113 protein-coding genes, 1 tRNA gene and 2 riboswitches (1 of these 116 only partly in view) are annotated in these 113,438 nt (G+C 64.0%); of the genes, 31 read left to right on the top strand and 83 right to left on the bottom strand.

Annotated features, from left to right (window positions below):
• The 7 genes from trpA to hisI form a co-directional block, all read right to left on the bottom strand.
• A protein-coding gene (trpA, locus tag JOD47_RS15915; protein WP_204535779.1) for a tryptophan synthase subunit alpha crosses the window boundary here: on the bottom strand, window positions 1–24 show its 5' portion. It extends 777 nt beyond the left edge of the window; the window shows 24 of its 801 coding nt (coding positions 1–24); its start codon is at window positions 22–24; the stop codon falls past the left edge of the window.
• Window positions 21–1,340: a tryptophan synthase subunit beta gene (gene trpB / locus JOD47_RS15910; RefSeq protein WP_204535777.1), complete on the bottom strand. Its 1,320-nt coding sequence runs from the start codon at window positions 1,338–1,340 to the stop codon at window positions 21–23. Before trpB ends, trpA begins: the two co-directional genes overlap by 4 nt.
• Before the next feature lie 68 nt (window positions 1,341–1,408).
• Window positions 1,409–2,209: an indole-3-glycerol phosphate synthase TrpC gene (gene trpC / locus JOD47_RS15905; RefSeq protein ID WP_204535775.1), complete on the bottom strand. Its 801-nt coding sequence runs from the start codon at window positions 2,207–2,209 to the stop codon at window positions 1,409–1,411.
• Complete coding sequence (locus JOD47_RS15900) at window positions 2,210–2,518, bottom strand: HGxxPAAW family protein (RefSeq protein WP_204535773.1); 309 nt, start codon at window positions 2,516–2,518, stop codon at window positions 2,210–2,212.
• A gap of 75 nt (window positions 2,519–2,593) precedes the next feature.
• Complete coding sequence (locus JOD47_RS15895; protein ID WP_204535771.1) at window positions 2,594–3,229, bottom strand: Trp biosynthesis-associated membrane protein; 636 nt, start codon at window positions 3,227–3,229, stop codon at window positions 2,594–2,596.
• Window positions 3,226–4,788, bottom strand: a complete 1,563-nt coding sequence (locus JOD47_RS15890) for an anthranilate synthase component I (RefSeq protein WP_204535769.1) — start codon at window positions 4,786–4,788, stop codon at window positions 3,226–3,228. Before JOD47_RS15890 ends, JOD47_RS15895 begins: the two co-directional genes overlap by 4 nt.
• 76 nt (window positions 4,789–4,864) lie before the next feature.
• On the bottom strand, window positions 4,865–5,266 hold the full coding sequence (gene hisI, locus JOD47_RS15885; protein ID WP_204535767.1) for a phosphoribosyl-AMP cyclohydrolase: 402 nt from the start codon (window positions 5,264–5,266) through the stop codon (window positions 4,865–4,867).
• 81 nt (window positions 5,267–5,347) lie between these two features.
• Between hisI and JOD47_RS15880 the strand changes: the two genes are divergently transcribed.
• The gene (locus tag JOD47_RS15880; RefSeq protein WP_204536814.1) at window positions 5,348–5,992 is read left to right on the top strand and encodes a TIGR03085 family metal-binding protein; all 645 of its coding nucleotides are present in this window, start codon (window positions 5,348–5,350) and stop codon (window positions 5,990–5,992) included.
• Window positions 5,993–6,004: 12 nt separating this feature from the next.
• Here the strand turns inward: JOD47_RS15880 and hisF are convergent, their stop codons facing one another.
• From hisF to aspS, 9 genes are all read right to left on the bottom strand, one after another.
• Window positions 6,005–6,775, bottom strand: coding sequence for an imidazole glycerol phosphate synthase subunit HisF (gene hisF / locus JOD47_RS15875; protein WP_204535765.1), 771 nt, complete (start codon window positions 6,773–6,775; stop codon window positions 6,005–6,007).
• A gap of 13 nt (window positions 6,776–6,788) precedes the next feature.
• Window positions 6,789–7,631, bottom strand: a complete 843-nt coding sequence (gene hisG / locus JOD47_RS15870) for an ATP phosphoribosyltransferase (RefSeq protein WP_204535763.1) — start codon at window positions 7,629–7,631, stop codon at window positions 6,789–6,791.
• Window positions 7,632–7,725: 94 nt separating this feature from the next.
• Window positions 7,726–7,989, bottom strand: a complete 264-nt coding sequence (locus JOD47_RS15865; protein WP_204535761.1) for a phosphoribosyl-ATP diphosphatase — start codon at window positions 7,987–7,989, stop codon at window positions 7,726–7,728.
• Between the two features lie 83 nt (window positions 7,990–8,072).
• A complete protein-coding gene (gene ribH, locus JOD47_RS15860) occupies window positions 8,073–8,558 on the bottom strand; it encodes a 6,7-dimethyl-8-ribityllumazine synthase (protein WP_204535759.1) in 486 nt (161 codons plus the stop codon).
• Between the two features lie 40 nt (window positions 8,559–8,598).
• A complete protein-coding gene (gene ribA, locus JOD47_RS15855) occupies window positions 8,599–9,246 on the bottom strand; it encodes a GTP cyclohydrolase II (RefSeq protein WP_204535757.1) in 648 nt (215 codons plus the stop codon).
• Complete coding sequence (ribB, locus tag JOD47_RS15850; protein WP_204535755.1) at window positions 9,243–9,926, bottom strand: 3,4-dihydroxy-2-butanone-4-phosphate synthase; 684 nt, start codon at window positions 9,924–9,926, stop codon at window positions 9,243–9,245. The genes ribA and ribB overlap by 4 nt, the downstream gene beginning before the upstream one ends.
• Window positions 9,923–10,564: a riboflavin synthase gene (locus JOD47_RS15845; protein WP_204535753.1), complete on the bottom strand. Its 642-nt coding sequence runs from the start codon at window positions 10,562–10,564 to the stop codon at window positions 9,923–9,925. The genes ribB and JOD47_RS15845 overlap by 4 nt, the downstream gene beginning before the upstream one ends.
• Window positions 10,565–11,623 carry a bifunctional diaminohydroxyphosphoribosylaminopyrimidine deaminase/5-amino-6-(5-phosphoribosylamino)uracil reductase RibD gene (gene ribD, locus JOD47_RS15840; RefSeq protein ID WP_204535751.1) on the bottom strand — a complete coding sequence of 353 codons (1,059 nt, stop codon included), beginning with the start codon at window positions 11,621–11,623 and terminating at the stop codon, window positions 10,565–10,567.
• A gap of 104 nt (window positions 11,624–11,727) precedes the next feature.
• A riboswitch (FMN riboswitch) is annotated at window positions 11,728–11,864 on the bottom strand.
• A gap of 24 nt (window positions 11,865–11,888) precedes the next feature.
• Entirely contained in the window at window positions 11,889–13,664 is a 1,776-nt protein-coding gene (aspS, locus tag JOD47_RS15835; RefSeq protein ID WP_204535749.1) for an aspartate--tRNA ligase, read from the bottom strand.
• Window positions 13,665–13,784: 120 nt separating this feature from the next.
• Here aspS and JOD47_RS15830 point away from each other — a divergent pair, with 120 nt between their 5' ends.
• Entirely contained in the window at window positions 13,785–15,017 is a 1,233-nt protein-coding gene (locus tag JOD47_RS15830) for an APC family permease (protein ID WP_204535747.1), read from the top strand.
• A 16-nt stretch (window positions 15,018–15,033) separates the two neighbouring features.
• Here the strand turns inward: JOD47_RS15830 and hisS are convergent, their stop codons facing one another.
• Window positions 15,034–16,368, bottom strand: a complete 1,335-nt coding sequence (gene hisS, locus JOD47_RS15825) for a histidine--tRNA ligase (RefSeq protein ID WP_204535745.1) — start codon at window positions 16,366–16,368, stop codon at window positions 15,034–15,036.
• Between the two features lie 207 nt (window positions 16,369–16,575).
• Here hisS and JOD47_RS15820 point away from each other — a divergent pair, with 207 nt between their 5' ends.
• From JOD47_RS15820 to JOD47_RS15810, 3 genes are all read left to right on the top strand, one after another.
• Entirely contained in the window at window positions 16,576–17,361 is a 786-nt protein-coding gene (locus tag JOD47_RS15820; RefSeq protein ID WP_307836348.1) for a peptidylprolyl isomerase, read from the top strand.
• 52 nt (window positions 17,362–17,413) lie between these two features.
• On the top strand, window positions 17,414–19,003 hold the full coding sequence (locus tag JOD47_RS15815; RefSeq protein WP_204535743.1) for a DUF349 domain-containing protein: 1,590 nt from the start codon (window positions 17,414–17,416) through the stop codon (window positions 19,001–19,003).
• Window positions 19,004–19,099: 96 nt separating this feature from the next.
• Entirely contained in the window at window positions 19,100–19,735 is a 636-nt protein-coding gene (locus JOD47_RS15810; RefSeq protein ID WP_204535741.1) for a hypothetical protein, read from the top strand.
• Here the strand turns inward: JOD47_RS15810 and JOD47_RS15805 are convergent.
• From JOD47_RS15805 to pdxT, 9 genes are all read right to left on the bottom strand, one after another.
• Entirely contained in the window at window positions 19,732–22,164 is a 2,433-nt protein-coding gene (locus tag JOD47_RS15805) for a RelA/SpoT family protein (RefSeq protein ID WP_239548135.1), read from the bottom strand. The genes JOD47_RS15810 and JOD47_RS15805 overlap by 4 nt on opposite strands.
• A 209-nt stretch (window positions 22,165–22,373) precedes the next feature.
• Complete coding sequence (secF, locus tag JOD47_RS15800; protein ID WP_204535739.1) at window positions 22,374–23,405, bottom strand: protein translocase subunit SecF; 1,032 nt, start codon at window positions 23,403–23,405, stop codon at window positions 22,374–22,376.
• Window positions 23,402–25,162 (bottom strand): protein translocase subunit SecD, encoded by a 1,761-nt coding sequence (gene secD, locus JOD47_RS15795; RefSeq protein WP_204535737.1) that lies wholly within the window; start codon window positions 25,160–25,162, stop codon window positions 23,402–23,404. Before secD ends, secF begins: the two co-directional genes overlap by 4 nt.
• Before the next feature lie 68 nt (window positions 25,163–25,230).
• A complete protein-coding gene (locus JOD47_RS15790) occupies window positions 25,231–25,698 on the bottom strand; it encodes a preprotein translocase subunit YajC (RefSeq protein WP_204535735.1) in 468 nt (155 codons plus the stop codon).
• Window positions 25,699–25,804: 106 nt separating this feature from the next.
• Complete coding sequence (gene ruvB, locus JOD47_RS15785; protein WP_204535734.1) at window positions 25,805–26,923, bottom strand: Holliday junction branch migration DNA helicase RuvB; 1,119 nt, start codon at window positions 26,921–26,923, stop codon at window positions 25,805–25,807.
• Entirely contained in the window at window positions 26,923–27,552 is a 630-nt protein-coding gene (gene ruvA / locus JOD47_RS15780; protein WP_204535732.1) for a Holliday junction branch migration protein RuvA, read from the bottom strand. The genes ruvB and ruvA overlap by 1 nt, the downstream gene beginning before the upstream one ends.
• A 135-nt stretch (window positions 27,553–27,687) precedes the next feature.
• On the bottom strand, window positions 27,688–28,260 hold the full coding sequence (gene ruvC, locus JOD47_RS15775; RefSeq protein ID WP_204535730.1) for a crossover junction endodeoxyribonuclease RuvC: 573 nt from the start codon (window positions 28,258–28,260) through the stop codon (window positions 27,688–27,690).
• 30 nt (window positions 28,261–28,290) lie between these two features.
• Entirely contained in the window at window positions 28,291–29,049 is a 759-nt protein-coding gene (locus JOD47_RS15770; protein ID WP_204535728.1) for a YebC/PmpR family DNA-binding transcriptional regulator, read from the bottom strand.
• Window positions 29,033–29,758 (bottom strand): pyridoxal 5'-phosphate synthase glutaminase subunit PdxT, encoded by a 726-nt coding sequence (gene pdxT / locus JOD47_RS15765; protein ID WP_204535726.1) that lies wholly within the window; start codon window positions 29,756–29,758, stop codon window positions 29,033–29,035. The genes JOD47_RS15770 and pdxT overlap by 17 nt, the downstream gene beginning before the upstream one ends.
• 77 nt (window positions 29,759–29,835) lie before the next feature.
• On the opposite strand from pdxT, the gene JOD47_RS15760 reads away from it, so the two are divergent.
• Together JOD47_RS15760 and JOD47_RS15755 are read left to right on the top strand one after the other, a co-directional pair.
• Window positions 29,836–31,116: a Mur ligase family protein gene (locus tag JOD47_RS15760; RefSeq protein ID WP_204535724.1), complete on the top strand. Its 1,281-nt coding sequence runs from the start codon at window positions 29,836–29,838 to the stop codon at window positions 31,114–31,116.
• Entirely contained in the window at window positions 31,113–31,853 is a 741-nt protein-coding gene (locus tag JOD47_RS15755; protein WP_204535722.1) for a type 1 glutamine amidotransferase, read from the top strand. The genes JOD47_RS15760 and JOD47_RS15755 overlap by 4 nt, the downstream gene beginning before the upstream one ends.
• Before the next feature lie 11 nt (window positions 31,854–31,864).
• On the opposite strand, the gene JOD47_RS15750 is transcribed toward JOD47_RS15755, so the two are convergent.
• Window positions 31,865–33,124, bottom strand: coding sequence for a CapA family protein (locus JOD47_RS15750; protein WP_307836346.1), 1,260 nt, complete (start codon window positions 33,122–33,124; stop codon window positions 31,865–31,867).
• Window positions 33,125–33,263: 139 nt separating this feature from the next.
• Between JOD47_RS15750 and JOD47_RS15745 the strand changes: the two genes are divergently transcribed.
• Both JOD47_RS15745 and JOD47_RS15740 read left to right on the top strand, forming a co-directional pair.
• Complete coding sequence (locus tag JOD47_RS15745) at window positions 33,264–35,282, top strand: M3 family metallopeptidase (protein WP_204535720.1); 2,019 nt, start codon at window positions 33,264–33,266, stop codon at window positions 35,280–35,282.
• Window positions 35,279–35,992, top strand: coding sequence for a GNAT family N-acetyltransferase (locus JOD47_RS15740; protein WP_204535719.1), 714 nt, complete (start codon window positions 35,279–35,281; stop codon window positions 35,990–35,992). The genes JOD47_RS15745 and JOD47_RS15740 overlap by 4 nt, the downstream gene beginning before the upstream one ends.
• Window positions 35,993–36,016: 24 nt before the next feature.
• Here JOD47_RS15740 and JOD47_RS15735 read toward each other — a convergent pair whose 3' ends face one another.
• The 7 genes from JOD47_RS15735 to thrS all read right to left on the bottom strand — a co-directional run bounded on the left by JOD47_RS15735 (window position 36,017) and on the right by thrS (window position 43,107).
• Entirely contained in the window at window positions 36,017–36,358 is a 342-nt protein-coding gene (locus tag JOD47_RS15735) for a TfoX/Sxy family protein (protein WP_204535717.1), read from the bottom strand.
• Between the two features lie 24 nt (window positions 36,359–36,382).
• Window positions 36,383–37,504 (bottom strand): CapA family protein, encoded by a 1,122-nt coding sequence (locus JOD47_RS15730; protein WP_307836345.1) that lies wholly within the window; start codon window positions 37,502–37,504, stop codon window positions 36,383–36,385.
• A 275-nt stretch (window positions 37,505–37,779) separates the two neighbouring features.
• Window positions 37,780–38,694, bottom strand: a complete 915-nt coding sequence (pdxS, locus tag JOD47_RS15725) for a pyridoxal 5'-phosphate synthase lyase subunit PdxS (RefSeq protein WP_204535715.1) — start codon at window positions 38,692–38,694, stop codon at window positions 37,780–37,782.
• A gap of 192 nt (window positions 38,695–38,886) precedes the next feature.
• Window positions 38,887–39,729 carry a hypothetical protein gene (locus JOD47_RS15720; RefSeq protein WP_204535713.1) on the bottom strand — a complete coding sequence of 281 codons (843 nt, stop codon included), beginning with the start codon at window positions 39,727–39,729 and terminating at the stop codon, window positions 38,887–38,889.
• A gap of 137 nt (window positions 39,730–39,866) precedes the next feature.
• Complete coding sequence (gene pgsA, locus JOD47_RS15715) at window positions 39,867–40,475, bottom strand: phosphatidylinositol phosphate synthase (RefSeq protein ID WP_204535711.1); 609 nt, start codon at window positions 40,473–40,475, stop codon at window positions 39,867–39,869.
• Complete coding sequence (locus JOD47_RS15710; RefSeq protein ID WP_204535709.1) at window positions 40,465–41,085, bottom strand: HIT family protein; 621 nt, start codon at window positions 41,083–41,085, stop codon at window positions 40,465–40,467. The genes pgsA and JOD47_RS15710 overlap by 11 nt, the downstream gene beginning before the upstream one ends.
• 6 nt (window positions 41,086–41,091) lie before the next feature.
• Window positions 41,092–43,107: a threonine--tRNA ligase gene (gene thrS / locus JOD47_RS15705; protein ID WP_204535707.1), complete on the bottom strand. Its 2,016-nt coding sequence runs from the start codon at window positions 43,105–43,107 to the stop codon at window positions 41,092–41,094.
• A gap of 410 nt (window positions 43,108–43,517) precedes the next feature.
• Here thrS and JOD47_RS15700 point away from each other — a divergent pair, with 410 nt between their 5' ends.
• Window positions 43,518–44,594 carry an IS110 family RNA-guided transposase gene (locus JOD47_RS15700; RefSeq protein ID WP_204536804.1) on the top strand — a complete coding sequence of 359 codons (1,077 nt, stop codon included), beginning with the start codon at window positions 43,518–43,520 and terminating at the stop codon, window positions 44,592–44,594.
• Window positions 44,595–44,872: 278 nt separating this feature from the next.
• Window positions 44,873–45,766, top strand: a complete 894-nt coding sequence (locus JOD47_RS17830) for a universal stress protein (RefSeq protein WP_204535705.1) — start codon at window positions 44,873–44,875, stop codon at window positions 45,764–45,766.
• Window positions 45,767–45,769: 3 nt separating this feature from the next.
• Here the strand turns inward: JOD47_RS17830 and JOD47_RS15690 are convergent, their stop codons facing one another.
• Genes JOD47_RS15690 through JOD47_RS15680 form a run of 3 tightly spaced genes read right to left on the bottom strand, consistent with a single transcriptional unit; the run spans window position 45,770 to window position 48,022 of the window.
• Window positions 45,770–46,159 (bottom strand): CBS domain-containing protein, encoded by a 390-nt coding sequence (locus tag JOD47_RS15690; protein WP_204535702.1) that lies wholly within the window; start codon window positions 46,157–46,159, stop codon window positions 45,770–45,772.
• 34 nt (window positions 46,160–46,193) lie between these two features.
• Window positions 46,194–46,544: a P-II family nitrogen regulator gene (locus tag JOD47_RS15685; RefSeq protein ID WP_204535700.1), complete on the bottom strand. Its 351-nt coding sequence runs from the start codon at window positions 46,542–46,544 to the stop codon at window positions 46,194–46,196.
• Window positions 46,541–48,022, bottom strand: a complete 1,482-nt coding sequence (locus tag JOD47_RS15680; protein WP_204535698.1) for a DUF1538 domain-containing protein — start codon at window positions 48,020–48,022, stop codon at window positions 46,541–46,543. Before JOD47_RS15680 ends, JOD47_RS15685 begins: the two co-directional genes overlap by 4 nt.
• A gap of 221 nt (window positions 48,023–48,243) precedes the next feature.
• On the opposite strand from JOD47_RS15680, the gene JOD47_RS15675 reads away from it, so the two are divergent.
• Entirely contained in the window at window positions 48,244–48,495 is a 252-nt protein-coding gene (locus tag JOD47_RS15675) for a hypothetical protein (RefSeq protein WP_204535696.1), read from the top strand.
• A gap of 135 nt (window positions 48,496–48,630) precedes the next feature.
• On the opposite strand, the gene JOD47_RS15670 is transcribed toward JOD47_RS15675, so the two are convergent.
• The 3 genes from JOD47_RS15670 to JOD47_RS15660 all read right to left on the bottom strand — a co-directional run bounded on the left by JOD47_RS15670 (window position 48,631) and on the right by JOD47_RS15660 (window position 51,719).
• Window positions 48,631–49,326: a potassium channel family protein gene (locus JOD47_RS15670; protein WP_239548758.1), complete on the bottom strand. Its 696-nt coding sequence runs from the start codon at window positions 49,324–49,326 to the stop codon at window positions 48,631–48,633.
• Window positions 49,327–49,683: 357 nt separating this feature from the next.
• Window positions 49,684–51,171: a potassium/proton antiporter gene (locus JOD47_RS15665; RefSeq protein ID WP_204535692.1), complete on the bottom strand. Its 1,488-nt coding sequence runs from the start codon at window positions 51,169–51,171 to the stop codon at window positions 49,684–49,686.
• Between the two features lie 224 nt (window positions 51,172–51,395).
• Window positions 51,396–51,719 (bottom strand): chorismate mutase, encoded by a 324-nt coding sequence (locus JOD47_RS15660; protein WP_204535690.1) that lies wholly within the window; start codon window positions 51,717–51,719, stop codon window positions 51,396–51,398.
• A gap of 145 nt (window positions 51,720–51,864) precedes the next feature.
• Here JOD47_RS15660 and JOD47_RS15655 point away from each other — a divergent pair, with 145 nt between their 5' ends.
• The 3 genes from JOD47_RS15655 to JOD47_RS15645 all read left to right on the top strand — a co-directional run bounded on the left by JOD47_RS15655 (window position 51,865) and on the right by JOD47_RS15645 (window position 53,956).
• Window positions 51,865–52,122, top strand: coding sequence for a mycoredoxin (locus JOD47_RS15655; protein ID WP_307836343.1), 258 nt, complete (start codon window positions 51,865–51,867; stop codon window positions 52,120–52,122).
• A gap of 119 nt (window positions 52,123–52,241) precedes the next feature.
• Window positions 52,242–53,327: an S-(hydroxymethyl)mycothiol dehydrogenase gene (locus JOD47_RS15650; RefSeq protein WP_204535688.1), complete on the top strand. Its 1,086-nt coding sequence runs from the start codon at window positions 52,242–52,244 to the stop codon at window positions 53,325–53,327.
• Window positions 53,327–53,956: an MBL fold metallo-hydrolase gene (locus JOD47_RS15645; RefSeq protein WP_204535686.1), complete on the top strand. Its 630-nt coding sequence runs from the start codon at window positions 53,327–53,329 to the stop codon at window positions 53,954–53,956. The genes JOD47_RS15650 and JOD47_RS15645 overlap by 1 nt, the downstream gene beginning before the upstream one ends.
• Here JOD47_RS15645 and JOD47_RS15640 read toward each other — a convergent pair whose 3' ends face one another.
• From JOD47_RS15640 to JOD47_RS15600, 9 genes are all read right to left on the bottom strand, one after another.
• Entirely contained in the window at window positions 53,957–54,121 is a 165-nt protein-coding gene (locus JOD47_RS15640; protein ID WP_204535684.1) for a hypothetical protein, read from the bottom strand.
• Between the two features lie 31 nt (window positions 54,122–54,152).
• The gene (locus JOD47_RS15635) at window positions 54,153–54,596 is read right to left on the bottom strand and encodes a PIG-L deacetylase family protein (protein ID WP_204535682.1); all 444 of its coding nucleotides are present in this window, start codon (window positions 54,594–54,596) and stop codon (window positions 54,153–54,155) included.
• A 73-nt stretch (window positions 54,597–54,669) separates the two neighbouring features.
• Window positions 54,670–55,878 carry an alcohol dehydrogenase catalytic domain-containing protein gene (locus JOD47_RS15630; protein ID WP_204535680.1) on the bottom strand — a complete coding sequence of 403 codons (1,209 nt, stop codon included), beginning with the start codon at window positions 55,876–55,878 and terminating at the stop codon, window positions 54,670–54,672.
• 60 nt (window positions 55,879–55,938) lie between these two features.
• Window positions 55,939–56,709, bottom strand: coding sequence for a lipoate--protein ligase family protein (locus JOD47_RS15625; RefSeq protein WP_239548133.1), 771 nt, complete (start codon window positions 56,707–56,709; stop codon window positions 55,939–55,941).
• A 14-nt stretch (window positions 56,710–56,723) separates the two neighbouring features.
• Window positions 56,724–57,752 carry an aldo/keto reductase gene (locus tag JOD47_RS15620; protein ID WP_204535678.1) on the bottom strand — a complete coding sequence of 343 codons (1,029 nt, stop codon included), beginning with the start codon at window positions 57,750–57,752 and terminating at the stop codon, window positions 56,724–56,726.
• Between the two features lie 38 nt (window positions 57,753–57,790).
• Window positions 57,791–58,075, bottom strand: a complete 285-nt coding sequence (locus tag JOD47_RS15615) for a DUF427 domain-containing protein (RefSeq protein WP_204535676.1) — start codon at window positions 58,073–58,075, stop codon at window positions 57,791–57,793.
• 164 nt (window positions 58,076–58,239) lie between these two features.
• Window positions 58,240–59,016: a thioesterase family protein gene (locus JOD47_RS15610; RefSeq protein ID WP_204535674.1), complete on the bottom strand. Its 777-nt coding sequence runs from the start codon at window positions 59,014–59,016 to the stop codon at window positions 58,240–58,242.
• 36 nt (window positions 59,017–59,052) lie between these two features.
• Window positions 59,053–60,954, bottom strand: coding sequence for a glycoside hydrolase family 15 protein (locus JOD47_RS15605; RefSeq protein ID WP_204535671.1), 1,902 nt, complete (start codon window positions 60,952–60,954; stop codon window positions 59,053–59,055).
• Window positions 60,955–60,962: 8 nt separating this feature from the next.
• Complete coding sequence (locus JOD47_RS15600) at window positions 60,963–62,372, bottom strand: FAD-dependent oxidoreductase (protein ID WP_204535669.1); 1,410 nt, start codon at window positions 62,370–62,372, stop codon at window positions 60,963–60,965.
• A gap of 148 nt (window positions 62,373–62,520) precedes the next feature.
• Between JOD47_RS15600 and JOD47_RS15595 the strand changes: the two genes are divergently transcribed.
• Window positions 62,521–63,816, top strand: coding sequence for an MFS transporter (locus tag JOD47_RS15595; RefSeq protein WP_204535667.1), 1,296 nt, complete (start codon window positions 62,521–62,523; stop codon window positions 63,814–63,816).
• Window positions 63,761–64,120: an ArsR/SmtB family transcription factor gene (locus JOD47_RS15590; protein ID WP_372432831.1), complete on the top strand. Its 360-nt coding sequence runs from the start codon at window positions 63,761–63,763 to the stop codon at window positions 64,118–64,120. The genes JOD47_RS15595 and JOD47_RS15590 overlap by 56 nt, the downstream gene beginning before the upstream one ends.
• A gap of 61 nt (window positions 64,121–64,181) precedes the next feature.
• On the opposite strand, the gene JOD47_RS15585 is transcribed toward JOD47_RS15590, so the two are convergent.
• A complete protein-coding gene (locus JOD47_RS15585) occupies window positions 64,182–65,636 on the bottom strand; it encodes a protein adenylyltransferase SelO (RefSeq protein WP_204535665.1) in 1,455 nt (484 codons plus the stop codon).
• Between the two features lie 154 nt (window positions 65,637–65,790).
• Here JOD47_RS15585 and JOD47_RS15580 point away from each other — a divergent pair, with 154 nt between their 5' ends.
• Window positions 65,791–65,991 carry a hypothetical protein gene (locus JOD47_RS15580; RefSeq protein WP_056547367.1) on the top strand — a complete coding sequence of 67 codons (201 nt, stop codon included), beginning with the start codon at window positions 65,791–65,793 and terminating at the stop codon, window positions 65,989–65,991.
• A 33-nt stretch (window positions 65,992–66,024) separates the two neighbouring features.
• Here the strand turns inward: JOD47_RS15580 and JOD47_RS15575 are convergent, their stop codons facing one another.
• Window positions 66,025–66,606, bottom strand: coding sequence for a DapH/DapD/GlmU-related protein (locus JOD47_RS15575; protein WP_204535663.1), 582 nt, complete (start codon window positions 66,604–66,606; stop codon window positions 66,025–66,027).
• A gap of 83 nt (window positions 66,607–66,689) precedes the next feature.
• Here JOD47_RS15575 and JOD47_RS15570 point away from each other — a divergent pair, with 83 nt between their 5' ends.
• From JOD47_RS15570 to JOD47_RS15545, 6 genes are all read left to right on the top strand, one after another.
• Window positions 66,690–66,923, top strand: a complete 234-nt coding sequence (locus JOD47_RS15570; protein ID WP_204535661.1) for a hypothetical protein — start codon at window positions 66,690–66,692, stop codon at window positions 66,921–66,923.
• Window positions 66,924–67,003: 80 nt separating this feature from the next.
• Complete coding sequence (locus JOD47_RS15565; protein WP_204535659.1) at window positions 67,004–67,717, top strand: MSMEG_4193 family putative phosphomutase; 714 nt, start codon at window positions 67,004–67,006, stop codon at window positions 67,715–67,717.
• Between the two features lie 15 nt (window positions 67,718–67,732).
• Entirely contained in the window at window positions 67,733–68,278 is a 546-nt protein-coding gene (locus JOD47_RS15560) for a DUF3090 domain-containing protein (RefSeq protein ID WP_204535657.1), read from the top strand.
• Window positions 68,278–69,045 carry an SCO1664 family protein gene (locus tag JOD47_RS15555; RefSeq protein WP_204535655.1) on the top strand — a complete coding sequence of 256 codons (768 nt, stop codon included), beginning with the start codon at window positions 68,278–68,280 and terminating at the stop codon, window positions 69,043–69,045. Before JOD47_RS15560 ends, JOD47_RS15555 begins: the two co-directional genes overlap by 1 nt.
• A gap of 63 nt (window positions 69,046–69,108) precedes the next feature.
• Window positions 69,109–69,840, top strand: coding sequence for a DinB family protein (locus tag JOD47_RS15550; protein ID WP_204535653.1), 732 nt, complete (start codon window positions 69,109–69,111; stop codon window positions 69,838–69,840).
• A 56-nt stretch (window positions 69,841–69,896) separates the two neighbouring features.
• On the top strand, window positions 69,897–70,292 hold the full coding sequence (locus JOD47_RS15545) for a hypothetical protein (protein ID WP_204535651.1): 396 nt from the start codon (window positions 69,897–69,899) through the stop codon (window positions 70,290–70,292).
• A 44-nt stretch (window positions 70,293–70,336) separates the two neighbouring features.
• Here JOD47_RS15545 and JOD47_RS15540 read toward each other — a convergent pair whose 3' ends face one another.
• From JOD47_RS15540 to nrdH, 5 genes are all read right to left on the bottom strand, one after another.
• Window positions 70,337–70,756, bottom strand: coding sequence for a GNAT family N-acetyltransferase (locus JOD47_RS15540; RefSeq protein ID WP_239548132.1), 420 nt, complete (start codon window positions 70,754–70,756; stop codon window positions 70,337–70,339).
• Window positions 70,757–71,083: 327 nt separating this feature from the next.
• Window positions 71,084–72,058, bottom strand: coding sequence for a class 1b ribonucleoside-diphosphate reductase subunit beta (nrdF, locus tag JOD47_RS15535; protein WP_204535647.1), 975 nt, complete (start codon window positions 72,056–72,058; stop codon window positions 71,084–71,086).
• Between the two features lie 136 nt (window positions 72,059–72,194).
• Window positions 72,195–74,345, bottom strand: a complete 2,151-nt coding sequence (gene nrdE / locus JOD47_RS15530) for a class 1b ribonucleoside-diphosphate reductase subunit alpha (protein WP_204535645.1) — start codon at window positions 74,343–74,345, stop codon at window positions 72,195–72,197.
• Window positions 74,342–74,800 (bottom strand): class Ib ribonucleoside-diphosphate reductase assembly flavoprotein NrdI, encoded by a 459-nt coding sequence (gene nrdI / locus JOD47_RS15525; protein ID WP_204535643.1) that lies wholly within the window; start codon window positions 74,798–74,800, stop codon window positions 74,342–74,344. The genes nrdE and nrdI overlap by 4 nt, the downstream gene beginning before the upstream one ends.
• Before the next feature lie 46 nt (window positions 74,801–74,846).
• Complete coding sequence (nrdH, locus tag JOD47_RS15520; RefSeq protein ID WP_204535641.1) at window positions 74,847–75,092, bottom strand: glutaredoxin-like protein NrdH; 246 nt, start codon at window positions 75,090–75,092, stop codon at window positions 74,847–74,849.
• A gap of 356 nt (window positions 75,093–75,448) precedes the next feature.
• Between nrdH and JOD47_RS15515 the strand changes: the two genes are divergently transcribed.
• Window positions 75,449–76,384, top strand: a complete 936-nt coding sequence (locus tag JOD47_RS15515) for a LysR family transcriptional regulator (protein WP_204535639.1) — start codon at window positions 75,449–75,451, stop codon at window positions 76,382–76,384.
• A gap of 91 nt (window positions 76,385–76,475) precedes the next feature.
• Here the strand turns inward: JOD47_RS15515 and metE are convergent, their stop codons facing one another.
• Together metE and JOD47_RS15505 are read right to left on the bottom strand one after the other, a co-directional pair.
• The gene (gene metE, locus JOD47_RS15510) at window positions 76,476–78,803 is read right to left on the bottom strand and encodes a 5-methyltetrahydropteroyltriglutamate--homocysteine S-methyltransferase (protein ID WP_204535637.1); all 2,328 of its coding nucleotides are present in this window, start codon (window positions 78,801–78,803) and stop codon (window positions 76,476–76,478) included.
• 23 nt (window positions 78,804–78,826) lie between these two features.
• On the bottom strand, window positions 78,827–79,771 hold the full coding sequence (locus tag JOD47_RS15505) for a methylenetetrahydrofolate reductase (RefSeq protein ID WP_204535634.1): 945 nt from the start codon (window positions 79,769–79,771) through the stop codon (window positions 78,827–78,829).
• Window positions 79,772–80,104: 333 nt separating this feature from the next.
• On the opposite strand from JOD47_RS15505, the gene JOD47_RS15500 reads away from it, so the two are divergent.
• Entirely contained in the window at window positions 80,105–81,217 is a 1,113-nt protein-coding gene (locus JOD47_RS15500) for an FUSC family protein (RefSeq protein WP_204535632.1), read from the top strand.
• On the opposite strand, the gene JOD47_RS15495 is transcribed toward JOD47_RS15500, so the two are convergent.
• Window positions 81,214–82,344: an App1 family protein phosphatidate phosphatase gene (locus JOD47_RS15495; protein WP_204535630.1), complete on the bottom strand. Its 1,131-nt coding sequence runs from the start codon at window positions 82,342–82,344 to the stop codon at window positions 81,214–81,216. The two genes, JOD47_RS15500 and JOD47_RS15495, sit on opposite strands and share 4 nt — an antisense overlap.
• A gap of 252 nt (window positions 82,345–82,596) precedes the next feature.
• Between JOD47_RS15495 and JOD47_RS15490 the strand changes: the two genes are divergently transcribed.
• Window positions 82,597–82,737 carry a hypothetical protein gene (locus tag JOD47_RS15490; RefSeq protein WP_204535628.1) on the top strand — a complete coding sequence of 47 codons (141 nt, stop codon included), beginning with the start codon at window positions 82,597–82,599 and terminating at the stop codon, window positions 82,735–82,737.
• A complete protein-coding gene (locus tag JOD47_RS15485; RefSeq protein ID WP_204535626.1) occupies window positions 82,722–83,651 on the top strand; it encodes a 5'-3' exonuclease in 930 nt (309 codons plus the stop codon). The genes JOD47_RS15490 and JOD47_RS15485 overlap by 16 nt, the downstream gene beginning before the upstream one ends.
• On the opposite strand, the gene JOD47_RS15480 is transcribed toward JOD47_RS15485, so the two are convergent.
• From JOD47_RS15480 to JOD47_RS15405, 16 genes are all read right to left on the bottom strand, one after another.
• Window positions 83,648–84,856, bottom strand: coding sequence for a MalY/PatB family protein (locus JOD47_RS15480; RefSeq protein ID WP_204535624.1), 1,209 nt, complete (start codon window positions 84,854–84,856; stop codon window positions 83,648–83,650). The two genes, JOD47_RS15485 and JOD47_RS15480, sit on opposite strands and share 4 nt — an antisense overlap.
• A gap of 126 nt (window positions 84,857–84,982) precedes the next feature.
• Entirely contained in the window at window positions 84,983–85,912 is a 930-nt protein-coding gene (locus tag JOD47_RS15475; RefSeq protein WP_204535622.1) for a S41 family peptidase, read from the bottom strand.
• A gap of 61 nt (window positions 85,913–85,973) precedes the next feature.
• A complete protein-coding gene (locus JOD47_RS15470) occupies window positions 85,974–86,327 on the bottom strand; it encodes a hypothetical protein (RefSeq protein ID WP_204535620.1) in 354 nt (117 codons plus the stop codon).
• Window positions 86,328–86,472: 145 nt separating this feature from the next.
• Window positions 86,473–86,548, bottom strand: a tRNA-Ala gene (locus JOD47_RS15465).
• A gap of 91 nt (window positions 86,549–86,639) precedes the next feature.
• A complete protein-coding gene (locus JOD47_RS15460; RefSeq protein ID WP_204535618.1) occupies window positions 86,640–87,341 on the bottom strand; it encodes a histidine phosphatase family protein in 702 nt (233 codons plus the stop codon).
• Entirely contained in the window at window positions 87,338–87,745 is a 408-nt protein-coding gene (gene rsfS, locus JOD47_RS15455) for a ribosome silencing factor (protein WP_204535616.1), read from the bottom strand. Before rsfS ends, JOD47_RS15460 begins: the two co-directional genes overlap by 4 nt.
• Before the next feature lie 25 nt (window positions 87,746–87,770).
• Window positions 87,771–88,859, bottom strand: a complete 1,089-nt coding sequence (locus JOD47_RS15450; RefSeq protein ID WP_204535614.1) for a hypothetical protein — start codon at window positions 88,857–88,859, stop codon at window positions 87,771–87,773.
• A 21-nt stretch (window positions 88,860–88,880) separates the two neighbouring features.
• Window positions 88,881–89,540: a nicotinate-nucleotide adenylyltransferase gene (nadD, locus tag JOD47_RS15445; protein WP_307836412.1), complete on the bottom strand. Its 660-nt coding sequence runs from the start codon at window positions 89,538–89,540 to the stop codon at window positions 88,881–88,883.
• A 41-nt stretch (window positions 89,541–89,581) separates the two neighbouring features.
• Window positions 89,582–89,818 carry a hypothetical protein gene (locus JOD47_RS15440; RefSeq protein ID WP_056547303.1) on the bottom strand — a complete coding sequence of 79 codons (237 nt, stop codon included), beginning with the start codon at window positions 89,816–89,818 and terminating at the stop codon, window positions 89,582–89,584.
• A 92-nt stretch (window positions 89,819–89,910) separates the two neighbouring features.
• Window positions 89,911–91,248, bottom strand: a complete 1,338-nt coding sequence (locus tag JOD47_RS15435; protein WP_204535612.1) for a glutamate-5-semialdehyde dehydrogenase — start codon at window positions 91,246–91,248, stop codon at window positions 89,911–89,913.
• Window positions 91,249–91,291: 43 nt separating this feature from the next.
• A complete protein-coding gene (gene proB / locus JOD47_RS15430) occupies window positions 91,292–92,440 on the bottom strand; it encodes a glutamate 5-kinase (RefSeq protein WP_204535610.1) in 1,149 nt (382 codons plus the stop codon).
• Window positions 92,441–92,486: 46 nt separating this feature from the next.
• The gene (obgE, locus tag JOD47_RS15425; RefSeq protein ID WP_204535608.1) at window positions 92,487–94,082 is read right to left on the bottom strand and encodes a GTPase ObgE; all 1,596 of its coding nucleotides are present in this window, start codon (window positions 94,080–94,082) and stop codon (window positions 92,487–92,489) included.
• A gap of 130 nt (window positions 94,083–94,212) precedes the next feature.
• The gene (gene rpmA / locus JOD47_RS15420) at window positions 94,213–94,473 is read right to left on the bottom strand and encodes a 50S ribosomal protein L27 (protein ID WP_026545518.1); all 261 of its coding nucleotides are present in this window, start codon (window positions 94,471–94,473) and stop codon (window positions 94,213–94,215) included.
• 56 nt (window positions 94,474–94,529) lie between these two features.
• Window positions 94,530–94,838: a 50S ribosomal protein L21 gene (gene rplU / locus JOD47_RS15415; RefSeq protein WP_204536797.1), complete on the bottom strand. Its 309-nt coding sequence runs from the start codon at window positions 94,836–94,838 to the stop codon at window positions 94,530–94,532.
• Between the two features lie 153 nt (window positions 94,839–94,991).
• Window positions 94,992–96,563 carry a bifunctional hydroxymethylpyrimidine kinase/phosphomethylpyrimidine kinase gene (thiD, locus tag JOD47_RS15410; RefSeq protein ID WP_239548130.1) on the bottom strand — a complete coding sequence of 524 codons (1,572 nt, stop codon included), beginning with the start codon at window positions 96,561–96,563 and terminating at the stop codon, window positions 94,992–94,994.
• Window positions 96,555–96,669, bottom strand: a riboswitch (TPP riboswitch). It overlaps the preceding gene by 9 nt.
• A 110-nt stretch (window positions 96,670–96,779) precedes the next feature.
• A complete protein-coding gene (locus tag JOD47_RS15405; protein ID WP_204535605.1) occupies window positions 96,780–100,007 on the bottom strand; it encodes an Rne/Rng family ribonuclease in 3,228 nt (1,075 codons plus the stop codon).
• A 412-nt stretch (window positions 100,008–100,419) separates the two neighbouring features.
• Here JOD47_RS15405 and JOD47_RS15400 point away from each other — a divergent pair, with 412 nt between their 5' ends.
• The gene (locus JOD47_RS15400) at window positions 100,420–101,058 is read left to right on the top strand and encodes a vitamin K epoxide reductase family protein (RefSeq protein WP_204535603.1); all 639 of its coding nucleotides are present in this window, start codon (window positions 100,420–100,422) and stop codon (window positions 101,056–101,058) included.
• 15 nt (window positions 101,059–101,073) lie between these two features.
• On the opposite strand, the gene dxs is transcribed toward JOD47_RS15400, so the two are convergent.
• From dxs to JOD47_RS15380, 4 genes are all read right to left on the bottom strand, one after another.
• Window positions 101,074–103,047 carry a 1-deoxy-D-xylulose-5-phosphate synthase gene (gene dxs, locus JOD47_RS15395; protein ID WP_204535600.1) on the bottom strand — a complete coding sequence of 658 codons (1,974 nt, stop codon included), beginning with the start codon at window positions 103,045–103,047 and terminating at the stop codon, window positions 101,074–101,076.
• Between the two features lie 170 nt (window positions 103,048–103,217).
• On the bottom strand, window positions 103,218–106,013 hold the full coding sequence (acnA, locus tag JOD47_RS15390; RefSeq protein ID WP_204535598.1) for an aconitate hydratase AcnA: 2,796 nt from the start codon (window positions 106,011–106,013) through the stop codon (window positions 103,218–103,220).
• A 171-nt stretch (window positions 106,014–106,184) separates the two neighbouring features.
• Entirely contained in the window at window positions 106,185–107,486 is a 1,302-nt protein-coding gene (locus JOD47_RS15385; RefSeq protein ID WP_307836338.1) for a class I SAM-dependent RNA methyltransferase, read from the bottom strand.
• Window positions 107,483–109,459, bottom strand: a complete 1,977-nt coding sequence (locus tag JOD47_RS15380; RefSeq protein WP_307836336.1) for an APC family permease — start codon at window positions 109,457–109,459, stop codon at window positions 107,483–107,485. Before JOD47_RS15380 ends, JOD47_RS15385 begins: the two co-directional genes overlap by 4 nt.
• Window positions 109,460–109,553: 94 nt before the next feature.
• Between JOD47_RS15380 and JOD47_RS15375 the strand changes: the two genes are divergently transcribed.
• Both JOD47_RS15375 and JOD47_RS15370 read left to right on the top strand, forming a co-directional pair.
• The gene (locus JOD47_RS15375; RefSeq protein WP_204535592.1) at window positions 109,554–110,228 is read left to right on the top strand and encodes a potassium channel family protein; all 675 of its coding nucleotides are present in this window, start codon (window positions 109,554–109,556) and stop codon (window positions 110,226–110,228) included.
• A complete protein-coding gene (locus JOD47_RS15370) occupies window positions 110,225–110,887 on the top strand; it encodes a potassium channel family protein (RefSeq protein ID WP_204535590.1) in 663 nt (220 codons plus the stop codon). Before JOD47_RS15375 ends, JOD47_RS15370 begins: the two co-directional genes overlap by 4 nt.
• 23 nt (window positions 110,888–110,910) lie before the next feature.
• Here the strand turns inward: JOD47_RS15370 and JOD47_RS15365 are convergent, their stop codons facing one another.
• Genes JOD47_RS15365 through dut form a run of 4 tightly spaced genes read right to left on the bottom strand, consistent with a single transcriptional unit; the run spans window position 110,911 to window position 113,318 of the window.
• Complete coding sequence (locus JOD47_RS15365) at window positions 110,911–111,660, bottom strand: DUF3159 domain-containing protein (protein WP_204535588.1); 750 nt, start codon at window positions 111,658–111,660, stop codon at window positions 110,911–110,913.
• Window positions 111,657–112,010, bottom strand: coding sequence for a hypothetical protein (locus JOD47_RS15360; RefSeq protein ID WP_239548129.1), 354 nt, complete (start codon window positions 112,008–112,010; stop codon window positions 111,657–111,659). Before JOD47_RS15360 ends, JOD47_RS15365 begins: the two co-directional genes overlap by 4 nt.
• Window positions 112,003–112,782, bottom strand: a complete 780-nt coding sequence (locus JOD47_RS15355) for a DUF3710 domain-containing protein (RefSeq protein ID WP_204535584.1) — start codon at window positions 112,780–112,782, stop codon at window positions 112,003–112,005. The genes JOD47_RS15360 and JOD47_RS15355 overlap by 8 nt, the downstream gene beginning before the upstream one ends.
• A gap of 56 nt (window positions 112,783–112,838) precedes the next feature.
• Window positions 112,839–113,318: a dUTP diphosphatase gene (gene dut, locus JOD47_RS15350; protein ID WP_239548128.1), complete on the bottom strand. Its 480-nt coding sequence runs from the start codon at window positions 113,316–113,318 to the stop codon at window positions 112,839–112,841.
• Window positions 113,319–113,438 lie beyond the last annotated feature (120 nt).

Raw genomic sequence — 113,438 nt, 5'->3', positions numbered from 1 at the left:
CTTGCTCATGGTTCCGGCGCTCATAGTTGTTCCCCTTCCGCGCCGATCTCGGCTTCCGCGCTGTCCTCGGGCAACAGGTCAAACCACTCCGCGGCTGTGGCGACGTCCTTGTCACCGCGGCCCGAGAGATTCACGATGATGATCTTCTCCCGCGGATCTCCGCCCTCCGCCGCAAGGCGTTGGCCCACTTTCAGAGTCCCGGCCAGCGCATGCGCAGACTCGATGGCGGGGATGATGCCCTCCGTCCGGCACAGCAGGCGGAACGCTTCCATGGCTTCAGCGTCGGTGATCGGCTCATAGCTGGCCCTGCCGATGTCGGCAAGGAACGCGTGCTCCGGGCCGACTCCCGGGTAGTCCAAACCGGCGGAGATTGAGTGCGACTCGACGGTTTGCCCGTCATCATCCTGCATCAGGTACGAGCGCGCACCATGAAGCACACCCGGCCGTCCGAGCGTGATGGTGGCAGCATGGCGTCCCGTGTCTACGCCGTCCCCGCCTGCCTCAAATCCGTAGAGGGCAACTCCGCGATCATCGAGGAAGCCGTGGAAGATTCCGATGGCGTTTGAACCTCCGCCGATGCAGGCACAGACAGCGTCAGGAAGCCTGCCCGCCACCTCAAGGATCTGCTCGCGCGCTTCCTCGCCGATGACCTCATGGAAATAACGCACCATTGCCGGGAAGGGATGGGCTCCGGCAGCCGTCCCAAGCAGGTAGTGCGTGGTCTGCACGTTGGCCACCCAGTCCCGCAGCGCGTCGTTGATGGCGTCCTTCAGCGTCTGCGATCCGTTGGTGACGGGAATGACCTCCGCTCCCAGAAGCTGCATGCGTGCAACGTTGAGGGCCTGCCTCCGGCAATCCTCCGCACCCATGTAGACCACGCATTCGAGACCGAGCAGGGCGGCAGCGGTGGCGCTGGCCACTCCGTGCTGACCCGCGCCCGTTTCAGCGATCACGCGGGTCTTTCCCATCCGCTTGGCGAGGAGGGCCTGGCCCAGCACGTTGTTGATCTTGTGCGATCCCGTGTGGTTCAGGTCCTCGCGCTTGAGGAACACCCGTACGCCGCCCGCGTGCTCCGCAAAACGATGCGCTTCCGTCAGCAGGGACGGCCGGCCGGAGTAGGACCGGTTGAGCTCGGCGATCTGGGCCAGGAAATCGGGATCAGCTTTGGCCTTGTCGAAGGTCTCTTCCAGCTCATCCAGGGCGGCGATCAGCGACTCGGGCATCCAGCGCCCGCCGTACGCGCCGAAGTACGGGCCCTGCGCGTTGCGCAGCGATCCCCCGGCGAGAAATGCCTCTGCGGCACCGTCAGTTGCAGCCTGCGGCTGTGGATTGTCGCTCATGAACCTGGTGTCCTGTCGTGATGGGTGCGGCCGTCCGTGCTGTCGGGAACTGCCTCAGTAATGCAATCTCAATGGCGCAATGCGGCGCCGGCGCGAGTGAACTCACCGACCGTGACCTCCGGGTTGGAGTGGCGAACCAGCGCCTCTCCAACGAGGACAGCGCGCGCCCCCTGCGCCACAAAACTTTCGACGTCGGAGATGTCCCGGACGCCTGACTCGGCAACTACAACGGAACCGGAAGGGATGAGCCCGGCGAGTACCGGGAAGACGGAGCGGTCAATATCAAGCGTTTTGAGGTTGCGCACGTTGACGCCGATAATGCGTGCACCGACCGCGACCGCGCGCTCTACTTCCTCAGCGGTATGCGTTTCGACGAGTGCGTGCATGCCAAGCCGCTCGGTGAGTTCGAGGAAGGAGGTAAGCGTGGCGTCGTCGAGCGCCGCAACGATCAGCAGAATCAGATCCGCGCCATGGGCGCGGGCTTCCCAGATCTGGTACTCGTCAACCGTGAAATCCTTGCGGAGGACCGGCAGATCCACGGCCGCACGGACGGCGTCGAGATCCGCAAGCGATCCGCCGAACCGGCGTTCCTCGGTGAGGACACTGATCACCGAGGCGCCGCCTCGCTCATAGGCCGCAGCCAGCTCAGCTGGATCCTGGATCAGTGACAGTTCACCTTTGGAGGGGCTCTTCCGCTTCACCTCGGCGATGACGCGGACGCCCCTGGCCTGTGTGCTCAGCGCGGCATAGGCGTTCCGCGGCGCGGGTGCACGTTCGGCGAGGACGCGTACTTCTTCGAGCGGCAGGCGATTCCTGCGTACGTCGAGATCCTCCCGGACTCCAGTGATGATGTCGTCGAGAACGCTCACTTAGTGCCCGGTGTTCTTGAGCCTGTGGCCACCCACGCCGAAGCCGGCCTTCTTGAGGATGATTCCGAGCGCGAGCCCGATCACCATGATGAGGGCGCCGATCCAGAACAGGATGGTCCCCGCGTCCATGTTGCCCTCGGTGCTGGCGAAAACGTAGGCGAACGCGGACAGCGCCGCTCCGGCGAGCATCACGAAGACGCAGGTCCATGCTGCCGGGCTGTTGCCGTGTCCGATGGTCTCATCGTGAACGGAAGAATGCTCAGCCATCGGGGTTTCGTTGGAACGGGTCTCGGGCGCGGTCTTAGCCATGGCGTATCTCCTTGTGCTGTGGTCTGTAGTCCATTCTGCCATTGATTCAGCAGGGCGTTGATTCGTCAGGGGCACTCAGCCTGTCGGATCCTCACCCCGGCTGAGGCTGTCCCAATTGTCGATCTCGTCAGCGTTTGTATCCGCCTTCGCCGGTGCGTTCCGGGAGGGCGAAGGCTCCTGCCGGTTCTCGTAGCGGCGGGCGGTGCGCCAGCCGCTGCCCGCAATGAGCAGCCATACCGCGCAGAGCAGCAGCATCAGCCCCGCCACCGCGGCCAGCCACGGCATGGCGGTTGCCGTCACGGAGGCGCCGTCCTGGCTGGTGACGCCGAGCGCTTCTCCGATCGCGGGTTCGGCGGCGGTCATCGGATCAGTGGCGACGGCAAGGCTGCTGAGGGCGATGCCGACGCCCGCAACGGTCAGAATGACGGCGATGATCCACCGGGCGATGCGGCCGGCAATCGATGCAGCCAGCGCCGCGGCCAGACCCACCAGCGCAAATGCGGTCACCGCGGTGGCGGCGTCTGAGCCTGGCACCTCAATGGAAGGAGTCTGTACGGCGGATTGCGGCAGGGTCACCGAAAGCCAGGCCTGGGTGGTACTGCCGAAAGCGGCCAATGCCGAGGTCACCGTCGCGAGGACGAGAACTCCCCTGCGGCGCAGGGCGGGTGTGCGGGAAGGGGCAGGAGCGCCCGACCGGGACGACGGGCTCACGGCGTACCCGCCCCCGGACCGGTCACCGGATGAAGGCTCGCGGCGATCAGCGCGGCGCGCAACGGAGCTGCGGCCTTGTTGACCGTCTCCTGCGCCTCGGCTTCGAGCTCGGAATCGGCCACAATTCCACCGCCGGCCTGGACGTAGGCCCGGTTGTCGCGCAGCAGTGCTGAGCGGATCGCGATGGCCATGTCCATGTCTCCGGCGAAGTCGAAGTAGCCCACTACTCCCCCGTAGATACCCCGCTTGTGCGGTTCAAGTTCATCAAGCAGCCGGAGCGCTCGGGGTTTGGGCGCTCCGGACAGGGTTCCCGCCGGGAAGGTCGCGGCGAGGACATCGTAGGCGGACCGCGCCGGATCCAGTTGCCCGACGACGGTGGACACCAGGTGCATGATGTGGCTGAACCGCTCGACCTCCATGAACTGTGTGACGTCCACTGTTCCCGGCCGGCACACCTTGGAGATGTCGTTGCGTGCCAGGTCCACCAGCATGAGGTGCTCCGCGCGCTCCTTTTCGTCGGCGAGGAGTTCCTCCGCCAGGGCGCGGTCCTGTTCGGCTGTCCTGCCGCGTGGCCGGGATCCGGCGATGGGATGGGTGATGACTTCGGAGCCGTTGACGGTGACAAGCGCTTCCGGCGAAGAGCCGACGATTGAATAGGGCCGCCCAGTCGGGTCCTCAAGGCTGAAAAGGTACATGTACGGACTGGGGTTGGTGGTGCGCAGCACCCGGTAGACGTCCAGCGCCGATGCCTCGCAGTCCAGTTCGAACCGGCGCGAGATGACAACCTGGAACACCTCGCCATCAACGATGGCTTGCTTGCCCCGCTCGATCGCCGCCAGATACCGGTCGCGATCCCAGCGTTCACGCACGCGGGACATCAGCGCTGCGCTGTCGGTTGCGCCGTCGGCCAGGATTGACACCGGCTGATCCGACGCGGCGGCAAGCCGCTGGAGCATGCTGCGGAGGCGGGCAACGGCGTCGTGCCAGGCTTCGTCGACGCGATCGGAAGAATTGTCATAGTTGATCGCGTTGGCCACCAGGGTGACCTTGCCGCCCGCATTGTCATGAATAGCCATGTCGGTGACGAGGTTCATGGCCAGTTCCGGCAGATCGAGGTCGTCTTCCGGAGGGGAGGTGAGCCGTTCCCAGTGGCGGACGGATTCCCAGCCGATGAAACCGACCATGCCGGAGGTGAACGGCGGAAGTCCGTCGAAGCGGGCGGTCTGGAGTTCCTCGACGGTCCGGCGGAGTGCTTCGACCGGATTGCCGCCCACAGGGACTCCCGCGGGAGGCTCGCCGAGCCAGCAGGCCTCGCCGTCCCTGGTGGTGAGCGTTGCCCGCGAATTGACGCCGATGAACGAGTACCGCGACCACACTCCGCCCTCGGCAGCCGATTCCATGAGGAACGTGCCTGGGTGGCCGTCAGCCAGCTTGCGGTAGATGCCGATCGGCGTGTGGGCGTCGTCGAGCACCATCAGGCGGACGGGAATGACGCGCCGGTCCCGGGCAAGGGCGCGGAACTCCTCCAGGCCTGGGCTGATTACTCCGAGCTCGTCCATGACATGTGCTTCCTGAATCTCGCGCCCATCCGCAGCGGTGGGCGGGCTGATGGTCTCCTGCTGCAAACGGTGCGGCTCACGCGGGGCCGGCGACGGCGGCAAGCTCCCTGCCGTCGAAACAGGTCCGCGTCCCGGTGTGGCAGGCCGCGCCGACCTGGTGCACCCGCACCAGCAGCGCATCGCCGTCGCAGTCCAGCGCGACCGACTGCACATACTGCACGTGGCCGGAGGTGTCGCCCTTGCGCCAGTATTCCTGCCGTGACCGCGAGTAGAAGGTGACGCGGCCGCTCGTCAGGGTTCGCCGCAGCGCTTCATCGTCCATCCAGCCGAGCATCAGTACGTCCCCGGTGTCGTGGGCCTGGACAATCGCCGCAACGAGGCCGGCGGCGTCCCGTTTGAGGGCGTGCGCCACCGCGGGATCAAGCGTGGGTGTTTCACCGGCGGAGGCAGAAGCAGCGGGTTCGGCGTGTTGTGACATCGCAACTGATTCTAGTCGTGCCGGAAGGGGCGGGCACCCACCCGGGCATGGAGCACGTCTATCATGCTATTTTCGAGAGTGATGCATTTCGTTGATCCCTCCCGTGAAGTCCTCGCCGAAACCCTGCTGGCGGCCGGGCCCCACTCCCCCACGCTCTGCGATGGGTGGCAGACGAAGGAACTTGCAGCCCACCTGTATCTACGCGGCCACAGGCCCAGCGTTGGTATCGGTGCCCTCATCAAGCCGCTGGCCGTTGTTTCAGAGAAGGCCACCCGCACCCTCGCGGCGAAATCCGCGTCAGCACCGGCGTACGAAGCGCTGGTCAATGACTTCCGCAAGGGCCATCCGTTCTACTCCCCCATGCGCGTGCAATCGATCGACACCAGCACCAACCTGATTGAGTACTTCGTGCACACCGAGGACGTCCGACGGGCAACCAGCAGGTGGGCGCCGCGCGCGCTGGATGAGGAATATTCGAACGCACTCTGGGACGAGCTGATCAAGCGCGCCGCCATCCTCTACCGCGGGGTGGATCTCGGCATCGTGCTGGTGCGGCCGGACGGTCCCAGGCACGTAGCGAAACGGGCCCCCGTCTCGGTGGCCATCGTGGGTGAGCCCGGGGAACTGCTCATGCATGCCCACGGCCGCACCCGCCATGCACTGGTCACTTTCGAAGGACAGCCCGACGCCGTAGCACTCCTTGAGAGCGCCGAGGTCGGGCTCTAGGGAAGCCAGGTTCTAACGAACCGGAAAACCGGCGTCCCGGATAGCCCTCTTCACCTCAGCGATCGCGTCAACGGGACCGAAGTGGAACACGGATGCCGCCAGCACCGCATCGGCGCCCGCGGCCACAGCCGGCGGAAAGTGATGCGGTGCACCCGCCCCGCCGGAGGCGATCAGGGGCACGTTGACTGCCGCCCGCACAACCCGGATCATCTCAAGATCAAAGCCCTCACGGGTGCCGTCAGCATCGATGGAGTTGAGCAGGATCTCGCCCACGCCGCGCTCAGCCGCTTCCCGCGCCCAGGCAACCGCGTCGATCCCGGTCCCCTTCCGGCCGCCGTGCGTGGTCACCTCGAAGCCTGACTGGGCAGCGGGATTGTCCGTCCGGCGTGCGTCCAGACTGAGCACCAGTACCTGTGAGCCGAAGTGGGACGTGATCTCGTCAATGACCATTGGACGTGCGACCGCCGCCGTATTGATGGACGCCTTGTCGGCGCCTGCGCGAAGCAACCGGTCGACGTCGGAAATCTCCCGGACGCCGCCGCCCACCGTCAGTGGGATGAACACTTCCTCGGCGGTTTTCGCGACCACGTCGAAGGTGGTGGCGCGGTTGCCGGAGGAAGCGGTGACGTCGAGGAAGGTCAGTTCATCAGCGCCTGCCCGGTCGTAGCGGTGCGCCAGTTCCACTGGGTCCCCAGCGTCGCGGAGGTCTTCGAAATTGATTCCCTTGACGACGCGTCCGGCGTCGACATCAAGGCAGGGTATGACCCGGATTGCCACACTCATTGTTCGGTCCGCCCTAGATCCGGCACGCGTGAATGGTGCTCACCAGAATGGCGCGCGCGCCGAGGTCATAGAGCTCGTCCATGATCCGGTTGGTGCTGTGACGCTTCACCATTGAGCGAACCGCAACCCACTCGGAATCACGCAGCGGCGAAATCGTGGGTGACTCAAGACCCGGTGTCAGCGCCGCGGCCTGATCCACCAGTTCCTTGCGGATGTCGTAATCCAGCAGCACGTACTGGCGCGCGACAAGCACGCCCTGAAGCCGACGGATCAGGATGTCGAGACCGGCCGGTGCTGCATCCAGGCGCCCGATGAGGACTGCCTCGCTTTTCAGGATGGGTTCGCCGAAGATCTCCATGCCGGCGGCCTTCAGGGTGTTCCCCGTTTCGACGACATCAGCGATGGCATCCGCGACGCCGAGGCGCACGGACGATTCCACGGCGCCGTCAAGCCGGACAACGGTGGCGTCGACCCCCTGTTCGGTCAGGAAGGCGCGCAGGAGTCCGTCGTAGCTGGTGGCCAGGCGGCGCCCCTCAAGTTCGGCGACAGCGGCGAAGTTCCCTACCGGCCCGGCGAAGCGGAACGTTGACGCGCCGAAGCCGAGGGGCAGGAGCTCCTCGGCGTCCACCTGCGCGTCAAGGAAGAGGTCGCGGCCGGTGATTCCGACGTCGAGGGTTCCGGAACCAACGTAGACCGCTATGTCCCGCGGCCGGAGGAAGAAGAATTCAATGTCGTTCTCGGGGTCCAGCATCACCAGTTCGCGGGTGTCGCGGCGCTGGCGGTAGCCCGCCTCGCTGAGCATCGCGGAGGCGGATTCAGACAGGGATCCCTTATTGGGGACTGCAACTCGAAGCATGGGTTTCCTTTGGGAAGGAGGGTTTGCTGGGGGACGTCGCCTGAAAGCAGGCGCTGGGCCGCGCGCGGGTTCTGTGAAGATTGTCGCCGCGCGGCTACAGATGCTTGTAGACGTCTTCCAGCGTGAGTCCCTTGGCGATCATCATGACCTGGAGATGGTAAAGCAGCTGCGAGATTTCCTCTGCAGCAGCTTCGTTCGACTCATACTCGGCGGCCATCCACACTTCGGCAGCCTCCTCGACGACCTTCTTGCCGATGCCGTGCACGCCGGACTCCAGTTCAGCCACGGTGCGTGACCCGGATGGGCGGGCGGCAGCTTTCTCGCTCAGCTCGACAAAGAGGGTATCGAAGGATTTCACTCTGTCTAGGTTACTGGGTTCCATGGAATCCGCCGTATCGGTGCCGTTCCATGTGACGAAACTCCTGCGGCACTTCCCTGGATTCACTTACCCCAGGGTTCCAGTACAGCAACGGTAGCCAATGCCGCAACGGTGGCCTCGTATCCCTTGTCCTCGCTCGAACCGGCAAGCCCGGCGCGGTCCAGGCCCTGCTCTTCCGTATCGCAGGTCAACACTCCGAAGCCCACCGGAACACCAGTGCGCACGCTGACGTCGGTGAGTCCCGACGTCGCAGCCTGGCACACGTACTCGAAGTGCGGCGTGCCGCCACGGATGACAACACCGAGTGCGACAACGGCGTCATAGTGGGGCGCCAGCCTCGCCGCGGCGACGGGCAACTCGAAACTGCCCGGCACGCGGATCACGTCGGCTCCGACACCGGCATCCGCCGCGGCCCGGCGGGCGCCGTCAAGCAGCCCGTCCATGATGGCGGTGTGCCAGCTGGCAGCGATGACGGCGAGTCGGACGGGTTTCTGCTGTTGTCCCGTGATGCTGGTGACGTCGATGGTGGGGGCGCCGTGTCCGGCCATGGTTCTCCTTGGAATGGGGGTGGATTCGCTGAAGGAACTGTCAGCTCTGCTGAACGATCTTTTCCTGGGGACGCTGATGGAACCGCTCCTCCAGATGGGACAATTGGTGGTTGAGGCGGTCCCGCTTCGTCTCGAGGTAATGCTGGTTCTCCAGCCGGGACGGTATCTCCGAAGGCACCATCGACACCACAGTGATGCCGTACCGCTCAAGGTGCTCCCGTTTGACCGGGTTGTTGCTCAACAGCCGGATCTCGGTGATGCCCAACGCTGTGAGGATTTCCGCCGCAGCCTGGTAATCGCGCGCATCGACGGGAAGACCGAGCTGCTCGTTCGCCTCGACCGTATCGGCGCCGTTCTCCTGCAGCGCATAGGCGCGCAACTTGTTGGCGAGACCGATGCCGCGGCCTTCCTGCCCCCGCAGATAGACAACTGTTCCGCCCTGCTCCTGGACCAGTCCGAGCGCCTGTTCGAGCTGCTCACCGCAGTCACAGCGGTAGGAGCCGAACACATCACCGGTGAGGCACTCCGAGTGCATCCGGACCAGCGGGGTGCCGTCGGCATTGTCGGTGCCCGGCGCGGACATCGTGAGGTGCTCAACGCCGGAGGCAGCGTCCGTCCAGGCCTGCGCGGAAAACGGTCCGCACGCCGTCGGAATGGTGACTACCGGGCCGCCGGTGACTGCACTCACTCCCCGGCTCCGGTTGCGCGGGACGAAAGATAGTCGGCCAGATCCTCGATCGAGATCAGCGGTGCCCCATGCCGGGTGGCGAACTCGCGCAGCGCGGGCAGGCGCATCATGCCGCCGTCGTCGTGGGTGACTTCCGCGATCACTGCGGCCGGTTCCACGCCGGCCAGCCGGCACAGGTCAATTGCAGCCTCGGTGTGTCCGCGCCGCTGCAGCACGCCGCCCTCCACCGCCCGCAGGGGGAACATGTGGCCCGGCCGGGTGAGGTCAGAGGGAACAGACGACGGCGCGGCCAAAACCCTGGCGGTCAGCGCCCTATCCGCGGCGCTGATACCGGTGCTGACGCCGACCGCGGCGTCGCAGGACACGGTGTAGGCCGTCTGCTTGGCGTCCTGGTTATTGATCACCATGGCGGGCAGCTCCAGCCGGTCCGCGGTTTTCCCCGTCACCGGAACGCACAGCACGCCCGAGGTGTACCGGATGGTCCATCCCGTCAGCTCGGCGGTGGCGAACTCGGCAGCGAAGATGATGTCGCCCTCATTCTCGCGGTTGGCATCATCAACGACGACGACGGCGCGGCCCGCTGCCAGCGCAGCGACGGCCGCCTCCACCGGATCCAGAGCAACGTCGAGGACGGCCCCGCCCTGCGGCTCTACCGCGTTGGGGTTGCTGTGCGGAGTCATGCCTGCGCCCCATTTCCTGTGACATCTCCCGTGAAGGCAAGGAGTCGCTCCGCGTACTTGGCAAGGACATCCATCTCGAGATTCACCGGGTCGCCGATGTGCTTCGCACCCAACCCCGTCTCGGAGAGGGTAGTCGGGATGAGCCCCACCTCGAACCAGGGCTCGGGCGCTCCGGCGTCACTGACGGCGGTGACGGTGAGCGATACACCGTCCACCGCAATGGATCCCTTTTCCGCAGCGTAACGGTCCAGCGGGGCCGGAACGCTGAAGCGCAGCCGCTCCCAGGAGCCCAGGTCCTGACGCTCAATGAGGGTGCCTACGCCGTCGACGTGGCCCTGCACAACGTGGCCATCCAGCCTCCCGTTGGCGGCGACGCACCGTTCGAGATTGACCGTATCTTTCGCGGCCAGCCGGCCGATGGTAGTGCGGGTCAGCGTTTCCCCCATCACGTCGGTGCTGATGGTGCCGCCGTCAATGGCGGTGGCGGTGAGGCAGACGCCGTTAACCGCGATGGACCCGCCGAGCTCCAGCCCCGCGCCGGTTGCGCCGGCGTCAAAGACCAGCACTGCGCTCCCACCGTCCGGCGTGCGCTGCAGGGAGATGACGTTGCCCTGTCCGGAAACAATTCCTGTGAACACTTAGGGGCCTTTCCTGATAGGCGCCGGAGGCGGCGCAATGGGTTTGAGGTGCAGCCGCACGTCGTCGCCGAGCTGAGTGAGCGCCGCGGCCCCGTCCGGGTCGAGACGCCACACATGGGCGTCAGTAAGCGTTGCTACGCCGAGCCGCTGGAAGGCGGGCACGCCGGCGCCGAGGAGCATCGGCGCGACATAGGCGAAGAGTTCATCGGCGAGATCCGCCATGAGGAAGGCGCCGACCAGTTGTGGGCCCCCCTCCACGAGAACGTGCCGCACGCCCCGGCCGTACAGTTCAGTCAGCGCGGCCAGTGGATCATGGGTTTCCAGGTGCACGAACCCGCTTCCGCGCATTGCCGCTTCCCCGGGGACGCCCCGGAGCCCGACGGCAACCCGCAGCGGCTGGCGGTCGGCGTCGGAACCGTCCAGTGCCCGCGCGGTGAGGCGGGGATTGTCGGCGAGGACTGTGCCGGTGCCCACGAGGACGGCGTCGACGCGCGTACGGATGGTGTGTCCGTCTGCGCGGGCGTGCGGGCCGGTGATCCACTGGCTTGAGCCGTCCGCTGCCGCAGATTGCGCATCCAGGCTCTGCGCCACTTTGACTGTCACGAAGGGACGCCGCGCCTGGACGGCACCGAGCCAGCGGCGGTTCAGCTCAGTTGCGGCGTCCGCGAGAAGCCCGCCGGATACGTCGATTCCGTGGTCGGCGAGCCGGTCGGCCCCGCCTGCGGCGTCGGGGGTGGGATCGGAGGCAGCGTATACAACGCGTGTGATGCCGGCGGCCACAATCGCCTCGGTGCAGGGACCCGTCCGCCCGGTGTGGTTGCACGGCTCCAGCGTCACCACCATGGTGCAGCCGGCAGGGTCCACGCCCTGCAGTGCAGCGCTCTTCAGCGCGGCTACTTCCGCGTGATCGGTGCCTGCGCCGAGGTGGAAACCGGTGGCAACCATCGCGCCGTCGTCATCGAGAAGCACAGCGCCCACCAGAGGGTTGGCGCCGCGCACGCCCTGGCCCGCGAGCAGCAGCGCGTGCTCCATGGCCATCATCTCGGTAGAAAGGTCCATCTCGTTCCTCACCTGGCTCTTGCGGCTCCGGGGGAACGACAGACATCGGCGGGCGCTGTCTTGGGACGCATCACGCGCCCACGACAGGGCACAGCCGAAAGCTGCACGTGCTTCTCCCATCCAGACTTTAACTGTCGGTGCCGGAATTTCACCGGCTCAACCGTTTGCTGCCCCGAGGGGCTGCGCGCGGGTCGCGGACTATAACCGCCGGTTCGGAATTACACCGACCCCGGAGCACGTTGTACGAACTTATTCTTTCACATTTTTAGGGCGCGTCGGACTTTCCAACCGGCTTCGTGTCAACGCCCGCCTCCTTACGCTGCTGCGGCGTGATCGGTGCCGGGGCAGCGGTGAGCGGGTCATAGCCGCCGCCGGATTTCGGAAAGGCGATGACGTCGCGGATGGAGTCGCTGCCGGCGAGGAGTGCGACTACGCGGTCCCAGCCGAAGGCGATGCCGCCGTGGGGCGGTGCGCCGTATTTGAAGCCCTCAAGCAGAAAGCCGAACTTCTCCTGGGCATCCTCGGGACTGATGCCCATCACAGCGAAGACCCTCTCCTGGACATCCCGCTGGTGGATACGGATCGAGCCGCCGCCGATCTCATTGCCGTTGCAGACGATGTCGTACGCATACGCAACTGCGTTCCCGGGATCAGTGTCGAAGGAGTCCAGGTATTCCGGCTTCGGTGAGGTGAAAGCGTGGTGCACGGCCGTCCACGCCCCGGTTCCCACGGCGACGTCACCTGCTGCGACGGCGTCCGACGCCGGTTCGAACATGGGCGCGTCAACAACCCACACGAACGCCCACGCCTCCGGGTCGATCAGCCCGGTCCGGTGACCGATCTCTACCCGTGCAGCACCGAGCAGCGCGCGCGAGGAGGACTTCTCGCCGGCGGCGAAGAAGATGCAATCGCCCGGCTTGGCACCAACGGCGCCCGCCAGGCCATCCCGTTCAGCGTCAGTCAGGTTCTTGGCGACGGGACCGCGGAGGCTGCCGTCGTCGTCGATGAGGACGTACGCAAGGCCCTTCGCGCCGCGCTGCTTGGCCCATTCCTGCCACGCGTCAAGCTGGCGGCGCGGCTGGGAGGCCCCGCCGGGCATGACGACGGCACCAACATATGCGGCCTTGAACACGCCGAATCCGGTGTCCTTGAAGTACTCAGCGAGCTCAGTCAGCTCGAGGCCGAACCGCAGGTCCGGCTTGTCGGAGCCGTAACGCGCCATGGCATCGGCGTAGGTCATGCGCTGGATGGGCGTCGGGATCTCAACGTCGATCAGCTTCCACAGCGCCGTCACCAGCTCCTCCCCGAGCGCGATGATGTCATCCTGCTCGACGAAACTTGCCTCGATGTCCAGCTGCGTGAACTCGGGCTGCCGGTCGGCGCGGAAGTCCTCGTCCCGGTAGCACCGGGCGATCTGGTAGTACTTCTCGAAGCCACCCACCTGGAGAAGTTGCTTGAAGAGCTGCGGAGACTGCGGCAGCGCGTACCAGGATCCGGGCGCCAGTCGGGCTGGAACCAGGAAATCGCGGGCGCCCTCGGGCGTCGAACGGGTGAGGGTGGGCGTCTCGATCTCCACGTAGCCGTCCGAGTGCAGGAGCTCGCGTGCAACCCGGTTCGCTTCGGAGCGCAGGCGGAGGTTCGCGTTCGGCGTGGGACGGCGGAGATCGAGGTAGCGGTGCTTGAGGCGGGCTTCCTCGCCCACCTCGACGTGCTCGTCGATCTGGAACGGCAGCGGGTCCGAGGTATTGAGGATTGTCACCTTTTCGGCGATGACCTCGACCTCTCCCGTTGCAAGAGCGGGGTTCCCGTTGCCCTCGGGGCGCTTCTCGACGGTGCCGATGATCTGCAGCACGTACTCGTTGCGCAATCCATGGAACACGTCTTCCTCCCGCACAACGACCTGGGCGACGCCGGAAGCGTCACGAAGATCGAGGAATGCCACGCCGCCGTGGTCACGCCGACGGGCCACCCATCCGGCGAGAGTAACGGTCTGTCCAATGTGCCCGGTCCGTAGTGAACCAAGGTCATGTGTGCGCAGCACAGCATTCCTTCCGGTGGAATTAATCCAGGTCTGTGGATCGTGGTTGAATCTCAGTGTTCGAGTTTACCGCCGGATGAGATGCATTCCCGGCCACGCTTCTCACCGGACGGGGATCGCGAAATGCCGCAGGCATTGAACAGACAACTCGGTGGGTTCGACGCCACGACGGTCGGCATCGGCTCAATGATCGGCGCCGGCGTTTTTGTCGTCTTCTCCCCCGCCGCCGCAGCCGCCGGCTCCCTGCTGCCGCTCGCAGTCGCCCTTGCCGCCGTCGTCGCCTATGCCAACGCCGCGGCATCGGCCCAGCTGGCCACCGTGCATCCCGTGAGCGGCGGCACCTATACCTATGGGCGGCGCCAGCTCGGCGAATGGCCGGGCTTCCTGGCCGGTTGGAGTTTCATCACCGGCAAACTTGCCTCCTGCGCGGCGATGGCACTCACCTTCGGGCTGTACGCGGCCCCGGGTTTCGAGAAAGCTGCAGGGGTGGCAGCTGTGGCGGCTCTGACGTCCGTCAACCTGTTGGGCATCACCCGCACCGCACTCATGACGCGAATCATTGTCGCGCTGGTGATACCCGTCCTCGCCTTCGTCATCGTCGCTGCGTTTGCGCAGCCGGCCGACGACGCCGGCGCCTTGCCGGCGGGGCCCACCGGCGTCCTGCAGGCGGCCGGGCTCATGTTCTTCGCCTTCGCCGGTTATGCGCGCATTGCGACGATGGGCGAAGAGGTCCGCGAGCCCGCACGCAACATTCCGCGGGCTATCTTCGGCGCACTCGGGTTCACCCTGGCCCTGTACCTCCTGCTCGCATTCGGCCTGCTTCGCGCGGTGGGGCCGGGCGCCCTCGCGGACTCGCCGGCGCCCCTGGCAGAAGTGTTTCCGACCAGCGGATCACTACCCGTTTTGGCAGTGGCGATTGCGGCGGCGCTGGCGAGCCTCGGCGCGTTGCTCGCCCTGATCAGCGGGATCGCCCGCACATCCCTGGCCATGGCTCGCGAGGGTGACCTGCCGCGGGTTTTCGGGGCGGTGTCAGCGCGCCGGGCCACGCCGTTCGCGGCGGAGCTGGCCACCGCCGTCGTCGTCATTGCACTGCTGCTGGGAACCGATGTGCTGACGGTAGTGGGCTTCTCCAGCTTCGGCGTGCTGCTCTACTACGCGGTGGCGAACCTCTCCGCGCTCACCCTGACCTCGCGTCCCTGGTACGCGCCGCGGGCGCTGAACATCCTCGGCTTCGCGGGATGCCTGGTGCTGGCATTCACGCTTCCGCTGCAGTCCGTACTGACCATGACCGTCATTCTGCTGGTGGGCCTGCTTGGCCGCGCCGCCGTGGTCCTGGTACGACGACGACGGCACTAGAGCCCAGCGCGCGGGCTCAGCCCTGAGGCACGACGGCCGGCCAGCGGTCCTCAACGGGGGGAGCCCACGACGAGGGGTCGGCGGCGCTCTGCTCCCCCGAGCGGATGTCCTTGACCTCGTGGGTGCCGTCTTCAGAGGTGAACCAGACGAACGGGATGCCCCGCCGGTCGGCGAACTTGATCTGCTTCCCGAACTTCTCGGCGGTTGCCGCGACCTCCACGGGAATACCGCGGCCGCGCAAGGACGCCGCGACATCCTGAGCCGCGGACCACGAGTCATCGTTCGCGAGGGTGACCAGTACCGCCGTCGGGACCTGGCGGGAGGCAGCCGCGAATTCCTGGCTCAGAATGCGCGTCACGAGGCGCGTGACGCCGATGGACAGCCCGACGCCGGGGAAGGTCCGGTTGCCCTTGCTCGCCAGCGCATCGTAGCGGCCGCCGGAGCAGATGGATCCGAGTGCCTCATGGCCCACCAACACCGTCTCGTAAACCGTGCCGGTGTAGTAGTCGAGGCCGCGCGCGATGCTCAGATCGGCGATCACCTTCCCGGGTGCGCGCTTCGCTGCCTCGGCGATGACCTGCTCGAGTTCGGCCAGTCCTTCCTCGAGCAGCGGATCTTCAACGCCGAGAGCGCGCACCCGGTCAACGAAGGAGGTGTCTTCGGTGCGGATCCCGGCGAGGCTGAGGGCTGCTTCCGCCTGCTCGGCCGTGGCACCCAGCTCGGTCTTGAGCAGCTCCGCCACCTTCACGGGGCCGATCTTCTCCAGCTTGTCGATGCTGCGCAGCACGCCGGGGGTATCCGTCAGACCGATTCCCCGGTAGAAGCCTTCGGCAAGCTTCCGGTTGTTGATCCGCAGCTGGAAGTCGGGAATCGGCAGCGCGCTGAGCGCCTCGGCGACCACGAGGGCAAGCTCGATGTCATAGCGGAAGGGCAGTGCGCCGTCGCCCACCACGTCGATGTCCGCCTGCGTGAACTCGCGGGCACGCCCCTCCTGGGGACGTTCGCCCCGCCAGACCTTCTGGATCTGGTAGCGGCGGAACGGGAACGCAAGGTGGCCGGCATTTTCGACCACATAGCGTGCAAAAGGAACCGTCAAATCAAAGTGCAGCGCAAGCGAGTCCCCGACGGCGGCGCCGGTGTCCTCGTTCTGGAGGCGCGATACCGCATAGACCTCCTTGTCGATCTCGCCCTTGCGCAGCAACTGACCCACTGTTTCGACCGCACGGGTCTCGACGCTGGAGAATCCGTGAAGCTCGAACGTCCGTCGCAGGGTGTCCAGAACATGCAGCTCCACCAGGCGCTCCTGGGGCAACCATTCGGGAAATCCGGACAACGAGGACTTTCGTGCCATACGGCAACTCTCCTTGGAAAATGACGCTGGTGTCCCCAACCGGGCGGTTCGGGATGCTGCGGGAAACCGAGAGGTAAGCGGTCAGCTATGCCTACACTGTCTGCGGCATTCATTTTAGGGGTTCACGCCGGACCGGACTAACCGGCCCGGACCGTGCCTGGGTGAACGCAGGAACGCCCGGAACAACCGTCGGACACAGGAGGTCGCGTGGCCGTTGATCGTCGCGGACGCGAGATGCGCCGTCATATCAGCCAGATCGAAGCTCGGCGGGAGTTGGAGCGCGCGCAGGGGAAACGGCGGCGGAAAGACAGCACGACGGCGGGGATAGCCGCCGCGGCGGTGCTGGCAGTCGCGCTCGCCCTGCAGGTTTTCTGGTTCAGCTCGAACCCCACAGCTGCTCAAATGGACGTGCTCGAAGACGCCCCCGGTGTCGCGGAGACCGCGCAGGCTACATCCACGGCAAACAGCTCGAACATTCCGGACCCGTCGATTGCAGCTGGAAAGATGTTCAGGGGAACCCTGTCCACCAGCGTGGGCGACATCGGTGTTCAGCTGGACGGCAGCGAGGCCCCTCAAGCGGTCGCCGTCTTCACCTCGCTCGCCGGGGAGGGGTTCTTCGAGGGCAGGACCTGCCACCGGCTGACTACGGCGGATACCATGGGCGTGCTGCAATGCGGATCTCTCAACGGCGACGGTGCGGGCGATCCCTCCTACCAGTGGGGTCCAGTGGAGAACACGCCCGAGGACGGTGTCTACCCCGCCGGCACCATCGCCGTGGCCCGCGGTGCGGCGACGGACAGCAACGGCACACAGTTCTTCATCGTCTACAAGGATTCCCGGATTCCACAGAACACGGGCGGATACACAATCATGGGTTCCGTGACCTCAGGCCTGGACGTTGTCCGGCAGGTCGCCGAAACCGGGGTGGAAGGCGGCGGCGTGGACGGAACTCCGGCAACACCTGTGACGATAGACTCATTAACCCTGCAGTAACCAACTCAGGATACGGCCACTGCGCCGTCCATCGAGCGAAAGACTTTTAGCGGTGACAAACAGTCAGCAATCCGACGAAACGCCTGTAACCGAAGCGACCGAAATCGAGCAACCCGAGGCTGCAGCAGAACCTTCTGTTGCTGAACAGTCCTCCACCACGGAGGAGCCTTCTGTCGCTGAGGAGCCTTCGAGTCTGGAGCGCTCCTCCAGCACGGAGCAGCCTTCCATTGCTGAGCAGGCGTCGGTTCCAACTCCTGTTCAACCGGCCGCCCCGATGCCGGGCCCCGGCAATGCTGCACGTCCACGCCCCACACCGGCTGCCATGGCATCGCGGCCCAATGGTCCTGCAGCGCCCGCTGTCGTCGCCGCTCCCCCTATCCACAGCACTCCGCTGGCAGAGGTGGAGAAGTTCGCCCGCGTGGAGGAAGACGGTCACGTCTTCCTGATCGTCGACGGGGAGGAATTCCCCGTGGGACAGTACCCCGATGCCCCGCGTGAGGAAGCGCTGGGCTACTTCGTGCGCAAGTACGACGACGTCGCGGGCCAGGTCACGCTGCTGGAGCAGCGGGTTCACGCCAAAGCGCCCACCACGGACATGCGCAAGACGGCCGCCCACCTGGCCGAGCAGGTCGCCGAACGGAAGATGGTCGGCGATGTGCGCGCACTTGAAGCCCGGCTCGAAGCACTGGTCGGCCTCGTCGCCGACCTTGAGTCGGCGGAGAAAGCGCAGCAGGACGCCGCCCGGGCCCGCGAACGGGAAACACGTGAGGCGATTGTCGCCGAGGCCGAGGAGATCGCCGGCCACGATCCGTCCACCGTGCAGTGGAAAGCCAGCAGCAACCGGATGAACGAATTGTTCGAGCAGTGGAAAACCGCTCAAAAATCGGGGCTTCGGCTGGGACGGGGTACGGAAGACGCACTGTGGAAGCGGTTCCGTTCCGCCCGAACTGTCTTCGACCGCCACCGCAGGGCATACTTCTCGCAGCTCGACAATGACAACGCAGAAGCCAAACAGGCCAAAGAAGCACTCATCCGTCGCGCCGAGGAGCTGTCCACCTCCACCGACTGGGGCCACACGGCAGCCGAGTACCGGCAGCTCATGGACGAATGGAAAGGTTCAAAGCGGGCAAGCCGCAAGGACGACGATGCGCTCTGGACCCGCTTCCGTGCCGCCCAGGACGTCTTCTTCGCCGCACGCAAGGCTGCGAACGAGGCGATCGACGAGGAGTACGGTTCCAACCTCGTGGTGAAGGAAGCTCTCATCGCGGAGGCCCGTAAGCTCCTGCCTGTGAAGGACGCCACGGCAGCCCGGAAGGCGCTCCAGTCCATCCGCGACCGCTGGGAGGAAGCCGGAAAGGTTCCGCGGGCTGACATGGGGCGCGTGGAAGCGCGTCTGCGCGAAGTCGAGGACGCAGTGCAGACCGCTGAGCAGGAACACTGGCAGCGCACCAATCCGGAGACGAAGGCGCGGACCAACAGCGCTCTCAGTCAGCTCGAGAGCACCATCGCGTCCCTCGAGGAAGATCTGGCAGCAGCGGAAAAGAACGGGGACGCCCGCCGGATCTCCGAGGCGCGCGAAGCGCTTGAGGCGCGCAGGCAGTGGCTGGACATGCTGCAGAAGTCGGCGCAGGACTTCTCGTAATCATCGCAGCCTCCAGGCATAAGTCCCGGTCGACCGTTATCCACAGCGGGCCGGCCGGGACTTTCCCTTTGCCTGCTGGTTGGGGAAGCTTGAGTCATGCCAAACTCGCAAGGACCTCCCGTGCAGGGGCGCGCGCTTGCCCACCGGGACCTTGCCATCAACTCCACGGGCGGAGTGCTGTTCCACGGCGGAAGCCTTTTTAGTTCCGTTGAGCTGCAGGCCATGCAGCTGGACGGCCTGATGGTCCATGTGTGCGGGGACTCCTACGTGCGCACGGATCAGCCGTCAACGCCGGCGATCCGCGCTCAATCAGCCATCAACACGGTTCCGCGCTCACTTCACGCACGGGTTGCGCTCGCCCGCCAGAGCGCGGCGTGGGTGTACGGCTGCGCCCCTGCTCCGGCCGTCGTCAGCCTCGTCACTGATCATCGCAGGCGCACAACGGCGCTTCCCGCCTTCTGCGAAGCGGTGATGCACCAGGTGACGCTTGGGCCCTGCGATCTTTCCACCATCGGCGGTGTAGCGGTGACCTCTCCCCTGCGGACTGCACTCGATGTCGCAGTTCACGGACAGGATTCCTGGGCCGTTGAGGCGTTGCAAAGCATCGCTGCCGCACCCGGACTGCGCTGCCCGCTGCACCTGGTGATCCTCTCGCTCGAGAGCTCTGTGCGGGTGCCCGGTAAGGCACGAGCGCTGAGCCGCTTGCGCGAGGCCCTGCGCGTCAGCCGCTAGATACGCCGCTGGGAGCCGGTGGTGCGGTAAACGTCGAACACACCGTCGATCCGCCTCACCGCACTGAGGATGTGGCTGAGGTATTTGGGGTCGCCCATCTCGAACGCGAACCGTGACAGTGCCACCCGATCGGTCGACGTGTTCACACTCGCTGCCAGGATGTTCACATGGTTCTCCGACAGAACCCTGGTCACGTCCGAGAGCAGGCTCTTGCGGTCCAACGCTTCCACCTGGATCTCCACCAGGAACACGCTGGACTGTGTGGGAGCCCATTCCACGTCCACGATCCGGCCGGGCTGGTCCCGTAGCTCCTGAACGTTCCGGCAGTCGTTGCGGTGCACCGACACGCCGGAACCGCGGGTGACGAACCCGACAATCGGGTCGGGCGGAACGGGGGTGCAGCAGCGTGCAAGCTTGACCCAAACGTCACCCACCCCGCGCACCGTGACGCCGGAATCGGAGAACTTGGGGCGCCGCGGCTGCGTGGCTACCGTCGCCTCCGCAATATCTTCCTCGGCGCCGGCGTGGCCGCCCATCTGGGTGACGAGGTGCTCGATCACGTTCTGGGCCGAAGAGTGCCCGTCACCTACGGCGGCGTAGAGCGCTGAGATGTCCGCGTGACGCAGTTCCTGTGCCACTGCCAGCAGGGCATCGTGTGTCATCATGCGCTGCAGGGGAAGATTCTGCTTCCGCATTGTGCGGGTCAGCTGATCCTTGCCCTTTTCAATCGCTTCTTCGCGGCGTTCCTTGGTGAACCACTGACGGATTTTGTTCCGTGCACGCGGGCTCTTGACGAATCCCTGCCAGTCCTGGCTTGGGCCTGCCCCCTCCGCCTTCGACGTGAAGATCTCCACCCAGTCGCCGTGGTTGAGCTCGCTGTTGAGCGGCACGAGCTTGCCGTTTACCCGGGCCCCGATCGTACGGTGACCAACCTCGGTGTGTACCGCATACGCGAAGTCAACGGGCGTGGATCCGGCGGGCAGCGCCATGACTTCACCCTTGGGCGTGAAGACGAATACCTCACGGGCGTTGATTTCGAACCGCAGGGAGTCGAGGAACTCGTCCGGGTCCGACGTCTCCTGCTGCCAGTCCACGAGGCTGCGCAGCCACCCCATATCACTGTTGTCCGGAACACCGCTGGTTCCTGCACCGCCCTGGTTCTTGTACTTCCAATGCGCCGCCACACCGTACTCAGCCCGCCGATGCATATCGTGTGTACGGATCTGAATTTCAACGGGACGGCCGCCGGGCCCGATCACCGTGGTGTGCAGCGACTGGTACATGTTGAACTTGGGCATCGCGATGTAGTCCTTGAACCTGCCCGGGAGCGGATTCCACCGTGCATGCAGCTGACCAAGAGTCGCATAGCAGTCGCGCACCGAGTCAACGAGGACGCGCACACCCATCAGGTCGTGGATGTCGTCGAAGTCCTTACCCCGCACGATCATTTTCTGGTAGATCGAGTAGTAGTGCTTCGGCCTTCCCGAGATGGTGGCCTTGATCTTGACTGAACGCAGGTCATCGCCGATCTGGTCCCGGACGAAGTTCAGGTGCTTTTCGCGCTCCGGCGTGCGGTCGCCGACCATCCGCACAATTTCCTCATAGACCTTGGGATGCAGTGCGGCGAAGGAGAGATCCTCCAGTTCCCACTTGATGGTGTTCATGCCCAGGCGGTGCGCGAGGGGAGCGAAAATCTCAAGGGTTTCCCGCGCTTTGCGGGCGGAGGATTCGGGTGAGACGAAGCGCCAGGTCCGGGCGTTGTGCAGCCTGTCGGCCAGCTTGATCACGAGGACCCGGATGTCCTTGGCCATCGCGACCACCATCTTGCGCACGGTCTCCGCTTGGGCTGCATCGCCGAAGGACACCTTGTCCAGCTTGGTGACTCCGTCAACGAGCATCGCCACTTCCTGGCCGAAGTCACGACGAATGTCATCAAGGGTGCAGCTGGTGTCCTCAACTGTGTCATGCAGGAGTGCGGCGGCGAGGGTTGTCCCGGTCATGCCGAGCTCGGCGAGAATCGTGGCGACAGCTACCGGGTGGGTGATGTACGGATCGCCGCTTTTGCGCTTCTGACCCTCGTGGCTGCGTTCAGCCACTTCATAGGCCCGCTTGATGAACTCAAGGTCCTCTTTCGGGTTGTTGGCCCGGACGGTGCGCAAAAGTGGTTCGAGGACCGGAGAGTAATCTGAGTTACCCCGTCCGGCAAGGCGGGCGAGCCGGGCACGCGTGCGTTCCCGGCGGCCAGGCGCGGCGGCGCCATCGTCAGGGGCCGGAGACCCGGGGCCGGGGCGCACCGGCGCCGGAGTTGCCGCATGGGTTGTCTGCGTGCGCGATTCTGTGTCTGGACCTGTGGACGGTCCAGTCTCGGACGGGCGCCCGGGACCACTGGCTTCAGCCACCCATAACCCCACTTCCGTTGCAATTTCCATCAATCCCACCGCGGACGGGTGAGGCTACAACATCCCACACTCACGGTTGCCTCTCCAAGTTTATCCGCCGTCTGAAGCCTGCCGCGCACGTTCTGCCTTCCGCAGGGAGATCAGCCCGGAAGTATCAGGACAGTGGGATGCAAAACGGCCCGCCACATCAAAGGTGGCGGGCCGGTTGCATCCGGTGTTGCGCTACAGCGCGACGATGGTCAGGCGGGGGCTGTGCCGGCTTCCTGGGCTTCCCCGGCTTCCCCGGCTTCAAGGGAGCGGCGGTGCATCACGCGCTTTTCCTGCTTGCGGATGTCAGGCTCGTTCATCCGGAGCTTCGCATACATGGGAGCGGCGACGAAGACGGTAGTCAGCGTACCGATGATGATGCCGACGAAGAGCGCCAGTGACAGATCCCTCAACGTGCCCGCACCGAGCAGCATCGCACCGATGAAGAGGATTGCAGCCACCGGCAGAACGGCGACCACGGAGGTGTTGATCGACCGGACAAGGGTCTGGTTGACCGCCAGGTTCACTTGCTCTCCAAAGGTCCGCTTGCTGGACACTTCCAGATCCGCCGTGTTCTCGCGGATCTTGTCGAAGACCACAACCGTGTCATATAGGGAATAACTCAGAATTGTCAGAAAGCCGATGACTGCCGATGGAGTGACTTCGAAGTCACTGAGCGAGTAGATACCGGCGGAGGTCACCATCACCACCACCAGCGCCGCCATTGCCGCAACCGACATCTTCCAGGTACGGAAATAGATCGCCATCAATCCCGCAGCGAGGGCAACGAAGACAATCAGGCCGATGATCGCCTGACGGCTGACATCTTCACCCCAGGTGGGTCCCACGAAGTTTGACGTGACATCTTCCTCGGTAACGCTGTAGGCGCCGATCAGGGCATCCCGCACGCTCAGGGTCTGGTCGTCACTGAGCCGTTCCGTCTGGATGCGCATGGTTTCCGGCGCAATGTTGGTCACGCGGGGAACCGCTTCCGGCACCACATCGGTGACGGCTTGCTCGCCCGCCCCGACGGAGGTGTCCTGCACATTCGAAACGGTGAACTCTGATCCACCGCGGAAGTCGATGCCCAGATTGAACCCGCCCTTGATCACCGGCACCAGCAGCGACAGCAGAATGGCCGCACCGGCGATGGCGAACCACAGGTTGCGTTTTCCCACGAAGGGGTAGGACCGCTTGCCGGAATACAGTTCGTTTCCGAATTCGGCAAAACTGAAGCGGCTCATCGATTGTCCCCTTCCTCGGTTCCGCGTGCTTGCGCACTGACGGTCTTTTGTTCTTCAGCGGCTTTCTGCTGTTCAGCCAGGCGCCGTTCGGCAATCGTCATTCGCCGCTCAGCCTCGCCCGCAGCAGCCTTGTTCCTGCCGCGCAGTTCGACTGCGGGCCGCTCTACCGGCTTGTGCCGCACCCGGCCGGCTCCGCGGTACAGCGGAAGCACACCCAAGCGGGAGGGATCAAGCCCGGACCAGCGGTGGCCTTCGCCGAAGAACCGGGTCATGGCGAGCAGACGCATCACCGGGTGGGTGAACAGGAAGACGACCACAAGGTCCGCGATCGCGGTCAAACCCAGCGTGAAGGCGAAACCGCGTACGTTGCCGACGGCCACGAAATACAGCACGACGGCGGCGAGGAGGTTCATTGCCTTGGACGCCAGCACGGTTCGCTTGGCACGCCGCCAACCGTTCTCGACGGCCGGTACCAGCCCGCGTCCGTCACGGAGTTCGTCCCTGATCCGTTCGAAGTAGACGATAAACGAGTCCGCGGTCTGGCCGATGGCGACAATCAGCCCGGCAACACCGGCAAGGGACAGCCGATAATTCTCTGTCCAGCCGAGTATGCAGATTGCAAGGTAGGTGAGGACACCGGCCACCACGAGGGAGGCGATCGTCACCAGGCCGAGCATCCGGTACTGGAAGATCGAGTACACAGCGACGAGCACCAGGCCGATCACGCCGGCGATCAAGCCGAGCCGCAGCTGGTCGGCGCCGAGCGTGGCAGAGATCTGCTGCTCGCTCTGGATCTCGAAGCTGATCGGCAACGCACCGTACTTCAGCTGCTCTGCCAGTGCTGCTGCCGATTCCTCCGTGAAACTGCCGCTGATCTGCGGACGACCGTCAGGAATGACAGCGTTGGTGGTCGGAGCGGAGACGATGACGCCGTCAAGCACGATGGCGAACTGGTTCCGTGGATCTCCCGAACCGATGGCGAACAACCGTTCGGTTACTTCCCGGAAGGTCTCCGTTCCCTCATCGTTGAAGTCGATGTTGACGACCCACTCGTTCAGGGTCTGGCCCTGGGCGCTGCGGGCCATGCCGTAATCGGCTGACTCGATCTCGGTACCACGCACCTCAACCGGACCAAGAATGTACTTTCCCTGTGTGTCCGGCTCGCAGGCGACCATTGGCTGGTCGGCAGGCGCCGGCTCCACTGCAGGCTGCAGCGCTTCAGGGCTGGTGCAGTCGGTCGACTCGAATTCCTGCAGGAGCTCCGCAGTGATCCAGTTCGGATCGCTGGCATCAGTCGGCTCGGCACTCGGAGTGGGAAGCTGGTCTTCGGGCGTCGGCGTTTCAGCTGCCGGAGCGAGCCCCGGGCCACCTATCAGCACGGGCCGGAACTCCATCTGGGCCGAGGCCTGGATCAGTTCCCGCGTCTCCGGTTCAGGGATGCCCGGGAGGGCGACGATTACGTTCTGCCCCGACTGCGTGCTGATCTCAGCCTCGGCGACACCGCTGCCGTCGACTCGCTGCCGGATGATCTCGACCGCCTGGTCAAGCTGTTCAGGGGTGATTTCCTCGCTGCCACCTTGCACCTGGGGTGCAAGGATCATCTGGGTACCGCCCTCGAGGTCGAGGGCGAGCTTGGGTGCCCAGCTGGCGTTACTCCACAGCGAGCCTCCGCCGAGCAGCAACGCAAGGAGTGCGAAGACTACGCCGAGCCACACGAGAGTTCGTTTGGCGGCGTAGCCCGGGCCGGTTCGTGCCATGGTGCGTGAATCCTTTGGGTGTTGGAACTCGAGACGTGGTGGCCGTCAGAGCGCGGCCATATCGCAGATTACTGGTCTTTGTCGTTTCGGTCGCGCGTGTTCTCCCGGTCAAGCCGCTCGGCTGACTCCTCCGGTGTCTCCTCGCGAACCGGACGGTCAGCATCCGTGAGCGGGTCCGTCAGCGACGAGGCGTCGTCGGGAACGCTGTGCTCTTCCTCAACCACCGGCTCCGGGGTGACGACCTTACTCAGGGTCTGGGAGTGAACAGTCGCGGTGACGCCCGGGGAAAGCTCGATGAGAGCCTTGTTGTTGTCCTCGTCGAGGGAAACAATGGTGCCGAAGAGACCGAAGTTGGTCATGACCTCGGTACCCGGAACCATCTGGGTGCGCTGCTCGGCGACCTGCTTCTTCATCTTCCGCTGCTTGCGGAACATGGTGAAGATCAGAAAGGCGAGAGCCAGCGGGAGGAGCAGGCTGAAGATGTCAAACCCGCCACCCGTCGGCTGGGTGGTCTGGGCAACTACATTTGCGAGCACAGAGAAGATCCGTTCCTATGTTGGTCAGCGCGGCCGGGCGCAATGAATTGCGTGGGCTGTGCCACACATCGTTCCAGTCTACGGGGAATATAGGACAGCTTAAGCACTAGCTGTTGTTGCGACTCCATTCCGTTTCGCTCCCGAGCGCCATTCCGGCTCCGGAAACCGGCTCATCCTCGTACATCGGGAAAAGGCCCTCAGGCATGGCGGCTGCGATCGCTGCGGGCATGACCAGACCCAGATGTTCCCACGCAGCTGCCGTGGCAATACGCCCGCGCGGCGTTCTGCCGAGCATTCCCTCCCGCACAAGATACGGCTCGGCGACCGTTTCCACGGTCTCGGGTTCTTCTCCTACTGCAATGGCCAGAGTGGACAGGCCCACCGGCCCGCCGTTGAACTTTGTGATCAGCGCGGTCAGGACTGACCGGTCGAGGCGGTCGAGCCCCTTGGCGTCAACCTCGTACATGTCCAGCGCGGAACCGGCGCACCGTGCATCTATGACGTCCACGCCGTGCACCAGCGCCCAGTCGCGGACGCGCCGAAGAAGGCGGTTCGCGATTCGGGGCGTCCCTCGGGAGCGCCCGGCGATCTCAGCGAAGGCAGCGGAGTTGACCCGCATGTCCATCATCATGGCCGAGCGCCGGAGAACGAGTTCAAGCTCGGCCGTGGAGTAGAACTCGAGATGGCCGGTGAAGCCGAACCGGTCGCGAAGTGGTCCCGGCAGCAGCCCGGCGCGGGTGGTGGCGCCGACCAGCGTGAAGGGTGGAAGATCCAGCGGGATGGCGGTTGCACCGGGTCCCTTTCCCACGATGATATCCACCCGGAAGTCCTCCATCGCCATGTACAGCATTTCTTCTGCCGGGCGGGACATACGGTGAATCTCGTCGAGGAAGAGTACCTCCCCCTCAGTCAGCGAGGACAGGATAGCGGCGAGGTCACCGGCGTGCTGGATGGCGGGACCGGAACTGATGCGGAGGGGCGCATTCATCTCCGCGGCGATGATCATCGCCAGGGTGGTCTTGCCAAGGCCGGGTGGCCCGGACAGGAGAACATGGTCCGCGCTGCGGCCCCGCATCCGGGATGCTTCGAGGACAAGGGACAGCTGACGGCGCACTCTTGCCTGACCGACGAAATCGTCGAGGTTCTTCGGCCGCAGGGCTGCCTCGACCGCCCGGTCCTCCGGGTCCACGGCGGGCGATACGAGCGGCTGCTCCTGATCTGTCATCAGTTCACCGAAGCCCGTGCAGAGCTGCGCGCCCCGTCCTGGCCCAGCCTGCGCAGTGTGAGCTTCAGGATGGAACCGACGTCTCCGGATGCCGCGATCTCAGGAGACTCTTTCACTGCGGAGTCGATGGCAGAGCCGGCGTCCTTCTCCGACCAACCGAGGCCCATCATTGCGGCGAGGACCTGGGACTGCCAGGCGCCGGCGGCAGTTGATGGAGTGTCGGTCTCAAGCGGAACGAGCTTGTCGGCGAGTTCAAGCACGATGCGCCGCGCGCCCTTGGGCCCGATGCCTGGAACCTTGCTGAACGCTTTGTCATCCCCCGACGATGCGGCGGTGCGGATGGCTGCCGGCGCATAGACCGCGAGCACTGCCAGCGCCAGCCGCGAGCCTACGCCGCTGACGCCCAGCAGGGTTTCGAAGACCTCACGTTCGTCTGCATCTGTGAATCCGAACAGGGTCATCGAATCCTCGCGGACGATCAACGAGGTGAAAAGTCTTGCCTGGTTGCCCAGCCGGAGAGTGGAAAGGGTTTGGGGCGTTGCCTGTACCTGCATCCCGAACCCGTTGACGTCGAGTACGGCCGAGTGCAGGCCCACATGGCTTACGGTCCCGGTCAGAGAACTGATCATGCGCTGGGCTCCAGATGCTGAGTATCGAAACGAATATCACCGAACATATCTACGAATCAGCGTACGGCCCGGCGCCGACTATTCGATGCCGCCACACCGAGGCACGCCGGCATGCAGGCTTGTGCCGGAGTGAATTCACCGCCGTCGACGCGCCTTCGCTTCCGCTTCAGCCCACAACTGTTGGGCCGCGGTCCGGCCCGACCCGCCCTGGCTCCGAATTGACGAAGTTGATCCGGTTCGCCAGGCGTGGGTGATGGCAAGTGCAAGAGCATCAGCGGCGTCGGCAGGGGTGGGCGGCGTCGCCAGGCGGAGGATCTTCGTCACCATTTTGGTAACTGCGGCCTTGTCGGACTGTCCGTTGCCCGTTACTGCCGCCTTGACCTCGGTCGGTGTGTGAAGCGCTACAGGTATCCCCCGTCTCGCCGCCGCAGCTATCACCACCCCCGATGCCTGGGCGGTACCCATGACGGTGCTGACGTTGAGCTGGCTGAAAACGCGTTCGACGGCGAGTACCGCCGGTGAGTGCGTATCCAGCCAGAGGTCCACGGAATCGGCGATCATCAGCAGCCGGCGATCGAGGCTGTGGTCCGGCGGGGTACCGACCACCCCGACCGCCACCAGGGTGGCGCGCCGGTTCGGTTCGACATCCACCACGGCAAGTCCGCAGCGGGTGAGCCCGGGGTCAACGCCCATGACGCGCAGCGTCACGGGCGTTGACCGAGACCCGCGGTGAGCAGACTAATCGTCGCTCTCCAGCTGGGCCATCACGTCTTCGCCGAGCTCCGCGTTCGAGTACACGTTCTGGACGTCATCAAGCTCTTCGAGCGCATCCACCAGCTTCAGGAATTTGCGTGCGGCGTCAGCATCGAGTTCCACCTGCATCGACGGAACGAACTCAACCTCGTCGGTCTCGTATTCGATGCCGGATTCCTCTAGCCCAGCAACGACCGCGCGCAGATCGGAGGGCTCGGAGTGGACGTCGAATGCGTCGCCGGACTCCTTAACTTCCTCGGCACCCGCGTCCAGGACAGCCATCAGGACGTCGTCTTCGGACAGGTCCTTCTTCGGCAGGGAGACCACGCCCTTGCGCGCGAACAGGTAAGCGACCGATCCGGGATCGGCGATTGATCCACCATTCCGTGTGATTGCGACCCGGACTTCGGATGCTGCACGGTTCTTGTTGTCCGTGAGGCACTCGATGAGCAGGGCCGACCCCTGCGGCCCGCGTGCTTCGTAGATGATCTCCGAGTAATCGACGACCTCTCCGGTGAGCCCGGCACCGCGCTTGACCGCGCGGTTGATGTTGTCGATGGGAACGGACGTCTTCTTGGCCTTCTGCACAGCCAATTCCAGTCCAGGATTACCGGACAGATCGGCTCCGCCCGCCCGGGCTGCCACCTCGATGTTCTTGATCAGCTTCGCGAAGGACTTGGCGCGCTTGGCGTCAATCACGGCCTTCTTGTGTTTGGTGGTAGCCCATTTAGAGTGCCCTGACATGCTCTGCCCTTCTTTGTGCGATCAACGATAGGAAAAGCTCATGGATGCGATGCTCACCCGTCACTTCCGGGTGGAAGCTCGTGGCCAGCAGGTTTCCCGAGCGAACTGCAACAATCCTAGCGACCGGCTGCGCCCTGCCGCTGTCAGGCCTGGTTTGGGCTCCGTGTTCGGCGGGCGGCGTATCGGGTGCCTCGACCTGTGCGAGGACCTTCACCGATTCTCCTACTTTTTCCACCCACGGCGCACGGATGAACACCGCGTGGACGTCGGAGCCGTTCCCGGGCAGTTCCTGGAACGGGAGGTCAGTCTCGAAGGATTCGCGTTGCCTGCCGAAGGCGTTGCGGCGGACAACCATATCCAGCCCGCCGATAGTCTGCTGGGGGTTGCCCAAACGGTCAACGGAGGGATCAGCGATGGTGTCCGCCAGCATGATCATCCCCGCACAGGAACCATAGACCGGGAACCCGTCGCGGATACGTTGGCGCAGCGGTTCAGCGAGTTCGAAGGCGCGGGTCAGCTTGTCCATGGTGGTGGACTCGCCGCCGGGGATGATGAGTCCCTCGACCTGCTCCAGCTCGCTCGGGCGCCGCACGGGTGACGCCTTTCCGCCCAGGGCCTCGATGACCCGGATGTGCTCGCGTACGTCGCCCTGCACTGCAAGAACGCCGACCCGCAGCGCGGCACCGCCAGAGGAAATGGTGAAAGTCACCGACCCATTCTAGTTTGGCGCTGACCCTGCCGGGCGCCATACCGGGACGGGAGCGAAAGCGCGATAAGTTAGATACCATGTCTGGTCTGTCTTTCGTGAGCGTGCCCCTGGGCAAAACAGTTCGGGCACTCTCGCGTCTGCGCGGCGGTGGTTCGGCGTTTCCCGGTCTGGTCGTTGAACGCATCGATCCCGGCTTCATGGCACGGGCGCTGCGAAACCTGCCCAAGGGCATCATCGTCGTCAGCGGCACCAATGGGAAAACCACCACTACCAAGATGGTGGTCGAGCTCCTTGAGGGCCAGGGGCTGAAAGTCTTCACCAACCGGACCGGCAGCAATTTCACCCGGGGCGTTGCCGCCGCGCTGCTCGGCGAGGTGGACTGGCGCGGACGGCTGAGCGCCGACGTCGCCGTCCTGGAACTGGATGAGGCCCACGCCGTCCACTTCGTGAATCTGGTTCCGCCGACCCACTGCCTGCTGCTCAACGTCCTCCGGGACCAGCTTGACCGCTTCGGTGAGATCGACAAGACCACGCGGCTGCTCGAACACATCGCAGTGAAAACCACCGGCACTGTGGTCCTCAACCGGGAAGATCCGAGGGTTGCCTCGATCGCACCATCAGTCCGCAACGCGGCGGTGGCTTATTTCGGGCTGGCTGAATCCCTCCGGGACACCTTCCCCAGCGATGATGACCTCCGCGGCGCCACGGGAACCGCGCCGGCTTCGTCCCTGCCCGCCGACGTCGTGCTCGAAACGGTCGTGTCCAACACCGCTACGTTCCGCATGGACGGCGAGGCAAGCACGGTCGACCTCACTCTCCGCGGGGTCTATAACATCTTCAACGCCGCCGCCGCGCTGGCGATGGCGAGGGTCATCCTGGGTGGTGAGGCAAAACGCGATGCGATGCTGCGCTCGCTTGCAGCCGTTGAGCCGGCCTTCGGCCGCGGCGAGTCACTCGTGGTGGACGGCCTTCCGCTGGAGCTTGTCCTCGTGAAGAATCCGAGCGGCTTCCGCCTGGGCCTGAAGTCCTTCGATGCTGTGGGTTACGCAACCATGATCGCAATCAATGACAATTACGCGGACGGACGGGACATGTCCTGGCTCTGGGACGTGGATTTCGACAGCCTGCGCACCGGCGGCGTTGAGATGGTCAGCGGCGTCCGCGCGTATGACATGGCGCTGCGTCTGCAGTACGACGACGTCGCCGCCCAGGCCGTCGAACCTGACACCGGATCAGCGCTCCGCACTTTCATCCGCAGTGCGAAGGACCGCCCGAAGCGGATCTTCTGCACCTATACCGCGATGCTCGCGATCCGCAGGGACCTTTCCAAAATTACCGATGTGAAGGTGGTCTCATGAGTTCCGGCACTCCGGCGAGCAAGGGCACCGTGCGGATCCTGCAGCTGTATCCGCGCGACATGAACATCTACGGCGACTGGGGCAACGTGCTGGTGCTCAAGCAGCGCCTCGCCTGGCACGGGTATGACGCGGTCATCCTCGAACACAATGCGGGTGACACGTTTCCGGGAGACGCGGACATCCTGATCGGCGGCGGCGGGCAGGACAGCGGGCAGGTTGTCATCCAGCAGGACCTGCAGTCGAACGCAGCACACCTCCGCGCGCTTGCCGGGGACGGCACGCCCATGCTCGCGATCTGCGGTCTCTACCAGCTGTTCGGCAACTTCTTCAAAACTCAGGACGGCACGGTCATACCCGGGATCGGCATCCTCGACATTGAAACCCACGGCGGAAGCGAGCGACTGATCGGGAACGTGGTTGCCCGTAGCGAGGAGTTCGGCGACATCCACGGCTACGAGAACCACAGCGGCCAGACCTTCCTCGGTCCGACGGTCCGTCCGCTTGCCACCGTAACCAAGGGCGAAGGCAACAATTCAAAGGAGGACCATGAAGGAGCCCGGCATCTCAACATCGTCGCCAGCTACCTTCATGGCTCGATGCTGCCGAAGAATCCCGCTGTTGCCGACTTCCTGATCCGTGAGGCCGTGACCCGCAAGTACGGTTCCTTCGAGCCGGGCGACGTGGACGACACCCTTGCCGACCTCGCTCGGCGGCACGCTGCAAGCCGGCCGCGCTGAGTCGGTTCCGCTTAGTCCTCCTCCGACACCAGCCACTGGTGGGCGCCGTCGTCGGACGCGCCGTAGGCTTCCACCGTCGCCAACGTGCGTGCCTTGACTGCCGCTTCATGTTCAGGGGTTGAGCAGGAGCCCTGCTCCTGGTCGGGAGCCAGCGAGCACCAGCGGTACGGGTCGCGCACAATGACCGAGGGCACCCAGGCGAGATCGCTGACCGACCACTGACCCGACTCGTCGGCTGCGAACTGCGCCCGGATGGTCAGCCCTTCATTGTTGACGTCATATACCGGCGACAACTCGGTGACGCCGTTGCCCAGACCGTAGACGATCCAGGTGCCGTTGTAGTACTCGATCGGCAGCACTGAGTGCGTGTGATGGCCATAGATGAAGTCCACAGCGCCGCTGTCCGCCAGGGAATGAGCGAGGTCGATCTGCTGCTGGTTGGGCAGCGAGGCATACTCATCGCCGGCGTGGATGGCTGCGATAACGACGTCGGCGCCCTCCTCACGCGCCCTTTCCGCCTTCGCGATCATGGTGGGCGCGTCGAGCATGTCCACCTGCCAGGGGAATTCCGGAATCAGGCCGTTCAGACCGTAGGTGGCCTCAATGACTGCGACCTGCGCAGCCGGCGTTTCGAGGATCATCAACTCCTGGGCGTCCGCTTCGGTTCGGTAGGAGCCGGTGTGCTCAAGACTGAGCCGGTCAAGCGTGTCCAGGGTACGCACCAGGCCCTCGGTGCCGGCGTCGATGGTGTGGTTGCTGGCCGTAGTGCAGGCCTGATACCCGACAGCCTTGGCGGCGTCGAGGATCTGCGGTGGAACGTTGAACTGGGGGTAGCCGCTGAACGGACCATCCGGCGTCGCAACCGGAGTTTCCATATGGCACATCGCGAGATCGCTCGCCTCGATGTAGGGACGCTGCCCCGCCAGGAGCGGCTCGAAATCGAGGGTGCCGTTGCCGGTTTGCTGTGCATCGACGGCGGCTTGGTCCCACAGCTGCGGGTGCACCAGTAGATCGCCGGAGGCCAGAAAGGAGAAGCAACGGTCCGTGGGGCAGGCGGGCCCCTTGCCGGGGGTCGGCTCAGGTGTGGGTTCCGGGGTGGCCTCGGGAGGGTTTGAGGTGGCGGGCGCGGAGGAGGAGGCGGGCGCCGTCGTCGTTGGCTGTGAGCCTTGCGTGGTTCGCCCCTCGCCCGCGCCCATACAGCCCGAGCAGGCAAGCGTGAGGGCCAGCCCCAGTGCCGCCCACGTGCTTCGAATTTGCGTCTGTCCGGACACAACGACCTCCCTTGGTGATGACTTTCAATGATAGGTGCGGCGGGAGGCGAATCCGGGATGAAGTCACGGAAGCGAACACGGGATGAAAACGGGTCTGCCTGCTGGAGCGCCGCCGCTCGTTATGCCAAGGTTGGTTACCATGAGCAACCCTTTCCAGAATCCGAGCACACTGCCGTACCAGTTGCCCCCTTTCGCGCAGATCCGCGAGGAGGACTTCCTGCCGGCGTTCGAAACCGGCATCCGCGAGCACCTCGCCGAGATCGAGGCGATCATCGCCGAACCTGCTCCCGCCTCCTTCGACAACACGATCGTGGCGATGGAGCGCGCCGGGCAGGCACTTCGCCGCGTCGCGCTGGTGTTCTTCAACAATTCGTCAGCGCACTCCACCGAGGGGATCCAGGCCGTGGAGACGGAAATCGCCCCGCGCCTGGCTGCCCATGAGGACAACATCTACCTCAACGCTGCGCTGTTCGAACGCGTGAATGCGGTCGGGACGACCGGGCTCGATGCTGAGTCCGCACGTCTGGCCGAGGAGTACCGGCAGCGCTTCGTCCGCGCCGGTGCCCAGCTCGACGACGCCGCCCAACAGCGCCTGCGCGAGCTGAACGGCGAGCTCTCCCGGCTCAGCACGGAGTTTGGACAGCGGCTGCTGCGTGACACGAATGCTTCTGCCCTGTTTGTCGACGACGCCTCGGAGCTCGACGGATTGTCCGCAGACGACATCGCTTCTGCGGCAGACGCCGCCGAGGCCGCCGGTCATTCGGGCAGGTACCTCCTGACATTGATCCTGCCGACGTCCCAGCCTGCGATGGAGTCCCTGACGAACCGTGAAACCCGCCGTCGACTGCATGAAGCATCCGTCAACCGCGGATCCCGCGACAACGCGGACAACACCGTAGGCGTCGCCGCGGACATGGCAGCACTGCGGGCCGAGCGGGCTGCGCTGCTGGGTTTCACCAATCACGCCGAGCTGGCCACTGATGACCAGACCGCGCCGTCACTGGATGCCATCCACGACATGCTGGAACGCCTCGCGAAGCCGGCTGTGCGGAACGCACGGGCTGAAGCGGAACAGCTTGAAGAAGTGGCCGGCCACCCGATTGAGGCCTGGGACTGGTCGTTCTATTCCGAGAAGGTCCGCTCCGAGCGGTACAACGTAGACCTCGCCGCGCTGCGCCCCTACTTCGAGCTGGACCGGGTACTGAATGAGGGCGTTTTCTTCGCCGCCAACAGGCTCTACGGGCTTACCTTCCATGAACGGGACGATCTTGAGGGGTACCACCCCGAGGTGCGGATCTGGGAGGTCCGGGAAGAGGACGGTTCCGAGCTGGGGCTCTTCCTCGGCGACTACTACACGAGGGACACCAAAAACGGCGGCGCGTGGATGAACTCCTTCGTGGAGCAGTCGCGGCTTGCCGGAACACGGGCCGTCGTGGTGAACAACCTGAACGTGTCCAGGCCGCCCGCGGGTGAACCCACACTGCTGACCTTTGACGAGGTGCGGACCACGTTCCACGAGTTCGGGCACGCACTGCACGGGCTCTTTTCGGATGTCACGTACCCGCTGTTCTCCGGAACGAGCGTTCCGCGGGACTTCGTGGAATACCCTTCGCAGGTCAACGAGATGTGGATGCTCTGGCCGGAAGTGGTGAACAACTATGCGCGCCACCACCAGACCGGTGAGCCGCTCCCCCGGGAAATGATCGACAAGCTCGTTGCTGCCAGGCAATGGGGTGAGGGTTTCGCCACCACCGAATACCTGGGTGCCGCTCTCCTGGACCTCGCGTGGCACGAACTTCCGCCGGGCACCACGGTTGAAGACCCCCTTGCCTTCGAGAAGCAGGCACTGCACGACGCCGGCGTGGACTACGCGCCCGTCCCGCCCCGGTACCGCGCCGGATACTTCAAACACATCTTCGCGGGCGGCTACTCAGCGGCCTACTACGCCTACATCTGGAGCGAGGTACTGGACGCGGACAGCGTCGAATGGTTCAAGGAGTCGGGAGGACTGACGCGGAAGAACGGGGAACATTTCCGCAAGGAACTGCTCTCGCGCGGTTACAGCGTTGACCCGCTGGACGCGTTCGCTTCCTTCCGCGGGCGGGCGGCCAGCATCGATCCCCTCCTCGAGCGTCGAGGGCTGGCTGAGCAGGCATGACCACGATCGCCGGTTGCCAGCGCCTCCAGCGCGCCTGGTTCGCTGCCATGGCACAGGCAACCGGCGGCCGCACCTTCTCCACGCATGAGTCCGACTGGGTCTGGCTGCCTGCAAGGTGCGAGCTCATGCTGATGTTTCCCACCACGTTGTCCCCGGCAGGCTTGCGGCCGGGGCTCGCGGAGGGCGTGCGTCTCGGAGCGCGAACCGTTGGCGTGTGGCTCAACGGCGCAGTTCGGGGCAAGGAGCTAGCCGAGTTCGGGTTTGAATCCGGCTGGCAGCCATGGTGGATGAGCGCGCCGGTCGAGGCGCTCACCGGCCTTGACTCCGCGGGAGCCGCGATCACCTCGCACGTGCCCGAATACTATGGTCCGTTCGCCGCGGAACTGGCCGTTGCCCGGGCCGAGCCGCCGAAGGCCTGGCATGCACTCGCGCGAGTGGATGGGCTGCCTGTTGGCGCCGCGTATTCGTTCTACGACGGTGCGGCGGGTGATGCCAAAGCCGTCGGTGGAATCTTCAACATGGAAGTGCTCCCCCAGTTCCGCCGCCGCGGCATCGGCACAGCGCTGCTTTCAGCGGTGGCGCAGCAGGCAGCGACCGCGGGAGCACAGGAACTGGCGCTGAATGCCACCCCCGAAGGCTACGAGCTGTACTCCCAACGAGGATTCGAACTCATTGGCCGCGGGCAAACATGGTGGCTGCACCTGAACTGATGAGTTCATCAGCTCCTCACGGCATTACGGGCGGTGCTGGCGTGAGTGATATTCGAGAGCGACACCAATCCATTTCAGAAGGTCTTCATCCCCCGCCAGACCTTCAGGGTCCACCGTGAGCCAGCCTGGACCCATCGGTCGACCGGCACCCATGACGGAGGGGCGCGCGCCGGACCGCAGCAATAGTCCTTCGCTGTTCCGCGGATCGACCCTCACGAGCAGGGAGCCGTCACGCCCAGCGGATACCAGCATCCGGTCATCGAGCATGAACGCGATCCCGCCGAACATCGGAACCTCGCGAACGGTCCGGTCGTCCCTGATCATTGATCTGACGCGCGCAGCCAGCGCCTCACGTTCCGCAGTCATGTGCACTCCATCCTCATTGGTTGCCTATTCGTTCGCGGACGTCTGGCCGACGTCGGTGGCACCCCACTCCACCGCCCCGGCGTCTGCCGCACCCATCGACTCGACGGTGACCTTGCTGCGCTGCCTGCTCGCAGCATCCTCCTCCGCGGAGACGCAAGAAGTATCCAACGCGGTCATTTCCTCGAGATTGAAGCCCGCTACCGGGCACCACCGGTGGCCCGGCCCGTTCCAGGTGGCTGGAAGCCAGCGGAGTCCGGCACCCTGCCAGGCGCCGTCGTCGTTCTGTTCGAAGGAAACTTCCACCAGCAGTCCCTCAGTGTTCCGGATGTCCGGCGTGAGGTGTGCGGCGATGGTGTTCCCAAGCCCGTAAACGATCCAGACGCCGTTGTACTTCTCGATGGGCAGGACGGAGTGGCTGTGGTGCCCGTAGATGAGGTCGAATTCACCGCTGTCGACCAGCGCGTGCGCAACCTCCTGCTGCTGCGCGTTGGCGTAGTCGGCGTACTCGTCGCCCGCATGCACTGCAGCCAGGACGACGTCGGCGCCGGCCTCGCGTGCCATCCGCGCCCTGGCGATCATGCCGGCAGGATCCAGCCGGTCAACCTGCTCCGGAAATTCCGGCACCAGCCCGTTGAGTGCGTACGTTCCGGTGATGATTGCGATCCGGGCTTCCCCCGACTCCACCAGCAGCGTCTCCGCAGCCTCCTCGGGAGAGCGATAGGAACCGGTGTGTTCCAGCCCTGCCCGGTCAAGGACGTCGAGGGTCCGGTTGACGCCTGCGGTGCCAGCATCGAGCGTGTGGTTGCTCGCGGTAGTGCAGGCGTCATAGCCCAGATCCGCTACGGCGTCGGCAATGTCTGGAGGGACGTTGAACGCTGGAAAGCCGGAATATTGGCCGCCCGGCTCAGCCAGCGGGGTTTCCTGGTGACAGATAGCGAGGTCCGCCGGCGCTATGTACTCTTGCTGCGCCGCAAGCATCGGGCCAAAGTCCAACTCGCCGTCGCCGTCTATAGCTGCCTGTTCCCACAGGCCCTCGTGCAGCAGCAGGTCACCGGTGAGAGCCACTGTGAGGCATTCCCCGCCCGGGCAGGTGGCGGGCCGGGCGGTGGTGGTGCGAAGCGGCGTCGGGCTCGGTGATTCCGGCACGGCACTGGCTGCAGCGGGCGCTTCAGCCGAAGGAGCGACCGGCGGAGGTGATGTTGTGTTCGTTGTGTCCGGGGACCCCGTAGGAGACACGCTCCCGGAACCGGAGCACCCGGGTATCAGCAGCAGCATCGATAGCGCTGTTGCTCGAACAATTGATGGGAGGCCACGGCTCACACCGCCAGCCTAGCCCCGAGTGTGAGTCAGGAGCTCCAATGGCGAAGGGCCGGACATAGTGTCCGGCCCTTCGCGGTGCTACTTCATGCGAGTCTGCAGTCCTACCAGCCGCGCTCGGCGAGGCGGTGCGGCTGCGGAATCTCGTCCACGTTGATGCCGACCATTGCTTCACCGAGGCCGCGGGAGACCTTGGCGATCATGTCCGGATCATCGTGGAAGGTGGTTGCCTTCACGATCGCGGCGGCGCGCTCAGCCGGGTTGCCGGACTTGAAGATGCCAGAGCCTACGAAGACGCCGTCAGCACCGAGCTGCATCATCATGGCGGCGTCGGCCGGTGTGGCAATGCCGCCGGCGGTGAACAGGACGACCGGAAGCTTGCCTGCTGCGGCAACTTCCTTGACGAGCTCGTACGGTGCCTGGAGTTCCTTGGCTGCAACGTACAGTTCGTCATCGGCCATGGACGTGAGGCGGGCGATTTCCGAGCGGATTTTGCGCATGTGCATGGTGGCGTTGGAGACGTCTCCGGTGCCGGCCTCGCCCTTGGAGCGGATCATTGCCGCACCTTCGTTGAGGCGGCGCAAAGCTTCACCGAGGTTGGTCGCACCGCAGACGAAAGGAACGGTGAACTTCCACTTGTCGATGTGGTTGGTGAAGTCCGCCGGAGTCAGCACCTCGGACTCGTCGATGTAGTCAACGCCGAGGGACTGCAGCACCTGCGCCTCGACGAAGTGGCCGATGCGGGCCTTTGCCATGACCGGGATGGAGACTGCCTCGACGATGCTGTCGATCATGTCCGGATCCGACATACGCGACACCCCGCCCTGGGCGCGGATGTCAGCGGGTACGCGCTCGAGCGCCATGACGGCAACGGCACCGGCGTCCTCGGCGATACGGGCCTGCTCTGCGGTGACGACATCCATGATGACGCCGCCCTTGAGCATCTCCGCCATTCCGCGCTTGACGCGGCTGCTGCCGGTCACGGGCGCGGTGGTGGAAGCTTCTTCAACAGTGGACACAGTATGGCCCCTCGGGTAGAGAAAAGATGACAATCCATGATACGCCCGCCGGCTGCGTCGGATCGCCGGTCAGCAACTGTACGTAATGGCGGATTCGTTGTGCACGCGAACAGCGCTCCGTCCATGAAGATGGTTGGTAGCTTGACCGAGCTGCTTCACGGCGCTCTCCACGCATCGTGGCCGCGCCAGCCGTCACTCGTCGATCGGCACAGTCCGTCCGTCTGGATCTTCGATGACGTGTGTAACCTCGGTGGGTTCCGGCCAGTTCTGGAGAACCCCGTCAACGTAATCGCTGTCATCCGGGTCCGCTGCATCGACAGTCAACATATCGAGCTTGCCGTCGTAGATATGCAGCAGGAGCTGCAGCAGGGTGCCGCCCGGCCCGGTGAACTGCGCACGAACCGGGAACACCTGGTTGTGGGGCACGGCGCGGGGCAATTCATCTGGAATCCGGAAGTGCGCGGTGGAGGTGAACTCCTCGTCCCAGTAGACCTCCCGAGCGGAGGCGAGTTGCGCCAGAAGCTCCGGCGCCCCAGGAATGTCCCGGGCACCCAGGATGCCTTCGGCGATGGTTCGAACCCCGGAGTCCAGCACCCTCTCATGCTCATCCGGGTGGCCGAGCACAGCCTCGAACCGGCTCTTGCGGGCGGCGGTTCGGTCACTCAGATAGCCGGCGAACGTCGCTGCTGCTGCCGCCACTGCCATCCAGCGGCGTGGATGCTTCGCCCCTGCCTCGCGCAGCTTCTCCTGAAAGCGCAACTCGATCGTGTCGCCGGCGTCGGCGAAGTGAAGGGCGATACCGGTTGCGGCGATCCCGGCCGTCGTCTTCAGTGGGACCAGCCCCTTCTTGCTGCCGGCGATCGTAGCGGCGACGTAGAACCCGGTCAGGGCTGCCGTTACGGCGTGCACGGCGCGGCGCTGAGGTGCATCCAGCTTGGACGCGTCGATGAGAGACAGACCGCCGGCGACTACTGTCGAGATGATGCCGAAAACCGGCGACGCGTTCATCGGCCGGTGCTGCTGGTCAAAGCTCATTAGAGGTCCTCCCTGGATAGCCGCTTCGGCGCGAAACCTGCTCGCCCGGGGCGGTCCTGCGATCTTTGCGAAGCTTATCCTCAGGCCTAAGGAAAAAGCACGACCAGCCTCCGGCACCTTCTGCAGATGCATTGCGCTCAGGAAGCGGCGGCCTGGACCCGCACGGTCATGATGCGCTGGACGATGGTGACGATGCTGGCCAGTGCCAGCAGGATCAGAACAGCCAGCAGGACAACCTCCGGAAGCCCGAGGCCGGTCAGACCTGTGACCACCAGCACCGAGACCAGACGCTCCGCGCGCTCTGCGATACCGACGTTCGCGGTGAACCCGAGTGACTCGGCTTTGGCCCGCGCATAGGAGACGATCATGCCGAGCACCAGACAGGCGAGGGCAGCGACGGCGATAGCGCTGTTGCTTCCGCCCATGAAGAACCAGATGGCAACGCCGGCAAAAAGCGCGCCGTCTGCCATGCGGTCGAGGGTGGAATCCAGAAAGTTGCCCCAGGAGCCGATACGGCCCTGCATCCGCGCCATGATCCCGTCAACGACGTCCGAAAAGACAAACAGTGTGATGAAGACGGTGCCCCAGAACAGCTGCCCCAGCGGATAGAAGACCAGCGCCCCTCCTGCCACACCGAGTGTGCCGACCACGGTGACTGTGTCCGGCGACACCTTCCACTTGAGGAGCAGGGTGGCCAGCGGTGTGAAGAGTGAAGTGAAGAATGACCGCGCGTACTTATTCAGCATGGTCCGCTCCGGGATCGGTCGGGGCGGCGGAGGCTTCTTCCCACGCTGCTGCGAGTTGCGCCCGAACCTCATCGAGGGTCTGCGTGATTGCCTTGGTTTGGGCGATGATCGGGAAGAAGTTGCCGTCGCCACTCCACCGGGGAACAACGTGCTGGTGCAGATGGGATGCGATGCCCGCTCCCCCGGTGACTCCCTGGTTCATGCCGAGGTTGAAACCCGTGGGCCGGGCCACGCTGCGCAGCGCATGCATGGCAGTCTGCGTCAGCTGCGCTATCTCGACTGTCTCCTCGGAGGTGATGTCGGTGTAGTCGGGTACGTGGCGGTACGGGCACACCAGCAGGTGGCCCGGGTTGTAGGGGAACAGGTTCAGAACGACGTAGGCGCTGGTGCCGCGGTGGACGATCAGCGATTCCTGATCGGACCGTGCAGGAGCGGCACAGAAAGGGCAGTCCTCCTGCTTGTTGAACTGCCCTTGCCCGCCCTTGATGTACGCGAGGCGGTGCGGCGTCCACAGGCGCTGGAACGCATCGGGGACACCGGGCAGCTCAAAGCTGTCCGTTACGTCGCCATCCTCGTGATGCTGACCATCAGCGTCCGCCGCGTGGTGCATGCGCCGCTACTGTTCCCGGTTGCGGACGGCTTCCACGATCCGCTTCACGGCCTCGTCGACCGGCACCTGGTTCTCCTGGCTTCCGTCCCGGAACCGGAAGGAAACGGCACCGGCGTCGGCGTCGTCCCCACCGGCGATCAGGACGAAAGGGACCTTCTCCTTGCTCGCGGTACGGATTTTCTTGGGGAAGCGGTCGGAACTGATGTCGACTTCCGCCCGGATGCCCTCGGCCTTGAGCTTGTCCACGACGTCGAACAGGTAGTCGTTGAACGCGTCGGCAACGGGGATGGCCAGCACCTGGACGGGAGCCAGCCAGGCAGGGAATGCACCCGCGTAGTGCTCTGTCAGCACACCGAGGAACCGCTCGATGGAGCCGAACAGTGCGCGGTGAATCATGACCGGCCGCTGGCGCGTTCCGTCCGCCGCCTGGTACTCAAGCTCGAAGCGCTCAGGCAGGTTGAAGTCCAACTGGATGGTGGACATCTGCCAGGTTCGGCCGATCGCGTCGCGGGCCTGAACGGAGATCTTGGGCCCATAGAACGCAGCGCCGCCCGGATCGGGAACGAGTTCCAGACCGGATGCCTCTGCCACCTCGGAGAGAGTCCGGGTTGCTTCGTCCCAGGCCTCGTCCTCGCCGACGTACTTCTCGGGATCCTTGGTGGAGAGTTCCAGGTAGAAGTCGTTGAGGCCGTAATCCTTCAGCAATCCGAGGACGAAGTTGAGCGTACCGGTGAGCTCATCCTTCATCTGGTCGCGGGTGCAGTAGATGTGGGCATCGTCCTGGGTCATGCCACGCACGCGGGTGAGTCCGTGCACCACGCCTGACTTCTCGTACCGGTACACCGACCCGAATTCGAAGAGCCGCAGCGGCAGTTCACGGTAGGACCGCCCGCGGGAGCGGAAGATCAGGTTGTGCATTGGGCAGTTCATCGGCTTCAGGTAGTAGTCCTGGCCGGGCTTGCGGACCTTGCCGTCGGCGTCGAGCTCGGCGTCCACGTGCATGGGAGGGAACATGCCGTCGCGGTACCAGTCGAGGTGGCCGGAAACCTCATAAAGGTGGCCCTTGGTGATGTGCGGGGTGTACACGAACTCGTAGCCGGCCTCGACGTGCCGCTGGCGTGAGTAGTCCTCCATCGCCTTGCGGATGATGCCGCCGCGGGGGTGGAACACGGGCAGGCCGGAACCCAGCTCGTCCGGGAAGGAGAACAGGTCCAGTTCAGTGCCGAGCTTGCGGTGGTCGCGGCGCTCAGCTTCGGCGAGGCGCTCCTGGTAGGCCTTGAGGTCATCCTTGGTGGGCCAGGCCGTGCCGTAGATGCGCTGCAGCTGCTTGTTCTTCTCGCTGCCGCGCCAGTACGCAGCGGCCGAACGCGTCAGTGCGTACGCGTTGGAAATCAGTTTGGTGTTCGGCAGGTGCGGTCCGCGGCAGAGGTCCTTCCAGACCACATCCCCCGACTTGCGGTCCACATTGTCGTAAATCGTCAGCTCGCCGGCACCGACCTCGACGGAGGCGCCGTCGTCGTCAGTAATGTCGCCGTTGCCGCCCTTCAAACCGATCAATTCAAGCTTGTATGGCTCTTCCTTCATTGCTTCGCGGGCTTCGTCCTCACTCGCGACGCGGCGCTGGAAGAACTGGTTCGCGTTGACGATCTTCAGCATCATCTTCTCGAGCTGCTTCCGGTCTTCGGGAGTGAAGGGCTCATTGACATCGAAGTCGAAGTAAAAACCGTCGGTGATGTAGGGGCCGATGCCCAGTTTCGCATCCGGCCGCAGCTGCTGGACAGCCTGCGCCATCACGTGCGCGGCGGAGTGGCGAAGGACGTTCAGCCCATCCGCAGAATCGACGGAAACCGGCTCCACCTGCGCGCCGTCCTCCAGCTCGCGGCTCAGGTCCCACAGCTCGCCATTCACACGGACGACGACGACGTCGCGCCGCTCCCTGAAAAGGTCAGCTCCCGTAGTGCCGGTGGTCGCCCGCTGCTCTTCGCCGTCGACGATGAGGGTGATTGATGGGGGCGCTGACACTAAGGTCTCCTCTTGATAAGGGCGAACTGGCCGGATACTGATCGATCAACCGTACCCGCGGATGTTGGCCAACCCAGGCCCAACACTCCCGCGGCGGTGTTTCGATGGTATCCGTTGCGTGCGCGGCCAACCAACCAGCGCTTGCCCGCTGCGCACTGAGGAAAGATGGGTGATAGGTGGCAGGGGAGGGGTTCCTGACTTACCCGCTGCGTGACGGCTGGCACCTTCCGGTGCCTGCTGGTCTATGAGGAGACGTGTCGGCTCGCCTCCCTGCCACCCACCTATGGCGACCGGGCCGGACGGGATGTGACTTGATAGGAACGTGGCGAACTCAGGCTCTTCAGTGCTTTGTCCGCCCGGCCCGGTCACCCGTGCTCGCCATCGCCTCTCATCGACAGGAACGAGTACGCATGACACTTGCAACGACTGCAACGACTACCCAGCCGATATCGACGGTCACGATAGGCGTGGACACCCACTCGCAGCTGCACCACGCCGCAGTCCTGGATCAGCACGGCTTGTTACTCGGCGATCGGCAGTTCACGACAGATATCGCCGGCTACCAGGAGCTGCTGGATTGGGCCGCCAGCTTTGGCATCATCAATGCCGCTGGCGTGGAATGCACTGGCTCCTACGGCGCGGGTCTCACCCGACATCTCCTGGCGGCCGGCATAGAGGTCGTCGAAGTAAACCGTGGTCACCGCCTCACTCGCAGCCGCTCAGGCAAGAATGACGCTATCGACGCTGAAGCGGCTGCACGGAAAGTCATGTCAGGCGAATGCTCCTCCCCGGCCAAAGACACCACCGGCGCCGTTGAAGCAATCCGTAACCTGCACCTCCTGCGCGACTCGGCTGTGAAGTCTCGTGCTGCTGCGCTTGTGCAGCTGCGTGATGTCCTCGTTACAGCACCCACCGGAATGCGAGAACGCTTCGATGCCAAGACACTCGAAGGGAAGGCAACGCAGGCACGCGCCCTGCGTCCGGATATGAGCCGGCTGGATGAACCCGAGCACGCAGTGAAATACGTACTCCGGGAACTGGGACGGCGAATCTTCAACCTCACCGCAGAGATCAATGCCACGGAAAAACACATCACCAAGCTCGTTGAAGCGGTCGCACCGACCACGATCGCCCTGCCTCAGGTCGGGCCCATCACCGTGGCGCAACTGCTGATTACCGCAGGGCAAAACATCGAACGGTTCCCCAGCGAGGCGGCATTCGCCCGGCTATGCGGCGTCGCGCCCATCCCTGTCTCGTCCGGAAAAACCCACCGCATGCGCCTGCACCGCGGCGGAAATCGCCGAGCTAACAGGGCTATCTACCTCGTCACCATCTGCCGGCTCCGCTACGACCCCAGATCCCAGGCCTACCGCGACCGCAAACGAACTCAAGGACACTCTTCAGCTGATGCTATTCGTAGCCTCAAGCGCTTTGTCACCCGCGAGCTTTACTATCCGCTGAAAAAGGATCTACTTCGCTTGAGGTGAAAGAAGATCGTGGTGCGAATCGGTGGGGTCTTTTGGTTGCAGTGTATGGAGTATGTGCCGGTGTGAACCGTCGACCGGGTCTGCCACCAATTCGGGGCCGCAACGTAAACTGGTCCTAGGTGTGCGGGAAGTCTGGTCGGCAGTAATTCTTGCCGGGGCAGCCCAAGGACGGCACCAATGGATCAGAACGCACACCCCGCACGAGTACCAGCTGCGCCAGTCTTCGATTCCCTGTTCGTTTGGAAAGCCCGGCGGGTCATCGGCAGTGAGGAGACGGTGTGAGCCACGTGCACACGGTCCTTGCAGCCACGGATTTTTCCCCGGCCGCGGTGTCTTCGGTGGAGCGCGCGGCTCTGCTCTGCAGGGATGCCGGTGCGGTGCTTGAGTTATTCCACACTGTCAATGTTTCAGACCTGGACAGGTTGCGGCGGCTGGTTCCGGGGATCCCGAACAGGTTGAAGCAGCCGGCCACCGACGACAGACGCGAGGAGATTACGCTCCTGGGCGGTGGCTTGAGCGAACTCCACGGTGTCCGAGTCGGCGTGCATGTCGAGGCCGGTCCAGCCTTCCTGAAGATCGAGGAGCGCGCCGCCGATGTGTCCGCTGACCTGGTGGTCCTCGGCGTTCACGGGACCAACACCTTTGCCCATCCGATCCTGGGTTCGACGGCGGCCCGGATGGTCGAAAGCAGTGCCCACGCTGTGCTGGTCGTAAAGCAGGAGCCGCGGGAGCGGTACCGAAATGTCCTGGTCCCGGTCGATTTCTCCGAGTATTCCCTACCTGCGTTGATGCTTGCCCGTACGGTCGCCCCTGCAGCCGGCATCATCCTCATGCACGCCTACGGCGTCCCTTTCGAGGGGAAGTTGAAAGCTGGGCGGGTCGTTGAGGAAGAACTTGCACCGTTCCTGAATGCCGCACGGAACGAGGTGTTTGAGGATCTGTACGAGCTCTCTGAGGCCGCTGGCTTGGCCCCGCGCGCGGTCCGGCTTTTGGCCTGCCACGGCACGGCCCTTGAGCAAATTCTGGAACAGGAACGAACCCGTTATTGCGATTTGATCGTCATGGGGCACCACGGGGAAGCCCCCCTGCTAGAGCGCGTCTTCCTGGGAAGCGTGACGAAGCAGGTGCTGGCTTTATCCGAAGCGGACGTACTGGTTGTACCGGGCCCGTGATGCTCAAATGAGATCCTCCATGAGGCGGGCGAGGATGTCATTCATGGCCAGCAGCCCTATGAGTTCGTTGCCCTCTACTACTACCAGCCTGCTGAGGTGGTAGCGGCTCATCAAGGTGGCTGCCTGGCGTACGGACAGGTCCTCGTTGACGGTGATCACGGGTATGGTCGCGGCGTCGTAGACGTTCAGCAAATCTATATCGCCTTCCTGGGCGACGACGGTGTCCAGGAGCTCCCGGTAGCTGAGCATGCCGTAGGCGTCATGGGCGTGTTGCCGGTCGACGACGAGGCTTTTCACCTGGCGGTCCTTCATCGTGGACAGCGCTTCGCGCAGGGTGCTGTAGGGGGAGATGGTGACGACCTGGGGCACCATGACGTCTCTGACGGTGAGCATTCTTCCTCCTCGTAACGGGGTCTCCGGATCCGGATCAGGTTTCGTTCCGGCGCCTGTGCTCTTCGAATCTGACGACCTGGCTCATATCGATCCCGGTAAGATGCTCGATCGGGATCGCGAACGCCAGACCGCGCGAGTAGGTGCCTTTGACCAACACCTGGTGTAGGTCCTTCAGGATCGGCGCTGTCAGGTGTGACCCGACGACCATGAGCAGCACGGACTGGGTTCCTTCGAAGGTCAGCCCGAAGAACGTTTTCCGGGCTTGGCCTCCGATGCCCTTGCCCGGCAGGATCGTCACACCCGTGGCACCGGAGCGTTGAGCGTGCTGAATGACCTTGTCTTCAAGGTCATCGGGGGCGATCACAATGATTGCGGTGAATTTCATGCCGGTGCGCTCCTCGGACGCGGAAGTCTATCCATCACCATGGCATACACCAGGATAGCTATGACAGGGAAGATGGAAGCGAAAGCTATCAGACCAAAGCCATCGATCAACACGTCCCTTCCCTCTACGGCTGTCGCCAACCCAATGCCGAGCGCGGTCACCAACGGCACTGTCACCTCGGAAGTCGTCACCCCGCCAAGGTCGAAGGCCAGCGCGGTGATGTATTTCGGGGCCAGGAACATCATCACGATCGCGACGGCGTAAGCGGCCATGATGAAGTAGTGGAACGGTCCGCCCACCAAGATCCGGTAGACCCCGAAACCAATCCCGAGCCCGACTCCCAGAGCGACGATGGTGCGAACCGCGCCCGCTCTGATCCTGCCGGGAGAGGCGTCCTGAGCCTGTTCACCGATGGCTACCAGGGCTGGTTCGGCCATGGTCACCGCAAAGCCGATAAGTACGGCGAAGAGAAGGATCAGCGCCGGGTCCCCTTGTTCGATCAGTTGTTCGGCCATGAGAGTGCCAAGAGGGAACAGGCCGAGCCTGAGGCCCACCACGAAGGCGTAAAGGCCGACCAGGACCATGACGAAGCCGACCACCACGCGCCACGGATGGGCGAGCCTACGCCGGAGTGCGACGTACTGGAAGAACAGGACCACCCCCACGATTGGCAGGACGTCCCGAACCATTTCCGCCAACCCCAGGATTATGCCCATCACCCCATCCGCTCCCACATCTCCGGAGGCAGGCTGTGGAACCTCCCCCGCCTGGCCAAACGAATAGACCCACGTCCCATAGAGCTGCACACCGATCACGGGCACCATCACGCACAGCGCCACCAACCCGAAACCATCCGCGAGCTGGCTGCGGCCCCGGATCGAATTCGCCAAACCAAGTCCTATCGCGGCGATCAGGGGAACACTCACGATGTTGGTCGTGACACCACCGGAATCGTAAGCCAGCCCAATGACCTCTGCCGGGGCAATGTAGGTGAGCCCCAAAGCAACCGCATACCCACCGATCAACAGCTTGTGTACGGCCCAGCCGCGCAGCACTCGCAGGACACCCAGAACCAGAACCAGGCCCACAGATACGGCGATGACCACACGTAGGACCAGCGCGTCGATGCGTCCTTCGCTGACCAGCTGGGCCTGCTCGGCGACGGCAATCACCGCCGGCTCCGCGATGGACGCCGCGAATCCGATGGTGAACCCGAAAGGCAGCAACAGTCCCAAAGCCCCGCGTCGGACGAATTGATTGGCCAGGTTTTTGCCCACGGGGAAGATACTCAGATCCAAGCCGTACAAAAACAGCGCGATACCCACAGCCACGATCAGGAGGCCCGCCACCAACTCCCACGGCGCATCGGGTACGGACCGGAATACCAGCAGCTGAAAAACCGCAACGACAGCCACAATAGGCGCAAGGTTCTTGAGCGCCTTGAGGAATTCGCCGCTGAAGCGACTGAGGTGCTCCATCCAGTCCTTCCCGGTGATACTCCTTCAGCATCTTGACCTTCAGTGTCGCCGGGATCACAGAACAGTGTCCACCCTAGGGCACATTCATCGCTCCTGGTCATCGAACCCACCGTGGACCCGTGTCTGTGTGAAATTGTGGGATGGAGAAGAACGCCCGGCCCAGCACTCGGGATACGCGTCGCAGGTGGGAACTTTTGGATGGGAGGACCGCAGGAGTGGAGATGTACTGGCCCGTGTTCATCGCGGGGGTCCTAATTGCCGCAGCGGGTCTTGCCGTCATCAGGCACCGGCAGGATTCCTCATCCGGTGTTGCCGTGGCGCACCGGACAACAGTCAGCCGGATCGGAGAAAAGGTCGCCACCCATTTGCCCAGGGCCTACGGGACACTAGGGGCTGGCATTGGCGCCGTCCTCTTCGGAATCATGGGAATGGTGCTGGCCTACCTTGTCGCCAATGATCGCTGGGAGAGATAAGCAGGAGGGAGGTAAGCCGTCGAATTAACATGCCCCCACTGGCGTCCACCATGTGACGGATGCATTCAGGCAGCTGAGGTGGCGGACAGTAGGCACATAAGCAAAGGACGCCCGGACGTTCCGATCCCCTTAGTCTTAGGACTTGCCGGGTTGCCTGTGATCGTCGGCGTATGCGGCGAAGATTTGGTCAGTGTCCTTGCCTGTGTGCAGGAGGCCCGTATCAATCTTTTGGGCTAATTGTTCGAGGGCTTCACCTAGCCTCTGGGCGCTGATTTGGACGGCGGGTGCTGGTATCGCAGATGACGCGTCCCGTAGCCGCAGCGCGTAGGGCAGATGGCGGGCCAGGGCAATGTCCGGGTCCTGCTCGCGGAAGTAAAAGCCTTCGCTGTGCTGGGTGAAGTCGATGCGTACTTTGTCTATTTCCGCGGCCAAGGTGTTGAGAGTCCGGGTGGCCGCAGCAGCGTTGAGCTGTCCAGTTTCTTCCACATAGCCGGTATCGGCCATGACTTTCAGTTTCAACGCCAGCGTCCGCCGTCGTGACATCGGCGGGTAGATCTGCGTGAACCAGGTCAGCGCGGCGGTAAGTAACGCAAAGCCGGTAAGGGCCTGCACGGGGGCAGCCAGTCGGATCCCGGGATCGGTAGGCACAACGTCCCCGAAGCCCAGAGTCGCCAACGTGGTCAAGGAGATGTAGACCGCCTCGAAGAAGTCGGGGTAGTCCGCAGGGTCCACGCCCGGGGAATATGTGAAGCCACCGGGAACGTGAGGATAGTAAATCAGCGCCCACCCCAAACCCTGCAGCAGCACCCACAAAAGGATCACGGCGATCATAGCCACGGGCCCGACCGCGGAGCCCAGACGGTGCCCACTAGCCTTCGAAACACTCCAGACTCCCGCCAGTACCCGGCTGCCGAGGGGGCCTCGGCCACTGGGATGCAACAAGATGTGGAACATGTCATAGAGGCCTACCGCAATGACAACCACCCCCAGAATTGTCAGCGCCACGCCCACGGTAGGACTCCCTCCCTATTCGGTCCCGTTGCACACCAACCCTACCGAGAATGGTTGCGGCCTCGTTCAGCTTGACCATCCTGAGCGGGTCTTCGCCAGGCCACAGGCCACCAAAGCTGTAGAAATGCCGAGACTCACCGTGAACTCACAGGCGCCACGGTCCATTGACACGAGCGCCTACTTGGCCTCTGATTCGCGGGACGGCACGGCGCTGAAGTACCGTTCGATTTCGCCCTCCTGCTCACTGGGTGCGACAACGAGTAGTTGGTCACCACGGCGCAGCACGGTTGTCTCTTGCGGCGGGAAGCACTTCTGCTCTCGGAGCACCAGGGCAATGACTGTGTCAGCTGGCAGTTCCAGTGACTGTAACGGTGTTTCGGTCAATCGGGACTCTTCAGTCAGGGTGATCTTGAACAGGTCTGCTCGCTGTTCGTCCATTGGAGCCGGTTCGATCTGCACAGCTGTGCTGGCTTTGGTTCCCGCTAAACCTAACCGGCGTGCCACCCAAGGCAGGGAGGGGGCCTGGAGTGCGGTATAGACGATCACGAACACCAGCACAACGTCGAAGAGAGCAGCAGCGCTCTCTGCCTGAGCAGCCAGAGGAACGGTTGCCAGGATGATCGGAACCGCCCCACGCAGCCCCGCCCACGACAAGAACACCTGCTCCCGCCAGGGAATCCGGAACCAGGTCGCGCAGGCGACCACCGCGATGGGGCGCACCACGAATGTCAGGAACATCCCCGCGACCACACCAGTCAGCACAGTTTCCCAGGTGATCCTGCCCGGGCTTGCTAGGAGGCCGAGCATAACAAACAACCCGATCTGAGCCACCCACCCTGTGCCTTCGGCGAACGCCTGTGTGGCGTGGCGGTGCGGTAACCGACCGTTGCCTAACACCACCGCGCAGATATAAACGGCAGCGAATCCCGAGACGCTGATCTGCGTGGCCACCCCATAGGAAAGCACCGCCCACGCCAGAGCTGCCAACGGATACAGACCCGCCACAGGCAACGCGATCCGCCGCAGCACAAATACCCCGAGGAACCCGAAGATCCCCCCGAGCAGGATGCCACCAACGAACTGCACCACAACCATCCCCGCCAGCCCGGCCACACCTCCGGCTGGTTGCTCACCGACTGCCACGGCTGTCGCCGCGGTGACAATCAGTACCGTCGGTGCGTCATTGAGCCCCGATTCCCCCTCGAGGGCGGCGCGTAAGCGTCCGGGGAGCGGGACACCGCGCAACACGGAGAAAACTGCGGCCGCGTCGGTACCCGCGTTGACCGCACCGAAGAGCAGCGCGAGGATCAGCGGAAAACCCAGTGCGTAGTGGCCGATGAGAGTCATCAATCCAATCGTGATGACCACCCCGAGCGTGGCCAGCACTGTGGCCAGACCGATCGCTGGGCGGATGTCCTCCCACTTCGTGGTCAACCCACCCTCGGCCAGAATCAGCACCAAGGCCGCATATCCCAGGCCCTGGGCGATTGTGGCGTTGTCGAATTGAAAGCCGAACCCTGATTCCCCTAACACCATGCCGAAGAAGAGGAACAGCAACAGAGCCGGCAGGCCCAACCGGGAACCGACACGCACACCACCAATAGCCACCAAGGTTACGAGCGGGGCGATGAGCATGACGAAATTGACCGCATCCATGCCTGCCATACTTCCACCCCAACCCGCGCTGCTGCCCCGCTCCTATGCCCCAGAGCAAATGGTCGACTCAAATTGGACACAGTGCGTTCAGGTCAAAACGGCACTTTTGAATTTCAACGATGACCCCGAAGCATCACGTCCCGCTCCACTCCTTGCAATGCTGGCTGTGGACCCACGAGTGAAGAATTCTGGTTGCGATTTGTCTATAGGAACATCTCCGAACGGATCCGGGCTCAGGACGTGCGCCGGACCTTCAGTTCAAACTCGATGAAGGCCTCGATCATGGCCCGATAGGTTCGTTCAACCACAGCGGGATCCACGTCGAGCTTTTCGGCGTAACCACGCACGTTCGAGATAACCTGCTCGACCCGTGCTGGTGCGCGTACCGACTCGTCGTCGTCCTTGAGCGAGCCCGCCCTCCGGACCAGCCGTTCGCGCCGGGAGATCAGCCCGACCATCTGCTCATCGACCTCGTTGATGGCGATGCGGACGGCCTTCAGCTGTTCGGCCTGAACCGATCCGGGCTTCGGGCGCTCTGGCGTCTGGGGGTTTGGCATACGGCGAGACTACGCGAGGAGCCACTGAGCGCCACGGTTGATGACGCACCGGGAATGGACTACAGCGCGCAAGCGTTACATTTGCCGACAGAAACCGCAACAATCCGCGGACTCGCCGAGTCCGCAATCTTTCCAGAGGAGCACCGTGGATTACACACCCGCTGCCGGTACCATCACCATGTTCAGCACCACCTGGTGCGGCTACTGCCGCAGGCTCAAGTCGCAGCTCGACGCGCAGGGCATCGGCTACCAGGAGATCAACATCGAGGAAGTGGAAGGCACCGCGGAACTGGTCGCCTCGCTCAACGGCGGAAATCAGACCGTACCCACGGTCATCTTTCCGGACGGCAGCACGGCCACCAATCCGTCCGCGTCCGAGGTAAAGGCCCGCGTCGCCGCCTAGGCACCCTCGTGATTTCGCAGGACACGCCCCTTATCCGCTCGGATATGGGGCGTGTCCTGCTTTTTCAATGTCGATAAGCTGGAGTCGTTCCCCCACCCTCGAGGAAAAGGACTGTCTCAATGGCACACAGAGTCAAGGGCGTCGTCGTCATGGAAAAGGATGCGCCCGCAACCGTCGTCACCATCAGGGTCCCCGATCCGGGACCGGGTGAGGCACTTGTCGACATCCTGACCTGCGGCGTATGCCATACGGACCTCCACTACAAGCAGGGCGGAATCAGCGATGACTATCCCTTCCTGCTCGGCCATGAGGCAACGGGCGTCGTGAACGCCGTCGGGCCTGACGTGACCAACGTCCAGCCCGGCGACCGCGTCATTCTCAACTGGCGGGCTGTCTGCGGACAATGCCGTGCGTGCCTCCGCGGAGAGCCGCAGTACTGTTTCAACACCCACAATGCCACCCAGAAGATGACGCTTGAGGACGGCACGGAGCTCTCCCCCGCCCTCGGTATCGGAGCCTTCGCCGAGAAGACCCTCGTAGCGTCCGGGCAGTGCACCAAGGTGGATCCCGATGCAGATGCAGCCGCCGTCGGCCTTCTTGGTTGCGGGATCATGGCGGGCATTGGCGCAGCGATCAACACCGGAAATGTCCGGCGCGGAGACTCCGTGGCTGTCATCGGCTGCGGCGGTGTGGGCATAGCTGCCGTCGCCGGATCCAAGCTTGCCGGCGCAACCCGGATCATCGCGGTGGACATCGACAGCCGCAAACTGGAACTCGCCAAGGGCCTGGGCGCCACCGACCTGGTGAACTCCAAGGACACCGACCCGGTCGAGGAAATCCGCAGGCTCACCGACGGCAACGGAGCCAATGTGGTGATCGACGCCGTCGGCCGCCCGGAAACCTACACGCAGGCGTTTTATGCCCGTGACCTCGCGGGCACCGTGGTGCTCGTCGGCGTACCGACGCCGGACATGACGCTCGAACTCCCCCTGCTGGACGTGTTCGGCCGGGGAGGTGCACTGAAATCCTCGTGGTACGGCGATTGCCTTCCGTCACGCGACTTCCCGATGCTCGTGGATCATTACCGGCAGGGGAACCTGGACCTGGACGCTTTCGTCACCGAGCGCATTGCGCTGGACCAGGTTGAGGAAGCTTTCACCAAAATGCACGACGGCGTGGTGCTGCGTTCGGTGGTGGAGCTCTGATGGGCGCGCGTATCGACCACCTGGTCACCTCCGGTACATTCTCCCTGGACGGCGGCACGTGGGAGGTGGACAACAACGTCTGGATCATCGGCGACGACTCCGAATGTATTGTCATTGACGCCCCGCACGACGCTGACGCAATCGTGGATCAGATCAACGGGCGGCAGGTCCGCGCGATCCTGCTGACCCACGGCCACGACGATCACATTCGTGCTGTCGGTGACCTCTTTGACGCAGTACGCGCACCGATCCACCTTCACGCCGAGGACCGCATGCTCTGGGACGCGGTGTATCCGGATACCGTTCCGGGAGCCACCATTGCCGACGGCGACACCTTCAGCGTCGCCGGAGTCACCCTGCACGCCATCCACACCCCCGGTCACTCCCCCGGCTCGGTCTGTTTCTACCTGCCCGACGCCGGCACCCTGTTCAGCGGCGACACCCTGTTCCGGGACGGGCCGGGAGCAACCGGCCGGTCCTACAGCGATTTCCCCACGATCATCGAATCCATCCGTACCAAGCTGTTCAGCCTGCCCGCAGACACTGTGGTGAGAACCGGGCACGGCGACTCGACGAGCATCGGCGAGGAAGCGCCGAACCTCGAAGAGTGGATCGCACGCGGGCACTGACTACAGGCCTTCGAACACATCCGTGAGGAGCGGCGCACCGGGAGTCGCCGGTGGCCACGCGATCACCAGACTCTCCCGGCCGACCGTTCGCTCCCACTGGGTGTTCGAACGGTCCTGTTCGTAGATCACATGGCGTTGACTGCGATGCTCACTGAGTCCGGACACGATGCGGTGTGCAACCGCGGAGGTGTCAACCTCAATGCCGATCCGGCCATCGGGGACTCCGCGCAGGTGATAGACGCGGGTCGGGTCCCAGGGCTCGATTCCCGACGCCGCCCGGACCGCGTTCCAGCGACGGAACGTGGACTCGCGCAGTGCACCGTGAACAAGCCGCCTCGGTCCGGGACCGCCGGCAGGTGCCGTCGTCGTAGTTCAGCCACTCATGCCTGTCCGGCTCGCGACCGAGCGCTTTCCAGGCACGCCTGCATTCTTCCCGGCGAATGAGGCCCAGGTTTTCGCGGGTTGCCGGGAAGCCGGGAGCTATATCGCCGGCCGCGCCGTCTGTTGCATGGACCAGGATGAAGCCGAAATCAGGATCGTCGGCGTGAAGTGCCACCGTACCGGCGAGCCCATAGGCGTCGTCGTCCGGATGGGCGACAACCAGCATCAGGGTACGTCCAGGCGCGATCCGGTTGCCCATAGCTCAGGGTACGTCCGGTCAGCACCGGCGTCGACGGTTGGCCCGACGCCGGCGGCACCCAACCCGAGGGCTTCTACTGAACGTCCAGGACTGTCTTGAGCCAGCCTTCTTCCCTGCGGTCGAAGGTGCGGTAGGCGTCCACCGCATCTGGCACCTCTTCGTGTTGGGTGATGAACCGTGTCGGGTCGAATACGCCCGACGCAACGAGGTCAAGCAACGGCGGCGCAACGGATTTGTGGTTGCAGTTACCCATCCGGATGGTCAGGTTTTTGTTCATGGCCTGCCCGATGGGAAAGGAGGTCAGCTGCGGTGGATACACCCCGATGATGCCGATCCGGCCGTTCTTGGCCACCGTCTCGACAGCCCACTGCGCGGCTTGGCTGGGTGCATCGCCGGGCACCCAGTTCTCTCCCTGAACGTTGGTTTTTGGCGCAACCTGCCCGAGTTCCTGATCGAACTGTTCACGCTCTTCGCTATCCGGGGCAGCCGGACCGGACGACGGGCTCTGGGCGTCCACACCGACGGCGTCGATCACAGCATCGACGCCAGCTCCAAGGGTGGCCTCCTTCAGCGCCTCGACCGGATCTTCCCTGTTGAAGTCGATCACCTCGGCATTCTGCTCGAGCGCCTGCACCAGCCGGGTCTCGACGCCGTCGATGGCCCACACACGCGCCGCGCCCTGCCGGAAGGCCGAGGCGACAGCGAGCTGCCCGACGACGCCGGCACCGTACACGGCCACGGTGTCTCCCCGACGGATGCCCGCCAACTCGGCGCCGAACCAGGCGGTAGGGAAGATGTCGGAGAGCAGGATCGCCTGATCGTCGGAAACGTTGTCGGGAACCGGAATCAGCGTGTTACCTGCGAAGGGAACACGGGCGTACTCTGCCTGCAGGCCGTTCACCGGCCCGGTTGTCTGAGGTCCGCCGAAGAAGCAGGTGCCCGCCTGCGGTCCATTGGGGTTGGCGACGTCGCACTGGGCGGTGTGTCCCCGACGGCATTGCGGGCAAACCCCGCACGACATGGTTGAGCAGATGATCACGCGGTCGCCGGGACTGAATCCGCGAACTGCCTTGCCGGTTTCCTCCACCACCCCTACGGCTTCGTGGCCCAGAATGGTGCCCTCCTGCATGCCGGCCATGGTGCCGCGGACGAAGTGAAGATCCGTTCCGCAGATAGCGCTGCGGGTGATCCGGACGATTGCGTCGTTGGGATCCTGCACAGTCGGATCGGCGACCTCGTCCAGGCGGATATCGCCCTCTCCGTGCCAGATAACAGCTTTCATGGTGCTGCTCCTTCCATCCCGTGTGAAGTGGATAGCGGCGGGATGCCGCTCCCAGCCACGCTACGGCGATCGGCGGAGAGCCACAAGGGAAGCTGGCTTACTATCGGTCGTCATGCTCACTGAACCGAAGGCGACAGCGTCCTCGTAGGCGGTGACGACGGCGCCTGCCACCGCATCTACGGTGAGACCGGGGACGAGGTCTTCCGCCGCGCCCGCCGTTGACGGCTGCCACGGAAGTTCCAGCGCCGTATACGTCGCTTCGAGGACTGATCTGATCGACGCAGAGTCCTCCACCACGATCACCGAGGAAAAGAGCCATGCACCGGAGATAACGCGTTGAGCCGTGCCGACGAGTTTTACCGCGTGGGTGCCGTCCACCCCGTGCACGCTGAATTCGCCGGGGCAGTATTCCCCGGGGATCTGTCCCATCCGGGCATCGACGCCGACCCGCCGCAGCGACTCTGCAAGGATCTCGCCGAGCAGCCGAAACCGGGCCTGGGATCCGGCGACCGCATCGTGGTGAGGCTCGATGTGATCAACAATCAGGCACCCCTCGTGGTACGCAGCGGCCCTTCCCCCGGCCTTTCGCACGAGTGGGGCGAACCCGTGCGCCCGGGCGGCGTCCGACGCCGCCTCGAAACCGGGCAGGCGGGTGTCCCGCTGCCCGAACGCGACGGTGGGCTGGGGGCGGTAGAGCCGGAGCGTCGGCCCGAAACCCCCGGCGGCCGCTGCACGCAGAAGCGTCAGTCCGCGCTCCATGTCCGCTGCTGCACCGGACGACGCCTCGTGCAGGACCTGCAGGCGCCCTTCAGACCAGGGACGGGGAACCATCTGCCTCAGGCTCCTTAGCGGCCGCCGTCAATAGAGCGGCTTCGCTGCTCAACGCCGGGCGTTCCGTAGGGATAATCAGCAACATCCGGTGCACTGGCGGCTGACAGCTGTTCCACCTCGTCGCTGCTCAGCGTCAGGGCCGCTGCCCCGAGGTTGTCCGCAAGCTGCTCAGTGGTGCGCGCACCGAGAATGACCGACGTGACAGCGGGCTGCTGCGCAACCCAGGCCAGCGCCACCTGAGACGCGCTGACATTACGCGCCTCAGCGATACCGATGACGACGTCGATGACAGCCCACGTGCGCTCCTGCGCGTTGCGCTTCTTCCAGGCTTCCATGCCGCGGTCCGGGTTCTCGCCGAGACGGGTAGCGCCCTTGGGTGCGGTGTCCCGCTTGTACTTTCCGGTGAGCCAGCCCCCGCCCAGCGGTGACCACGGCAGTAAGCCCATACCGGCGTCGAGCGCTGCCGGCACAATCTCCGACTCGATCCCGCGCACCAGAAGACTGTACTGCGGCTGAAGGGTGACCGGCAGGTCCCAGCCGCGCGCCTTCGCAATGCCGACGGCCTTGGTCAGCTGCCAACCGGTGTAGTTCGAGAAGCCGTAGTAACTGATTTTGCCCGCGCTGACGGCGTCGTGTAGGAATCCGAGCGTCTCCTCCAGCGGAGTCAGCGGGTCCCAGGAGTGCATCTGGTACAGGTCGATGTGATCGACGTTGAGCCGCTTGAGCGAGGCATCGAGCGCCAGCCGAAGGTGCCGGCGGGAGAGACCCAGATCGTTGGGGCCCTTACCCATCGGGAACCGGCCCTTCGTCGCCAGGATCATGTCGGAAGCGGATGAGCTCTTCGCCAGCCAGCGCCCGATGATCTCCTCGGAAGCTCCGGCGGTGTAGACATCGGCGGTGTCGATGAGGTTGCCTCCGGCGGCGGCATAGTCATCGAGGATCGCGTGTGACGCTGCTTCATCGGCTTCGGCGCCGAACGTCATGGTGCCCAGCGCATAGGCCGAGACCGATGTTCCGCTGCTTCCGAGGTTCCTGTATTCCATCAACACTCCTGTATAGGTGATTGTGCGTGCACTGCGCTTCAGTCAGTGACAGTCACGCCGCGCCAGAACGCCACGTGATCCTTGATGTTCGCGGCGGCTTCCTTCGGCTCCGGGTAGGTCCACGCAGCATCGGGATTGCTTTGGCCGTCAACCTCGAGGCTGAAGTAGCTCGCCTCACCCTTCCAGGGACACGTGGTGTGCATGTCACTCGATCGGAGTAACTCCTGCTTCACGCTTTCCTTCGGAAAGTAGTGGTTCCCCTCGACCATTTCGGTGGAGTCAGACTCCGCAATGACCTGATTGTTCCAGACTGCCTTGGCCATGATGTCCTCAATCCTCTGAACGACTCAGCGCCGGCTGGCTGTGAGCGCGGTTACACAGTCTGCCAACGACGACGGTGCCCGCCGCATTCCCTTGCCCCACCCGTTGACTTGTCATGACACACCCCTTTTGCCGGGCCATAAGGGGTGTGTCAAATCAACGCGGGTCAGAGCTTGCGCAGGGTGAGGATCTGTTCACTCCGGCCGAATGGTCCGTCGAGGTCGTGCAGGACGGACGAGGTCAGCCCGATTCCATCCCGCCCGAAACTCACCCGGGTATCGAGACCGAGCCACTGGCCTGCGGGCGAGCGGTGAAGGTGTACCTGAAGATCGACATTTGGGAATGCCCAGCTGCCGGGTCCGGGAGGAACCCGCGTGGCGATACCGTTCGCGGTGTCGATGAGCCCGATCAGCCGGGCCGGGTCCGACGACGCTTCACCCTCCACGAGCGGGTGGGGCGTCCGTAGCCAGACCCTGCCCCGCCCCGGCCGGTGGCCTTCGACCTTGCGGACATCGATCGACTGGATATAACCTCCGGGCCACTCTGCAACGGCGTCGTGTTCCTCGCCCTCGTCAGGCCCCGGCATGGAGGCATCCTCAAGCGCCGCGACGGACGAGGTATCGCTCGTGGCCAACCGCCAGGCGCGGGCGCGGATCGCCGTCCGCCCGCCATGATTCATCTCCGCTTCCAGCAACTCGATGGTTTTCCCGGGTCGCACCATGCGGGTGGCCACCTCAACGGTCTCCAAGGGTATGAGGCCCAGAATCTCGTATGAGATGCGCGCCATCTGCAGCTCTGGACGCGGCTGGAACTGCTCAAGGCAATGCGCGAGCAGACCGGAGGCGGGCGCCATGTGCTGCTCGTGCGCGTTCCAGGCTCCCTGTGCATGAACCGTGGCCTCGAACCGGCCCCCGCCCGCCGGACGGTAATAGGAATCTGCCATGGTGTGAGTAAACACGCTCCTGAGGGAAAGGTTCAGTTAGGGCCGGACGCGTGCCCTGTTGACCGCGTCCGAGGCACGAATAAAGCCTAGATGACTGAACGCCTGTGGAAAGTTCCCTGCCAGCCGCCCGCTGATCGGGTCGTACTCTTCAGCATAAAGGCCGAGGTCATTCGCATAGCCGGTGAGCCGGTCAAGCAACGCCGTGGCATCTTGGGTGCGGCCGCTGTCGGCGTACTGCTCCACGAGCCAGAACGTGCAGATCAGGAACGGATATTCGTGGCCCTCCAGACCGTCGAGGCCTGATGCTGTCCGGTAGCGGTGCAGGAGACCATGCTCATCCTGCAACTGAGCCTCGATGCGCGCGACTGTGCCGAGCATCTTCGGGTCATCGCTGGCCACAAACCCCGTGTGGGGCAGTTGCAGCAGGGACGCGTCCACCTCATTGTTCGAATACGTCTGGGTGAAGGAGTTGAGCTCGGCGTTGAATCCGCGCTCCATTATTTCCTGGCGGAGCCGGTCCCGAAGGCCCTCCCACCGTTCCGCAGGCCCCTCCAGACCGTGCTCCCGCACAGCCCGGATTCCCTGATCGAAGGCCGCCCACATCATCACGCGCCCGTGAACGAAGAACTCAGCCTCCCCGCGCATCTCCCAGATGCCGTGGCCTTTCCGGCCAAGGTTCTGCTCACAGAACCGCAGGAGGTTCTTTTGCAGCCCCCATGAGTACTCGCCCTCGGCTGCCCCTGCGTCCCTCAGCGCGGCGAGGGCGAGCAGGACTTCCCCGACGACGTCGGCCTGGTACTGGCCCACAGCCCCATTACCGATTCGTACCGGCTTTGAATTCTCGTAGCCGGCCAGGTGGTCCAGCTCGCTTTCCGGAAGCTGGCGCTCGCCGGCGATGCCGTACATGATCTGGACCTGATCCGGATCGCCGGCCACCGCGCGCAGCAGCCAGTTGCGCCAGTGCAGCGCACCTTCGGTGAAGTCATGCGCAACGAGCGCCTCGATGGTCAAGGCGGCGTCCCGGAGCCAGGTGTAGCGGTAGTCCCAGTTGCGCGACCCGCCGAACTCCTCCGGCAGGGACGTGGTGGCCGCAGCCACGATGCCGCCGGTTCTGCCGTGGGTGAGGGCACGCAGCACCATCAGCGAGCGCAGTACGGCCTCGTCTTGCCGATCGTTGACCTCCACCCGGGAGGACCAATCTGTCCAATACGCGATCGTCGCTTCCAGAGCTCTGTCTGGGTCTGCTGCGGTAGGGAGGTCCCCGTGCGACTGGTGCCAGGTAAGCACCCAGCTTTCGGATTCGCCGGCTGCAAGCGGAAAGACGCCGCTCAGTCGATTGGAGACGGCGCCCTGATAGTCGTCCGCGTGGCCCTCGGCAGAGGCCTCGTGGCGGTCCTCCATGCCGGCTTGGGGCTCTTTCCGCCGGGACTCATGCGGATGCAGCAACGGACCCGTCAACAGCATCGCATCCGGCCCGGCCACCGACAGCAATCCGCAGGAGCCGACCTTTTCCAAATCAACCCGCCGCGTCCAGGGCTTCGCCCGTGCATAGTCGAATCGGATGCGCAGGTCGTGCTCCACCTCTACGGTGCCCTCGACACATTCCACCCGGCGCACCAGATCCGACTGTTCGTCGCCAGGCGGGAGGAAGTCGGTGACCACCATCTTTCCTGTAGGGGTGCTCCAGATGGTCTCAAGCACAAAGGTGCGCGGCAGATATCGCCGGGAAATCACCTCGCCGTCAGAGGCGGAAACCTTCCACCTGCCGTCTTCCGGCGACCCAAGCAGGGCCGCGAATACCGAGGGGGAATCGAACCGCGGAAAACACAGCCAGTCGATACTGCCGTTCCGGGATACCAGCGGCCCTGTACCCAGATCGGACAGGAGGGCGTAGTCCTCCAGTGGCGTGGACGTGTGCTTCGCGGGCTCATCTGTCATGGCCCCATTCAATCAGCAAGGTTCTTACCGTGCAGGAGCCCAGTGGGAATGCCGAGGCTGACCGGTTCGGGCCGAACGCAACAACCGGATGGGGCTGGCGCATCTTCGCTCGGCAGTGACAATCCTTGCGTGTTTCCGGCTGGCACATCACAGCTGCCGCCGAGGTCTGTACTGCATACCCCCGTTTCGGGGAGCTCGAGGTGAACTGTGGCAGCGGCGTCGTCATCGCCTGCAATGGCGGCAACGACCGACCGGACCTGCTCGTATCCGGTGGCCAGCAAGAAAGTGGGCGCGCGGCCGTAGCTCTTCATGCCGACGAGATAGAAGTCCTTGTCCGGATGCGCCAGGACAGCTGCCCCGTGTGCCGGGACGGTCCCGCAGGAGTGAAATTCAGGGTCGATCAGCGGCCCCAGTCCGCGCGGCGCTTCGACAGCGGGGTCGAGCTCCAGCCGCAGTTCGCGGAGCATCCGCAGATCCGGACGGAAACCTGTCGCCGGAACGAGCACGTCTACGTCGACTGCACGGGCGCCCTCCGGACTCGAGGCATGGACGGTGAGGGCGCCGTCGCCGGCCTCCAGTTCAGTGATGGTGAAGGAGGTCAGTAGCTCTACGACCCCGTCCTGCACCAGCGAGCGCAGCCGGCTTCCCAGCGCTCCGCGGGCGGGCAGCCCGTCGAGATCCCCGCCGCCGTAGAGTCGCTGGGCCGATCCGGGACCACGCACGGCCCACATCAACCGCGTTCCTGGTTCCGCTTTGGCAACCTGTCCGAGACTCAGCAGGGTGTTGGCGGCAGAGTGACCTGCACCGACGACCATCACGCGCTTGCCGGCGAACCGTGGGCGGTCCTTGCCTGCGGCGTCGGGAAGGGGTTCTGTGATGAAGGACCGTGCAGCGCCTTCGCCCGGAGCGGGCAGCCCGGCTTGCCCCAGCGGATTGGGCTGGCTCCAGGTTCCGGATCCATCGAGAACTGCTCTCACGAGGTGATCCTCTAGTCCTCGCGGGCCGAGCACACGGATGAGGAAGGGCTGATTCTCGCGATGCCGGGTCCGCGTCTTGTCCATGCCCTGCCGCGTGACTGCGAGCACCTCGGTGTTGAGGTGTAGGGCTGCTGCGATGTCGGGTAGCGCCGCGAGCGGCTCAAGGTAGGACTCCACCAGTTCGCTCCCGAAGGGAAGCGCAGAGCCACGCGGCTCCTGCCAGCCGGTGCGCTCCAGAAGGCGGCGGGCGGCGTCGTCGATGTTGTACTGCCAGGGAGAGAACAGCCGGATGTGGCCCCACTGGCGAATTGCAGCCCCTACGGCGTCGCCCTTCTCGAGAATCAACGGTGTCAGGCCCCGTTCGAGGAGGTGGGCGGCGGCGGCAAGGCCGATCGGGCCGGCTCCGATGATGGCGACGGGCAGGTGGTGCTGTTTCGACATCGCTGTTCCTTCCGATCCGCAGTCTGCGAAGCTTTCAACATTGAAATTCATCGATATGAGTATCTGAACTGTATCGACGAATGTCAATATTTAAGATCAGCACGACCATGAGTGCATACATGCGCACCTAAGCACTATATTGAGAATTGTGCTGACAGTTCTTCGCGTTGCTGCGTACCGCAAGCTCTTCTCCGCGCAGGTGATTGCGCTCCTTGGTACAGGCCTGCTCACCGTGGCGCTTGGCCTCCTCGCTTTCGATCTTGCGGCGGGTCGGGCAGGAGCAGTCCTCGGTACCGCCCTCACCATCAAAATGCTGGCCTACGTCTTCGTGGCGCCACTCATGGCCGCGCTTGTCGAGCACCTTCCCAGGAAAGCCGTCCTGATAGTGGCCGACCTTGTCCGCGCGGCCGTTGCCCTGATGCTGCCGTTCGTGGATCAGGTGTGGCAGGTCTACGTTCTGGTCTTCGTGCTGCAGTCGGCCTCTGCTACCTTCACGCCGGCGTTCCAGTCCGTGATTCCCGTGATTCTGACGCGCGAGCGCGACTACACGAAGGCGCTGTCCCTCTCGCGGCTGGCATACGATCTGGAGTCGCTCCTGAGCCCAGTTCTCGCAGCCGCACTGCTGGTGGTCATGAGCTATTCCAGTCTCTTCGCCGGAACCGTCGTTGGATTCCTGATTTCTGCCCTGCTCGTAGGAACCACCCGGTTGCCCGCTCCCCCGCCGGCCGCCCGGGGCGGCTCCCTCCTGCATCGCACCACTCTGGGGTCCCGGATCTTTCTGCGGGTACCGTCTCTTCGCGGACTCCTCGCACTGAACCTGGTGGTTGCGTGCGGTACGGCGCTCGTCCTGGTGAATACCGTCGTGTACGTCCGCGACCTCTATGGGGGAACCAACGCCGAGGTGGCAATCGCCCTCGCCTGCTACGGCGCCGGATCGATGGCGGTGGCACTGACGACGCCGGCACTTCTGGAGCGCTTTCCGGACCGGGCTTTCATGGTGAGTGGAAGCGTAGTGATCGCAGCGGGCGTGGGGGCGGCCGGCGTCGTCGCTCTACTGCAGCCGGCGTGGGTGCTGATGCTCTTGCTGTGGGGGCTGCTGGGCGCAGGTACATCGATGATCAACACACCGTCCGCGAGGCTGCTGCGCCGGGCGGCCACCGATTCAACCCGGTCCTACCTGTTCACCGCGCAGTTCTCCCTCTCGCACGCCTGCTTCATACTCAGCTACCCGATTGCAGGATGGGTTGGCGCCACCGCCGGACAGCCGGCGGCGGCATTCATCCTCGCAGCTCTCGCTACACTGGGCGCAGTGGCAGCATTACGTCTCTGGACGACCGAGCCTCCGGCTTCCGGGGCGGACGTCCCACCTGTCGACAAGGAGTGGACTGTTGAGCGAAGAACCGGTCGGCTCGCGGCCCAGCCTGAATCATCCGAACGATCCTGATGAAGCACGGCTCGACGTCGGCGCAGCCCTATTCAGGATGCTCGCCGACCCTACCCGGCTGCACATTCTGTGGGTGCTCTCCGAGGAATCCGGCGACGTCAGTTCCCTGGTGGAGCGCACGGAAGCACCCCGCACATCAGTCAGCCAACATCTTGCCAAGCTCCGTTTCTCCGGGTTGGTGACCACACGGAAAAGCGGCCGCAATGTCATCTACAGCATCGCGGACGGGCACCTCGCGCGGCTCGTGCGGGAGGGCCTGAACCACGCCGACCACCGGGTTACCGGTGAGCCCGCCCACGACTGAGAAGACCAGTTGAGGCTCGACAGCGGCACGGAACCGACAACCCCCTGACCCGCCTCCCGTCTCAGGTACCGCAGAAGGTCCGGTAGGAGCCGAAGTCGTCGGGCGCTCCAGCGGCGTAGCGCTCGAAGCCGTCGCGCTCCTCAAACGGCGCCGTAACAGCAGCGAGAAGGTTCCGTAGCGGTTCCACGTCGTCTTCGCCGGCAGCAGCAAGCGCTTCTTCCACCAGGTGGTTCCGCGGGATGTACACCGGGTTGACCCTGTCCATTGCCTCCGGTGACGGGTTCAAGGCGAGCCACTCCGCCAGCCAGGCGTCGAAACGTTCCGGGTCGGCGAAGTAGCTGCGGCAACTTTCAGCGTTCCCGCGGGCGGCCGTGCTCAGCCTACGTAGGAAGGAGGTGTAGTCCACCTGACCTTCCTCCAGTAGCGTCAGAAGCTTGCCTGCCATGTCGGCGGCATCGACGTCGTCCGCCAGGCCCAGCTTGGTCCTCATACCTGCGGCCCAGGCACCGCTGTAGGAAGCCGGGAATTCTGCCAGCGCTTGCTCTGCCAGCTTCACGGCGTCGTCCTGGTTTTCATCAAGCAGGGGCAGCAGTGTCTCGGCGAAACGGGTGAGGTTCCAGTGTGCGGCGGCCGGCTGGTTCGCGTAGGCATAGCGGCCCATGGTGTCGATCGAGCTGTAGACCGCGGAAGGGTTGAAGGTGTCCAGGAAGGCGCAGGGACCGTAGTCGATGGTTTCACCGGAGATTGTCATGTTGTCCGTGTTCATGACGCCGTGGACGAAACCCACGAGCATCCACTGCGCAACAAGCTCTGCCTGGGCCCTGATGACCGATTCAAGCAAGGCGAGGTAAGGGCTCGATGCCTGCGCTGCCGCGGGATAGTGGCGGGTGATGGCGTAATCCGCCACGCGGCGCAGCAGCTCTATGTCACCGGTTGCGCGGGCGTACTGGAAGGTACCGACGCGCAGGTGGCTGGCGGCAACCCTCGTCAGCAGGGCGCCCGGCAGCAGCTCCTCGCGCTGCACGGGACGTCCCGTGGCAACGACGGCGAGCGAACGTGTGGTCGGAATGCGAAGCGCGTTCATTGCTTCGCTGAGAATGTACTCACGCAGCATGGGGCCGATTGCGGCGAGTCCGTCGCCGCCCCTCGCGAACGGTGTGCGGCCGGAGCCCTTGAGATGGATGTCCCGGAGTGCGCCGTCAGGGTCTGCGACCTCGCCGAGCAACAGCGCGCGTCCATCGCCGAGACGGGGGCTGTACCCGCCGAACTGGTGGCCGGCGTAGGCCTGCGCAACCGGGGTTGCGCCTTCGGGCACACGTGCGCCGGTCAGGAGACGGACGCCGTCGGGAGCGCGGAGGAAGGCAGGGTCCAGACCAAGGTCGGCTGCGAGCTGCTCGTTGAGCACCAGCAGGTGCGGTTCGGCCGGCTCTGCTGCTTGCCAGGGCATGCCCATTTCCGGCAGATGGCGGGCGAAGTGGTTGTCGAGGGTGATGGTCGGCGCCGTTGAAACACTCACCCTTATGACAACATGCTCGGCGGTCGGGTTGTTCCCTTCAGACGGCTCCTTTTCGTTATCGCTTTCCCTGAGGGCCGGGCGTATGTTGGAGATATGTCGGCAATGGGCCGTCCGCCCGGCGCCGTAGTTATGCGGTACCGGAAAGGAGCCGGAGATGTTTAGCTTCCGACGAAAGGGCGCCGCCTTCGAGCGCAAGAAGGCCGCCGCTGCGTCTGCCCATCAAAAGGACTTCCGCGAGGGCTACGTCCACATCCATGGGAGTGAGGAAAAGGCCAACGACCTGGCGATGAGGGCGTATGGCGACAAGGACGGTGACGGCAAACCGGACGTTCCGTTCATGCCCTTCCCCGGATGACGGGCGTCCCAGGGCGTCAACTACGTGGGTGTCTCAGCGTTCAAGGGTGTCGGTCAGCAAGCGTGCCACTCGCGCGGGCGAGCCCACGACGACGGAGTTCGCCGGTACGTCCTTCGTCACCACCGATGCCGCAGCCACAACCGCGTTGTCGCCGATCGTTACGCCCGGCAGGATCGTGGCGTTGGATCCGATCCAGACATTGCGGCCGATCACGACAGCGGCGGGGTGCATGTCCGCGCGACGGCTCGGCGCCAGGTCGTGATTGAGCGTCGCGATCACCGTGTTGTGTCCGATCAGGCAGTCGTCCCCAATAGTCACGCCGCCCTGATCCTGGAATTTGCACCCGGAATTGATGAAAATCCGCTCACCAAGGGTGATGTTCCTGCCGAAATCGGTGTAGAAGGGCGGGAAGACTGTGACCGATTCAGCAACCGGCTTGCCCGTCAGCTGAGCTAACAACTCGCGCACCCGCGCAGGTTCCTGATATCCACTGTTCAGCTCGCCGGTGATACGGAGCGCCTGTTGGCTGGTCCGATGCATCGCCTCATGCAGTGGGGAGTCCCCTGTGATGGTGTGGCCTGCGTTCAGCGCGTCAAGTAGTTCGTTGAGTCCCATGGTGTCCTTTCGTTCTGATGTCGGTTCCGAGGTAGCCGAGGAACCGGCCGTCTGATGACAACTCTTCATGACAGGATGCCTTCATGGGGAATACGTCGAAAGTTCTCGTCACTACAGCGGTCATTTCTGCCGTGCTGATCGCCTTCGCGGTCTGGGTCCTATCCGGCATAACGGTTCTGGATGCATTCGGGGTGGTGGCGATATCGTTGCTGATCTCTCTTGCCCTGCGCCATCTCAGGGAGAAACACGTGAAGCTCAGGGCTGACGATGAAGGTCAGCGCCATCATCGCGGACGCGGTGGTGGCGGGCTGATGTGACAGTACACCCGGTGCATGTGAACCCGAGGACGCGGACCTGCCCTGGGCGCCGCCGTCGCGCGGCTGGTTACGCTGGGTGTATGGCGACAGTTCTTCTTGTGCGGCACGGCCGCACCACAGCAAATGCTTCAGGTCTTCTGGCCGGTAGAGCCGAAGGCGTCAGTCTGGACCAGATCGGCCGGGAGCAGGCGGCCCTGACCGCTGACCGGCTTGCAGCCGTCCCGGTCGTCGGAGTCGTGTCGAGCCCCCTCGAGCGGTGTCAGCAGACCGCCCAGTTCATCCTCGATCGCCAGACCGGCGCCTCGCGCACACCCATCGATATGAATCTCGATGCCTGTCTGACTGAATGCGATTACGGCCAGTGGCAGGGCCGGACGCTCAGCGATCTCGCGACCGAAGACCTGTGGTCGACGGTGCAGTCGCAACCGTCCGCCGTCACTTTTCCCGGCGGCGAATCCATGGCCGCGATGCAGGCCCGGTCGGTGGCAGCGGTTCGACGCCACGATGCATCCTTTGAATCTATCCACGGGCCGGGAGCAGTGTGGGTGGCGGTGAGTCATGGTGACATCATCAAGTCGATCCTCGCCGACGCGCTCGGCATGCACCTCGACCTGTTCCAGCGCATCAACGTTGGCCCGGCCTCCGTATCGATCGTGAGTTACGGCACCAGCCGGCCGACCGTGTACGCAACCAATACCGACGCTGGGGATCTGTCGTGGCTGACCAACGCTGCCAGTTCCGAGGATGCGCCTGTGGGCGGTGGCGCAGGACACACGGCACCATCAGCTCGATGAGCCTAAAATAGCAACATGCCCACAACTGTTCATGAGTTTGTCTGGCCTGACCGCGTCGTCGTCGGCACCATCGGCCTTCCGGGGGCCCGCACATTTTACCTGCAGGTACGTGCAGGAAAGCAGATCGTCAGCATCGCCCTCGAGAAGCAGCAGTCGGCGCAGCTCGCCGAAAAGATCGACGAGATCCTCGATCAGCTCATCAGCGTCGAAGGCAATCCCTTCAGCGTGCCCAGGAGCACTCCCATCGAACTTGTCGACAATGACCAGCTTGAGGGGGTCGAGGAACAGTTCCGCACCGGTGTCATGAGCCTGGGGTGGGACCCGACGACGGCGCAGATCGTCGTCGAGGCGTACCCGCTCAGCGATGCGGAGACTGAGGACGAAGCCTTCCCCGATGACGACGACGCGTCCGAAGTGCTGCGGGTCAGCATGCCGGTCGGTACCGCCCGCGCTTTCGCCAAGCGCACCCGCGAGATCGTGGGCGCCGGGCGTCCGATCTGTGTGATTTGCGGTCAGCCCATCGACGCGGATGGGCACACCTGCGCCCTGCCCGAAGCCTGATGCCGACGCCGGACCTGCTGACCGCCGAGCTGACGCTCACCGGCCGCATCACGACGGCGTCGAACGCCACCTTCCTGGGCAGCATCGCCGGCGCGGCAATCATCTACAAGCCAATAGCAGGCGAGCGTCCGCTCTGGGATTTCCCCGACGGCGCCCTTGCCCACCGGGAGATGGCCGCCTACCTGGTCTCGGAGGCTTTGGGCTGGAATGTCGTGCCTCGCACCTGGCTGCGCGATGGTCCACTGGGTGAGGGAATGGTGCAGCTCTGGCAAGAGACGGACATAGCCCAGAACGCCGTGAATCTGGTCGCGACGGGCGATGTGCCGGAGACCGGCTGGAAGCAGGTCCTCGAAGGTCAGGACGAGAACGGCCTGGTGGTCGCTCTCATCCACGAGGACTCCCCCGGGCTGAGACGTATGGCGGTGTTCGACGTGCTGGTCAACAACGCCGACCGCAAGGGCGACCATATCCTTGCGATGGAGGACGGGCATCGGCACGGCGTGGACCATGGGCTTACCTTCCACAGCGACCACAAGCTGCGCACAGTGCTGTGGGGATGGTTGGGAGACCCCCTGACCGGCGAGGAGCTCGACGGTGTCGATCGCGTCAGCGAAGCCCTGCACGGCGAGCTGGGTCGAGATCTGGCTGATCTGCTGTCTGCGGACGAAATCGCTGCGCTCGCCGCACGTTGCACCCGGTTGCGCTCGTCCGGGCGGTTCCCAGCTCCGAGCGGTGAGATGCCCGCCGTGCCCTGGCCGTTGTTCTAGTAGAGCCGTTGTCATCGGCGTCTACCGTAGCTTTCAGCGCCCCTTCATTGCAGAATGAGGGCCATGACGACCTACACCAGTACGAAGGAATTCGAGGGCGCAACCTTCGTCAGGGCAAGTTTCAAAGGCGCCACCCTGCGATTCTCCGATGTCAGCGGTGTGTCGATGCGCGGCGTCGACGTGGACGGACTCGACATCGACAGCCACGACCTGTTCTTCGGCAGCCTTTTCGTCAACGGTGTCGACGTGGTGCCGCTCGTGGATGCCGAGCTCAACCGGCAGTTCCCGGGCCGTGAACTGCAGAAGGCGCAGACGCCCGAAGGCCTGCGGGAGGGGTGGCTCGCGGTGCAGTCCGCCTGGCAGGAGACTGTGCAGGGCACGCCGCCGGCCCTGGTGAACACGCAGGTAGCGGAGGAATGGTCTTTGTCACAAACCCTGCGGCACCTCATCCTGGCGACCGACGCTTGGCTCGGCGGCGGGATCCTGCGGAAGGAGCAGCCGTTCCACGAGATCGGACTGATCTTCACCGGTGCAGGCGAGATGGGTTTCGACATGTCGATCTTCCGCGTGGAACCGCCGCCGTACGAGGAGATCCTCACTGTTCGGGCAGAGCGGCAACGGCAGGTCACCGATTTCCTGGCCACGGCAACGGCAGATCTTCTCGCGGAGGAACGCGAGAACCCATGGGGCGGGGGTGACTGGCATCCCAGCGTCGGCGACTGCGTTCGCGTGATCCTCGAGGAGGAGTGGGCACACCTCCGCTACATCAGACGGGATCTTGCTCGTATTGGTTAGGGCCAGGGGCAACCAGTCAGCGCCGGGTCCGCTCGGGAACTCGTTAGCATGGCGTCATGGCCTCAGTCAGGAATGTCCGAACAGAACCGCTGTTAGGAAGCATCGTCCTGATGCTTATTGTCGGCTACTTCTCGCAGACGTCTCCGTCCGCGTGGGTGGCTCTCCTGATAACACTGGTCTCCGTGGCGTTCGGCATACAGATCGCCATTGCTGTCCGCAGGAACTCATCCGAGCAGATCCAGGGTGCTAAACCTGCACCTCAGCGGCGGACCGTGATGACACTGGCATCAGTGGTCGGTGTGGTTGCGGTGACCCTGTTCGCGTACGCGTCGTACACATTGCTCGTATTTGCGCATTACTTCTCACTGGCTGCCATCGGTGTGGCGCTCTGCAGCGTAATCGTTGCTTTGGTTTCGATTCGAACCGCCAATCGTTCACCCTCGCAGAACTGATGGCAGGCATCCTGCTGCCAAACCTTCCAGCCGCGGTGGGGTCCTCACCGGACAAATCCCGACGACGGTTTTCCCAGTTGCATGCTGAGGACTGTTCGGACGGGAACACTTCCGCCGTGATCATCGGCGACGCGTCGCATCCCGAGCTTCTCAGCAACTCGCTCAGAAGCCCTGTTGTCGGGATGCATGATGGCCACAAGCTCAGTTGCGCCTAGATGTTCTCGGGCAAAGTCGCGACAAGCCGTGGCAGCTTCTGTCGCCAAGCCACTGCGCTGCACATCGGAACGCACGTGGTAGCCGACCTCAAGCTTCTGGGAGCCGTTCACCCTCTGCCATGTCAGACCGCAATCCCCTATGAAGTTGTCATCATGTGTTTCGATAACCCACAACCCGAACCCATCTTCGGCGTAGTTCTTCTGATTCCACTCAATCCATCCCAACGCCTCCTCGCGGGACCTAGTCATCTCACGAAACCGCAAACGGTCGGTCGGCTGGGGCGCTGGCATAAGACCAAGGTATTTCAACGGACCAACTCCCACCCAGAAACCGATTCATCCCGGCGCAGGTCAAGGATCGATCAACGCAACGAACCCATGCCTCATCAGAAACTCAGTACTGTCGCCGCCCGTGATGTACGTTAGGCCCGCCCGCGAGAATGCACGTTGAGCCGCCGCAAGTGCGCCATTCTGAGTTGCCACTCGCGACAACTCGTTGCGACCATTAGCCAGCGTTCGTCACCGAAATGGACCTCCACCGGCCAGATAAAATCGGCCGGACCTTACGGAGCAGATCTAGAAGTCCCAGTCCTCGTCTTCGGTGTTGACTGCCTTGCCGATGACGTAGGACGATCCCGACCCGGAGAAGAAGTCGTGGTTCTCATCCGCGTTCGGTGACAGCGCCGAAAGGATCGCCGGGTTTACGTCCGTGACCGAGGACGGGAACATCGCCTCGTAGCCCAGGTTCATCAGTGCCTTGTTGGCGTTGTAGTGCAGGAACTTCTTGACGTCCTCAGCCAGGCCAACGCCGTCGTACAGGTCATGCGTGTACTGAACTTCGTTCTCGTACAGCTCGAAGAGCAGCTCGAACGTGTAGTCCTTGATCTCCTGGCGCTTCTCCTCGGAAACCTTTTCCAGGCCCTTCTGGAATTTGTACCCGATGTAGTACCCGTGAACGGCCTCATCGCGGATGATCAGGCGGATCAGGTCGGCCGTGTTCGTGAGCTTGGCTCGCGATGACCAGTACATGGGCAGGTAGAAGCCCGAGTAGAACAGGAAGCTTTCCAGCAGAGTGGAGGCCACCTTGCGCTTCAGGGGGTCATCGCCCTGGTAGTAATCCATGACGATGCTGGCCTTCTTCTGAAGGTTGACGTTCTCGGTGGACCACCGGAATGCCTCGTCAATCTCCTTCGTGGACGCCAGAGTGGAGAAGATGGAGGAGTAGCTTTTGGCGTGCACCGATTCCATGAACGCGATGTTCGTGTACACGGCTTCTTCGTGCGGAGTAATCGCATCGGGGATCAGCGATACGGCGCCAACGGTGCCCTGAATGGTATCCAGGAGCGTCAGGCCGGTGAACACGCGCATGGTGAGCTGCTGCTCCACCGGCGTCAACGTGTTCCACGACTGGACGTCGTTGGACAGCGGCACCTTCTCGGGCAGCCAGAAGTTATTGACCAGACGGTTCCAGACATCGACGTCTTTGTCGTCCTGGATACGGTTCCAGTTGATCGCCTCAACGTGCGACAGCAACTTAACCTTCTCGGTCATCGTGACCCCTTGTCCCATTCGCTTGAACTGCCCGGAAGGGCAGTGAACTTCTTCTAATGAATGTACGACGACGGCGGGCCGGCTTTCTGCACGCCAGCCCACCGACGTCGTCGTTGGCTTTAGTTGCCTCTAGCCACTAAAGCATGCAGCTAACGCAACCCTCTACCTCAGTGCCCTCCAGCGCCAGCTGGCGGAGACGGATGTAGTAGACAGTCTTGATGCCCTTCTTCCAGGCATAGATCTGCGCCTTATTGATGTCACGCGTGGTGGCAGTGTCCTTGAAGAACAATGTCAGCGACAGGCCCTGGTCCACGTGCTGCGTCGCAGCGGCGTAGGTGTCGATGACCTTCTCGTAGCCGATCTCATACGCGTCCTGGTAGTACTCCAGGTTGTCGTTCGTCAGGTACGGCGCCGGGTAGTACACGCGTCCCAGCTTGCCCTCCTTGCGGATCTCAACCTTCGACGCCACAGGGTGGATGGACGAGGTCGAGTTGTTGATGTAGCTGATCGAGCCGGTCGGCGGCACAGCCTGCAGGTTCTGGTTGTAGATGCCGTGCTCCATGACCGAGGCCTTCAGCGCACGCCAATCTTCCTGCGTGGGGATATGCACCTTGGCAAACAGTTCCCTGACCCGCGCGGTCTGTGGGACCCATTCCTGATCGGTGTACTTGTCGAAGAACTCTCCGGACGCGTACTTGGACTTCTCGAAACCGCCGAAGGTCTGTCCGGTCTCAATCGCCAGCAGGTTCGAGGCCCGCACAGCATGGTAGACAACCGAGTAGAAGTAGATGTTGGTGAAGTCCAGGCCTTCTTCAGAACCGTAGTGCACCCGCTCCCGCGCCAGATAGCCGTGAAGGTTCATCTGCCCAAGCCCGATGGCGTGGGAGGAGTCATTCCCCCTGGCAATCGAGGGAACGGAGGTGATGTTGGACATGTCCGAGACGGCCGAGAGAGCACGGATGGACGTCTCGATGGTGTTGCCGAAATCAGGGGAATCCATCGTCTTTGCGATGTTCAACGAACCCAGGTTGCAGGAGATGTCCTTGCCGGTGTCAGCGTAGGAGAGGTCATCGTTGTACGTGGTGGGCTGTGAAACCTGCAGGATTTCCGAGCACAGGTTGGACATGATGATCTTGCCGTCGATCGGGTTTGCCCGGTTCACGGTGTCCTCGAACATGATGTAGGGGTAGCCGGACTCGAACTGGATCTCCGCGAGGGTCTGGAAGAACTCGCGGGCCTTGATCTTGGTCTTCTTGATCCGCGAGTCGTCTACCATCTCATAGTACTTCTCAGTGACCGAGACGTCGGAGAACGGCATACCGTACACGCGCTCGACATCGTAGGGCGAGAACAGGTACATGTCCTCATCCTTCTTCGCCAGCTCGAAAGTGATGTCCGGGACAACGACGCCCAACGAGAGGGTCTTGATGCGGATCTTCTCGTCAGCGTTCTCACGCTTGGTGTCGAGGAAACGGTTGATGTCCGGGTGGTGCGCGTGCAGGTACACGGCGCCGGCGCCCTGGCGTGCGCCCAGCTGGTTGGCGTAGGAGAAGCTGTCTTCGAGAAGCTTCATCACAGGAATAACGCCGGAGGACTGGTTCTCGATCTGCTTGATCGGCGCGCCGACCTCACGGATGTTGGTGAGCGCGAAAGCGACGCCGCCGCCGCGCTTGGACAGCTGGAGCGCCGAGTTGATGGAGCGGCCGATGGACTCCATGTTGTCTTCGATGCGGAGCAGGAAGCAGGACACCAGCTCACCGCGCTGCCGCTTGCCGGCGTTGAGGAAGGTCGGTGTTGCCGGCTGGAACCTGCCCTCGATGATTTCGTCCACCATGCGGTTAGCGAGGTCCTCGTTGCCCCTCGCAAGATGCATGGCAACCATGCAGACGCGATCCTCGTACCGCTCCAGGTAGCGCTTGCCGTCGAAGGTCTTCAGCGTGTACGAGGTGTAGAACTTGAACGCGCCGAGGAAGGTCTCAAACCGGAACTTCTTCTCGTAGGCCCGCTTGTACAGGTCGCGGATGAAGTTCATTGTGTACTGGTCGAGGGTTTCCCGCTCGTAGTACTCATTCTTCACGAGGTAGTCGAGCTTCTCCTCGAGGTCATGGAAGAAGACGGTGTTGTTGTTGACGTGCTGCAGGAAGTACTGGTGCGCAGCTTCCCGGTCAGCCTCGAACTGGATCTCGCCGTTTGGGCCGTACAGGTTGAGCATGGCATTGAGCTCGTGGTAGCCCAGGCCCTTGAACCGCTCGGCAAGTGCGGGGGCTTCTGTCTCAGCGACTGTCATGTCCAAAACTCTTCCAATCCTTGGGATACCCGGTCAACGTCCTCCGACGTGCCCATAAGTTCAAATCGATATAAAACGGGAACACCGCACTTTGCTGCGACGATATCCGCGGCAAGGCAGTAGGTGTCCCCGAAGTTGGTGTTGCCGGCGCCGATAACGCCGCGAAGCAGCAGGCGGTTGTCCTCGACATTGAGAAACTTGATTACCTGCCGGGGTACGGCGCCCTGACCGCCGATTCCGCCGTAGGTGGGAAGGACCAGCACGAAGGGGTTGAGGGCGTGCAGCGTGTCGTCTTTGGTGAGGAGCGGAATGCGCGCCGAACGAACTGGCAACTTGCTGACGAACCGGTGGGTATTGTCCGACGCCGATGAAAAATAGATAAGCGACGCGTCCGTTTTCAACGGCTCCCCAACTGCCCGTCCGCGGGCACTTCGACTGATGGTTGGTGTTGTCATATCGACTACATCCGCCCCTCGCGAGTGGGTAAAACGAGAAGTAGACCTAGGCTACGGAACTGACCGACCCCAAGGCGAGTTCATTGATCTTGTCCGGACGGAACCCGGACCAGTGGTCCTTCTCCGTGATGACAACGGGCGCCTGCATGTAACCGAGCGAACGGACCCGCTCGAGGGCCGCCGGATCCTGGGAGATGTCAACGCTCTGGTAAGCGATGCCCTTCTTATCCAGGGCCCGATACGTTGCGTTGCACTGTACGCATGCTGGCTTGGTGTAAACCGTGACGGTCATGTCCCTGACTCCCCTTGTGAAGTGCTGTTATTCGGCCACTGTTGGTGGGCTTCATGCCGCTCTTCGGACCGCCGAACGGTCGATGCGGAACGTGCCACGCCAGCAGGTAATTCGATATCTAGATACTACATCTAGTGCAACGCAGTAGCGCCGACCCCAAGATGATGTATTACAAGTATGTCATTTGCCGCCCGATTAGTCCACAGGAAATCCACATGCGGCAGCCGTCCGAAATGGCTCAAACGCGCCGTTTCGACTGCCTTGGTCCACAGGCTGTGGAGCGCTGTCCACACAGGGAAAGTCGCGCGCGTGTCGTGTCGTCTCGGCGTGTCGGCTGACCGTGAGAAGATGACGACGTGGTCAACCCCGTTCATCTGCGAACGCTGCTGGAGGTCATCCGGCACGGCTCCTTTGCGTCCGCCGCCATTCGGCTCGGCTACACAGCCTCGGCAGTGTCGCAGCAGATGTCGGCTTTGGAGCGGGATACAGGCATCACACTGTTTACGCGGTCCGCGCGAAGCGCGGTTCCCACGGAAGCCGCCGTCGTCATGGCACGCCACGCCACCAAGGTGCTGACCGACATCGACACCCTCATGGCCTCCACCGCCAAGGCCGGAGCCGCGGTGACGCAGGAACTGCGGCTCGGCATCTTCCCCAGTCTTGCCACCTTTGCACTCCCCCGCCTCATCCGCACTCCCCAGTGGAAACAGCTGGGCATCAACCTGAAGGTCTTCGTCGGCGAGCCGTCGCAGACCATTCATGGCCTACGGAACGGTGGTGAACTCGATCTCGCCCTGGTATTCCAGGTGGGGCAGGGAGGGTTGGCCTGGCCGTCGTCGGTGAGCCGGCAGTGGATCGGCGATGACAATTTCCGAGTGGTCTTACCGGCGGCCTGGGGAATCGCGGAAGGGTCCGCCGTGTCCGCGGGGCAGTTGGCGGACATGCCCTGGATCATGCACCACCCCGGGACCTTGGATGCAACGGTCATTGAGAGGTTGTTTGCCAGCTGCAACCTGCACCCGCACATCGCGGCCTACTGCGATGACTTCAATGCCAGCCTGGCCATGGCCGCGGCCGGTATGGGCGCTGCACTGGTTCCCGAACTGGCGATGCTTCGCGCGCCGGAGGGAATCGTCGCTCTCGATGTTCCCGAGATCCGCCTCGCCCGCAGCATCTTTGCGCTGCAGATCGCCGGGAAGCAGACCACGCAGGTGCGCCTCTTCATGGACCAGCTTGCCGACGTCCTGAAGGACCGGCGGATCGCCCCGCGGACGAGCAGCCGGCCAGCGTAGGGATAGCTAAAACGCCGCTGAGTGCGCAGATGAACCCGAAGACCTTGCGGCGCAGCGTGTTCATCCACGCACTCAGCGGATGTGAGGGCGTCTAGGAAACCGGCGCCTCAAGCTGGGAACGGACGGTAATCGTGGCGTTGACGAGGTTCCGCAGCGACTCCTCGGTCTCTGTGTAGCCGCGGGTCTTCAAGCCGCAGTCCGGATTGACCCAGAGCTGGCGTGCCGGAACATGCTGCACAGCCTTCTCCAGCAACTCGGCGACCTCATCCTGACCCGGCACTCGCGGCGAGTGGATGTCGTAGACACCCGGACCTACGCCGCGCTGGAAGCCGTGCGCCTCAAGGTCGTGCACGACCTCCATGCGGGACCGCGCTGCCTCGATCGAGGTGACATCGGCATCGAGGCCGTCAATCGCGTCGATGATTGCTCCGAACTCGGAGTAGCACAGGTGGGTGTGGATCTGCGTCTCGGGAGCGGCGGACGCCGTCGAGAGTTTGAAAGAGTTGACGGACCATTCGAGGTACTCGGGCTGGTCCTCCGTGCGCAGCGGCAGAAGTTCACGCAGAGCCGGCTCATCCACCTGGATCACCTTGATACCGGCGGCTTCCAGATCAGTCACCTCATCGCGCAGGGCCAGTGCCACCTGGTTTGCGGTGTCGCCCAGCGGCTGGTCATCGCGGACAAAGGACCACGCGAGGATGGTCACAGGACCGGTCAGCATGCCCTTGACCGGCTTGTCGGTAAGCGACTGGGCGAACTCCGTCCAGGGAACGGTGATCGGCGCCGGCCGGCTGACGTCACCCCACAGGATCGACGGCCGGGTGCAGCGCGAACCGTAGGACTGGACCCAGCCGTGGACGGTCACGTCGAAGCCGTCGAGGTTCTCGGCGAAGTACTGGACCATGTCGTTGCGCTCCGGCTCACCGTGCACCAAGACGTCAAAGCCGAGCTCTTCCTGCAGGTCGATGACGCGCTTGATCTCGTCCTTCATGAGCTGCGTGTATTGCTCTGCAGTCAGGTCGCCCTTATTGGCACGCGCGCGCGCCGAGCGAACCTCCGAGGTCTGCGGGAAGGATCCGATGGTGGTGGTCGGGAGGGCAGGCAGCTTCAGCGCGTCCTCCTGGGCGGTGAGCCTCACCGCGTAGTCGCCGCGTGAAAAGTCCGACGGCGTCAGGGCAGCAGCGCGGTTCCGCACCTCGGCGCGGTTCACGCCGGCAGCTCCCGCACGGGATGCCAATACCTCATCGGTTGCGGCGATCTCTACGTCGATGGCTCCCCGGTTTCCGATCGCCCGTGCGAGCGTGACCACCTCGGTGACCTTCTGGTCAGCGAATGCCAGCCAGCTGCGTAGCTGGGCGTCAAGCTGCTGCTCATCCTCGACGTCGTGCGGCACGTGCTGCAGCGAGGTGGAGGTGGAGACCGCGATAGTCGGCACAGCCGCCTCCAGCTCAGCCAGCTTGTAGGCAGCGGAACCGAGGTCGGCCTTCCAGATGTTGTGCCCGTCCACGAGGCCGGCAACAAGGGTGGTCGAACCGAACTTCGCAAGATCCTCATCGGCGGGCACGGCGCCCTTGAAGACGTCAATGTGCAGCGCGTCAATGTCGGTTCCGGCAATCACCGGCAGCAGCGAACCCAGCGACCCGTACTGGCTGGTGACCAGGATGGCCGGGCGCTTCGTCGCGTTTGTGGCCAGCGCGGCGTAGGTACGCTCGACGGCGGCCGCCACCTCATTCTCGTCGATTGCCTGGTCTGCCACCAGGGACGGCTCCTCGAGCTGAACCCACTCAACGCCGGCGTCGGCAAGCTTGCCGAGCAGCTCCACGTACAGCGGAAGCAGGTCATCCAGGCGGCTCAGCGGATTGAAGCCAACAGGAGCCTCGTCCGCGGCTTTGCTGAGCAACAGGAACGTGACAGGTCCGATCAGGGTCGGCCGCACCGAGTACCCTGCCGCAGCGGCTTCAGCGACGTCGCGCAAAATCCAGTCGTTCGCCAGCGAGAAGACAGTCTCGGGACCGATCTCGGGGACCAGGTAGTGGTAGTTGGTGTCGAACCACTTGGTCATTTCGAGCGGCTGGCGCTCCTTGTCACCGCGGGCGAGCGTGAAGTAGGCATCCAGGCCAAGCGAGCCGTCGCCGTCGTACAGGTCTTTGAACCTCTCCGACACGGCGCCGAAGGTGACTGCGGTGTCCAGCACCTGGTCGTAGAGGGAGAACGACGCCGGGATGGAGTAGTTGCCGGCCTCCAGCCCCAGCTCGCTCAGGCGGGCGTAGGAGGCTGCGCGGAGCTCTGCTGCGGTTGTCTCGAGCTCGGCGGCGGAGGTGCGGCCGGCCCAGTAGGCCTCGACAGCCTTCTTCAGCTCACGGCGGCGGCCGATGCGGGGATATCCGACGATAGTGGCCTTCGGGAATGCGGTTGTCATAGGGATGTCCTTCGTTAGGTTCGTTAGGCGGTTCGGCTGAGTCCACCCGGAACGGGAGGACGGCGGAGCTGAAGGTTCTCGAGTACGTCAAGCGCCGCGGCGTGCTCGTTGAAGGTGTAGAGGTGGATTCCCGGCGCGCCGGCGTCGAGCGCAGCATTGGCAAGGTCCACGGTTGCCTGCACGCCGACGCGGCGGGCGGCGTCGTCGTCGTCAGCTGCTGCCAGCCGGTTCCGCAACTGGTAATCCATCTCGATGCCCGCAAGCTCAGCCAGGCGGTCAAGCCGGCGCACGCTGGTGAGCGGCATGACGCCGGGGATGATCGGAATCTCGACGCCGGCACGACGGGCAGCGGATACCAGCCGCCGATAGTGGTCGGGGAAGAAAAATACCTGGGTGATCGCGAAATCGGCGCCCGCGGCCTGCTTGGCCAGCAGCGCCTCGATATCGTGACCGAAACTGGGTGATTCCGGGTGCCTGGTGGCGTAGGCAGCGACGCCGACAGCGAGCCGTCCCGCGCACAGGTGTGCGGTCCGCCGGCGCTCGGCCTGACGGACGAGTTTCACCAGGTCGCTGGCGTAGGACAGGTCCCCCGGGCCCACGCTTGGGTCCTTCGGAGTGTCGCCGCGGAGGGCAAGAATACCCCGGACGCCGAGGGTGATGAGCTCGTCCACGAGATCCAGCAGATACTCGCGGCTATTGCCGACACAGGTCAGGTGTGCCAGCGGCCGCAGTGAGGAGTCTGAGAGGAGCCGGGAGAGCAGTTCGACGGCGGTGTCCCGGTTGGAGCCGGACGCGCCGTAGGTCACGGACACATAGTCCGGACTGGTCTGCTCCAGTTCGCGGATGGTGCGCCAGAGGGTTTCAGCCGCAGCGGTACTGCGGGGAGGATAAAGCTCATAGGACAGGGCAGGGTACGGCTCGGAAGCCGGGGGCCCTACGGAATGGACGGACTTGGCTGGTGGTGACATTCGTATCCTCGGTCGTTAGGACATCCGGTTGCCGCGCACAAGACGTACGCAGGTGAAGCCGGAATGAAATAAGGGGAAGGAGGCAGGAGAAGGCCCAGACAACCACGCGGCCGCGCGGAAGGGAACTCCTGCGAAACAAATGTCAGGCCCACATGGGGGCACCCACACTCCCTCGATGGGGAGTCGCTGACCCGTTACGGAAGTAACTTGACCTGAACGTTACGGCACCGGCGAGCACGCCATCAAGAATGTTGCATACGCGCGAAATATTTCGTTCCAGTCTCCGGGGCCCGCGTCCACTGGACTCTCATAATCGGTTGTCATACTTCATATATGCCAAGCTTACTTACTGGTTTGCAGACCGGAACCCGCGCGAGGAAGCTGATCACCCATGAGCGGGTGCTCCTGGCGGTCAAGACAGCCCTTGCTGCCGCCATCGCCTGGTGGATCGCGCTGCGTGTGCCCGGTGTCGCTGCCCAATACCCGTACTACGCGCCGCTCGGCGCCGTGGCCTGTATGTACCCGACCGTTGCCGGTTCTGCCCGTCAGGGCCTCCAAACCCTCATCGGCCTGGCCGTCGGGTTTGCGCTGGCATTCCCCATCATCCTCATCGGTGACGTCTCGGTCTTTTCCGTGGCCATCGTCGTCGGCGTGGGCGTCCTTGCGGCTGGTCTACCCAAGCTCGGTGCGGGCCGGGACTGGATTCCGATCGCCTCGCTGTTTGTGCTCCTCATCGGAGGCGAGAACCCGGAGGAATACTCCTACGGATACCTCCTTCAGATGCTGGTCGGAGTGGTGGTGGGACTCTCCGTCAACATGCTGGTATTCCCGCCCCTTCACCTCGACGGCGCCATCCGCGGTCTCCAGAACTTCCGGGAACTGTTGGCGCGCCAGCTCTCGGACATGGCGGCGGCCCTGGGTGAGTCCTGGCCGCCTGAGCACGAGGAGTGGTCCGAACGCACGAGCCGCATGTCCGATTTGGGTCAGGAAGTGCGTACGGCCGTTCAGCTCGCAGACAGCAGCCGGCACGGAAACCCACGACGGCTACGCCACAACCGTGATCTGGGTGCGGACTACCAGAGGTTGCAGGCGATGGAACGGGTAGCGTTCCACGTCCAGGACATGACTGAGGTGCTGGCCGGAGTCATCTGGCACACACCGGAATCCACGCCCCTGCCACCCGCGCTGATCGAACCCCTGAGCAAAGCAATCGACCGCACAGCTGATGCGCTCAACGAATGGGATCCAGAAGGCCGCACCATGGAAGAGGCGGAGGCAGCTGTGGAACACCTGATGCAGGACATCAACTCCGCCGACGGCAAAGACCGGATCCAGGCCACGGCTGCCCTTGGTATGGACCTGCGGCGGATCCTGCTGACGGTGCGTTCAGACTCCCATTCGCCCCACGAGGAAGCCGCGCCGGAGTCCGAAGAGCGCCAGAGTTAGGCTTCGTCCTCCGGGTCAATCCGTACAGCGCCTTCCAGGATCCCGAGCTCGCTCAGCTGCTCGGACATGCCCGCGCCGTCCCTCGCGTAAATCCACGGAATGCCGGGAGTGGAACGGGTAGGGCTTCCCTTGGACCGGCCACCGGCCAGTACCGCCTCGCTTGGGGAGAGTTGGCGGATGGCAATTGCCCGCACGTTCCCCGGATGGTTTCGGGCGAATTCGGCGTAGATCGCCTCGTCATGCTGACCGTCATCGCCCACCAGCAGCCACTTCACCGAGGGAAACTCCTCGGCAAGCTGCTCGAGCGAGGATCGCTTGTGCTCCTGCCCGCTGCGGAACCAGCGGTCGCGGGTGGGGCCCCAATCGGTCAACAGTTTCGGCCCGGCCGGATACAGATTTCTCGACAGGAAACGGGTCAGGGCGGGCGCCACGTTCCAGGCGCCCGTGGAGAGGTACAGGACGGGCGCCGCGGGATTCTTGCGCACGATCCTCTCCATGAGCACAGACATGCCGGGAGTGGGTGTGCGCGCATGCTCATCGAGCACAAATGTGTTCCAGGCCGCGAGGAATGGCCGCGGCAGCGCAGTCACCATCACAGTGTCATCAATGTCCGAGACGACTCCGAAGGTCACGTCATCCTGCACAACACGTACGGGAGCGTCTGCCACCACCGAGTCACCTGACTTGATCCGGACTGTATGCCACCCCGGTTCCAGTGACGCTTGCACGTGGATGTCGATGACACCGCCCCGGTCCGCATGCACGACGGCGCTGGTTCCGTCGACTTCAAGCGTCACCTCCGCGTAGCGGACCGGGGCACTGACGAAGTTGCGCCACCCCCGCAGCCCCTCCTTGATGGGTTTCATCATCTCGTTGCCTTCGAGCGGCTGGAGATCCCGGGGGTTGGAGAGCACAACCCGTGCGAGGACACGGATCCAGGTAGTGGTGCCATAGCCGGTGTACGGGATGATCGTCTCGACGCGGCCCCGCTGTTCCGCGATGCGGGTCTGCAGTGCATGCCACGTATCGCCGATCATCAGACCGAGATGGGTTCGCTCACGCACCTCATCTTCATGCGGAGGTAGCGGGGGCACGGGAGGCTCGGATGATGCCTTGTCGAATGCCATGCGACCAGTCTTGCACGGTCAGCCGCCTGCCGACCGGAAGAATCCCTCAGGCGATGGCTTCGGCGTGCTGCTCCACCTGTTTCCAGACTGTGACCGTTCGATGGCCCGGATTGAGAAAGGCGTGGTTCTGGGAAGTAACTGTTTCAGCAGTTTTGCTTTCAACAAGCCAGGTCCGCTGACACTGACGGCATCGCATTAGTCCACTCATGATCGCCCCATGCTTCGTTCGTGCTTAGAGTTGCCGTTTCCAGTGTGAACCTGATCACTCCAACCTTCAAGAGTTTCTTCAACCAAATGGATTTATTTCTGGCTGCCATTCATGAACGGATGTGCGCCGCCGTCGTCGTTCTTCCGCCTGACCGTGGGAGGATCGAAGTGTGGCCGATCGACTGATGCTTCTGGATACCCCGTCCCTTTACTTCCGCGCCTTCTACGGGCTGCCTGACAGCCTGAAGGCAGCTGACGGGATGCCCGTCAATGCGGCGCGCGGGCTGCTCGACATGATTGCCCGGCTGGTGACTGACTACGAGCCGACGCACCTCGTGGCCTGCTGGGATGATGACTGGCGGCCGAAATGGCGTGTCGACCTGATCCCGAGTTACAAGGAGCATCGGGTCGCCAGGAAGGTTCCCGACGGCCCTGATGTCGAGGAAACACCGGCCGGACTGGTAGCCCAGCTCCCCTTGATTCGTGAAGTGCTTGCCGCACTCAACCTGCCGGTCATCGGCGCGGCTGACCACGAGGCAGACGACGTCATCGGCAGCCTTGCCAGCCAGGCCACCGCGCCCGTGGACATCGTCACCGGCGACCGCGACCTCTTCCAACTGGTCGACGACGGCACCGGCGTCCGCGTTCTGTATACGGCTCGTGGGATGAGCAAGCTTGAGGCCGTCACCGATGTAACGGTGGTGAGTAAGTACAGCGTCCTTCCCGGCCAGTACGCCGACTTCGCTGGGCTGCGGGGCGATACCTCGGACGGGCTGCCCGGCGTTTCCGGCATCGGCGATAAGACGGCGGCCAGCCTGCTCAAGGAGTTCGTGGACCTGGACGGCATCATTGCTGCGGGTTCGGATCCCTCCAGCGCCATGTCTGCGTCGATCCGCCAGAAGCTCACTGCTGCAGCGGACTACCTCGCTGTCGCACCCACCGTGGTGAATGTGGTCAGGGACCTCGACCTCGGGTCTTTCGAGTCACGGATCAGGCCGCTCGATACGGACCGAGAACAGACGCTGAAGAAGCTGGCCGACCAGTGGAATCTCGGCGGAGCGGCGGACCGTGTGCTGAAGGCGTACGCCGCCCGCGGTTAGCTGGCACTGGCCCGTCGCTCCGAGAGCGCACGGCCCATGCGTTGGACGGCCACGGTGAGGATGTCGGCGTGGGTGGCGTAGTTGATTCGCGCATGCCCTGCGCCGCCGCGGCCGAAGACGTGCCCTGAGCTGAGCGCAACGCGGGCGTTATCGAGGAAGAACCGTGCAGGTCCGGCGAGGTCGGTGACAACGGCGAGACCGCCGTTTCCCGCGGCTTCATCAAACCCGAGTGCGCGAAAGTTGAGCCATGCCAGATACGTCCCTTCCGGCCGCACCAACGCTGCACCGGGAAGATGCTCGGCGACAAGGCCCTCCAGCAGTGCCCGGTTATGGTTCAGACCCGTGAGGAGTGACTCAAGCCAGGGGCGACCCTCCCGGAAGGCTGCCGTGTGGGCAAGAACGCCGAGGTGGCTCGCTCCGTGGCTCACTTCCTCTGGAAGCCGAGCCAAATCTGACGCCGCGGCTGGGCCGGCGAGCAGCAGCGCAGCCTTGAGCCCGGCAAGATTCCAGGCCTTTGAGGCGGAGACGAGCGAGAAGGCGTCCTCGCTTCCCGCGACGCTCAGGTACGGTGTGAAGCTCGCGCCGGGAAGTACAAGCGGTGCGTGTATTTCGTCGGAGATCACCCGCACACCATGCCGGCGGGCAAGGACCGCCACGCCCTCAAGCTCCTGACGCGTATGAACCGTTCCGGTGGGATTGTGTGGGTTGCATAAAAGAAACACGGTGTGCTCGGACTGCGAGCGTGCCCGCTGGAATGCATCATCGAGAGCGTTCAGGTCCAACCGTCCGTCGTCGCCGAGCGGGGCTGTGAGAACCTTTCGATCCGCATGCTCGATAAATGCGAAAATTGGTGCGTAGACGGGCGGAGTGACTACGACCGGATCGCCCGGACCGGTGATCAACCGAAGGGTTTCCACCATTCCCAGCATGACGTCCGGAACAAGCGCAACCCGGTCGGGCTCGACGCCGTCCCACGACCACCGGGCAGCAGCGAACTCCCGAAATGCTTCTGCATAGTCGTTCCCCGCCGGGTAACCGGTGTCTCCGAGGTCGATCGCACGCTTCAATCTGGCAGCGATGGGTGGCGCCAGGGGCACGTCCATCTCGGCGACCCACAAAGGCAGAACATCAGCTGCGTAGGTTCGCCACTTGACGCTGGTCCGCTGCTGCAGTTGTGCAAGGGTGAGCTCGGTCAGCGGGTTCATGAGGCCAATCTATACACAATGGTCCGTGTCGCTGCAGGAACTCCGACACACTCGATGCCATGGGAACCATGCCACGGGCGGTCACCGTTTATTCGCCGGTATGGCACAACCCTCGGTGTCGGGTAATCACTCGGAACATTGGGTCGTCAACCAATCGACGGCGGCCTGCTTCGGGTCATCCGTCGGCTCGTTCGGAGCGATCGGCCCCGAATGCGGTGTTCCGTCTGGAGAGAGCATCTGCGACTGTGTTACGGCGAGCATGGCGCCGTCTGGAAGCCTTGTGGAAACGTTGCCTGTAGCGTAGCCGGCGCTTGGACCGCCGAAGCTTCTGACGTTGTCGCGGGATAGGAGGGATATGAGCGTAGCCTCGGCTGAGCTGGCGGTGTCACCTGACTGAAGGACCGCCAACGGTTGGTTTGAAAGTTCGGGAGGAGCTCTTGCTGAACTCAGCTGTGTCTCGCCGTCGAGTGAAACGCTCATGTCTGCAAGAGAGACCTGCGTCTCCTCACCTGTACCGTCAGAGAAGGACATAACGTGCCCGTCCGGCATAAAGGGCGCTACGGAGAGCAGCATAGGAAACATGTTCCCTCCGCCGTTGCCCCGCAGGTCGACTATCCAGCCGCAGGCGACTTCGGCATCCTGTGCAGCAATTTCTTCGATGGCGGAGTTCACGTACTCCGTCACTAGCCCACCAGCGGTTTCGTTGAAGGCAGGAATAGTCAGAGTGGCTATGCCCCGACCCACCATTATGGATGAGGGGGCTTCGCGCTCGCCTGACTTCGCAGCCGCTATTTCATCGGGGGTGAGGAGAAAACTATGGTCGCCGGTGGCCTTCCGCAGAACGTCCGCGATGACGGGATAAGTATCCTCCGTCGTCTGCGCTTCGAAAGTCCGTTCCAGTGCGGATTGCTCGACTTGTTCCCAGTCCGCATGCAACGTAGTTGCGACGTGGTAGGAGTTCTCCTCGATGAAGGACAGCGCCTGCAACATGTAAGCGCGTACGTGTTCCTTGGGCTCGGGAGATGGACTAGCCTCGACAGAACCGCAGCCGGCCAAAGACAAGACTAAGCACGCCGTTGCTGCAGCAACCTTGTTGACCGGCGCTCGGCGGTCATGATCAATCCCGCTTCTGGCCATAGTTGTCACCCATGTGGTTTGCGGGTCTATCCATCCATGCGGGCCGGTCGCCGAACATCGACGGCCGTGCGCTTGTCGTCTCGGGATCTGTCCTTGATTCCCAGGTCTGTACGGTATTCATGTACTTGCGCTTGAGTAGGGCACCTCGGATGACCAACACGATGCTTGCCAGCACGAGAGCTCCGCCACCGGCAAGGAACAATACAGTCGACCCGCGCATGTCGGTGTCACGGGCAACCGCGGTCGAGTAATCAGAGACACCGGGCGCCAGCAGGAGAATTCCTGCGATGAAAAGTGCGCCACCGATGATGAACAACTTGCTGTACTTCTGCATCGATCCCCCAACGCCGTCGTTGATTCAGCGTACATTGCCGATATTGGTTACGCCTTGAAAGGGGCCAACTGCTGGGTGCGGGTGCGTTTCAGGCAGAAAAAAATCCGCCGGAACAGGGCTACTTCCCCTTGTTCCAGCGGATTGTTGGTGGAGCTGAGGGGACTCGAACCCCTGACCCCCTGCATGCCATGCAGGTGCGCTACCAGCTGCGCCACAGCCCCAAACCCGTATACCCCGCCCTGACTGGTCGGAGCAACTTGTCTAGTTTAGACAATTTTCCTGCCCCCGCAAAATCGGCGCGGAGGCGTCGATTCAGCCTTCCAGCGGGGACGACGGCATGGATGCCAGACCGACGTTATGTTCTGTCAACTGCCACCTGAGCGGCACCGCCGACGACGATGGATTCAACTCCTCCAGCACCGACCAGTGACAATTGGCCACACCTGCCAGCGATCCCCAGAGATCCGCCGGAATTCCCATTAGGGCGGCAACACCTGCGCGGATGGCTCCGCCATGGCTGACCACAACGAGCGTCTGGCCCGGCGCCAACTGATCGACGGCGTCGAGCGTCCCCGCCTTCATGCGCCCGCCGACGTCCGACCTGCTCTCTCCACCCCCGGCAGCAACATGGGGGTCGCCTTCGTGCCACGCCTGCTGGTCTTCGGGAAACCGCTCGCCGATGTCCGCGAACGCAAGTCCCTGCCACTTGCCGGCATAGGTCTCCCGAAAGCGTGCGTCCGTACCCACAGATACTCCCGTGGCAACGCTCAATGCCGCCGCAGTATCCCGCGCCCGTTCCAGGTCTGACGACACAATGAGCGACGGCGCCAGGTGCTTCAGCTCGTGGGCAGCCTGTGCAGCCTGTTGCCTGCCCAGATCATCGAGCGCGATGTCCTCCTGCCCCTGGAACAAGCCCCGGGCGTTCCATTCGGTCCGGCCGTGCCGCCAGAAAACGATGCGGCGGCCCTCCGGTGCGGAGTCACCTGCTGCGCTGTCGACGGCGCGCGGATTCACTCGGCGTCGGCGGACGCGGTGTCTGCGGGAGCGGCGCCTGCGGCGTCCTCCAGCTGCAGGTCCACCTTGGGGCAATCTCCCCACAGCCGCTCCAGGGCGTAGAAAACGCGGTCTTCCTGGTGCTGGACATGGATGATCACCTCAGCGTAGTCAAGCAGTACCCAGCGGCCTTCGCTCCGGCCCTCACGGCGCACGGGCTTCAGATCCTGCTTCGCGAGTTCTTCCTCGATGCCGTCAACGATGGCGTTGACCTGGCGCTCGCTGGGGGCCGAGGCCACCAGGAAGACGTCAGTGATCGCCAGGCGTTCACTGACATCCATGGCCACGATGTCCTGTGCAATCTTGTCCGTCGCCGCGCGTGCCGCGGTGCGGGCAATCGCAATGGACGATTCCGATGCGCTCACTGATCTCCTAGGGTGTGGTCTGCCGCTAAAAGCGGCCGACAATCATCATGATTCCGGTGATGAGCGCCAATGCGCCCAAACCTACTACCGAATACTGCACGGTCCGCATTCGCTGGACACGTGCCAGTCCTGCCGTCATGGCATCAAGGGGTTCCAATCCGTGGGCGCTGCGCGCACGGATGGGAGTCGCGCCGTCGGAACCCGGACGGCGCTGTTCACGGACCATTGCCTCCGCCTGCGCAAGCACCTGTGAGCGTCCCGCAGAATCCGGAGACAACGCCGACGACGGCGGTCTGCTCGGAACGGCGGGCGCAGTCACCACCGGTATGTGGGAGGTGGACGGAGCAGCAGCCTCCGGACTTTCGGCCGGAACGCGAACGAATTCGACCGGGGAAACGATCGAAAGATTGTGCGCCGTCGTCGGGTCATTGAGCAGCGGCTTGCGCTGCCGATTCTCCTGCGTAAGCTGCTGGATCTTCTGCGCACGTGTGTTGAGCACGGCTGCGCGCTCGGCAAGTGCCTTCTGCTGGGCGAGGATCTCCAGGTCCACGGAGAAGGGATCGTCCTTGGCAGCCGCTTCCATCACCGCCACCTGGTTTTGTGCCTGATGAACGATTGCTTCACGGGCGGCCAGCGCCTGCTCTACCGTCATGCCGCCCGGCTGGGCAGTCTCGGACTGGATTTCCTCGGCCGGGGAGGTGCGGGCGGTGCCGTCCGTCTGCAATGCCTTCTCACGGGCGGCCTTTTGCTGAAGACGGAGTTGCCGTCGGGTGGGGATGCTTGCGGGCTGCTCAACCTGCTGGTCTGCCAGCGCACGGTAGCTGCGCAGCATTTCGCGATCACGGGCACGGACCTGCGATATACGCTCGGTGGAAGGAGCCGACACGGCCGACGGCGCATCCACGGGAGCATCTGCTGCCCGCCGGCTGCGCCGTTCGCGGGGCGCCGGTTCAATGCTGACGGCCGCCGGTTTACCGGACTGCGCCGGCGACCGGTGCCCGGAGAGCGGCGCTTCCCCGGAAATTCCCTGCGACGGCGAGTGGTTCCCGGCAGAGGCGGCGTTCGCTTGCCGGAGCGACCTCCGGCTCTGCGGGGACTCGTGACCGTTACTCATTACTTCTTCACCCAGTGATTGTCATGTTGTTGTGGACACTTCAGGTTGGACCGGCGTTCCCGTCTCAGGAGCGCCCTTCCGGTAGAGCCCGTGCTTGGCGATGTACTGCACGACGCCGTCTGGAACCAGATACCAGACCGGTTCTCCACCCGAGACGCGGCGACGGCAGTCTGTCGAGGAAATCGACATCGCCGGAACCTCCATCAGGCTGACGTCCTTGCGCTGTGTGCTCAGTTCATGGCCAGGCCTGGTGACTCCGACAAAATGCGCAAGGGACCACAGCTCATCAACGTTCTTCCAGGACAGAATCTGCGCCATGGCATCCGCGCCCGTGATGAAGAACAGCTCCGCTTCCGGTCGGGTAGCTCTCAGGTCACGGAGTGTATCGATTGTGTAGGTGGGACCAGGACGGTCGATATCCACCCTGCTCACCGTGAAGCGCGGGTTTGATGCTGTGGCCACGACGGTCATGAGGTAGCGGTGTTCGGCTGGACTGACTTCCTTGGCATTCTTCTGCCAGGGCTGTCCCGTGGGTACGAACACAACTTCGTCCAGATCGAATGCTGCAGCTACTTCGCTCGCCGCGACGAGGTGACCGTGGTGGATCGGATCGAAGGTTCCACCCATCACGCCAAGTCGCCAGCGGGCTGGACCGCCGGCGACGAGAGCGTTCGGCTGTATCCCTTGCTCAGGGGTGGACGCGGGAGGAACGGTCAAGGAGATCAGTGGGCAGATTCGCCATGGTCATGCTTGTTCGGATGCTGGCGATGGGGATCCGCGTGCTCCTGAACTGCTTCATGCCGGTGTCCCAGGCTGGTGAACGCAATGGTGACGAACATCAGCAACAACAGCAATCCCATGATGATAGCGCCGTACGCGATGGCAGGCATCGGAAGCTCTGTGTGGTGCTCGGCAGTCTCGCCTGCAACCACCGCAACGTTGAGGATTTGGGTCAGCATTCTTCTCCCCTTGGGAACGATGTGTCCGCCCGCCGGCCGGGCGCGGGTCAGCGCATACTTACAGTACTGTTTCCGTACTATCCTACGCGTTGCTACCGGCGAATCTGTCCGTCGCCCTGGATGATCCACTTCGTGGTGGTCAGTTCGCGCAGGCCCATTGGCCCCCGGGCATGCATCTTCTGGGTGGAGATACCGACCTCGGCGCCCAGGCCAAGCTCTCCGCCGTCCGTGAATCGCGTGGAGGCGTTGACGATGACCGCCGCTGAATCCACACCGGCGATGAACTGTTCGGACCGTGCCAGATCATTGGTGATGATGGCTTCGGTGTGGCCGGTACTCCAGGTCCGGATGTGCTCCAGCGCTTCATCCACGGTGTCCACCATCGCAACGGCGATATCGAGATCCATGTACTCGCGTGCCCAGTCGTCCTCGCTGGCCGTATCTGCCGTGACACCCGGCGGGAGGATTGCCTGGATCCGGGCGTCCGCGTGGATGCGCACACCGGCGTTGGACAGGGCTTCCAGGACGGCCGGCGCCGCTTCGGCGTCCCTGTGCACGAGGAGAGTCTCAACTGTGTTGCAGACACTGGGACGCTGGGTTTTGGCGTTGAGCAGGATGTCCACCGCCATCTCCTCTTCTGCGCTTTGATCGAGGAAGATGTGGACGTTGCCTTCGCCTGTCTCAATGACGGGTACGGCGGCGTTGGCGACCACGGTCTGGATCAGGTCATGGCCACCGCGGGGAATCAGTACGTCTACCCGGCCGCGGGCCTTCATCAGGACGTTGGCTCCTTCGCGGCCGAACTCGTCCACGGTCTGCACGGCGTCCGCCGGCAGCCCTGTTCGGTCCAGGGCGTCCCGGATGATACCAAGAAGCGCAGCATTGGTATGGGCGGCCGCACTTCCACCACGCAGGATGACGGCGTTACCGCTCTTCAGCGCGAGGCCGGCGATGTCCACCGTTACATTCGGGCGGGCCTCATAGATGGCTGCGACCACACCGAGGGGCACGTGCACCTGCCGGAGGCGGACACCATTGGGCAGTGTTTGTCCGCGGTCGATGGTTCCGACGGGATCCGGCAGGCCGGCGAGGTTCTCGAGCGCTGCGGCCAGGCCGGCAATCCGCTCTTCGCTCAGGCTCAGCCGGTCCAGCAAAGCAGTTGAGGTGCCCTTGGCGCGTCCCGACTCAAGGTCCTGTTGGTTGGCGCGAAGAATGGCGTCCTGGTTGGCCACGAGTGCCTCACCGATGGCTTCGAGCGCCTTGTCCTTATGGGACCGGTTAGCCCGGGCGATGATCCGCGATGCGGTTCTGGCGCGGTCTGCTATGGCGTGCACAGCCTGCTCGACGTTCACCGGCGTGGCCGGCGCCTCGCCGTCGGCAGGGTCGGTGGGTGTCTGATGGGCAGTCTGCTGTGTAGTCACGTCAGTCATCACCCCAGTCTAACGAGCACACCGTCCCAACCCCAGCTGGGGGTCAGGAAGAGGCAACCGCATTCAGGACCACGAGGTCGTTCACGTGCACCACCGAACGCTCGTATTCCCTGCCGAGTTCCTTCGACAGCTCGCGGGTGGTTCTGCCGAGCATCCGCGGCAACTCGAATGAACTGTAGTTCACCAGTCCCCGGGCGATGACCGCACCTGCACGGTCCACCATCTCGACGGGATCCCCAGCCTCGAACTCTCCCCCGACTGAGACGATCCCAGCCGACAGAAGCGACCGCCGCCGCTCCCCCACGGCCTTGGCCGCGCCGTCGTCAAGCGTGAGCGTTCCCTGGATCCGGGCCAGATGGGCCAGCCAGAGCAGGCGGATCGGCTGGCGGCGGCCATTGGTACTGAACCAGGTGCCCACGTCCTCTCCGGCCAACGCCGCTCCGGCGTTCTCTGCCGAAGTGACGAGTGCCGGAATGCCGGAGGAAGCGGCGATCGTGGCAGCTTCGACTTTCGTGACCATGCCGCCCGTACCGACCCCGGCTTTCCCTGTCCGGCCGATGCTCACGCCCTCAAGATCCTGAGGTCCACGGACCTCGGGGATGCGCTGTGCTCCGTCCTTGGGTGGACCGTCATACAGGGAGTCGACGTCAGAGAGCAGAACCAGCGCATCAGCCTTGACCAGGTGGGCCACCAGGGCGGCCAGACGGTCATTGTCCCCGAAACGGATCTCGGAGCTCGCCACAGTGTCATTCTCGTTGACGATGGGAACCACACCGAAGTTCAGAAGCCGCTCCATTGCACGGTGCGCATTCGCGTAGTGGCTTCGCCGTATCAGGTCATCGAGAGTCAACAGGACCTGGCTGACGGTGACACCGTGAGCGCCGAATGCGTGGGTGTAACGCGCCATGAGCAGACCCTGTCCCACACTGGCAGCCGCCTGCTGGGACGAGAGCTGATTGGGTCGCCGCGCGAGTCCGAGCGGAGCGAGACCCGCTGCAATCGCGCCCGACGAGACGAGGATGACCTCGGTCCCTTCGTTGTGCCGCGCAGCGAGAACATCGGACAGCGCGAACAGCGCTTCATCGGAAAGTCCTCCGGAGAGCGACGTGAGCGAGGATGAACCTACCTTTACAACAATCCTCTTGGCTTTCGCCAGTCCGGAGCGGGTTTTGATCGGGCGCTTTACGGTCATCGATTCCTTCTGTTGATTACGGAGTTTCTGTTGGTGCCTGGCGGGATCAGTCCTCGCCGTCACCTGTGTCAGTGTCGCTGTCGTTCTTCGCTGCCTTGGGCCCGGAGTGCTTGTAGTTGACCGACTCCGTCCAGATGCCGGCCTTCCGCTCCGCCTCGAGTTCGTCGCGCGCCGCAGCCCGCGCATCCTTCCGGGTCTGGTGGTCCTCCCGCTTCTCGTCGCGCGTGGGACGCACGAACTCGGCCAAACGAATATCCGTGCCGCGAGGAGAGGCCAGAAGTTCAGCTCCACCCATCATGGTTGGCTCCCAGTCGAAGACGACGCCGTCGCCCTCGCCGATCACCACGGTGTCCCCCGGTTTGGCCCCACTCCTGAAGAGCTGTTCCTCAACACCCAACTTAGCGAGCCTGTCCGCAAGGTAGCCAACAGCCTCGTCATTTGTGAAGTCCGTCTGCTTCACCCAGCGCTCCGGCTTCTCACCCAGGACCCTGAAGAGGGGCTCGAGATTCTTTTCCTCGCGCCGGATGACAAATCCCTTGGCGTTGACTGCACGGGGGCGCAGCACAGCGGGAGCGACAACCGGAGGCACGGTCTCGAGCACCTCGCGTGCCTCGCGCACGATCTCCGCCATGGCGAAGCCGAGCTGCCGAAGCCCTTCGTGGCTGGTGGCTGAGACCTCGAAGACACGGTATCCGCGGGCTTCGAGATCCGGACGCACGAACTCGGCCATGTCCCGGCCGTCGGGAACGTCCACCTTGTTGAGTGCCACCAGGCGCGGGCGCTCATTGAGCGGTACAACTTCACCGCCGGGACCGGCGTAGCTCATGTCAACGGCGTAGCGATCAAGCTCACCTTCGATGATCTCCAGGTCCTTCAGCGGGTCCCTGTCCGTCTCCAGCGCAGCGCAGTCAAGCACATGGACGAGGGCGGCGCAGCGCTCGACGTGGCGCAGGAAGTCGTGGCCCAGCCCCTTGCCCTCGCTTGCGCCTTCGATGAGTCCGGGAACATCCGCGATGGTGAATCGGACCTCCCCGGCCTGTACGACTCCGAGGTTGGGACGGAGAGTGGTGAATGGGTAGTCCGCGATCTTTGGACGAGCCGCAGACATGGCGGCAATCAGGCTGGACTTTCCGGCCGAGGGGAACCCGACCAGCGCGATGTCTGCAATGGATTTGAGTTCCAGCACCACGTCGCGCGCATCGCCGGGAATGCCCAGGAGCGCGAAACCGGGCGCCTTGCGCTTCTGCGATGACAAGGAGGAGTTTCCGAGGCCGCCCTGCCCCCCGGCAGCTGCCACGTACTCGGTACCGGCACCAACAAGGTCAGCCAATACTTCGCCGTCGCGCGTCTTGACCACCGTGCCGTCCGGGACGGGAAGGATAAGCGTCTCTCCCCGCTTTCCCTCGCGCCAGTCACCCATGCCGTTCCCACCGTTGGTGGCATGGCGGTGCGGTGCATGATGGTAATCCAGGAGGGTGGTGGTCTGCGGGTCAACGCGAAGAATGACGCCTCCGCCGTCTCCGCCGTTACCGCCATCAGGCCCGCCCAGCGGCTTGAACTTTTCCCGCTTGACCGAGACGCACCCGTGTCCGCCGGTGCCGCCCGAGACGTGCAGAACTACCCGGTCAACGAAGCTTGCCACGGTGTACTCCTCTTGAGAAACTTCTCATTTTTGCCGAGCTTATCGGCTTAAAAGAAAGTGGGGTGAGCCTGATTGGCTCACCCCACCTAGTGCTCTTGCGTAACGCTGCTGTGGTGTGCGGTTGCGAGTACTACTCGGCAGCCGCACCCACGATGTTGACAACGCGACGTCCACGGCGGGTGCCGAACTCGACGGCACCGGCTTCGAGTGCGAACAGCGTGTCATCGCCACCACGACCGACGTTTGCGCCGGGGTGGAAGTGGGTTCCGCGCTGGCGGACGATGATTTCGCCTGCCTTGACGACCTGTCCGCCGAAGCGCTTCACGCCGAGGTACTGCGCGTTGGAGTCGCGACCGTTGCGAGTGGAACTCGCACCCTTCTTATGTGCCATCTGTTATGCCTGCCCTTTTCTGAAACAGAATCTTTGGATCGAGGAACCTGCAGCGGTTACTTGATACCCGTGATCTTGACCTTGGTGAGCTCTGAACGGTGACCCTGGCGCTTCTTGTAGCCGGTCTTGTTCTTGAACTTCTGGATAACAATCTTCGGGCCCCGAAGATTCTCGACGATTTCGGCAGTGACACTGATCTTTGCCAGATCCTGTGCTGCTGAAGTCACCTTGTCGCCGTCTACCAGAAGGAGAGCAGGCAGCTTGAAGCTGCTGCCGGCCTCACCGGGGACGCGGTCAAGGGTTACGAGGTCTCCCACGGAAACCTTTTCTTGGCGGCCGCCTGCGCGGACAATCGCGTACACCACTTGGGAACTCACTTCTCTCGACGATCAAACTGTTTGCATACTGATTCCGGGGCCGTACGCTGTTCTCAGCGCAGCCGGAGGGGTGCTAATGCACTCACGATGCATCCACGCCCCGAAAATAGCCATACGAGGGCGCCGCACCGAAGATCAAGATTACGGCAATTTCGTGGAATCCCGCAAATCAAGGCGTGTCGGCGCGTCGAAGAACTCGTGTTCGTACCAGGCAGAGGCTTCGAAAGCCTCGATCATCGCCGCCTTATCTGCGGGCGAGGCAGCTGCGAAAGCCGCATCTGCAATGGAGATTGCACGTGCAGTGGCTTCCGCGAAGGCAGGATCCGCATACGTTTCCAGCCAGCTTGCGTACGGGTGGTCCTGGCCGGCTCCGGAGCCGCTCCATTGCGCGTGCAAGGCGCTACCCACGTGCGCGTAGAGCCAGAAGCACGGCAGGACTGCTGCCACCAGAACGCCGTAGCCTCCATGGGCAGCAGCCGCCAGCAGATGATCCACATAGGCTTTGGTCACCGGCCCTTGCCCTGCAGGCTGCCCACGTCCGGTCAGCCACGTCCGGTGAAGCTCGGACTCCACCTCAAGGCACGTGAGTGCAGACCGCGCCCAGAAAAGTTGCTCAGCCTCGCTGGGCGCAAGCGCGCTGGTCCTGGACAGCACGCGCGAATAGCCCGCCAGATAGATTGCATCCTGCGCCAGATAATAGGCAAACTGCTCAGCCGGCAGGCTTCCGTCGCCGAGCGCACGCACGAACCCTAGCGCGTCGATCGCCGCACGGTGGCGCGTGGTGAGCTCCCAGACCCGCTGACTGAACGGGCGGTCGTCTGCCGGAGCTTCCGGAATGGGACCCGGAACGAATTCATGAAAGTGATGAATCGGTCCACTTCCCTGCCCCACATTGAGCTCGTCCGCCCGTTCGAGCGCACCCCGGAGCCACGTCTTCACGATGATGAGCGACTGATGCCAGTTTCCGGTGCGCACCTGGACGGTCGCCAGGGCCGCCGACAGGGAGCAGCCGGTGCCGTGCGTGTTCCGTGTATCAATCCGCGTGCCGCCCACCACCGTGACGGTGCCGGCGTCGTCGGACGCGTTCACGAGCGCATCCGGGCACCCAAGGGCACCTTCGAGATGGCCGCCCTTGACCAGCACGGAGGTACCCGTTGATACTGCGAGCCGCTTGCCCTGCTCCAGAGCCGCTTCCCAGCTTGGCGCAACCGACTCGCCAAGCAGTACCGCGAGCTCCGGCAGGTTCGGCGTCACGAGGTCAGCCAGCGGTACCAGGGCGCGCAGCTCGTCCTCCGCGTCGGCCGCAAGGAGCCTGTCCCCGCTGGTTGCGACCATGACCGGATCGAGCACGACGACGGCCCCGGAGGCCCGCGGCAGCCATCCCCTCACTGTCCGGATGGTGTCCGGGTCGCCGAGCATGCCGATCTTCACCGCGTCAATGGTGACGTCATCGCTGACCGCCTGCAGCTGTTCATCGAGGAACGCCGACGGCGGCGTATGCACGCTGCGCACCCCCCGGGTATTCTGCGCAACGAGGGAAGTAACGACAGCCATGCCGTAGCCACCCTGCGCCCCGATACTTTTCAGGTCCGCCTGGATACCGGCTCCGCCGGTGGGGTCTGTTCCCGCGATACTCAGCACGCGCGGAATGGTCCGCGCCCGAGCTGGGACCGATGGTGTTTCTCTGTGCTCCACGAGCGTGCGAATACTCATCCGCGACATCCCTCCGCTAGGCCAAAGGCCGCCTGGTGGCGGCCATCTCTAGATCAGGTTCAACGCGTTTTATCTCAGCCCCGAACGGGCACCGCGTGTCACTGTGGCCTACCCTACCGTGCGGCGGCTCACCGCTGCACACCGAAACACCGCACAACGAAACACGCCGTTCCCCCGGATTCAGGGGAACGGCGTGTTCTGCTCAGGCGACGGCGGCTACAGCTCGGAGGCCGGAACCCCGACTCCGAGGATCATGGGCTCTTCTGACTGCTGCGGTTTGGCTGCAGGCGTCCCGGCGCGGGCGACGTACTGTGTTCCGGCTGCCGGGGCGGCCGCCTCAGTGCCTGCACGCTCGATCGTGGCGTTCGCGGCCGAGCCCTGGGCGCTGCTGGCCGCGCGGTGCCGCCGGTTGCGACGGCCCGACGACGGCGCCGCACCGGAGTCGGCTGCGGCGGCCCCCTGCCGCGCCGCCTCCGGACCGGCCACCGGTATGTCATCCACAGGCGCCACGGACCCGCCGGCCGGGCTCGCAGACTCGCGCGCCGCACTGACTGGGTCTGTCTCACCCGCCGCAGGGTAGCGGTTGAAGGCCTCCGTCAAACTCTCCAGCGTCAGGGCGGTCTCAGGACGGACGGAAGCGGAAGCGTTCTTCGCCTTCGGCAGCGTCACCTTCTCGCCGTTGATCGTCAGCACAGCGGCCGACGACGGCGCTTCCGCCGCAGGAGGGCTGCCCTGTTCATGATCGTGCTCATGCGCCGCATGGGTGGCAGCGGCAATACTCGCCAGGGCAGCCCGCGCCGCTTCGGCACGAGCCTGGCGTTCGGCGTCGTCGGCCTTCGTCGGTTCCGGCGCGGGAACGTGCTCCTCCACCGGCGGAGTCTTCGCCCGCCGTTTGCGCTCGCTGCGGGAGATCTTTTCCTGGCGCAGGTGCTGCTGGTGGTTCTCCGTGGAGACGGCATGCCTGCGGTGTTCAACCGGTTCGTCATGGGTGACGACGCCGCGCCCGCCGCAGTGCTCGCAGTTCTCGCCGAACACTTCAAGCAGCCCGGTTCCCATCCGCTTGCGGGTCATCTGGACGAGCCCAAGCGAGGTGACCTCAGCGACCTGATGCTTGGTCCGGTCACGTCCCAAGCACTCGACGAGCCGCCGCAGCACGAGGTCACGGTTTGCCTCAAGCACCATGTCGATGAAGTCGATGACAATGATGCCGCCGATGTCACGCAGGCGAAGCTGCCGGACGACTTCCTCGGCTGCTTCGAGGTTGTTCTTGGTGACGGTTTCCTCAAGGTTGCCGCCGCTGCCTGTGTACTTTCCGGTGTTCACGTCGACCACCGTCATGGCTTCCGTCCGGTCGATCACCAGCGAGCCGCCGGAAGGCAGGAACACCTTGCGGTCCAGCGCCTTGTGGATCTGCTCATCGATGCGCCGGGCGGCGAAGATGTCCTCGTCCTTCGTCCACTTCTCGAGCCTGCCCACGAGGTCAGGAGCTACGTACATCACATACGCCTCGATGGTGTCCCAGGCTTCCTCACCGGAGACGATCAGCTTGGAGAAGTCCTCGTTGAAGACGTCCCGGACCACTTTGATGGTCAGGTCCGGCTCTCCGTAAAGCAGCTCGGGCGCGAGCGTCTTGGTGGACTTCGCCTTGCCCTCGATCGTCTCCCACTGGGAGCGGAGGCGGTTGATGTCGTGGGTCAGTTCCTCTTCGCTGGCTCCCTCTGCCGCCGTGCGCACGATGACGCCTGCGTTCTCCGGAAGCCTGTCCTTGAGGATGCGCTTGAGGCGGTTGCGCTCGACGTCGGGAAGCTTGCGCGAGATGCCCGTCATGGAACCTCCCGGCACGTACACCAGGTACCGCCCGGGCAGGGAGATCTGGCTGGTCAGGCGCGCGCCCTTGTGACCCACCGGGTCCTTGGTGACCTGCACCAACACCGGGTCACCCGACTTCAGCGCAAGCTCAATGCGGCGTGGCTGGCCGTCCAGGCCGGCCGCGTCCCAGTTGACCTCGCCGGCATACAGCACGGCGTTCCGTCCCCGCCCGATGTCGATGAACGCGGCTTCCATGCTGGGCAGGACGTTCTGGACCTTGCCGAGGTACACGTTCCCGATCAGCGAATCCTGCTGGGTCTTGGACACGAAGTGCTCAGCGAGCACTCCGTCTTCCATGACCCCGATCTGGATCCTGTCGTCGCGCTGGCGGACCACCATCTGGCGGTCAACGGATTCACGCCGCGCAAGGAACTCCGCCTCGGTGATGACCTGGCGGCGCCTGCCCGAATCCCGCGACTCACGACGGCGCTGCTTCTTGGCCTCCAGCCGGGTGGAACCCTTCACGCTCGTCACCTGGTCCGACGGCGCCTCCTGGCTCTGCCGCGGAGCGCGTACACGCGTGATCGTGTTCGGCGGGTCATCATCCTGCCCGCCGGTAAGTTCGAGGTCCTCATCCCCGCGGCGACGGCGACGGCGACGGCGGGAGGTCACCGGTTCGCTCTCCTCACCGGATTCCGCCGGCGCCTGGTTCCGGGACTCCGACCCGGATTCGGAGGCCTCTGACTCCGCGGCCCGGCTGCGGCTCCTGCTGCGCCTGCTTCGGCGACGCCCGCGCCCGTCGTCATCGCCCTCATTGTCGTCTTCGACAACCTCGGTAACGACCTTCGGTGCGGTCTTCGGCGGCGTCCGCGGCACAACCGCGGTGAGGTCCGGGGCATGGAAAAGCAGGGATACCGGTGAATCCGGAACGGCGAAGGGGTCCAGGCCACCACGGCCATCAGGCTCGGTGCCCCCGGAAGGAGCTTCCTCGTCGGCGGCCGGCGCCTCGGTAGAATCAACGGACTGGGCATTCGGCGCCGCAGATTCAGTGACAGCAGAGTTCTTGACAACAGGTTCCGTGACAGCAGGTTCAGCTGCCTCAGGCTCTGTGACTGCAGGTTCTGTCACTGCAGGCTCGGCAGGGTCCTCTACGGTTGCTGCTTTCGTTGCCACACGACGACGGCGGACGGGCCGCTCCGGCGCGGAGCCGGCCGCATCCGGGGCCTCCTTTGCCGCCGGGGAAGACTCAGGACTGACGTCGGTTGTGGCTTTACGGGTACGCCGGGTGCGCGCGGGCTTTTCTGCTGGAGCCGCATCGCTCGAGGACTGGCCATCTTCGACGACAGCTTCGCCGGTCGGCGCGTCAGCAGCAGACCCGGCCGGGACTGAGCCGACTGACGGCGGCTCGGACGGGGACTCCGGCAGGCTGACCTCAGGCTGCGACGCCCGGCGGGAAGGACGGCGGCGTGTGGGTTGCGGGGCGTCGTCACTCTGCGCGGAGGCCGGTGAGGCATCCGGGCTCTCGGCGGCGTCGTCGTTTTTCTTGCGTCGGGTACGCGGCGCCTTGCGTGCGGGCGCTTCCTGCTCAGCTGTGTCCGTCAGGACCTCTGAGGTATCTGATGCGTTTGAATCCATATTCGGCTGTGCTCCACCCCCGCGAACGGCGTCCACATTCCGTCGCCGCGAGGCGCTTGGTCGGGTGTCCGCGGCGTATGTGCACGCGTCACCCGGAAGTCGTTATTGTGTCGCTCAAGGTCGCGCCAACCATGGGGCGCGGCATCACTCGATGACCAGTGGCGCTTTTCCTGCCCGATCGCTGAAACCAGCGCGGGTTCTGCCCGGCGGATTCTGCGGGGTTCACCATGAAGTGCCAAATCCGCAGGAGCGTCGCCGGCAGAACCGGAAGCCTGTCACTGGACCGGCACCGGAATGTGGTTCCCGTACCAGCCACGTTCATTGTCTCACATGCCCATCACTACCGGCTGTACCGGCCGCTAGACTCGCTGGTGGCATACACGCCGCCACAGCGACACCGAGGAGAGCGCGCATGACCGAGGAAGCGCGACACGCGGGAACGGAGTCCGCAGACCCGGGCGCAAGCGACGAACCTGCCTTCGCCCGCAACCGGGGCATGGCGTGGCTGCTCTTGGTGTGCGGCGTCGTCGGTTTCCTGGCATCGGGCCAACTGGTCCTGGAACGGATCGCGCTGTACGAGGATCCGGACTACGTGACGTCCTGCGACATCAGCCCCTTTGTCTCCTGCGGCGAAGTGTTCCGCACCTGGCAGGCCGCGTTGTTCGGATTCCCCAATCCGCTGATCGGGCTTGTCGCCTTCCCCATCATCCTGACGACGGCGATGGTTCTGTTCTCAGGTGGCCGTCCGGCCCGCTGGTACTGGCGCGGACTACAGCTCGGGGTCAGTCTCGGGTTCGCATTTGTCGTGTGGTTGTGGAGCCAGGCGCTGTTCACGATCCACATCCTGTGCCTGTACTGCATGGCGGTGTGGGCAGCGATGGCAGTCCTCACCGTCCTGCTGACAGCGAGAAACATCATCCATGGCGATCTGCCGGCACCGGCAGGCGCGCGCCGGATCCTCGCCGAATGGGCCTGGCCGCTCACCGTGCTGCTCCTGGTGGCGACGGCGGCCTCGGTCTTCTTCAGCTTTTCCCGGGCGTTCCTCGGCTGAGCCACGCCCCGTGGGCTAGAGCTTGGGCAGCTGACCCGTAGCCGAGGGAACCTCGCCGGGCAGTGGACGTGCCACAGGCACCTTGGTTCCGAGCACCTGCTCCACGGTGTCCTGTGCAACCTTCCGGGCAGTCAACCCGACCCGCTCCAGAACTTCGCTGCGTGAGCCGTGGTCGAGGAATTCCACCGGCAGGCCAACCTCATTGAGCGCCGTATCAACGCCCGCAGACCGCATCTCCTGACGAATACGCGAGCCGACACCGCCGGCACGCACCCCGTCCTCAATGACGACCACGATGCGGTGCTCGGCTGCCAGCTGAATGACTGAACGGGCCACCGGAAGCACCCAGCGCGGATCGATGACGGTGGAGCTGATCCCCTGCGCGCCCAACCGGTTGGATACATCAAGGGCGAGTTCGCTCATGGCGCCGACGCTGACAATGAGGACATCATTCTGCCGCGAGCCGGCCGGCCTGCGGCAGAGGACATCCACGCCGTCGGGAAGCCGTTCAACGGCTTCCACCTCGACGCCGACGTTGCCCTTCGAGTAACGCACGACCGACGGAGCATCGCCGATCGCCACGGCCTCGCGGAGTTCCTCCCGGAGCCGGGTGGCATCGCGCGGCGCCGCCAGGTGCAGCCCCGGAACGATCTGCAGCATCGAGAGATCCCACATGCCATGATGGCTTGCGCCGTCCGGTCCGGTTACGCCGGAGCGGTCCAGCACGATGGTCACGCCCGCCTTATGGAGGGCGACATCCATCAGGAGTTGGTCGAAGGCACGGTTCAGGAAGGTGGCGTACAGGCCGATGACCGGGTGGAGGCCGCCGAAGGCCATGCCCGCGGCGCTGGTGAGAGCATGCTGTTCCGCAATGCCGACGTCGAATACCCGGTCCGGATGCTTCGCGGCGAACTTGTGGAGCCCGACCGGGATGAGCATGGCGCCGGTTATTCCGACGATGTCCTTCCGCTCATCCGCGATGGCCGCAATCTCCTCGGCGAAAACCGAAGTCCAGGACTGCACTCCCCCGGCGCCGATCGGCTCACCGGTTTCAGGATCAATGATTCCGACAGCGTGAAACTGGTCCGCTTCATCGGCGCGCGCCGGCGCATAGCCGTGGCCCTTCTCGGTGATGGCATGGACGATGACCGGCCCGCCATAGTTTTTGGCCTGCGTCAGTGCGTGCTCCACCGCCGCGAGGTCGTGGCCGTTGATGGGACCGATGTATTTCATGCCCAGGTCCTCGAAGAGTCCCTGGGGCGCCCACCAGTCCTTCACGCCTTTCTTGGTGGCATGCAGGCTTTTGTAGGCGAAGCGGCCCACAGCACCGCCGTTCTGCAGCTTCCGCTTCCACCAGTCGAGGGTGCCCTCATACACGCGGTGGGTGCGTACCGAGTCAAGGGTCGGCCGCAGCGAGGCGAGGTAGTCCGCCACTCCGCCGATCGTGGGGGCGTAGGAGCGTCCGTTGTCATTGACGACGATGACCACCCGGCGCCGTTTGTCAGCCGCGATGTTATTGATCGCTTCCCAGGCCATTCCGCCGGTCAGCGCGCCGTCGCCGATCAGGACGACGGCAGAGCGGTCCTCCTCGCCGTTCAGCATGCGCGCCCGCGAGATGCCATCAGCCCACGAAAGCGACGCCGAAGCGTGTGAGCTTTCCACGACGTCGTGCACTGATTCAGCGCGCGAGGGATAGCCCGAGAGCCCACCCTGCTGGCGCAGGGAATCAAAGTTCTGCCGTCCGGTCAGGAGCTTGTGCACGTAGGACTGATGCCCGGTGTCGAAGACAATGCTGTCGCGCGGGGAGTCAAACACGCGATGAATGCCGATCGTCAGCTCGACAACACCCAGGTTGGGGCCCAGGTGCCCGCCTGTGCGGGACACAGTCCGGATGAGGAAGGCGCGTATCTCCGCGGCCAGGCGGGAAAGCTGCTGTCCTGACAACCTGGTGAGGTCCTGTGGGCTGTGGATGGTCTCCAGGAGTCCCATCGCGCCTCCTTCTGATACTTGTGATCTGCGGCACCGGTGCGTTCTCACACGCTGTTAACTCTAACGCGGCCTGCCGCCCAGCCGTGCCCGCGGCGTTGCGCGCCTCCGGCCCAACGCAGAACACGCCGCCTCCGGTACCGGAGACGGCGTGTTCTTGTGGGCGGGCCTGGTCAGGACGCCGCTGCCAGCTGGCGCAGGACGTACTGCAGAATTCCACCGTTGCGGTAGTAGTCGGCTTCACCCGGCGTGTCGATACGTAGAACAGCATCGAAGGTCACCGGACTACCGTCCTCCTCCGGGGTGGCGGTCACCTTGACCGTTGCCGGCGAGTTGCCGTTGTTCAACTCGGTGACGCCCTCGATGGCGAACGTCTCGGTTCCGGTCAGTTTGAGCGTTGCAGCATTCTCACCCGCGGGGAACTGCAGGGGCAGCACACCCATACCGATCAGGTTTGACCGGTGGATACGCTCGTAGCTCTCAGCGATCACAGCCTTCACTCCGAGCAGCGCAGTTCCTTTGGCAGCCCAGTCCCGGGATGAACCTGAACCGTATTCCTTGCCCGCGAGGACCACGAGCGGTGTCTCGGCAGCCTGGTAGTTCATTGCGGCATCGTAGATGTAGGCCTGTGGTCCGCCGGTCTGGGTGAAGTCGCGCGTGAAGCCACCCTCCACACCGTCCAGCAGCATGTTGCGCAGCCGGATGTTCGCGAAGGTGCCGCGAATCATGACCTCGTGATTGCCGCGGCGTGATCCGTAGGAGTTGAAGTCCTTCCGGGCAACGCCATGCTCAAGAAGGTAGCGGCCCGCCGGACTGTCGGACTTGAACGATCCTGCCGGGCTGATGTGGTCGGTGGTGACTGAATCGCCGAGCTTGGCGAGCACGCGGGCTCCCTCGATGTCAGCAACCGGCTCCGGCTGTGCCTGCATGCCCTCGAAGTATGGGGGCTTGCGCACGTAGGTGGAGTCCTCGGCCCAGGCGAACGTGTCGCCTTCCGGAGTATCCAGCGCCTTCCAGCGGTCATCGCCGTCGAACACTCCCTCGTACCCCTTCGAGAACATTGCCTCGTCGATCGAGGAATCGATGACCTGCTGCACTTCGGTGGGGCTCGGCCAGATGTCCCGCAGGAAGATGTCGTTGCCCGACTCGTCCTGTCCGAGCGCATCGTTCTCGAAGTCGAAGTCCATGGTTCCCGCAAGTGCAAAAGCAATCACGAGCGGAGGGGATGCGAGGTAGTTCATCTTCACGTCGGGGTTGATCCGGCCCTCGAAGTTGCGGTTGCCCGAGAGCACGGCAGCCACGGAGAGGTCATTGTTCTGGATCGCGCTGGAGATTTCCTCCTCGAGCGGACCGGAATTGCCGATGCACGTGGCGCAGCCGTAACCGACGATGTAGAAGCCGAGCTTCTCCAGGTACGGAGTCAGGCCGGACTTGTCATAGTAATCGGTGACAACCTTCGATCCCGGTGCCACGGAGGTCTTCACCCAGGGCTTCGAGGCGAGGCCCTTCTCTACGGCGTTCCGCGCCAGCAGGGCCGCGGCAAGCATTACCGACGGGTTCGAGGTGTTGGTGCATGACGTGATCGACGCGATGCTCACAGCACCGTGATCCAGGATGAACTCCCGCCCGTCTGCCATGTTGACCTTGACCGGCCGGGACGGCCGTCCGTTTGCCGTCGCTGCAGCCGAATGCTTGAGCGTGGAGGTCATGGCAGGAACGTCCGAGGCCGGGAACGACTCCTCGAGTGCCTCGTCCAGCGCTGCATCATCAGCGTTGCCGGTGTAGTTGTGGATGTCCTTGCGGAACTGTTCCTTCGAGTCCGTCAGGGCGATGCGGTCCTGGGGCCGCTTGGGGCCCGCGATGGACGGAACAACGGTCGAAAGGTCCAGCTCGATGTACTCCGAGAAGCGGATCTCACGCGAGGAATCATGCCAGAGGCCCTGTTCCTTCGTGTAGGACTCCACGAGCGCGACGCTCTCTTCGGACCGACCGGTGAGGCGCAGATACTCAAGGGTGACATCGTCGATGGGGAACATCGCGGCCGTTGAACCGAACTCCGGGCTCATATTGCCGATGGTGGCCCGGTTTGCCAGCGGCACTTCCGCAACGCCTTCGCCGTAGAACTCGACAAACTTTCCGACGACGCCGTGCTTGCGCAGCATCTCGGTGATGGTCAGTACAACGTCGGTTGCCGTTGCACCGGCCGGAATTGAGCCGGTGAGCTTGAAGCCGACAACGCGCGGAATCAGCATCGATACGGGCTGACCCAGCATCGCGGCCTCGGCCTCGATACCGCCGACGCCCCAGCCCAGCACGCCCAGCCCGTTGACCATCGTGGTGTGGGAGTCGGTGCCGACGCAGGTGTCCGGATAAGCACGCAGGGTGCCGTCTATTTCGCGGGTCATGACCGTGCGCGCCAGGTACTCGATGTTGACCTGATGCACAATGCCGGTTCCGGGGGGAACAACCTTGAAGTCATCAAAGGCGGTCTGCCCCCAGCGCAGGAACTGATAACGCTCGCCGTTGCGCTCGTACTCAATCTCCATGTTGCGCTCAATAGCGTCGGAATTTCCGAACACGTCGATCTGCACGGAGTGGTCGATGACCATTTCAGCAGGTGCGAGCGGATTGACCCGCGCAGGATCTCCGCCGAGCTCCTTGACGGCTTCCCGCATGGTGGCCAGATCCACGACACAGGGCACGCCGGTGAAGTCCTGCATGAGGACGCGCGCCGGAGTGAACTGGATCTCGGTGCTCGGCTGGGCGTCTGCGTCCCAGTCTGCGAGGGCGCGAATGTGATCCGCAGTGATATTTGCGCCGTCCTCGGTGCGCAGCAGGTTCTCGAGCAGAACCTTGAGGCTGTACGGAAGGCTCTCGGCGCCTTCAACTGCATTCAACCGGAAAATCTCGTATTCGGCACCGGCGACGTCTAGTACGCCTTTGGAACCGAAGCTGTCCACACTACTCATGTCAGGACTCCTCTCGCCGTCTTCTATCCTTGTTCCGGCGGGCGCGAGCTGCTAGTTAGGAGTACCTAAGACTCCAGCAGGAGCAGGTATCGGGTTTTCGCGCCAAACCAAAGGCGGCGAAGTCCACGCGGAACAACGTTTTCATCCTATCGGTATGCGGGGATTGCGGGCTCACTCTCCGCGGAAGACTGCCACGGACTCCATATGGTGCGTGTGCGGATAGAGATCGAGGACGCGCACGGATTCGAGGCTCCATCCCGCCCCGGCGAAGTAGGCGACATCCCGGGCGAAGGAAGCCGGGTCGCAGGAAACGTACACCACCGACTTCGCACCGGTTCCAATCATTGCCCTGACGACTTCCTTGCCCGCGCCTGCCCGCGGCGGATCAAGCACGACGGCGTCAAGATGCGGTCGGCGCTCACGCAGCACCTTTTCCACCTTCCCCTGCACGATGTCCACGTGGTTTTGCCCGTGCAGATTCCTCCGTGCGTCCCGGCTGGCCGACGGTGATCCTTCGACGGACAGGACGGAACCTGTCTCACCGACCCGCTGAGCGATCGCAGCAGTGAACAGCCCGGCTCCGGCGTACAGATCCGCCACCCGCCGGCCGGGCGCTGCGTCGAGCCCCTCGAGCACCGCGTTGGTCAGAACCCGCGGGGCGCTGCGGTGTATCTGCCAGAATCCCTCTCCGGTGACCCGGAAGCTATGGTCACCGACGGTCTCGCGCACCCAGGTCCGACCGCGCAGCTGCGTGAGCGAGCCAGTCTCAGGGTTCCACGCCGCCACCGACGCACCCTGGATTTCCTCAGCCACCTCCCGGACCCTGCGGCTGGGCCGGTCCTGTCGGGTCTTGAGCAGCACCAGCGGCTCCTGATCACCGGAGCCCGCGGCGACTTCCACGCCATCCACGCCGCTGAAATCCAGATTCCACAGCGCCAGCTTATTGATTTCAGGAACAGCGAGCGGCATATCGGCCACCGGGATAAGCACGGTCGAGCGGTGCTCATGCATGGCGAGATGCCCGTCGGAATCAACGGCGAAGCCCGCGCGGGTGCGCCATCCCAGTCCGTCCGCAGCTTCATCCGGAACCGGTTCGACAGTGATGGCGCGTTCAATTTTTCCCAGGCGCGCAAGCTGCTCCGAGAAGATCTCACCCTTCAGGCGACGCTGCGCGGACAGTTCGATGTGTCCGAATTCCGCGCCGCCCACGGGCCGCGTGCCGCGCATTCCGGCGAGGCCGGCGTCCGCCAACGGCCACGGATGGTTCACCCGGTCGGAAGAGGGCTGCACCACCTCCGTGGCGTCCGCGCGCCAGAAGCGGGCGTCGTCGTCGTGCTCGGTCAGGCGGGCCCTCACCACCTCTCCGGGCAGAGCGTGACGCACGAAGATCACCCTGCCCTCGTGCCGGGCAACGCAGTGCCCGCCGTGTGCGGGCGGACCGATGGTCAGTTCGAGTTCTGGGTTCTGGGTCACCTGTTGTCCTGGGATTCGCGGGCGGCGTCGGAGGATGCCAGCTGCCATGGCACGCTTGCCACCATAACCCCCGGCTCGAAGTGCAGCCGGGTCTTGATGCGCAACGCCGTCTGGTTGTGGACCAGCTGCTCCCACCATTTACCGACGACGTACTCCGGGATGTAGACGACAATGAGGTCGCGTGGCGAGTCCCGCCGCATGGACTGGATGTAGTCCATGATCGGCTGGATGGTGTCACGGTAAGGCGAGGCGAGGACGGTTATCGGCACCGGAAGCTCCAGGCGGTCCCAGTCCTCGAGCGTGCGCCGGGTCTCCTCGGCATCGACATCGACCACGATCGCATCGAGCCGGGAGGGGCGGGATGCACGGGCGAAGGCGAGCGCGCGCAGCACCGGCTTGCGCACATGCGAGACCAGGATGACGGCGTGGACCCTTGACGGCAGGGCGCGGGCGGAGGCGGCGTCGTCGATGGCCAGTTCACGGGCCACCTGGTCATAGTGCTTCTTGATGCTGAGCATGACAGCGAAGAGCACCACCATCGCAAGGACCGCGATCCAGGCTCCGAACTCGAACTTGGTCACCAGCACCACCACGAGCACTGCGGCAGTGAGAACGAATCCGATCGAGTTGATGGCCCGGGACTTGTTCATCTGCCGGCGGTGCTTCCTGTCAACGGTGCTGCGCAGCTCGCGGGTCCAGTGCTTGATCAGCGCGAGCTGGGTTGCGGTGAAGGAGACGAAGACGCCGACGATATACAGCTGCACCAGCTGGGTGACATCCGCCCGGAAGACGACGATCAGCAGGATCGCCCCGAGGCCGAGCGCCATGATGCCGTTGCTGAAGGTGAGGCGGTCACCGCGGGTACGCAGCTGGCGTGGAAGATAGCCGTCCTTGGCGAGGATCGACGCCAGCACCGGGAAGCCGTTGAACGCGCCGTGCGCCGCCAGCAGGAGTATGAGGGCAGTCGCTGCCACAACCACGATGAACGGCAGGCTTCCGCCGTCGAAAATGGTGCGTGCAAGTTGGCTGATGACCGGGTTCTGGACGTAGGAGCCGCCTACGGGGTCGCCGTCAAGGAGCAGCTGCTCCGACGGACTCTGCACCACGTGCACGCGGGTCGCGTTCGCCAGGTAGATGACCCCGGCCGTCATCAGGGACGCAACCACGCCCAGAATAAGCAGCGTGCTCGCTGCGTTGCGGGCGCGCGGCGCTTTGAAGCTCGGCACGTTTGCGCTCGGCGCCTCAACCCCCGTCAGTGCTGCCGCACCCGAGGAGAACGCCCGCAGGATGAGCAGCGCCCCGGCCAGTCCTACCAGCCCGCTCTCGAACGCCGGGTCCGGGATGATCTCGAAGCGGGCGCTCGGCGCCTCCCCCAGCGTCCCGCTGAGCCGCTGCACGATACCGGTAACGCAGAGCGCGAGGATTGCCGCCATGAAAACATAGGACGGGACGGCAAGCACGCGGGCGTCCCGGGTGAACCCCCGCAGGTTCACCAGCACCAGAACGACGACGGCGCCAGCCGCCAGCGCGCTTTGCGTGCCTGCCAGTGCCGGCGCCAATGAGATCAAATAATGCGCGGCGGCAGAGACCGATACCGCCACGGTAAGGACGTAGTCCACCATGAGCGCCGCAGCGACGGTCACGCCGGCCCCGTTGCCCAGATTCCGTCGCGCGATCTCGTAGTCGCCGCCGCCTGAGGGATAGGCGTGCACTGACTGGCGGTAGGACGCAATGACCACCAACAGGACCACGATGACGGCAAGGCCCACCCAGGGCGAAACAGCAACTGCTGTGACCCCCGCCAGCGCGAGGGTGAGGAGAATCTCGTCCGGCGAGTACGCTGCGGAGGACAGCGCGCTGGTGGAAAACAGCGGCATGGCGATTTTCCTGGGCAGCGTCTCATGCCGGAGCCGATCATTGCGGAACGGTTTGCCCACCAGCACCCGCTTGACGGCCTCGAAGAAAGTCAGCACAGCCCACAGACTAGCGCGTTTGAGCGGCGTCTCCTCCACTCGCCCACTACGCTTGGTTCTGTCAACAGGGAAGCAGACAACCAGGGGTGGCGCAGTGGCGCATTTCGTAATCATGGGCTGCGGCCGGGTGGGAGTCAGCCTTGCGCATACGCTCGACGAGTCCGGGCACAGCGTTGCGATCATCGATCAGGACGACCGCGCGTTCCGCAGGCTGAGGGGCTCATTCGGCGGCCGCAAGGTCACGGGCGTGGGATTCGACCGCGACACCCTGAAAAACGCCGACATTGAGAACGCCTACGCCTTCGCAGCCGTCTCCAGCGGAGACAATTCCAATATCCTTGCCACCCGTGTTGCCCGCGAGATCTTCCACGTGCCGCACGTCGTCGCCAGGATTTACGATCCCGGCCGGGCCGAGATTTATCAGCGGCTGGGCATACCCACCGTCGCGGCTGTCCGGTGGAGCGCCGACCAGGTCCTGCGCCGGATTCTTCCTGAACAGAGCATCAACGGCGACTTCCGCGAGTCCTCGGGCCGGCTGATCCTTGGTGAACTTGCCCTCCATGACGGTTGGCTCGGCCGGTCCGTCAGGGACATCGAAGCAGCGGCCGGGGTCCGTGTCGCTTATCTCACCCGGTTCGGCGAGGGAATGCTGCCGGCAGCCGGGACCAGTTACCAGGAAGGCGACGTAGTCCACGCCATGATGGAAACCGTCGCAACAGACGAAGTGGCTCGGGTGCTGTCTAAGCCGCCGCGGGAGGAGCAGGAATGAAGGTTGTCATAGCCGGGGCGGGAAGTGTCGGGTCATCCATCGCGCGGGAGCTGCTGTCCAACAACCACGACATCCTGCTGATTGACGAGAAGCCGGAAGTGGTCGGCCGAAGCGGGCTGAAGGGCGCGCGCTGGCTGATCGGCGACGCCTGTGAACTCACCACACTGAAGGACGCCAGACTGGACGAGGCCGACGTCGTTGTCTCCGCAACGGGTGATGACAAGGTGAATCTGGTGGTGTCCCTGCTCGCGAAAAGCGAATTCGGGGTAGGACGCACCGTGGGCCGGGTCAACAACCCGAAGAACGACTGGATGTTCGATGACTCCTGGGGAGTGGACGTGGCGGTGAACACCCCCCGGCTGATGACGGCCCTGGTGGAGGAAGCCGTGGAGATCGGCGACCTGGTGCGGCTGCTGACGCTCCAGACCGGTGTCTCAGCCATTGTGGAGTTCACTGTTCCGCAGGATTCGCCGCTCGTTGGACGGACGCTCGGATCGATTGAACTTCCCGCCGACTGCACGGCGGTGGCGATCCTCCGAGACGATGCTCCCATCACGCCCAGCCCCGATGATGTGGTGGAGGCAGGCGATGAGCTGTTCTTTGTCGCTGCGATCGCCGCCGAAGACGCTCTGAGAACGGCTCTGCGGCCCGCTTCCTGACGGCCCGTTTCCCGACGACCGCGTCACGCCGGCGGATGCTCTTTCTTCACGAGCGCCGGCCGCGACACGAGCCAGGCGAACCACAGCCCGAGTGCATAAAGCGGGACACCCATGGCAACGCGTGCGGTGCCGAGCGCCGCGATGTTGTCCGCGAGATACAGCGGTACCTGCACGATGAGCCGCAGCGCGAGCACGGCGATGATCAGCCAGGTGGCCAGCGAGTAGGCGCGGATCCTTGACTCGTTCCTGCGCCACTCGGTGCCCTCTCCCCGAATGAAGCCGAAAAGCAGCCCGGCCAGCGGCCACTTGACCGCGATGGAAACGACCATGCCCACGATATACGCGGCGTTCGTGAAGAATCCGGGAAGGAAGAAGTCTTCCGCGTTACCGGTCCGGTTGGCCACGAACGCACAGATTCCTACCCCGATCAGCCCGGACAAAGCCTGGGTGAGCGGTGTCTTGGTCAGCAGCCGGATGATGGTGAAAACGGCCGAGACGGCAAGGGCAACGATGAGGGAGACCTGCAGGTCCCGCAGGATGGTGAAGACCACCGTGAACAGCAGACCCGGAAGGATGCTTTCCGCGAGACCGCGCACTCCCCCGATGGACTGGAGAACGTCGATCCGCCCGCTCTCGGTCTGACGGACTCCGGCTTTCGCCGCATACTGGCCGGCAAGGGACCCTACGCCCGAGTCGGAGTCAGGCTTACCGGGATGTTTCCCGGGATTGTCGGACGCTTCGCCGCCGGTGCGGTCCTCAGCGGGCTGGTTCACGGTGACTCCTCAGGACGGCCGACGATCTCGTACCGCGGGTTATGGATAGTGGGAATGCCGTCGATGACGCTGACCATACCTTCGAACGCGAGGTCGACTCCGGGGTCGATCCCCGGGATGCGGCGCTGGCCGATCCAGACGAGCCGGATACGCCGGCCCGGCTGCTTGGCTTCCGCTGCTGGAGAGGTGGCCCGCTGGGTGTGGAGGGCCACCGTCGCGTCAAATTGCGGCGCAGAGCTGCGGGGCAGAATTCTTACCCGCTCGACGAAGCCGCTCCCGGCGAATCGTCCGCGCTGCGGAAGGGGCGCCGGTGTCGCTGCCGGGTGCCCCGTTGCACCATGGTCAGCCAATGTGGGTGATCTCGGGGCCCCGCCGAAGCGGGTCATCCGGTGTCGCTTTCGGCTGCTCGGGCTGCTCTGGCTGCTTCGGGGCTCCGGCATCCTTCGGCAGCCTGAGCGGAAGCAGTTCACGCGGGGGCAGGGGATGATCTCCCCGAACGACCACGACGTTGCGGAAGAGCTGCTCCATCGGCCCCGCGATGGCAGGATCCATGGCTGCCGGACCGCCGAACACTCCCCGGAGGAACCATCGCGGACCGTCCACGCCCACAAACCTGGCGACGCGGAACCCGGCACGGCCGTCAGGTGTCTGCGCGGGGAGCTTGGCGATCAGCTCAGTTCCGAACTCGCCCTGCCGTTCCGACACTGTTCCGCCCTGCGAGCCTACCGACGCAGCAATCTGTTCACGGATCTCATCCCAAAGCCCCTCGGACCGGGGTGCGGCGAAGGCCTGGAGCTGCAGGTTGGAACCGTTGATATCCAGCGTCACCGCGATCACGCGTTTGGTCCGTTCCTCGACCTCGAGGCGGAGCTGAAGGTTCTCGGTAGCGGCGATGCGCAGTGCCCCGAGGTCTATGTACCCGGCCGGAGTGTCTTTCTCCGACTCATCGAATGGTCCTGTTGCGGAACGTCCGGCCATCGGCTCACCCTGGGCTGGAGCATGAGTGTCAACGGGTTCTTCGCGGACCTCTGCGGTCTCGTCAGGGGAGCTCGACACTGTGTCTTGAGCTGTGTCTGATGCTTCGCTGGAATGCTGGCTTTTCTTGCGGCGCCCGAAAATCATGATCGGGTTCCTCCTTCGATGGTCATGGGCAGCTGGGTCGCTGCCGGTCGGTTGCGTCAGAGTGCGGCGTCTGCGATGGGAGCGAATCCGCCCGTGGATCCGAAACCGCCGGCTCCGCGTGCGGAGTCCGGCAGCTCCTCCACAGTGACGAACGTAGCCTGCGCCACTTTCTGGATGACCAGCTGGGCGATGCGGTCTCCCCTGCGGAAGGTCAACGGCGTGGACGCATCCGTGTTGAGCAGCGTCACGGCAATTTCTCCGCGATAACCGGCGTCGACCGTGCCAGGGGCGTTGACAACTGTGATCCCATGCCGTGCAGCCAGCCCCGACCGGGGGTGGACGAAGCCTGCGTACCCGTCCGGCAGCGCGAGACAGACGCCGGTAGGGATGAGTGCGCGCTCGCCGGGCTGGAGATCAAAGTCAATCCTGGTGCAAAGGTCGGCGCCGGCGTCGCCGGGGTGTGCGTAGGCAGGGGGCTCGAGTCCGTCGTCGAGCATTTTGATCTGCACGGACAGAGCTTCCGCGGTATCAAGCATGTCTACTCCTGCACGATTCTGTGATGGCATGGTTCTTTTGACGGCGGGCACTGCACGCGCAGCTCACCGGCGCGATGCGCCGACAGTGCGGAATGCACCGGAGCCCTTAGCTCCAATTAC

The organism is Arthrobacter tumbae (assembly GCF_016907495.1).
GTDB classification, from domain to species: Bacteria; Actinomycetota; Actinomycetes; order Actinomycetales; family Micrococcaceae; genus Arthrobacter_D; species Arthrobacter_D tumbae.
Note: the sequence above shows the minus strand (reverse complement) of the source record. Positions and strands in the feature narration are given on the sequence as shown.

Excerpts from the sequence above, each read along its gene's own strand:
- trpB (WP_204535777.1), bottom strand. The coding sequence starts at position 1,340 with ATGAGCGACAATCCACAGCCGCAGGCTGCAACTGACGGTGCCGCAGAG.
- JOD47_RS15900 (WP_204535773.1), bottom strand. The coding sequence starts at position 2,518 with ATGGCTAAGACCGCGCCCGAGACCCGTTCCAACGAAACCCCGATGGCT.
- JOD47_RS15890 (WP_204535769.1), bottom strand. The coding sequence starts at position 4,788 with ATGGACGAGCTCGGAGTAATCAGCCCAGGCCTGGAGGAGTTCCGCGCC.
- hisI (WP_204535767.1), bottom strand. The coding sequence starts at position 5,266 with ATGTCACAACACGCCGAACCCGCTGCTTCTGCCTCCGCCGGTGAAACA.
- JOD47_RS15880 (WP_204536814.1), top strand. The coding sequence starts at position 5,348 with ATGCATTTCGTTGATCCCTCCCGTGAAGTCCTCGCCGAAACCCTGCTG.
- hisF (WP_204535765.1), bottom strand. The coding sequence starts at position 6,775 with ATGAGTGTGGCAATCCGGGTCATACCCTGCCTTGATGTCGACGCCGGA.
- hisG (WP_204535763.1), bottom strand. The coding sequence starts at position 7,631 with ATGCTTCGAGTTGCAGTCCCCAATAAGGGATCCCTGTCTGAATCCGCC.
- ribH (WP_204535759.1), bottom strand. The coding sequence starts at position 8,558 with ATGGCCGGACACGGCGCCCCCACCATCGACGTCACCAGCATCACGGGA.
- ribB (WP_204535755.1), bottom strand. The coding sequence starts at position 9,926 with ATGACTCCGCACAGCAACCCCAACGCGGTAGAGCCGCAGGGCGGGGCC.
- ribD (WP_204535751.1), bottom strand. The coding sequence starts at position 11,623 with ATGGACCTTTCTACCGAGATGATGGCCATGGAGCACGCGCTGCTGCTC.
- JOD47_RS15830 (WP_204535747.1), top strand. The coding sequence starts at position 13,785 with ATGCCGCAGGCATTGAACAGACAACTCGGTGGGTTCGACGCCACGACG.
- hisS (WP_204535745.1), bottom strand. The coding sequence starts at position 16,368 with ATGGCACGAAAGTCCTCGTTGTCCGGATTTCCCGAATGGTTGCCCCAG.
- JOD47_RS15810 (WP_204535741.1), top strand. The coding sequence starts at position 19,100 with ATGCCAAACTCGCAAGGACCTCCCGTGCAGGGGCGCGCGCTTGCCCAC.
- JOD47_RS15805 (WP_239548135.1), bottom strand. The coding sequence starts at position 22,164 with ATGGAAATTGCAACGGAAGTGGGGTTATGGGTGGCTGAAGCCAGTGGT.
- secF (WP_204535739.1), bottom strand. The coding sequence starts at position 23,405 with ATGAGCCGCTTCAGTTTTGCCGAATTCGGAAACGAACTGTATTCCGGC.
- secD (WP_204535737.1), bottom strand. The coding sequence starts at position 25,162 with ATGGCACGAACCGGCCCGGGCTACGCCGCCAAACGAACTCTCGTGTGG.
- ruvB (WP_204535734.1), bottom strand. The coding sequence starts at position 26,923 with ATGACAGATCAGGAGCAGCCGCTCGTATCGCCCGCCGTGGACCCGGAG.
- ruvA (WP_204535732.1), bottom strand. The coding sequence starts at position 27,552 with ATGATCAGTTCTCTGACCGGGACCGTAAGCCATGTGGGCCTGCACTCG.
- JOD47_RS15770 (WP_204535728.1), bottom strand. The coding sequence starts at position 29,049 with ATGTCAGGGCACTCTAAATGGGCTACCACCAAACACAAGAAGGCCGTG.
- JOD47_RS15760 (WP_204535724.1), top strand. The coding sequence starts at position 29,836 with ATGTCTGGTCTGTCTTTCGTGAGCGTGCCCCTGGGCAAAACAGTTCGG.
- JOD47_RS15755 (WP_204535722.1), top strand. The coding sequence starts at position 31,113 with ATGAGTTCCGGCACTCCGGCGAGCAAGGGCACCGTGCGGATCCTGCAG.
- JOD47_RS15745 (WP_204535720.1), top strand. The coding sequence starts at position 33,264 with ATGAGCAACCCTTTCCAGAATCCGAGCACACTGCCGTACCAGTTGCCC.
- JOD47_RS15740 (WP_204535719.1), top strand. The coding sequence starts at position 35,279 with ATGACCACGATCGCCGGTTGCCAGCGCCTCCAGCGCGCCTGGTTCGCT.
- JOD47_RS15735 (WP_204535717.1), bottom strand. The coding sequence starts at position 36,358 with ATGACTGCGGAACGTGAGGCGCTGGCTGCGCGCGTCAGATCAATGATC.
- JOD47_RS15720 (WP_204535713.1), bottom strand. The coding sequence starts at position 39,729 with ATGAGCTTTGACCAGCAGCACCGGCCGATGAACGCGTCGCCGGTTTTC.
- pgsA (WP_204535711.1), bottom strand. The coding sequence starts at position 40,475 with ATGCTGAATAAGTACGCGCGGTCATTCTTCACTTCACTCTTCACACCG.
- JOD47_RS15710 (WP_204535709.1), bottom strand. The coding sequence starts at position 41,085 with ATGCACCACGCGGCGGACGCTGATGGTCAGCATCACGAGGATGGCGAC.
- JOD47_RS15700 (WP_204536804.1), top strand. The coding sequence starts at position 43,518 with ATGACACTTGCAACGACTGCAACGACTACCCAGCCGATATCGACGGTC.
- JOD47_RS15690 (WP_204535702.1), bottom strand. The coding sequence starts at position 46,159 with ATGCTCACCGTCAGAGACGTCATGGTGCCCCAGGTCGTCACCATCTCC.
- JOD47_RS15685 (WP_204535700.1), bottom strand. The coding sequence starts at position 46,544 with ATGAAATTCACCGCAATCATTGTGATCGCCCCCGATGACCTTGAAGAC.
- JOD47_RS15680 (WP_204535698.1), bottom strand. The coding sequence starts at position 48,022 with ATGGAGCACCTCAGTCGCTTCAGCGGCGAATTCCTCAAGGCGCTCAAG.
- JOD47_RS15675 (WP_204535696.1), top strand. The coding sequence starts at position 48,244 with ATGTACTGGCCCGTGTTCATCGCGGGGGTCCTAATTGCCGCAGCGGGT.
- JOD47_RS15670 (WP_239548758.1), bottom strand. The coding sequence starts at position 49,326 with ATGATCGCCGTGATCCTTTTGTGGGTGCTGCTGCAGGGTTTGGGGTGG.
- JOD47_RS15665 (WP_204535692.1), bottom strand. The coding sequence starts at position 51,171 with ATGGCAGGCATGGATGCGGTCAATTTCGTCATGCTCATCGCCCCGCTC.
- JOD47_RS15660 (WP_204535690.1), bottom strand. The coding sequence starts at position 51,719 with ATGCCAAACCCCCAGACGCCAGAGCGCCCGAAGCCCGGATCGGTTCAG.
- JOD47_RS15650 (WP_204535688.1), top strand. The coding sequence starts at position 52,242 with ATGGCACACAGAGTCAAGGGCGTCGTCGTCATGGAAAAGGATGCGCCC.
- JOD47_RS15645 (WP_204535686.1), top strand. The coding sequence starts at position 53,327 with ATGGGCGCGCGTATCGACCACCTGGTCACCTCCGGTACATTCTCCCTG.
- JOD47_RS15635 (WP_204535682.1), bottom strand. The coding sequence starts at position 54,596 with ATGGGCAACCGGATCGCGCCTGGACGTACCCTGATGCTGGTTGTCGCC.
- JOD47_RS15630 (WP_204535680.1), bottom strand. The coding sequence starts at position 55,878 with ATGAAAGCTGTTATCTGGCACGGAGAGGGCGATATCCGCCTGGACGAG.
- JOD47_RS15625 (WP_239548133.1), bottom strand. The coding sequence starts at position 56,709 with ATGGTTCCCCGTCCCTGGTCTGAAGGGCGCCTGCAGGTCCTGCACGAG.
- JOD47_RS15620 (WP_204535678.1), bottom strand. The coding sequence starts at position 57,752 with ATGGAATACAGGAACCTCGGAAGCAGCGGAACATCGGTCTCGGCCTAT.
- JOD47_RS15615 (WP_204535676.1), bottom strand. The coding sequence starts at position 58,075 with ATGGCCAAGGCAGTCTGGAACAATCAGGTCATTGCGGAGTCTGACTCC.
- JOD47_RS15610 (WP_204535674.1), bottom strand. The coding sequence starts at position 59,016 with ATGGCAGATTCCTATTACCGTCCGGCGGGCGGGGGCCGGTTCGAGGCC.
- JOD47_RS15605 (WP_204535671.1), bottom strand. The coding sequence starts at position 60,954 with ATGACAGATGAGCCCGCGAAGCACACGTCCACGCCACTGGAGGACTAC.
- JOD47_RS15600 (WP_204535669.1), bottom strand. The coding sequence starts at position 62,372 with ATGTCGAAACAGCACCACCTGCCCGTCGCCATCATCGGAGCCGGCCCG.
- JOD47_RS15580 (WP_056547367.1), top strand. The coding sequence starts at position 65,791 with ATGTTTAGCTTCCGACGAAAGGGCGCCGCCTTCGAGCGCAAGAAGGCC.
- JOD47_RS15575 (WP_204535663.1), bottom strand. The coding sequence starts at position 66,606 with ATGGGACTCAACGAACTACTTGACGCGCTGAACGCAGGCCACACCATC.
- JOD47_RS15570 (WP_204535661.1), top strand. The coding sequence starts at position 66,690 with ATGGGGAATACGTCGAAAGTTCTCGTCACTACAGCGGTCATTTCTGCC.
- JOD47_RS15565 (WP_204535659.1), top strand. The coding sequence starts at position 67,004 with ATGGCGACAGTTCTTCTTGTGCGGCACGGCCGCACCACAGCAAATGCT.
- JOD47_RS15560 (WP_204535657.1), top strand. The coding sequence starts at position 67,733 with ATGCCCACAACTGTTCATGAGTTTGTCTGGCCTGACCGCGTCGTCGTC.
- JOD47_RS15555 (WP_204535655.1), top strand. The coding sequence starts at position 68,278 with ATGCCGACGCCGGACCTGCTGACCGCCGAGCTGACGCTCACCGGCCGC.
- JOD47_RS15550 (WP_204535653.1), top strand. The coding sequence starts at position 69,109 with ATGACGACCTACACCAGTACGAAGGAATTCGAGGGCGCAACCTTCGTC.
- JOD47_RS15545 (WP_204535651.1), top strand. The coding sequence starts at position 69,897 with ATGGCCTCAGTCAGGAATGTCCGAACAGAACCGCTGTTAGGAAGCATC.
- JOD47_RS15540 (WP_239548132.1), bottom strand. The coding sequence starts at position 70,756 with ATGACTAGGTCCCGCGAGGAGGCGTTGGGATGGATTGAGTGGAATCAG.
- nrdF (WP_204535647.1), bottom strand. The coding sequence starts at position 72,058 with ATGACCGAGAAGGTTAAGTTGCTGTCGCACGTTGAGGCGATCAACTGG.
- nrdE (WP_204535645.1), bottom strand. The coding sequence starts at position 74,345 with ATGACAGTCGCTGAGACAGAAGCCCCCGCACTTGCCGAGCGGTTCAAG.
- nrdI (WP_204535643.1), bottom strand. The coding sequence starts at position 74,800 with ATGACAACACCAACCATCAGTCGAAGTGCCCGCGGACGGGCAGTTGGG.
- nrdH (WP_204535641.1), bottom strand. The coding sequence starts at position 75,092 with ATGACCGTCACGGTTTACACCAAGCCAGCATGCGTACAGTGCAACGCA.
- metE (WP_204535637.1), bottom strand. The coding sequence starts at position 78,803 with ATGACAACCGCATTCCCGAAGGCCACTATCGTCGGATATCCCCGCATC.
- JOD47_RS15505 (WP_204535634.1), bottom strand. The coding sequence starts at position 79,771 with ATGTCACCACCAGCCAAGTCCGTCCATTCCGTAGGGCCCCCGGCTTCC.
- JOD47_RS15500 (WP_204535632.1), top strand. The coding sequence starts at position 80,105 with ATGCCAAGCTTACTTACTGGTTTGCAGACCGGAACCCGCGCGAGGAAG.
- JOD47_RS15495 (WP_204535630.1), bottom strand. The coding sequence starts at position 82,344 with ATGGCATTCGACAAGGCATCATCCGAGCCTCCCGTGCCCCCGCTACCT.
- JOD47_RS15480 (WP_204535624.1), bottom strand. The coding sequence starts at position 84,856 with ATGAACCCGCTGACCGAGCTCACCCTTGCACAACTGCAGCAGCGGACC.
- JOD47_RS15470 (WP_204535620.1), bottom strand. The coding sequence starts at position 86,327 with ATGCAGAAGTACAGCAAGTTGTTCATCATCGGTGGCGCACTTTTCATC.
- JOD47_RS15450 (WP_204535614.1), bottom strand. The coding sequence starts at position 88,859 with ATGAGTAACGGTCACGAGTCCCCGCAGAGCCGGAGGTCGCTCCGGCAA.
- JOD47_RS15440 (WP_056547303.1), bottom strand. The coding sequence starts at position 89,818 with ATGCTGACCCAAATCCTCAACGTTGCGGTGGTTGCAGGCGAGACTGCC.
- JOD47_RS15435 (WP_204535612.1), bottom strand. The coding sequence starts at position 91,248 with ATGACTGACGTGACTACACAGCAGACTGCCCATCAGACACCCACCGAC.
- proB (WP_204535610.1), bottom strand. The coding sequence starts at position 92,440 with ATGACCGTAAAGCGCCCGATCAAAACCCGCTCCGGACTGGCGAAAGCC.
- rpmA (WP_026545518.1), bottom strand. The coding sequence starts at position 94,473 with ATGGCACATAAGAAGGGTGCGAGTTCCACTCGCAACGGTCGCGACTCC.
- thiD (WP_239548130.1), bottom strand. The coding sequence starts at position 96,563 with ATGAGTATTCGCACGCTCGTGGAGCACAGAGAAACACCATCGGTCCCA.
- JOD47_RS15405 (WP_204535605.1), bottom strand. The coding sequence starts at position 100,007 with ATGGATTCAAACGCATCAGATACCTCAGAGGTCCTGACGGACACAGCT.
- JOD47_RS15400 (WP_204535603.1), top strand. The coding sequence starts at position 100,420 with ATGACCGAGGAAGCGCGACACGCGGGAACGGAGTCCGCAGACCCGGGC.
- dxs (WP_204535600.1), bottom strand. The coding sequence starts at position 103,047 with ATGGGACTCCTGGAGACCATCCACAGCCCACAGGACCTCACCAGGTTG.
- acnA (WP_204535598.1), bottom strand. The coding sequence starts at position 106,013 with ATGAGTAGTGTGGACAGCTTCGGTTCCAAAGGCGTACTAGACGTCGCC.
- JOD47_RS15370 (WP_204535590.1), top strand. The coding sequence starts at position 110,225 with ATGAAGGTTGTCATAGCCGGGGCGGGAAGTGTCGGGTCATCCATCGCG.
- JOD47_RS15355 (WP_204535584.1), bottom strand. The coding sequence starts at position 112,782 with ATGATTTTCGGGCGCCGCAAGAAAAGCCAGCATTCCAGCGAAGCATCA.
- dut (WP_239548128.1), bottom strand. The coding sequence starts at position 113,318 with ATGCTTGATACCGCGGAAGCTCTGTCCGTGCAGATCAAAATGCTCGAC.